The organism is Mesorhizobium sp. W067, from assembly GCF_054719525.1.
On sequence record NZ_JBTTII010000001.1, the window covers coordinates 1,581,395 to 1,692,195 of the forward strand.

Below are 110,801 nucleotides of genomic sequence, written 5' to 3' on the forward strand. Positions count from 1 at the left end.
CGTTGATCAGCGACTGGCTGGGATGGCGCAGCGCGATGGCCATGACGGCGGGGCTGGCCGCGCTTGCCATGCTGCTGCAGCTTCTCAGCCTGCCGACCTTGCCTGCGGCGGCAAGCAACAGCCTTGCAGACGTCTTTCGGCTGACACGGCGGCGTGGCATCCAACTCGGCATGCTTGCCATTGTTCTGCTGATGACCGGGCATTTTGCCGGCTCGGTCTATGTGCGCCCCTTCCTCGAACAGGTGACGCTCCTCACAACCGGGCCGATTGCCCTGGCGCTGCTCGGGTTCGGCATCGCCGCTGTGATCGGCAATATTGCCGGTGGCCGCCTGGCCGACACCAACATCCACATGGCCCTCGCAGTTACCGCCGCGTTGATGGCGTTTTCGGCACTCGCTTTGGTGCTTTGGGGCGCGCAAACCGGCGTTGCCTTCGGCTTTGTTACGCTGTGGGGCTTCGCCTTCGGCATGGCGCCGGTTGTGCTGCCGACCAATATGTCCCGCGCGGCGCCTGATGCGCTGGAAGCAGCAGGCAGCCTGATGGTCACTTCCTTCCAGGTTGCCATCACCGTCGGTGCGGTTGTCGGCGGTTATGTCGTGGACACCTATGGCGCTACGGGGCCTTTGACCCTAACCGCCGTCCTTGCCGCGGCGACGGCCGCACTGGCGCTGCTGCAGCCTCGTGGCTGAAACCTTGCTTCGTCTGACACGGGCGGCCTCAATCAGGCCGTCCGCGCCGTTGCAGCAGCGCTGCACAAGTTTATGCGCCGCACACGTTGCGTTTTGCCGCAATCGGCGGCTATGGGACGCCAGGCTTCGGCCGTTGGAAGGCAGCGACGATCAAGTTCTGCCTTCGTGAGGAGAATGACTGACATGAAGAAGTTTTTGCTCGTCGGCGTGGGTGTCGCCATGCTTGCCGCATCGGCCTGTTCGAAGGCGCCTGAATGCACGCAGGAAATCGCGGCCAAGAAGGCGCAGGAAATGACCGCCGCGCTGCAGGAAGCGATCACCAAGGATCCGACCAAGGCCGCCGACCTGACCGCCAAGGTGCAGGCTGTGACGACCAAATATCAGGGCGCCACCACGCCGGCCGACGCCTGCAAGGCCTATGACGAGCTGACGGCCGCCATCAAGGGCTGATTCTTCGTTCGGAAATTGAGAAAGGCGGTGGCTCGAGTAGCCGCCGCCTTTTTTGCTGGTGTTCTTAAAGCGCATCGCGCTGACACGGAGGACCGCCGGCACGCACAGGACCCCTGACACGTCGGCCTTGCTGTGGCTTGGGCCATCGGAGACGCTGACTTCGTCGGTTGCGCGCCACATGTCCGGTCGCGGCAGAAAGGTGCCGCCCCGAGCGGCCCGTGCTTGAGGAGCGCCAACCTGGCCGCAAGGTGGCCTGTCACTTCCCGACATCGAGCTGAGCGGAATCGCTCAGCTATCGCGCAGTGCAACCCCGTTCCGCGCTTTTTTCGGGGAACCGCTTGAGAGTCAGTTTTTGGCGATGGAGCCGACTTCGACGGCGTCGACGCGCTTGAGGCTCATACCGATGACCGGCACCAGTTGCTGGTCGACGCGCACGGCGATAGTCACCGTCATCGAATTGTCGTCGGGAATGCGGGCCTGCATGACGCCGCGCAATTGGTTGCGGTTGATGGTGAAGACGACTTTGCGGGCATCGACCACATTGCCGCCGATGATGTCCAGGCCCGACCCCGCGGCGCCGCCCATGAAATTGCCCTTGTAGTCGCGGCCCTTGCGCTCGACGGTCGCCGACATTTTCTGGGTGAAGACACCGACGCGGCAGTCGCCATCGAGCGTCATGCCGGTCTTGTTGTCCGGCGTCGAGCCGTCGAAGCTGCAGGTGAACTTCGTGCCCTTGTATTTGCCGGCGATGATTTCGCCCGGGCCGACCCATTTGCCTTCAACGGTGCGGAAGAACTGCTTGTCGGGCTCGGCTGCAAAGGCTTTCCCGGTCGGGCCCAGAGGTGCTGCAAGCGCGACCAGGGGCAGGACGCAGGACAAGATTACGCTTTTCATAGACGACACCCGGCAACAAGGAGGCTGTTGTTGGACGACCATGAACAAGATTGGTTAATGCTTGGTGACCGCGAGAGGGCGTTCACTTGCTTGAGGCGGGTGCTTCATTCTCTTTTTTGGCCGCAAACGAGGTCAGCGCCGACAGGAAATCGCCCATACCCGGCCGCCTGCCGGCAATGAAGGGCAGGGGCCGCGCCGTCTCCATGGCAGCAATGCCAATACGCGCCGTCATCATGCCGTTTACCACGCCTTCGCCGAGTTTCGCCGACAGCCGGGCGGCAAGGCCATGGCCGACGATCTGCTGGACGAAGCTGTCGCCGACGGCGATCGAGCCGGTCACCGCCAGATGGGCAAGAACGCTGCGCGCCAGCCGGAAAAAGCCCAGCGTGCCCGGCCTGCCGCCGTAGAGTTCGGACAAGCGGCGGATCAGGCGCCCGGCCTCGAACACGACATAGGCAACGTCTACGAGTGCGCGGGGGCTGACGGCGGTGACCAGCGACACGCGTTTGGCTGCTTCGAGGATCATCACCTTGGCTCTCGCATCGAGCGGCCCGAGAATCTCGGCCTCGGCCAGTCGCACCAGATTGCCGCCGTCGATGATCTCGCCGCGCAATTCGGCCAGGGAGCGCCTGCCGGCCGCGGTTTCGGGTTTCGCAGCGACAAAGGCCGAAAGCTCTTCGACGACGGCCCTTGCAGCCTTCGGATCGTCGCGCGCCACGGCATCGAGCGCCCGCTTTTGCAGTTTTTCGACCTCGGCCAGCCGGGCAATAGCCAGGAATTCCCGCACCAGCACGACCGCGAGCGCCAACACGGCAATTGCGGCCATTCCCGCTGCCAGCCACCCCAGCCACTCTGCGCGCTCGAACAGGTCGCGGATGAGTTGGTCGGTCCACAGGCCGACGGCGAGCGAAACCAGCACGCCGACCGCGCCGAAAAACAGGCTGGCAAACAGCGAGCGCCTGCGCGGCGCGGTCGCCGGCGGCGGTTCGGCGGCGACAATGTCGGGTTCGTTGAAGACATCGATCTCGGCCGGCAGGACGACGGCGCGCGACTTGCGTGCCGGCGGCTCGGCATGGTGGCGGCGCGTTTCCTGCTTCGGTTCGGCCTCCGGCTCGATGCGGAAAGCTGCCGGTCTGCGGGGCGCGGTCATGCCAGATGGTCTCCGATCAGGAACTGCAAGGCGCGGTCGAGCCTGATATGCGGCAGCGACAGCGTGACGCCTTCAGCGGTGCGTTCGAGCTTTGGCGGGCGAAAGCGCACGAAACGGATCGCCGGATCGTCGCTGCTCTGCCGGTGGTCGGCTTCGGAAACGTCGAAAACCGCGTCAATTTTCTCCGGCAAGTCCCCGGGAAATATGGCGGTTTCGGCATTACCATCAAAGGTTTCGCCGTTGATCTTCTCGCCCTTCAGCGGCGTGCCGATGATCACCGGCAGGGTTTCGCGGCCTTGCTTGACCGTGCCTTCGCGCGTCGCGCGCACCGCCGCCATGGCGACCACGTCGACATCGGCGCCGGTGAAATTTGCCCGCGCCACGGCGCGGTCGGCAAGCCGCCGCACGATTGCCTGCAGCCGGTCATGGCTTTCGTGATGCAAATGGTCGGCCTTAGTCGCGGCAACCAGAATGCGGTCGATGCGGCGTGAAAACAGGTCGGTGAGGAAATTGCCTCGGCCAGGACGGAAACAGGAGAGGATTTCGGTCACCGCGCGTTCCAGGTCGGCCATCGCGCCGGGGCCGGCGTTCAGCGCCTGCATGGCGTCGATCACCACGATCTGGCGGTCGAGGCGGGTGATGTGTTCGCGGAAGAACGGTTTCACCACATGCGTCTTGTAGGCCTCGTAGCGGCGCTCCATCATCGCTTGCAGCGAGCCGGACCGCGGCCGTTTCTCACCCTTGAGCAGCAAGGGCGCGAAGGTCAGCGCCGGCGATCCCTCGAGGTCGCCAGGCATCAGGAAACGGCCGGGCGGCAAGGTCGAAAGCGCCCGCTCGTCGAGCTTGCAGGCCTTGAGGTAGGCGGCAAAACTCTCGGCGAGGCGCCGCGCCTTCATCTCGTCGGCGTCGGCATTGGGTTCGATCCTCGCCGACAGCGCCCGCCAGTCCTGCGACAGGTCGGCCCGCACCGGCAGCATCGCCATCTCGAACGCCTCGCGCGAAAAATCTGCGAAGGATTTGCCGAGCAGCGGCAGGTCGAGCAGCCATTCGCCGGGGTAGTCGACGATGTCGACCGACAATCGGCCGCTGGAAAACATCCGGTTCCAACCGGAGGCAGACTCATATTCGATGGTGAGCCTGAGTTCCGAAATGGCGCGCGTCGAGTCCGGCCAGGTGCGGTCGTTGACCAGGGCGGAGATATGGTCCTCGTACTGAAAACGCGGCACGGCATCGTCCGGCTGTTCCTCGAGGAAGGCGCGCGCGATCCGTCCCGACTTCTGCGCCTCGAACAGCGGCAGGCGCCCGCCATGGATGAGATTGTGGACGAGAGCCGAGATGAACACCGTCTTGCCGGCCCGGGACAGGCCGGTGACGCCCAGCCGAAGCGACGGCGAAAAAAGCCCGCTCGCACGCCCCGACAGCGTATCCAGGGCAATTCTCGCTTCGTCGGTGAAAGTGGTCAGCGATGATGCCAAAATCTGTTCTCTCAGGCGTGCTCTTGCGCCCGATATAGGCTTTGCGGTTCAAGTTTGAAATGGCGCCCGGCCTCGGCCGGCTCGGCTCAGAGATCGACGGGCGTCAGGAAGGCTTCGAGGTAGCCCGCGCCTTGCGCAGCCTCCGTGAGGGTGCCGTCGAAGCGCACGACCGCAAGGCCGGAGGTCGGGAAACCATGGTTCATGATGGCCCGAGCAGCCTCGTCGCCGTCGCCCGAGACCGCCATGGCAAGGTCTTCCGTCATCGGATTGTGGCCGATGACCAGCAGCGAGCCGGGGCCGCCATTGCTGCGGATGATGGCGAGGTAGCCGGCGGCATCCTCGCTGTAGAGCGTGTCGAAGAACAGCACCCGGCCGGTATCGGTGTGGCCGGCGATGCCTTCCAGCGTCTGGCGCGCCCGCTTGGCGTTGGAGCAGAGCGTGATATCGGGGATGTAGTTGCGGGCACGCATCGCCGTCCCCATCATTTCGGCATCGGCAATGCCGGATGCGTCGAGCGGGCGATCGAAGTCGCGCACGCCGGGCAGGGCCCAGCCAGCCTTCGCATGCCTCAACAGATACAGTCTGCTCACCGGACCCCCAATGGTGTGCTGCCCACCAATGACACAACTGGATTAGCCACGAGAAAGGCCTGAGGCACAATGGGCGGCGACGCCCAAGCGCAGCGAATCATGTGCGAATTCGCCCGCGCCCTTCCTATGGAAGGCTTTGCTGAGGATCGCCCGCGCGGCATTAACAATTGCGTGAAACGCGCGCGGATTACGCTTGTGCAGCCTTCTCTGCGCGAATATATAGGCGCCAAATTTGGGGTTGTTGGGTGAGTCGAATGAACGATATCGTTACAGCCAATTACGTACCCTCCGAAGACGAGCCGTTCATGAACGAACGGCAGAAATCCTACTTTCGCCTGAAGCTCGTCACCTGGAAGACCGACATACTGCGCGAAGCGCGCGAAACCCTCGAAATCCTGCAGCAGGAAAACGCCAACCATCCCGATCTCGCCGATCGCGCTTCCTCGGAAACCGACCGCGCCATCGAGCTTCGGGCCCGCGACCGCCAGCGCAAGCTCATTTCAAAGATCGATTCGGCGCTGCAGCGCATCGATGAAGGCACTTACGGCTATTGCGAGGAAACCGGCGAGCCGATCGCGCTGAAGCGTCTCGACGCGCGTCCGATCGCGACCTTGTCGATCGAAGCGCAGGAGCGCCACGAACGCCGCGAGAAGGTCTATCGCGACGATTGAGCCGCTGCCGTCAGGCAGGACTGTTTCATCAGAAATGGCCGGGTTTCCCGGCCATTTGTGTTTTTAGCGAAGGGTTTAATCGCACGAAGTTAAAGCGCGTCGCGCTGAAACGGACGACGCGCTTTAAGCGCCGTTCCGATCGGGAAGCGGCAAGATGTGACGGTTCGCCGGGCTTTATCGTTTCTGGCTGGCGAGTTCGCCGAGCAGCTTGGTCATCTCGTCGTCGAGAGACTGCGGTGCCTTCGCAGCCGGCTTGCTTGCCGTTTTGGGGTGCGAATCGTCGAGCGAGACCTCGAGCTCCCGCATCAGGGTATCGTCGATGGACTCATGCTTCGGTGGCGGGGCCTGCCGGGCAGTATTGGCGGCGGAGCCATAGGCCGGCAGCGGTGTCACATTGCTCGCCTGGTAGATTTGAGCCGGTTTCGGCGCCGGTGCGGCCTGGCGCGGCGGAACGGCGGCTGGAGCAGCCCTTACCGGTTGCGGCGGTGGCGCCTGCCTTGCGGGCGCGGTGGGAGCGGGTTGTGCTGCGCGCGGACGCGGCGCCTGTTGCTGCTGGCCAACACCGCCATCGCCGGTCAATGCCGGACGGCGTGGCGCTGCAAGCCTGATATCGCGCTCGACGACGACGTCGGTTGGGCCGCCGATCAAAAGCAGGTGTTCGATGTCGTCGCGACGGATGAGCACCAGCCGGCGGTGGCTGTCGACCGCCGTGGCGTCCATGACCGCCAGCCGTGTCTTGCGGTTCCTGCCGCCGGCAACGAAGGTGCCGAAGGTCAGGTTGCGGACCAGCCTGATGATGATGAGCACGATGACCAGCAGGACAAGGGCAGCAAACGTCCACAGCAGCGCTGCGGCATATCCGGGACCCGCCACATTATCCAGCCACTGCATCGGTGCCCCCAATCGGCTTTTGAAGTGGAGGGACACTAGACCGTTGCGGCCAGCCACCGCAAGTTGCCTTCACGCTTCGTGAACAGCTTGAAAACACCGACGCGTCATTTTTATCCGACATTTGCCGCCAGGGCCTTTTCCGGATTAGGAGAATGTGATTCAACCGGCCGGGGGCGGTGTCGGACAACTCACGAGCAGGGGGCATATGGCCAGGGAAACGCGCGGCGATTTCTATCCGGTACCGATCGTCGATCAGAACACGCGGCCAGGCGCGGTTACCCGGCTCATCGTGTTCATCATCGTCCTGACTGGGGCCGCGATCGTTTTCGGCATTTTCCGCGAGCGTCTTGGCGATCCGTTCCTGCTCGGCATGCTGGGCGTGCTTGCCATGATCGGCGTCGGCTTCCTGTTCGCCACGGCCATCGGCTTCGTGCAGATCGCGCCGCGTTCGACCGGGGACGAACTGTCGAAGGCCTTCGTCGATTCGATGTCGCAGGGCCTGATCGTCACCGACACCAAGGGCCGCGTCGTCTACGCCAACCGGGCCTACGCCGAGATGACCGGTGCTGCGTCGGCCGCCGATCTGAAGACGGTCGAAGGCCTGCTTTCCGATGTCCCCGAAGCTTCGGTGACCATATACCGGCTGGCCTCGGGCTTGCGCGATGGCCAGGCCGGCGACGGTGAGTTCCGGCTGGCACAGTCGATCCGGCCGGGCGCCGAACCCGGCGCGCGCTGGTACCGGGCGCGAGCCCGTACCTTCAGCGTTCCCGGTCAGCGCCTGCCGATGCTTGCCTGGCAACTCGCCGACATCTCGCAGGAACGGGCCGAGCAGGAGCGTTTCTTCCTCGACTTGCAGAAGGCCATCGACCATCTCGACCATGCGCCGGCCGGTTTCTTCTCGGCCGACCAGGAAGGCCGTGTCACCTACATCAACGCCACGCTCGCCGAATGGCTGGGCATCGATCTGGCGAGCTTCACCCCTGGCGCCGTGACACTCCCGGAAATCGTCGCCGGCGATGGCATGGCGCTGGTGCGCTCGGTCAAGGCCGATCCCGGCACCACCCGCAACGCCGTCATCGATCTCGATCTTACGACGACGACCGGCGAGGCGCTGCCGGTGCGCTTCATGCATCGGGTCTCGGCCAGCCGCGAGGGGACCAACGGTCCCACCCGCACCATCGTGCTCAACCGCACGCAGGGCGAGGACGCATCGGCCGATCTTCGGGCTTCGGAGGTACGCTTCACTCGCTTCTTCAATTCGACGCCGATGGCCATTGCCGCCGTCGACAATGGCGGCCGCATCCTGCGCACCAATGCGCCGTTCCTGTCGCTGTTTTCCTCCGTCGTCGACGGCGACGCGGTCGACCGCCGCGTGCGGCTGGACACCGTGATCCACGAGCGCGACCGGCCGGCCTTTGCCGCCGCGTTCGAAAAGGCGCGGCTGAGGCAGGCCGACATCGAGCCGATCGACACGCTGCTGCCCGGCAATGAGGAGCGTCACATCCGCTTCTACGTCAACGCCGTCGCCGACGGCACGGGCGAGGGCGCCGAGGAATCGGCCATCGTCTATGCCGTCGAGACCACCGAGCAGAAGGCGCTCGAGGGCCAGATGGCGCAGAGCCAGAAGATGCAGGCGGTCGGACAGCTCGCCGGCGGCATCGCCCACGACTTCAACAATGTGCTGACCGCCATCATCATGGCGTCGGATCTTTTGCTGACCAATCACCGGCCGTCGGACCCATCCTTCCCCGACATCATGAACATCAAGCAGAATGCCAACCGGGCGGCCTCGCTGGTGCGGCAGTTGCTCGCCTTCTCGCGCAAGCAGACATTGCGGCCGGAAGTGCTGAACCTGACCGACGTGCTTGCCGATCTCCGGATGCTGCTTGCCCGCCTCGTTGGCAACGAGATCAAGCTGAAGGTCGACCACGGCCGCGATTTGTGGCCGGTCAAGGTCGATATCGGCCAGTTCGAGCAGGTGGTGGTCAACCTGGCCGTCAACGCGCGCGACGCCATGCCGGCCGGCGGCGACCTCACCGTGCGCACCCGCAACGTCACCGCCGAACAATGCAAGAGCTTCTCCTACCGCGAGCTCACGCCTACCGACTATGTCGTGGTCGAGGTCGAGGATAGCGGCTCGGGCATTGCCCCGGACGTGCTGAAGAAGATTTTTGAGCCGTTCTTCACCACCAAGGAAGTCGGCAAAGGCACCGGCCTTGGCCTGTCGATGGTCTATGGCATCATCAAGCAGACCGGCGGCTTCATCTTCTGCGATTCCGAAGTCGGCAAGGGCTCGACCTTCCGCATCTTCTTGCCGCGCCATATCGTGGAGGCGAAGAAGCCCGGCGACGTAAGCGAGGCGCCGGCTGCGCCGGTGAAAGCCGCCGACAGCGCCAAGGACCTGTCGGGCTCGGCCACTGTGCTCCTCGTCGAGGACGAAGACGCCGTGCGCATGGGCGGCTCGCGGGCGCTGACCTCGCGCGGCTATACCGTCCATGAGGCCTCCTCGGGCGTCGAGGCGCTGGAAGTCTTCGAGGCGCTCGGCGGCAAAGTCGATATCGTGGTGTCCGACGTGGTGATGCCGGAAATGGACGGACCGACGCTGCTCGGCGAACTGCGCAAGCGCCAGCCCGACATCAAGTTCGTCTTCGTGTCCGGCTATGCGGAAGACGCTTTCGCCAGAAACCTGCCGCCGGACGCGCAATTCGGCTTCCTGCCGAAGCCGTTCTCCCTCAAGCAGCTGGCCACCGTGGTCAAGGATGTGTTGGAGTCTTAGGGCGCCCTAATTCAAAGCTTGCGCAATGACGTGACGCTGCCATGATTGCAGGCGAAACGGGCGGCGGGTATTGGGGAGCATGTCGTGACGCCGCACAACGAGGCTGCCAGGGGTGACTATGCCGCAACGGTGCTGTTACCGGGCGATCCGCAACGCGCCGAGTGGATGGCAAAGACATTTCTTGAGGCACCGCGCTGCGTCAACCGCCGCCGGGGCGCACTCGGCTTCACTGGTCTCTATCGCGGCCGTCCCATCAGCATCCAGGCCACCGGCATCGGTGTCCCGTCTTTCCTGGTCTATGTGCATGAACTCCTGGATGTTCACGGCGTCAAAACGCTGATCCGCACAGGTACCTGCGGCGGCCTGACACCCCGCGTGCCGCTGCGCTCCTTGGTGATCTCGCAGTCGGTGCGCGCCGAAAGCGACCAAAGCGGCCAGGTCTTCGGCCTCTACGATGCTGCCGCCGGGCCCGATCCCGGCCTGTTCGCCCACGCTTTGGCCTGCGCCGCCCAGCTCGGCATCGACCACCAGGCCGGGCTGACCATCTGCAGCGATGTCTTCTACCACCCTGAAGGGCGCGACCGCTTTGCCGAAGCGCAGGCGCTTGGGGCTCTCGCTGTCGATATGGAAACCAGCGCACTCTACCGAATCGCGGCGCATTTCGGCGCCCGCGCGCTGTCGCTGCTGACCGTCGTCGACAACATCGTGACCGGCGAACAGACTGCCTATTCCGAACGTCAGGCGCTGTTCACCGATATGGCGCGGCTCGGGCTCGACGTTGCGGCGGAACGCTAGCTTCCTCAGGCCGCTTCGCGCTTCGGCGTCAGCTCATCCATGTCTGGCCGGTGACCGCGCAGATAAAGCGCGCAGGTGGTACGCAGCATCGACGCGAAGTTGGGAATGGCGCCGTTGATCTCGATCGCCTCGTCATAGAGTTTTGAGATGAACTTCGGCGTCGTCAGGCCCTGGCTGTCGGCAATTTCGTCAAGCAGCGCCCAGAACGTTCCTTCAAGCTGGATACTCGTAGAGTGACCGTCGATGCGGATCGACCGGTTGATCTGTCGATAGCCTTCCGGATCCTGCCCGGCAAAAACCCTGCACATCCTTACCTCCCGATATTGTTGGTTTTGGGCGCAGCGTGTCGCGCCTTCAAGTTGTGGTTGTCCCTGCATGTTCGGCCTTGTGGGCCGAATCGGCAATCGGACTTTCGTCTTTAGGCGCAGGCATAGCAGCGATTGCAAATTTAGCCGTGGTAACCGGCTGCCACCACCTTTCACGCGTGCCGCCCATAATCGCCTCCAACATGCAGCGGCGGAGACTGATTTGGCGAAGGCAATCCATTCCATGATCCGGGTTCTCCAAGAGGCCAGATCCGTCGATTTCTACAGAAACGCTTTCGGGCTCGACGTCGCCGACAGGCTGGATTTCGAGACATTCACGCTGATTTACCTTGCCAACGCCGAAACGGGGTTCGAGCTCGAACTCACCGTGAACAAGGGCCGCACCGAGCCTTATGGGCTTGGCGACGGTTACGGCCATCTGGCGGTCTCGGTGTCCGATCTCGACAGCGAACACGACCGGATCGGCGCGCTCGGCCTCAACCCCAAGAAGATCGTCGAATTCAACCGCGACGGATCGCTGATCGCCCGCTTTTTCTTCATCGAGGACCCCGACGGCTACAAGATCGAGGTTCTGCAGCGTGGAGGGCGCTTCCAGTAGGGGATTATCAGCCGCATTCAGCCGCGCGGCGCCAGCAACGGCGCTGTTCAAGGGCGCAAACAGCAAGCAGGGAGGAACAAATGGTCACGATCTATGACGCGAGGCTCTCACGTCGTGAACTTCTCAAACGCGGCGGCATCGGCGCGTTGCTCGTCATTTCCGGCAGCGCCGTCATCAGCCCTGAAAATGCCTGGGGGCTCGAGACATCGGCGCTCAAGCCCGAAGCCATGGCAACGCTGATCCAGATGGCGCGCGACATCTATCCGCACGATCAGGTGCCCGACAAATACTACGCCATCGCCGTAAAAGGGCATGATGAGCAGGCCGGCAAGGACGCTGCCTACAAGACGATGATCGAAGACGGCATCGCCAACCTCGACAAGAAGTCGGGCGAGGGCGGCTATCGCGGCCTCGGCTGGGAGGAGCAGCGCGTTGCCGTGCTGCAGCAGATCGAGGCGACGCCGTTCTTCCAGTCCATCCGCGGCGGCCTCGTCGTCAGCCTCTACAACCAGCAGGAGGTGTGGCCGATTTTCGGCTACGAGGGCGAATCCTACTCCAAGGGCGGCTACATCGCGCGCGGTTTCGACGACATAGAGTGGCTCTGAGCCCTTCCGTCGTTCTGAAACCCCGCAAACAGGAATTCATGGGAGGAAACCATGGCAGCTTCATTTGATCTCAACAACGACGGCGTGGTCGTGATCATCGGCTCCGGCGCCGGCGGCGGCACGCTCGGCAACGAACTCGCCCAGAAAGGCGTCGATGTCGTCATCCTCGAGGCCGGCGCGCGCCACGAATACGAGGATTTCATCAATGATGAGTGGGGTTCCTTCAGCCAACTCGCCTGGACGGACAAGCGCACGACGTCCGGCGACTGGCGGGTGTCGAAGGATTTCCCCAATTTGCCGGCCTGGATAGTCAAATCGGTCGGCGGCTCGACCACGCACTGGGCCGGCGCCTCGCTGCGCTTCCAGGAGCATGAGTTCAAGACGCTCTCGACCTACGGCAAGCTGGAAGGCGCCAACCTGCTGGACTGGCCGGTCACATTGGCCGAGATGGAGCCGTACTACGCCAAGGCGGAAGCCAAGATGGGCGTCACCGGCACCAATGGCTGGCCGCGGCTGCCCGGCAACAACAATTTCAAGGTGCTCAAGGCCGGCGCCGACAAGCTCGGCTACAAGGAATGTCATACCGGCAACATGGCAATCAATTCGGTCGAGCGTGATGACCGGAACTCCTGCCAACAGACCGGCTTCTGCTTCCAGGGCTGCAAATGGGGCGCCAAATGGTCGACGCTCTATACCGAGATCCCCAAGGGCGAGGCCTCCGGCCATCTCGAAGTCCGGCCGAATGCCATGGCGATCAAGATCAACCACGACGCCTCAGGCAAGGTGACCGGCGTCGTCTATGCCGACAAGGACGGCAAGCTGCAGGAACAGAAGGCCCGCATTGTCGCCGTCGCCGGCAACTCGATCGAAAGCCCGCGCCTGCTGCTAAACTCCGAGTCAGCGAAGTTTCCGCAAGGGCTTGCCAATTCGTCGGGGCAGGTCGGCAAGAACTACATGCGCCACACCACCGGTTCGGTCTACGCCATCTTCGACCAACCGGTGCATATGTATCGCGGCACCACCATGGCCGGCATTATCCGCGACGAGGCGCGGCACGATCCCTCACGCGGCTTTGTCGGCGGCTATGAATTCGAGACGCTGTCGCTCGGCTTGCCCTTCATGGCCGCCTTCCTCAATCCCGGCGGCTGGGGCCGTTCCTTCACCACCGCGCTCGACCACTATGATCACATGGCTGGCCTGTGGATCGTCGGCGAGGACATGCCGCGCGCGGAAAACCGCGTCACGCTGCACAAGGACGAGAAGGACGCGCACGGCATGCCGATCGCCGACGTGCATTTCGATGATCATCCCAACGACACGGCGATGCGCAACCATGCCTACAAGCAGGCCACAGCGCTTTATGATGCGGTCGGCGCGACGCGCTCCTTCCCGACGCCGCCCTATCCCTCAACCCACAATCTCGGCACCAACCGGATGAGTGAAAAGGCGGAAGACGGCGTCGTCAACAAGCACGGCCAGGCGCACGACATCAAAAACCTGTTCGTGTCGGACGGCAGCCAGTTCACCACCGGTGCGGCTGAAAATCCGACGCTGACGATCGTGTCGCTGGCTATCCGCCAGGCCGAATACATCGCTTCGCAAATGTCGGCCAAGACGATCTGAGCCGTCCTCCCGGATCGCTACGCGGAACGCGCATGGCGCGTTCCGCCCTTTTCCCTAGGACACTATGCGCCGACCGGCTGTCCGTCCTTGCGGCGGATGGCGACGACGGACGGCCGCGGCAATTGGCCATCCCTGAAGTCGGGCCACAGCGTCTGCGCCTTGTCGAGCGTCTCTGCATCTTCCGCAGGGTGCTGCACCGACAGGAACAAAGTCGAGCCGTCCGGCGTGAAGCACGGGCCGGTCGCTTCGGCGCCGTGCGGGCAGGTGAACAGCAGCTTCGGCAGGCCGCGCGCCGCACCTTCGGTGTCGACGCCATAGACGCCGTCCGGCAGGTCGAAATCATTGGCGCCGTCCGTCGCCACCCACAGCCGCCCGGCCGGATCGAAGGTGATGTTGTCGGGGCAGACGAACCAGCCATTGTCCGACGTATCCGGATGAAAAGTGGCGCCGACCTTGGCATCCTTCGGGTTGCCGCAGAGCACGAACAGGTCCCAGGCATACTTTTCCGCCGTGTGGTCGGCATCCGCGCCGCGGCCGCCGGGCGGGATCAGTTCGACAATATGGCCCCACAGGTTCTCCGGCCGCGTGTTGGCCGGATTGACCTTCGACTGGTCGCGCTTCTTGTTCTTGGTCATCACCGCATAGACGCGGCCGGTCACCGGATTGGTCTCGATGTCCTCGGGCCGGTCCATCGGCGTGGCGCCGAGCGCATCTGCCGCAAACCGCGTCTTCAACAGCACCTCGGCCTGGTCGGCAAAACCGTTCTCGACGGTAAGCTTGCCCTGGCCGTGCACCAACGGCAGCCACGTCATCGAGCCATCGGCATCGAAGCGGGCGACCGACAGCACGCCATCGTCGAGCAGATCGGCGCCGGAGGCCGGGTTGGCCTTGTCATAGGCCTTGGCCGAGACGAAGCGGTACATATATTCGAAATAGTCGTCGTCACCCATATAGACGACAACGCGGCCGTCCTTGTTGAGGACCACGGTCGAGGCCTCATGCGACATGCGGCCAAGTGCCGTGCGCTTCACCGGCCTGGACTGAGGATCGTAAGGGTCGATCTCGACCACCCAGTCGAAGCGGTTGGCCTCGTTCGGTTCCTTGTCGAGGTTGAAGCGGTCATGGAAGCGGCCGCGGCCATAGATGTCGGAGCCGTCGAAGCCGTAACGGTCGAGCAGGTCGGCAGTCGGCGCCTTTTTCGGGTCGCCGCCGAAAATGTCGGACACGCCTTCCTCGCAGGTCAGCACCGTACCCCAGGGGGTGAAACCGCCGCTGCAATTATAGCTGGTGCCGAGCACTTTCGTGCCAGTCGGGTCGGCCGAAGTTTTCATCAGCGCATGGCCGGCAACCGGTCCGGAAACGGTCATTTCGGTGTTGGCGGTGATGCGGCGGTTGAGCGGGCTGTCCGCCACGGTTTCCCACTTGCCGTCCTTCACCTGCACCTCGAGGATCGAATGGCCCATCGCGGCCATGCCGAGATTGACCTGTTCCCTGGTCATCGTCTTGCCGGCATCGCCCTCGGTCATCCCCGGAAACATCACATTGGGCGAGATGTATTCGTTGTTGACGCAGAGCAGGCCATGATCGGAATTCACCGTGCCCTTGGGCAGCGGCATGAAGGCGATGTAGTCGCAATTGTAGCCGAAGCGCTTTTCCTGTTCCTCCGCCGCGACCTTGTTGCCGTCGAATTCGGCGAGGCCGGCTGCAAGCGGGTCGCCCCAGCGCGCGACGATGGTCGTCTCATAGCCTTCGGCGGCGGCATGGGTCTTGTCGTAGACCCGCTTCAGCTCGGGAAAGCCGAGCGTCGACTGCGCTGCGGCGGCATGCGTTTCGCCGGCAAACAAGGAGCCGACAAAGCTGCCGCCGGCAATCAGCGCGCCGGAGGCGAGGCTGCCTTTCAAAAGAGACCGGCGCGAGACGCGCTCGGCAATGATTTCGCGGATGACGGGGGAGGATGAAGACGGTGTATTGGCCATGGTGTCTGCCTCTCAGGGTGGATGTTACGGCGCACCGTTGCCCTAGTCTGCTTAGGCAACATTCACATGACATAAGAGGAAGGTTTTGCCGCAACTGGGCGCGGCACTACGCATCGCTCAGCCCTTGGTGCAGGTCGAGGCGGTGAAGGCGCCGTCGGGCTGCTTCAGAATGATGTCGAATGACGGGGCGGTCTCGCCGTCCAGTGTTGCCTGTGTCATGGAGACGGAGTTGCCACCGGTGGTATAGCCGCCCAGCGGCCCGAGCCAGGTGATCTCGCCATTGGCATTCATCTGATAGTTGTAGCCTTGCGTCGCGGTGCCGAATGTCACCGGACCACTATAGACGTTGCCCTTGATGGTGATGTCGCCGAGGTTGAGGAAGGCGCCGAGCAGGTAGACCTCGCAATGATAGGTGCCGTCCGGAAGCTTGCCCTCGCTGAAATCGGCGCGCGCGGCGCCGCTCGTTGCCATCAGCAGCAGGATGCCGGAAATGCATGAGGTGCGAGATGTCATGACGTCACTCTTTTGAAGGGCGAGCTTGCCCTATTTTTGCGCGGTACCGCAACATTGTTAGCCCGGAACACACGGCCGGAGATCAAAAACTAGGCATTTGTCTCAATTGGGCAAAAATTAGGCAAAAGCCATGTGCGCTGCGCAAATTTGCCTCAATCAATTTTCGCCGGCTACCACTGTTTTCTCGAGGCTAATATACCAACCGGCTGATAACGCTCGGCTATTCCATCTTCGTGAGCGGCGCCTTTGCGTTTGGCACGGCAGTTGCATTGCATTATCGCGGTGCAATCAAACAGCTTGGGAGTCTTCGGTATGAGGGGTAATTTCTCCACAATAGCAAAAATGTTTTCGGCCGGCGTGGTCGCCGCCGGCCTGTCGATGTCGTCTCCGGCCCAGGCCGCCGAAGACACGATCAAGGTCGGCATTCTGCATTCGCTGTCGGGGACCATGGCGATTTCGGAGACGACGCTGAAAGACGCCATGCTGATGCTCATCGAAGAGCAGAACGCCAAGGGCGGCCTGCTCGGCAAGAAGCTTGAGGCGGTCGTTGTCGATCCGGCCTCCAACTGGCCGCTCTTCGCCGAGAAGGCGCGTGAGCTGATCTCGAAGGACAAGGTCGCCGCCGTGTTCGGCTGCTGGACCTCGGTGTCGCGCAAATCGGTGTTGCCGGTGTTCTCGGAACTCGACAACATCCTGTTCTACCCCGTCCAGTATGAGGGCGAGGAAAGCGAGCGCAACGTGTTCTACACCGGCGCCGCCCCGAACCAGCAGGCGATTCCTGCCGTCGATTATCTCATGAGCGAGGACGGTGGCTCGGTGAAGCGCTGGGTGTTGGAAGGCACCGACTACGTCTATCCCCGCACCACCAACAAAATCCTCGAGGCCTATCTGAAGGCCAAGGGCGTCGCCGCCGAAGACATCATGGTCAACTACACGCCGTTCGGCTTCTCCGACTGGCAGACCGAAGTCTCCGCAATCAAGAAATTCGGCTCGGCCGGCAAGAAGACCGCCGTCGTCTCGACCGTCAATGGCGACGCCAACGTTCCGTTCTACAAGGAACTCGGCAACCAGGGCATCAAGGCCGAGGACATCCCGGTCATGGCCTTTTCGGTCGGTGAGGAAGAACTGGCCGGTCTCGATACCGCGCCGCTGGTCGGCCATCTCGCTGCCTGGAACTATTTCGAGAGCGTCGACACACCCGAAAACAAGAAGTTCATCGCCGACTGGCACAAGTTCATCAAGAATGACAAGCGCACCACCAACGACCCGATGGAAGCTCACTATATCGGCTTCAACATGTGGGTGAAGGCGGTCGAAAAGGCTGGCACTACCGATCCCGACAAGGTCATCGACGCCATGGTCGGCGTGTCCGTGCCGAACCTCACCGGCGGCTATTCGACCATGATGCCGAACCATCACATCACCAAGCCGGTGCTGATCGGCGAGATCCAGGCCGACGGCCAGTTCGAGACCGTGTCGCAGACGCCCGGCCTCGTGATGGGCGACGAATGGTCCGACTATCTGCCCGATTCCAAGGACCTGATTTCGGATTGGCGCGCGCCTCTGTCCTGCGGCAACTTCAACGTTGCCACCGGCAAATGCGGCGGCAAGGGCACGAACTGATCCCTCCCGGGACTGACCGATCGTGGACGCGTCCACGATCGGTACCGCCAAGCGTCCGGGCGCTTCAGCCCGCCCGGACGCGGAATTTCCCCACAGAAGAGTATCTGAACGGATGATCCTGTTGCGCACTCTCGGCCTCATGCTGATGTTCCTGGTGGCAAGCCTATTGCCGTCGAACGCAGCCGAAGCCGATCTGCGCGCCATCGTCGCCAAATTCGCCACGGGCACGGGCTTTGCCACCACTGAGGCTGTTGTGCGCGAACTTGCCGCCACCGGCGATCCGCTGGTTGAACGGCCGCTTGCAGCCCTCGCCGAAGGCAATCTCTACATGCGTAAAGCCGATTCAGCCGTCTTCGTCGGCAGTGAGGCCGCCGACAGCGTCACGCTGCTCGACCCGCTGAGCGGCGAGAAAGCCGGCGACGCCGCCAAGGCCGACATCACGAAGATCAAGGTCAACAACACGCTGCGTCGTGTCATCCGAGATGCGCTGGGAACGCTGACGTTGCGCGCGAAAGATCCTTCTGTCCGCATCGCCGCCGCCGACACCATGTTCAAGACCCCCGATCCCGCCAATATCGAGCCGCTCGATGCAGCCATCGCCGCCGAGACCGACGCCAAGGTCAAGGCATTGTTCGAACAGGCGCGCGCGGCATCGGTGCTGGTCTCCGACAAGCCGGAGGCCGACAAGCTTGCCGCCATTGCCCTGATCGGCGCGCGCGGCGACCGCGACGCGGTCTCGCTGCTCACCGCGGTCGAGGCCAATGCGCAAGGCGCGGTCAAGGATGCCGCGACGGCGGCAATCGCCAGCATCAATTCGAGCCTGGCGCTGTGGGATGCCGGCCAGAACATATGGTACGGCATCTCGCTTGGCTCGGTGCTGCTGCTGGCCGCCATCGGCCTCGCCATCACCTTCGGCGTCATGGGCGTCATCAACATGGCGCATGGCGAGATGGTGATGCTCGGCGCCTACACCACCTTCGTCGTCCAGCAGGTGATCCGAACCTCATTCCCCGGCCTGTTCGACTGGTCGCTGGTGATCGCGCTGCCGCTCGCCTTCCTGGTTGCCGCTTCCGTCGGCCTGATCATCGAGCGCGGCGTCATCCGTTTCCTCTACGGCCGGCCGCTGGAAACGCTGCTCGCAACCTGGGGCGTCTCGCTTGTCCTGCAGCAGGCGGTGCGCTCGATCTTCGGACCGACCAACCAGGAGGTCGGCAACCCCTCCTGGATGTCGGGATCGTTCGATGTCGGCCAACTCGCCGTCACCTGGAACCGCCTCTGGATCCTGGTCTTCGCGCTCACCGTCTTCGGCGTGCTGCTCTTTGTTATGAAGCGCACGCCCTGGGGCCTTCAGATGCGCGCCGTCACCGCCAACCGCCGCATGGCCGCCTCGATGGGCATCAGGACGCCTTGGGTCGATGCGCTGACCTTTGCGCTCGGCTCCGGCATTGCCGGCATTGCCGGCGTCGCGCTCAGCCAGATCGACAATGTCTCGCCCAATCTCGGCCGCGGCTACATCATCGACAGCTTCATGGTCGTGGTCTTCGGCGGCGTCGGCAATCTCTGGGGCACGCTGGTCGGCGCCTTCTCGCTCGGCATCGTCAACAAGGTTCTCGAACCCTATGCTGGCGCGGTGCTCGGCAAGATCGTCGTGCTGGTGCTGATCATCCTGTTCATCCAGAAGCGCCCGCGCGGCCTGTTCGCGCTCAAGGGCAGGGCGGTGGAAACATGATCACGGGACGCTTCTTCGCCGCGGGTGCCGACCGTCGCATCGCCATCACTATTTTCATCCTGCTGACGGCCGCCATTATCGTGCCGCTGCTCAACCTCGCAGTGTCGCCGCAAAGCGCGTTCTATATTCCGTCCTACATCGTCGCGTTGACGGGCAAGTACCTCTGCTATGCATTGCTTGCCTTGGCGCTCGATCTCGTCTGGGGCTATTGCGGCATCCTCTCGCTCGGCCATGGCGCCTTCTTCGCCCTCGGCGGCTATGCGATGGGCATGTACCTCATGCGCCAGATCGGCTCGCGCGGCGTTTACGGCAATCCGATCCTGCCCGATTTCATGGTGTTCCTGAACTACAAGGAATTGCCCTGGTTCTGGACCGGTTTCGACCACTTCTGGTTCGCCGCCATCATGGTGCTGGCGGTGCCCGGCCTGCTCGCCTTCGTCTTCGGCTGGTTCGCCTTCCGCAGCCGCGTCACCGGCGTCTATCTCTCCATCATCACCCAGGCGATGACCTACGCGCTGCTGCTCGCCTTCTTCCGCAACGACATGGGTTTCGGCGGCAACAACGGCTTGACCGATTTCAAGGATATTCTGGGCTTCAACGTGCAGGCCGACGCCACCCGCTCGGCCCTGTTTGCCGCCAGCGCCATCATACTCGCGCTCGCCGTCTTCATCACCTGGGCGATCGTCGGCTCCAAATACGGCAAGCTGCTGATGGCGGTGCGCGACGCCGAGAGCCGCACCCGCTTCCTCGGCTGGCGGGCGGAGAACGTGAAGCTGTTTGCCTTCACCGTCTCGGCTGTCATGGCCGGCATCGCCGGCGCGCTCTATGTGCCGCAGGTCGGTATCATCAATCCCGGCGAATTCGAGCCGTCCAATTCCATCGAAGTCGTGATCTGGGCAGCCATCGGTGGGCGCGGCACCATTGTCGGCCCGATCGTCGGCGCGCTGCTGGTCAACGCCGGCAAATCCTGGTTCACCGGCCTGCTGCCGGAGTTCTGGCTGTTTGCGCTCGGCGGCCTGTTCGTCGCCGTAACCCTGTTCCTGCCCAAGGGCATCGTCGGCATGTGGGATTCCTGGCGCGGTAACGCTCGGGCGATGCGGGCTGCAGCGATTGCAGAGGAAGCGGGCACAGACCCTGATGCCGCGCCGCCATTGAAGATCGTGCGCAGCGCAGCAACAACGCCCGGTGCCTGGTCCGCGTCCGGGCCTGAACCGCAGCCGGCGGAATAGAGCGATGTCGAAGTCCAACACCATCCTCTATCTCGACGGCGTCTCGGTCTCCTTCGACGGTTTCCGCGCCATCAACAATCTGTCGCTGGTGCTCGACAAGGGCGAGATGCGCGCCATCATCGGTCCCAACGGCGCCGGCAAGACGACGATGATGGACATCGTCACCGGCAAGACCCGGCCCGACGAGGGCGAAGTGTTCTTCGACGGCCAGGTCGATCTGACCCGGCACGACGAGGCGGAGATCGCCATGATGGGCATCGGCCGCAAATTCCAGAAGCCGACCGTCTTCGAAAGCCACAGCGTCGAAGACAATCTGATGCTGGCGCTGAAGGGCCCGCGCTCGATCTTTCCGGCGCTGTTCCATCGCCGCTCGGCCGCCGAAGCCAGACAGATCGACGACATCCTCGGCATCATCCGGCTGGGCGACAAGCGCCACGATCTGGCAGCCAATCTCAGCCATGGCCAGAAACAGTGGCTGGAGATCGGCATGCTGCTGGCGCAGGACCCGAAGCTGCTTTTGGTTGACGAGCCGGTCGCAGGGATGACCGATGCCGAGACCGAGGAAACCGCGCGGCTGCTCAAGGACATAGCGCGCGACCATTCGGTCATCGTCGTCGAGCACGACATGCATTTCGTGCGCGAACTCGGCGTCAAGGTCACCTGCCTGCATGAGGGCTCGGTGCTGTCGGAAGGCTCGCTCGATTTCGTCTCGGCCGACGAGCGGGTCGTCGAAGTTTATCTCGGGAGATGAGCATGGTCTGGCGGGTGCAATTCCATCGCTTCGACTTTTCGTTCCTCCGCTTCTGGAGAAGGCGCTGACATGCTCGAAGTTTCCAACGCCACGCTCCATTACGGCGCTGCTCAGGCGTTGCGCGGTGTGTCGCTGACGGCGGGTGCCGGCAAGATCACCTGCGTGCTCGGCCGCAACGGCGTCGGCAAGACCAGTTTGATGAGATCGATCGTCGGCCACCACCGGCTGACGAGCGGAAGCGTTGCCTTCGAGGGGAAGGCGCTCGACCGGAGCGCGGCGTATGATCGCGCCCGGTCGGGCATCGCATTCGTACCGCAGGGCAGGGAGATCTTTCCGCTGCTGACGGTGCGCGAAAACCTGGAGTCCGGCTTTGCGCCGTTGAAGCGCGCCGACCGCAACGTGCCGGCGCATGTCTTCGAACTGTTTCCGGTGCTGAAGCAGATGCTGGGGCGGCGCGGCGGCGATCTCTCAGGCGGCCAGCAGCAGCAGCTCGCCATCGGCCGGGCGCTCGTCATGCGGCCGAAACTGCTGGTGCTCGACGAGCCGACCGAAGGCATCCAGCCCTCGATCATCAAGGACATCGGCCGCGCCATCCGCTATCTGCGCGACCAGGCCGGTATCGCCGTTCTGCTGGTCGAGCAATATCTGGATTTCTGCCGCGAGCTCGCTGACGAGGTCAACATCATGGACCGCGGCCAGATCGTCCACACCGGCCCGGCCGAAGATCTCGACCGGGCGGACGTCAGGAAGTTTCTGACGGTTTAACGCAGGTCGACGGCTGCACGGATCGTACACGTCGAAGATTGGCTGAAATGCCCACAATCACTTCGTCATTCTAGGGCGAAGCAAGGAGCGGAGCGACGCGCGCAGACCCCAGAATCCATGCCGCGACATCAGCCAAAGAGTGCCGCGATGCAGAACAAGATCGCTTCTGCGGCACATTGGCCATTCCACATTCTGCCCCGTTAATGACGCTTCTTCGTCCCGGCATGGATCCCTGGGTCTTCGCTCCGCTTCGCGTCGCTACGCCCAAGGATGATGAAGTCGCGAAGGTCCGCGCCCGTTGCGTCGGACTTTCCTCGGAGGCCGCCACACTCTGGCACGCCGAATACTGCATGCTAGTCTTTCCTAGGCCTCGGTGAGTCGGCCGCTTCCGTATCAGTCTGGTTCTGTAGCAGATCGAGGGAATATGCTGGCTCAGCCTGCAAGTTCCACGCAAGCAAGCCACCCTAGCTTCCCTCGCAGTTCTGATTGTCGGTCAATGCGTTCAGATAATCTTGCCAGGAGAATAGGGCTATGGAACGGTTCGTCGAGGACCACCAGAAACGACGGCTGACAGAGCGTGTCGACATCATCACCGCCATTAACATTCTGCGCTCGCAAGGCTACCAGCAGGATGAGCTGATCGGCGAAATCACCAAGGTTTTCTACGTCGACCTCGACACTTACAACGAGATCGTCATAGCGGCCTAAAAGCGCGTCGCGCCTGAACGGCCTCATGCGACGCGCTTTGGGGTGTTGTTTTACGTGTGGTGAGGTTCAGGCCGGCTGAATATCAGCCCAGCCTACCCGGCGCGCCGGAAGGCGAGCACACGGTTGCGGCCGCCGCGCTTGGCGCCGTAAAGCGCTTTGTCGGCGGCGCTGAGCACCTTGTCGAATTTGGTGCCGCCCTCGCTGCCGAAGGCGTAGCCGGCGCTGACGGTGCAGGACAGCAGGCGGGTCTCGGTATCGATCCGGCGCATGGCAAAACTGGCCCGGATCCGCTCGGCTATGAATTCCACCTTTTCAGGCAAGGTGCGATCGAGCACCAATGCAAATTCCTCTCCGCCCATGCGCGCGGCGACATCGCCCGGCTGGAGATTGGCGGTCAAATCCTTGGCGAACAGTTTCAGCACCTCGTCGCCGGTGGCATGGCCGAACTCGTCATTTATCGCCTTGAAGCCGTCGAGATCGAACACGATCACGGCGGTGAAGGACCGGACAGGTGTTTTGCCGTGCAGGTCGAACAAAGCGCGCCGGTTGAGCAGTCCGGTCAGCGGATCGGTCAGCGCTTCGCGGCGATGATACTGCGCCAGGCGTCCCTGGTTGAGCGCCAGCGAGAGCGCGCCGATGCCGGTCATGCACGCGATGACGACGATGAGGCTGAAATCCTCGGCCCAGTTGCTCGGCGCATGGCCAAGCACCAGCCTGCCATCCCAGACAAGCGCACCGGAGCACAGCACGAAGGAAATTGCGGTGGCTGTGTAGAGCCCGGCAATGCCGAGGATCGGGGCCGGGAATTCGGTGCGGCCCTTCCAGTATTCAGAGGCCGTCGCAAACAAAAGCAGCGCGGCGAAGGCATTCTCCAGCATGAAGCCCAGCCCGTCATAGCCAAGCGCCATCGGCGGCAAGGCGACTGCCAGCGAGACGCCGGCGCCGACAGCAATGCGGGGCAGCGGTGACCTCCCTGTCGTGAACTGATGGGCCGCGCCCAGCATGGTCGCGAAGCCGAGCAGCAGGAACGTGAAGCTGGCGAGGCCGAGCAGGCGTCCGGGCGCGTCGATATAGGCCTGGTAGGCGAAGACGTCGGCGACGATCAGAAGCACGCTGACCGCCCAGGTCAGCAGGAATTTTTCCGAGCGCGCGGTAAGCCAAATGCCGAACAGCGTCAGGCCGAGGCAAGCGGCGGAAAACCCGACAGCCAACAGAAGGGAACTGTAGTCGAGCGACATGCCCTCGTCCTTGCGCGCGGCGGCCGGCCTCTAGAAAGGACCCGCACCGGATTTATGCAGGATGGAGGTATCGATAAGGTTACGATGCGCATAAGCTATCACGCTTCGGTTCATCGTAGCAATTCTGGGTTGAAACCCTTTTCAAGGGAAAGCGCTGCCCGCTTTCCCGGGAAAAACGTTCCACACTTTTCCTGGAATTGCTCCTAATGCATGTCGCTCAGAAGTGTGCCGCGGTTCTGGGACAACGGCATGCATCAAGACAAAGACTTAAATCGCGTCGTATGAATCCGTTTCAGCGCTACGCGCTTTAACCGATCAGCTCACCCGCTTCATCAGCGCCATGGCGCCGAACGGCGCGCGCACCTTGCCCTCGGTGATGAAGTAGACGAACACATCGCGCGGTTTCACCGGCGCGTCGAAAGTCGGATCGGCGCGCCGCAGATCGGCCGGCTGCTTGCCTTGCGCCCAGGTCTTCACCCGCGCTGCCCATTCGTCCAGGCCCTTCGGCGTATAGCAATCCGGATTGTCGTCGCTGCCGGTCTGCAGCCGCGCATAGATAAAATCGCCGGTGATGTCGGCGATACCAGGATATTTGGCATGGTCGGCATAGACGATCGCCGCCTTGTATTTGCGCGCCAGGCTCACAAATTCCGGCACGCTGAAACTGTCGTTGCGCACTTCCAGCGCATGGCGCAGCGCCACGCCATCCTGCTTTTCCGGCAGCAGCTTCAGGAAGGCCTCGAAATCATTGGCGTCGAACTTTTTCGTCGGCGCGAACTGCCACAGGATCGGGCCCAGCTTGTCGCCCAGCGCGGCAATGCCGGAGCCGAGGAAGCGCGTCATGGACTCGCCGGCTTCGCCAAGCACGCGCCGGTTGGTGACGAAGCGATTGCCTTTCAGCGAATAGACGAAACCGTCCGGCGCCTCGCTCGCCCATTTGACGAAGGTCGGCTCCTTGAAGCTGGAATAGTAGGTGCCGTTGACCTCGATGCTCGGTACCTGGCGGGTGGCGTAACTTAGCTGTTTGGCCTTGGAAAGCTTGTCCGGGTAGAAAGACGTATCCCAGGGTTCGAAAGTCCAGCCGCCCATCCCGGCGCGGATTGTTCCTTGGCTGATCATCGTCTTCCTCCCAGTTCTAAAAATGCGGTCAGGCTATTTTTCCAACCGGTTTGATCATGTCGACCACGGTCCATCCGGGACGGTGGGGATTGGCTCGGCGGCCCGTTTCGTGGAAGCCATAGGCCGTATAGATCTCGATGTTCCGCTCCATGCGCGAATTGGTGTAGAGCCGCACCTCCGGCACACCCCATAGCCGCGCCTGTTCCTGGGCGAAGTCGAGCAGCGCGGTACCGAGTTTCCTCCCCTGAAAAGCGGGGGAGACCGCGACGCTGAAGATCATCACATGATCGGGGTGGCGCTCAATAACGATCAGCCCGGCGAGCTCAGCGTCGCTCTCCAGCAGCCAGACCTCGCCTCGCTCGATGCGTGGCGCATAGCCCTCGGTGACTGGGATCGGCGGCGCGCCGAACAAGGCGGTGTAATGCCCATAGGCGGCTTCCGTCAGCGAAACGACTCCGTCGAGATCACCGGCAAGCGCCTGTCGGACTGTCATTCAAAGCTCTCCAGGCGCCCGGCCGGTCTGCCAGTCACTCCGCCGCTTCGCGCTTGCCTCCGGGGCGCCGTTCCAGCAGTTCCTTCAGGAAGTGGCCGGTGTAGCTGCGCTTTTCGCGCACGATCGCTTCCGGTGTGCCTTGGGCAACCAGCTCGCCGCCGCCATCGCCGCCTTCGGGGCCGAGGTCGAGCACCCAGTCGGCGGTCTTGATGACTTCGAGATTGTGCTCGATCACCACCACCGTGTTGCCCTGGTCGACCAGTTCGTGCAGCACTTCCAGCAACTTGGCGACGTCGTGGAAGTGCAGGCCGGTGGTCGGCTCGTCGAGGATGTAGAGCGTCTTGCCGGTCGCCTTGCGCGACAATTCCTTGGCGAGCTTGATACGCTGCGCCTCACCGCCCGACAGCGTCGTCGCCTGCTGGCCGATATGGATGTAGCCGAGGCCGACCTGCTTCAGTGTGTCGAGCTTGTCGCGCACGCCGGGCACGGCGGCAAAGAAATCGACACCTTCCTCGACCGTCATGTCCAGGACGTCGGCGATCGACTTGCTCTTGAACACGACATCCAGCGTCTCACGGTTGTAGCGCTTGCCATGGCAGACGTCGCAGGTCACATAGACGTCGGGCAAGAAGTGCATCTCGATCTTGATGACGCCGTCGCCCTGGCAGGCTTCGCAGCGGCCGCCCTTGACGTTGAAGGAGAAGCGCCCCGGCTGGTAGCCGCGGGCCTTGGCCTCGGGCAGGCCGGCGAACCAGTCGCGGATCGGTGTGAAGGCGCCGGTGTAGGTGGCCGGGTTCGAACGCGGTGTGCGGCCGATCGGCGACTGGTCGATGTCGATGACCTTGTCGAGGAATTCGAGGCCCTCGATGCGGTCGTGATCGGCCGGATGCTCGCGCGAGCCCATGATGCGGCGCGACGCCGCCTTGAACAGCGTCTCGATCAGGAAGGTCGATTTGCCGCCGCCAGACACGCCGGTGACGGCGGTAAAAGTGCCGAGCGGGATTTCGGCAGTGACGTTCTTGAGATTGTTGCCGCGCGCGCCGACGATCTTCAGCCGGCGGTTTTTCTTGGCCTCGCGCCTGACACCGGGCGTGGCGACTTCGAGCGCGCCCGACAGATATTTACCGGTGATCGAGTTGGGATTGGCCATCACCTGCTGCGGCGTGCCCTGGGCGATGATCTCGCCGCCATGAATGCCGGCTGCCGGACCCATGTCGACGACATAATCGGCATGCAGGATGGCGTCCTCGTCATGCTCGACGACGATCACCGTGTTGCCGATGTCGCGCAGATGCTTGAGCGTGTCGAGCAGGCGGGCATTGTCGCGCTGGTGCAGGCCGATCGACGGCTCGTCCAGCACATAGAGCACGCCGGTGAGGCCGGAGCCGATCTGCGACGCCAGCCTTATGCGCTGGCTCTCGCCGCCCGACAGCGTGCCGGAATTGCGCGACAGCGTCAGATAGTCGAGGCCGACATCGTTGAGGAAGCGCAGGCGGTCACGGATTTCCTTGAGAACGCGCACCGCGATCTCGTTCTGCTGGTCGTTGAGATGTGGCGGCAGTTCGGTGAACCACTGGTCGGCCTTGCGGATCGACAGCTCTGTGACTTCGCCGATATGCTTGCCGGCGATCTTCACCGCCAGCGCTTCCGGCTTCAGCCGGTATCCCTTGCAGACCGGGCAGGGCGTCGCCGACATGAAGCGCTCGATCTCCTCGCGCATCCAGGCGGATTCGGTTTCCTTCCACCGCCGTTCGAGATTGGGAATGACGCCCTCGAACGTCTTGGTGGTCTTGTAGGAGCGCAGGCCGTCATCATATTGGAAGGTGACCTCGCGCTCGCCGGTGCCGCGCAGGACGGCTTCCTTGGCCTCTTCGGTCAGGTCTTTGAACTTGTCGCCGAGCTTGAAGCCGTATGCCTTGCCCAGCGCTTCCAGCGTCTGCGCATAATAGGGCGAGGTCGATTTCGCCCACGGGCTGACGGCGCCGTCGCGCAACGAGACGTTTTCGTCCGGCACGATCAGGCTGGCGTCGATGGCGCGCTGATTGCCGAGGCCGTCGCAGGTCGGGCAGGCGCCGAACGGGTTGTTGAACGAGAACAGCCTGGGCTCGATCTCCGGAATGGTGAAGCCAGAAACCGGGCAGGCGAATTTTTCCGAGAACAGGATGCGCTCATGCGTCTCGTTCTTCGATTTGTTGACCGAGTCCTCGCCGGTCTGGCTGGCGTCGAGCGGCCGGTCGGCGAACTCGGCCACCGCCAGCCCTTCCGCCAGCTTGAGCGCCGTTTCGATGGAATCGGCAAGCCGTGTCGCCAGGTCGCCGCGCACGACGATGCGGTCGACGACGACATCGATGTCGTGCTTGTACTTTTTGTCCAACGCCGGCACATCGGCGATCTCATAGAAGACGCCGTCGACCTTGACGCGCTGAAAGCCCTTCTTCTGCAGCTCCAGCAGTTCCTTGCGATACTCACCCTTGCGGCCGCGCACGATCGGCGCCAGCAGGAAAAGGCGCGTGCCTTCCTCGACCGCCAGCACCCGGTCGACCATCTGTGAAACCGTCTGGCTCTCGATCGGCAGGCCGGTCGCCGGCGAATAGGGGATGCCGACGCGCGCGAACAGCAAGCGCATGTAGTCGTAGATCTCGGTGACGGTGCCGACTGTCGAGCGTGGGTTCTTCGACGTGGTCTTCTGCTCGATCGAGATGGCCGGCGACAGCCCGTCGATCTGGTCGACATCCGGCTTCTGCATCATTTCGAGGAACTGGCGCGCATAAGCCGACAGGCTCTCGACGTAACGGCGCTGGCCCTCGGCATAGATGGTGTCGAAAGCAAGCGACGATTTGCCGGAGCCCGACAGGCCGGTCATGACGATCAGGCTGTCACGCGGCAGGTCGAGATCGACATTCTTCAGGTTGTGTTCGCGTGCCCCGCGAATGGAAAGGTATTTATGGTCGGCCATCGCCGGTCGCCGCCTCAGGTCTGGTGTCAGTGGGATCGGCGGGTTTTCCCGGCCATTCCCTATGTAGGTATTTTTGCCGCCACGTCGAGAGACGCCACACTTCTCGACCAAAGCCGTTTAACCGTCTTTCGCGCGAACGGGCAAGCGGAAAGAACAAAGACCGAACACGCTCCTGACAAAGCTGTGCAGAAACTGACAAGGGTGTTTCAGAAACTGACCCTGACGTAAGCTCCCGACGATCACATTTTCCGTAACCGGCTATTCAAGGTTGACGCCGTCGAATCAGGGGCGCACTCTGCCGGAGTCAACGGAGCCGGCCGTCTTTGATGGCCTCGCCGCCCATAGCGGCCTGCGAGACGCCGCAGGTTTTTGCGATTTGTGCTTCGGATTGACACCAGTCGCAACGGACATAGGAGCGGAGCATGACGCCACCGGATAGTCCCTTGAGGCTCCACCTGCTAGTGGAGCCGCGGCGGGCATAAGTGCCAGGTAGTTTCAAGGCATTGGAGTGTATGCGTCCAAACGAACGCATCGCGTCAGTCCAACAAACCACCAGACAAACCGTGACCTGCCGAATCCCACAAAAATCAGAGACGGCTAGTCGGATCGTCGGCTGAATGCCGCGAAGCATCCGAAATCAAAGTCGGTATAACACTACCGGCAGTTTGGATTTGGAATCCAAAAAAAGCCCCGACCGTTAGCGGAAGCAACGGCGGGGCTGTTCTTTTGCGAGGAAGTCGTCGGCGCAGGCTTTCTCTCCCGTATAGTAGCTGGGAGAAGGGGCTACCGGCGCGGCGGCTTGATCCCACCCGTGCCGACATCGACAGTGATGCTGCCGGAAATCCTGACATCGGTGTCGCCGATCTTGAACGTGCCGTTCTCGCCGGCAGGCAGCGCGTCGTCCGGGTCCGGCTGCGGCGCGGGCTTGGCGATGCGGTAGTCGCCGGCCACGCCGGGCAGGGCGCCTTTCCACGACGTGCTGGTGCTGCCCCCGGCAAAGGCCATGCTCGATGTCGCCGCCGTGATGGCAATGGCTATGGTCAGTCTGTTCAGGTGGTAGCGCATGGCAAGACTATAGTGCCGCGCTCAAGGCGAGGCCAGACCAGCGGCGTTGAAATTGAGGGAACACCGGCCTGCATTCAATCCGCCGATCAGGCCGCCGCCTTTTTGCGGGTGTCGAACACATGGTCGACGAGGCCCCACTCCTTGGCCTCCTTGGCGGTCATGAAGAAATCGCGGTCGAGCGTGCGTTCGACCTCTTCATAGGTGCGGCCGCAATGCTGCGCATACAGTTCCGTCATGTGCCGTTTGGTGCGCAAAATGCCTTCGGCATGGCGCTGGATGTCGGAGGCCTGGCCTTGGAAGCCGCCCAGAGGCTGGTGCAGCACGATGCTGGCGTTGGGGAGCGCGATGCGCCGGCCCGGCGTTCCCGCCATCAGCAGGAACGAGGCCATCGAGGCGGCAAAGCCCATGCACACCGTCGATACCGGGCAACTGACAAATTGCATCGTGTCGTAGATGGCGAAGCCGCTGGTCACCACGCCGCCCGGCGAGTTGATGTAAAGCGAGATCTCCTTGTCGGGGTTTTCGGATTCCAGCGACAGGAGCTGGGCGCAGACCAGCGCCGACATGCCGTCATTGATCTCGCCATTGACGAAGATGATGCGCTCGCGCAGCAGCCGCGAGAAAATGTCGAAGGCGCGTTCGCCGCGGCTCGATTGCTCGATCACCATCGGCACCAGATTGGCAAAGCCGCTCATCTCATTGTCTCCGTTTTGATTTTTCCGGTTCAGGCAGCGCACAGCAACAGGCGTGGCGCGTTGGCGGCGACAGGCGGTTTGGGCTTGTATGCGCGCAGCGAGAGCCGGCAGCCGGCGCCGGCCATCGCAACCGCAGGCGTCAGGACAAACCCGTCATGGACGATGCGCAGATGCGTGCCGCCGGAAACGGTGCGGGCGAGTGTGAAGGTGACGATGCTCTCCAGCTCCTCGCGGTCGGCGTCGCCGGAACGCTCGCGCCAGGAATAGCGCAGCAGGCGCCCCGGTTCGGCATCGAGCACTTCGCACTCGATCGGCTTCTCAGGCCGGGCAAAGGCAAAGCGGCTGCCGGTTTCCGGATTGATGTCGTTCGGCATCATCCATTCCGCCAAGAGGTCCGGCACGGTCAGTGCCCGCCACACCTTTTCCGGTGCGTCCGGCAGATCGCATTCGAAGGCGAGGGCATCTTTGGCGGTCTGCGTCTGCTTTTCGTCGGTCATTGGTCCATGTCCTTCAAAACGGCCTTCAGTCTTTCGATGCGCTCCGGCCAGAATGCGCGGTAGCGTTCGATCCAGCCGAGCAGCGGCTCGAGCCCTTGCGGATCGGCGCGATAGTAGGCGTTGCGGCCGGCGCGTCTTTCGCTGACCAGGCCTGCGCCGCGCAGCACGGCAAGGTGCTGCGACACCGCCGGCTGCGACACGCTCATGCCAGTGCGCAACTCCGACACGCTCATCTCGCCGGAAGTCAGCCGCTCGTAGACGGCGCGTCGCGTCGGGTCGGCCAGGGCGCGAAAAATCTCTGCTTCGATCATGGCAAAAGCATAAGTCGATACTTATCGATTTGGCAAGGGGTGTTTTGAATGCCCGGTATTGATTGGATCCTGCCGGGCCTCTAATCCACGGGGAACAAGATGGGCCGATCATCGCGAGGCAGGAGTAGTATTTATGAATTCCAACGTCGATCTTTCGTCCGCCGAGAACCTCAACGAGGCTCTGAGGCTCTATCGCCGCCTCGTCCTCGGTATAGGCGCCATCGCCGTCATCGGTTTCGTGGCCGTGATCTTGTTGGCCAAGTTGGGTACGGCGCTATCGCCGCCATACGGGATTTACATCTTCGGCGAAGGATTGGGGACCTGGGGCCTGATCGCGGTGGTAGCGGCGCTCGTCGCTCAGGTCTGGTGGCACGGGCGCGCGATCGGGAAATTGCTGAATGACCCGGCTCTGAAATCTGAACCTGCAGTCGGGCTGATGTCGGCACCAACCGTGATCGCACAGCGCGCCCATACCATGGGCATGGAGTGGAGCGGCTTTTTCGGTCCGTTGCGACCAGCTAAAAAACGGCGCTGACGACACCGCTTCTCGCCGCTGCGTGTCAGCTAAATCCACGCGCCCGCGTCGGCGATTGCTGCCATTCCTTGACAATCCGTGGTTAACAGTATAGGAACGAAAAGGGAACAAAAACCTTGTGGGAAAAGCCAGCCGCGGCAAGCCAGGATTGTCCGCGGCCTGTAAGGTGAACGACTTGAAATTTGTTTCGGATGAGCGCGGAGAAGTGTCATGGCGGGTAGCGTCAACAAGGTCATTCTGGTCGGTAACCTCGGCGCGGACCCTGAAATCCGCCGCCTGAATTCTGGTGACCCGGTCGTCAACATCCGCATCGCCACGTCGGAAAGCTGGCGCGACAAGAACTCCGGCGAGCGCAAGGAAAAGACCGAATGGCACAACGTGGTCATTTTCAATGACCAGATCGCCAAGGTCGCCGAGCAGTACCTGAAGAAGGGCATGAAGGTTTACGTCGAAGGCCAGCTGCAGACACGCAAATGGCAGGACCAGACCGGCGCCGACAAGTACACGACCGAAGTCGTGTTGCAGAAATTCCGCGGCGAGCTGCAGATGCTCGATTCTCGCGGCGAGGGCGGCGGTCAGGTCGGCAACTATGCTGGCGGCGGCGGCGCGAGCCGTGGCTCGGATTTCGGCCAGTCTGGCCCCAATGAGAGCTTCAACCGCGGCGGCAACAGCGGTGGCGGCGGTTCCAAGGGCGGCGGTGGCGGCGGCTCGTCGCGCGAACTGGACGACGAAATCCCGTTCTGAGCTGACGATAGTCAGCGATATCTGAGGAGAGGGCGCCATGTCGCTCGGACCGCTTCTGTCGGCGCGCCCTCCCATTCCATGGCACGCCTTCGCGGCCCTTGCCGCGCTGGCCATTGGCGCTACGCAACTGGCACTGCCGAAAGGCACGACGCGCCATCGTGTCGTCGGCTATACCTGGGCGGCGCTGATGCTGGTCGTCGCCATCTCCAGTTTTCTGGATCCAGCAGATACGCCTCGTCGGTCCGTTCAGCCCGATCCATCTCTTGTCGATTTTAGTGTTGATCGCCGTGCCGCTGGCGGTCTGGCACGCGCATATGCATCGGGTCGCCAACATCGCAGGGTCATGATATCGCTGTATGTTTTCGCCCTGATCGGCGCCGGCGTGTTCACGCTGCTGCCAGGGCGGATCATGCACACGGTCGTCTTCGGCCAGTGACGCTTTCTGAAAGGAAGATTGCCGTGAAAGCGCGGATCAAATGGGTCGAGGAGCGCACCTTCGTCGGCGAGTCCGGCAGCGGCCACAAACTGGTGCTGGGGACCGCCCCCGGGCCGGAAGGCAAGACGCCGGGTCCGAGCCCGATGGAACTGGTGCTGATCGGCACCGGCGGCTGCTCGGCCTATGATGTCGTCCACATCCTCGAAAAAGGCCGCGAGGCGATTGAGGACTGTGTTGTCGAACTCGACGCCGACCGGGCCGAAACCGACCCGAAAGTCTTCACCCGCATCCACATGCATTTCATCGTCACGGGCCACGCGCTGTCGCACGACAAGGTCCAGCGCGCCATCAACCTATCGATCGAGAAATACTGCTCGGCCTCGGCCATGCTGGCCAAGACGGCTGTCATCACCCACGATTTCAAGGTCGTCGATACGGCGGTGGAGTAGGGAGTAGGGCTGCCGTTTACCCCGCCATCAGCGCCTTGACGCCATCCGCGACGAACTGAACCGCAAGCGCGGCCAGGATGACGCCGAGCAGGCGGGTCAGGATCGAGCGGCCGGTCTGGCCGAGGATGCGGTCGATGCGCTCCGACAGCACGAACACCAGATAGGTGATGGCAAGACAGACGAAGATGATGCCGACAAGCGCCGCTTGTGCGGCAAAACCCTGGAAAGAGCCCGACAGTAGCACGGTCGCCGAAATCGCACCGGGGCCGGCGATCAGCGGGATCGCCAGCGGGAAGGCCGCGATATTGTGGATCATGTCCTTGGTGATGGCGACGTCGCCGATCTTCTCCTTGCGGTCCTGGCGGCGCTCAAACACCATTTCGAACGCGATGAAGAACAGCAAAAACCCGCCGGCGACGCGGAAAGCCGGCAGCGTGATGCCGAACACCGACAGGATGGACGCCCCGGCCACCGCAAACAGCGCCATCACCAGGAAGCCGATGATCGAGGCGCGCACCGAAACCTGCTGACGTTCCTCGCGGTTCATGCCGCGTGTCACCGCGAGGAAGAGCGGCGCGAGACCTGGCGGGTCGATGGTCACCAGAATGGTGACGAAGGCGTTGAACAGGCTGTCGAAACTCGGCATCGCTGACCCCTCCCGCCGGGCCGGACCCCTGCGCCACGATAGTGGTAGAGCAAAGCCTGGCCGGTGGGAACCGTCTGAGATGCCGATACCGGAGACGCCGGCTATGTTAGGCGGCAGCGTTGCAACAGGCCTCCAGACGATAGCCGTCGGGATCGACGACGAAGGCAGCGTAATAGTTCTCGCCATAGTCGGCGCGCAGGCCCGGCGCGCCATTGTCGCTGCCGTCTGCACGCAAGGCGGCGGCATGGAAGGCAACGACACTCTGCCTCGTCGGCGCGGTAAAGCAGAAATGCAGACCGGACTTCTCGTCCGATGGCACTGGCCGCGCCGCGTCGTTCACCCACAGCGCCACGGTTTGCGCACCATAACCCAGTGAGCCTGGCGACTGGCTGAGGCAGGAATAACCGAGCGGCTTTAGCGCGGCATCGTAGAAGGGCTTCGAAACGTTGGTGTCGCGGACGCCGATCGAGACATGGTCAAGCATGCTTTTTGTCACCTTTTTGCAATATGTTGCGTCATCAGTCGTGGGCGACGCGGCGCGCCAGGAACTCGACTTCGAGACGCCATGTCTTGCCATCGTCGTGCGAACGCTCGCCGAGCCAGCGGAAGCTGTCTTTGGTGATGCGCGAAAAGCTCCAGCGGACCGAGGAACCAGTGCCGTCGGCGCCGACCTGCACAATTGTGTCGCCTTCGGCGCGACCAAGCTGGCGGCTGTAGTATTGGTTTCGCGGGTCGCTCCAGAAGATGTGCCAGGCATCCGAGCCGGGATCATAGGCCCGCAGCGTTGTGCCATAGAAAGTCCATCTGCCGACCGAGGGCGAGGGGCTGGCATCGCGCGCGGGCAGGATCCATACATCCTGGATCGCCCTGCCTTCCAGGACCCAACCGAAATGCACCTCGCCGCGTCCGGTGAGAACCGTGCCGTCCTCGAGATGGCGCGTGGCATCGAATGTCCAGGCGCCGACGAAGCGGCCGTAGAGATCCAGCTTTTCAGCCAGGCCGGGATTGGGGCCGTCGCTATGGAGCGCTTTGGCAAAGGAGGATGTACCGATCATACTTGCTGCCTTCGTTGTGTCAGGAGGCTGCAAGCGATAGGCCCCGACCGGGTGTCGCGCTTGGGAAAAATTGCTATCTTTCAAGCCATGACGACGAGCGAACAAAACCTGGCATCGGGGCAGGGCTGGCATGTGTCCGACGTGCTGTGCACGGCCGGCGCCGGCGACCGCCCGTTCGAGGAGGCGCACGACACCTTCTGCGTTGCCGCTGTCACCAGCGGCACCTTCCGCTACCGCACCAGGCAGGCGCCGCCATGCTGGCGCCGGGCGCGATCCTGCTCGGCAATGTCGGCGCCTGCTATGAATGCGGGCATGAGCATGGCGCCGGCGACCGTTGCCTGTCCTTCCACTTCGCTCCGGCCTATCTCGACCGCATCGCCAGCGACGTGCCCGGCGCGAGCAAGCTCGCCTTCGGCGTGCCGCATATGCCGCCTTTGCCGGCGCTCGCATCGCTGCTGGCCGAGGCGGAAGCGGCGCGCGAGATGGTCGACATCGACGCCTTTGAGGAGCTTGGCCTGCGAATTGCCGGCGCAGCACTGGCTGTTGCCGGCGCAGCACTGCCTGTGGCCAGCGATGCGGTGCCGGGCGTCCGACCGCCGAGCCGCCGCGACCAGAAACGGGTTGCCGAGGCGGTGCGGCAGATCGAGCTCAATGCCGGCAGGCCGGTCTCGCTTTCCGAGCTTGCCTGCGCGACTGCGACCAGCCCGTATCATTTCCTGCGCACCTTCCGGCAGGTCGCCGGCATGACGCCCTATCAGTTTCTGCTGAGAACCCGGCTGCACCGCGCGGCGGTGCGGCTGCGCATGTCAGGCGATGCCATCTCGGAAATCGCCTTCGAGGCCGGTTTCAACGATTTGTCGACGTTCAATCGCCGTTTCCGGCGCGTCATGGGTGAGACGCCTGGCCACTATCGCTCCCGGCGGGTGGCTACCCGCTGACGCGTCTGTCTGCCTCCAGATACGCTCTTGACTTGGAAAACTGTCCTTCGCAGGCTTTTGCCCCTGGCGGCGGCGAATGCGTTATGGCCAAATCGTCGCAATCAGAGGTATCCATTTGAATTTACCGCTGAAATTGTCGTTGGAAAAGCACCACGAATATTGGAGTTTCGGCCGTGCTTCCTATATAAGCGGTCAATGATTCCTGATTAGATTGTGATCCGATTTGACCGACCAAAAACCCCCGCGCGGCGCCGACGGCGGCCCCACCGGCATCGAGCCCATCTCCATCATCGAGGAGATGCAGAGCTCCTACCTCTCTTATGCCATGAGCGTGATCGTCAGCCGTGCGCTGCCCGATGTGCGCGACGGCCTGAAGCCGGTGCACCGCCGCATTCTCTATGCGGCGCATGAGAGCGGTTACCACTGGAACCGCAAATATGTGAAGTCGGCCCGCCCGGTCGCCGACGTGATGGGCAAATACCATCCGCATGGCGACGCCTCGATCTACGACGCCTTGGTGCGCATGGCGCAGGACTGGTCGCTGCGCGTTCCGCTGATCGACGGGCAGGGTAATTTCGGCTCCATCGACGGCGATCCGCCGGCGGCGATGCGCTACACCGAATCGCGGCTGACCAAGGTCGCACATGAACTCTTGGAGGACATCGACAAGGAAACCGTCGATTTCCAGGAGACTTATGACGCATCCGACACCGAACCGAAGGTGCTGCCGGCCCGCTTCCCCAATCTTCTGGTCAACGGTTCCGGCGGCATCGCCGTCGGCATGGCCACCAACATCCCGCCGCACAATCTGGCCGAGATCTGCAACGGCGCCATCGCCATCATCGACAATCCGGCGATCGATTTGCCGGCGCTGATGGAGATCATTCCGGGTCCCGATTTCCCGACCGGCGGCATCGTGCTCGGCCGTTCCGGCATCTACAGCGCCTATGCGACTGGCCGTGGCTCTATCGTCATGCGCGGCAAGGTCAATGTCGAACAGCGCGGAAACGACCGTGAATCGATCATCATCACGGAAGTCCCGTACCAGGTGAACAAGGCCTCGATGATCGAGAAGATGGCCGAACTGGTGCGCGACAAGCGCATCGAAGGCATTTCCGACATTCGCGACGAAAGCGACCGCCAGGGCTACCGCGTCGTCATCGAGCTGAAGCGCGACGCCGTCGCCGACGTCATTCTCAACCAGCTTTATCGCTTCACGCCGCTGCAAACCTCCTTCGGCGCCAATATGGTGGCGCTGAACGGCGGCAAGCCGGAAGTGATGAACCTGACCGACATGCTAAAGGCATTTGTCGGCTTCCGCGAAGAGGTGATTAGCCGGCGCACGAAGTTCCTGCTGCGCAAGGCGCGTGACCGTGCCCATGTATTGGTCGGTCTCGCCATAGCCGTCGCCAACATCGACGAAGTGATCAAGCTGATCCGCACCGCGCCCGATCCGCAGACGGCGCGCGAGCAGTTGATGGAGCGGCGCTGGCCCTCCGGCGACGTCGAGTCATTGATTCTGCTGATCGACGATCCGCGCCATCGCATCAATGAGGATGGCACCTACAACCTGTCCGAGGAACAGGCGCGCGCCATCCTCGAACTGCGCCTGCAGCGCCTGACTGCGCTCGGCCGTGACGAAATAGCCGACGAGCTGAACACCATCGGCGACGAGATCAAGGATTACCTCGACATTCTGTCGTCCCGCGCCCGCATCCAGCAGATCGTCAAGGACGAGCTTGCCGCCGTGCGCGACGAGTTCGGCACGCCGCGCCGCACCGAGCTCACCGACGGCGGCGCCGACATGGAAGACGAGGATCTGATCCAGCGCGAGGACATGGTCGTCACCGTCAGCCATTCCGGCTACATCAAGCGCGTGCCGCTGTCGCTCTACCGGGCGCAACGCCGCGGCGGCAAGGGCCGCTCCGGCATGTCGACCAAGGAAGAGGATTTCGTCACCCGGCTGTTCGTCGCCAACACGCATACGCCGGTGCTGTTCTTCTCCTCGCGCGGCATCGTCTACAAGGAAAAGGTCTGGCGGCTGCCAATCGGCAATCCGCAGTCGCGCGGCAAGGCGCTGATCAACATGCTGCCGCTGGAGCAGGGCGAGCGCATCACCACCATCATGCCGCTGCCCGAGGACGAGACCAGCTGGGGCGAACTCGACGTCATGTTCGCCACCACGCGCGGCACCGTGCGCCGCAACAAGCTGTCCGAATTCGTCCAGGTCAACCGCAACGGCAAGATCGCCATGAAGCTGGAGGAGGAGGGCGACGAGATCCTCGGCGTCGAGACCTGCACAGACAATGACGATGTGCTTTTGACCGCCAGCTCCGGCCAGTGCATCCGCTTCCGCGTTGGCGATGTGCGCGTCTTCCAGAGCCGCAATTCGGTCGGCGTGCGCGGCATAAGCATGGCCGAGACCGACCGCATCATCTCCATGTCGGTGATCGAGCATGTCGATGCTTCGCCGGCGGAACGCTCCGCCTACCTCAAGCGGGCAGCACTGGAGCGGCGGCTTGCCGCCGAGGTGACCGGCGAGGAAGAAGAGATTGCACTCACCAATGAGGAGATTGGCGAGGAGACCGAGCTTTCCGACAGCCGTTACGAAGAGCTCAAGGCGCATGAGCAATTTGTGCTGACGGTGACCGAATATGGCTACGGCAAGCGCTCGTCATCCTACGATTTCCGCCTGACCGGACGCGGCGGCAAGGGCATCCGCGCCACCGACGTGTCGAAGGTGGCCGAGATCGGCCAGCTGGTGGCGACTTTCCCGGTCGGCAATGACGACCAGATCATGCTGGTTTCGGACGGCGGCACGGTCATCCGGGTGCCGGTCAACGGTATCCGTTTCGCCAGCCGCGCCACCAAGGGCGTGACCATCTTCAACACCGCCGAAGGCGAAAAGGTGGTTTCGGTCGAACGGATCTCGGAGCCGCAGGCCGACGAGGATGTCGAAGAGAGTGTCATTGAGGCCGTGGCCGGAGATGCCGTACCGGACAGCGCCGAATAGGTTTTGACCAACAACGCCGGCCCGATGGGCCGGCGCAAACAAGAAACTAGCAATAAATCAGGGGTGACGGTGGGGCCAGCGAGCGCCGAAACCTTCGAACCGCTTTGTCCGGACACGGACGCGCTCTGCCTCGCTATGCAATCCGAATGCGGTGGCGATCAGCATGGCGACGGTCATTGCGGTGGCGAGCATGTAGATCAGCATGTGCGTGTTCTCCTGCGCCTATCCAACGGTTAGATCGGGTTTTGGTTTCATCTTCCGAAGTGCAAACTAGCGAACGCGGCGTGAAGTCTTCGTGATCAAGGCATTCATCTGTCGTTCATGTCTGCGAAAAGGTTCACGCAGATGTTCCCAATCGCATTTGCCTTCCGCCCAATGCCCCGCTAGAAGCACCTCCCATGACCGATCGCATCGCCCTTTATGCCGGCTCCTTCGACCCGCTGACCAACGGCCATCTCGATGTCCTGAAGGCATCGCTGGCTGTCGCCGACACGGTTTATGCGGCGATCGGCACTCACCCCGGCAAGACGCCGCTGTTTTCCTTCGACGAACGGGTGAAGCTGATCGAGGCCGCGACCAAGGCCGAATTTGGCCGCGACGGCGACCGTATCAAGGTCGTCGCCTTTGACGGGCTGGTCATCGACGCGGCCCGCAAGCATGGCGCCTCGATCATGATCCGCGGCCTGCGTGACGGCACCGATCTCGACTATGAGATGCAGATGGCTGGAATGAACGAGACGATGGCGCCGGAACTGCAGACGGTTTTTCTGCCCGCCAGCCCGTCGGTACGCACCATTACCGCCACACTTGTGCGCCAGATAGCCTCGATGGGCGGCGACATCCGTCCGTTCGTGCCGGCCGCCGTTGCCGGCGCGCTCACCGCCAAATTCGCGAAATAGTGCATGTCGCCCAAAAGTGGATGCCGGTTTTGGGGCAACGACATGCACCCTAACAAAGACCTTCGGAGATCCCTTATGCAGCTGAAAAAGCTCGCCTCGTTCCTCGTCGTGCTTGCCGGTCTCGTGACCGCATCCGTTTCGGCCTTCGCCGCCGAGCCGGAAAACACCATGATCATCACCTTGAAGAACGGCGACGTCACCATCGCGCTGCGCCCTGATCTGGCGCCCAAGCATGTCGCGCAGATCAAGAAGCTGGTGCGCGAAGGCGTTTACGACGATGTCGCCTTCCACCGCGTCATCAACGGCTTCATGGCGCAGACCGGCGACGTCAAGTTCGGCAACATGAAGAAGGGGTTCAGCCCCGAAGCCGTCGGCACCGGCGGTTCCGAGCTGCCTGATCTTCCGGCCGAATTCTCGCAGAGTGAGCATTTCAAGCGCGGCACGCTCGGCATGGCCCGCTCGCAGGATCCGAACTCCGCCAATTCACAGTTCTTCATCATGTTCGCGCCGGCGCCAAACCTCGATGGCCAGTACACCATCGTCGGCAATGTCGTCAGTGGCATGGAGCTGGTGGACAAGATCAAGAAGGGCGACGAGGCCGACAACGGCACGGTCAGCGACCCCGACCGCATGGTCAAGGTACGCATCGCCGCCGACAAGTAAACCTATCAAATCATTCTGTTTTCTGAGATAAAGGAGATCCGACATGGCTGAGATCAAGGACCGCGAAAACGCGCTCATCCTGGAAACGACCAAGGGCAAGGTCGTCATCGAACTGTTTCCCGACCTGGCCCCCGGCCACGTCGCCCGCATCAAGGAACTGGCCCGCGAAGGCGCCTATGACGGCGTGGTTTTCCACCGCGTCATCGAAGGCTTTATGGCGCAGACCGGTGACGTCAAGTTCGGCAATTCGACCAAGCCCACTTTTGCCCCCTCCCGCGCGGGCATGGGCGGTTCCGAGAAGCCTGACCTGAAGGCTGAATTCTCCAACGCCAACCATGGCCGCGGCACCTGCTCGATGGCCCGTTCGCAGAACCCGAACTCCGCCAATTCGCAGTTCTTCATCTGCTTCGACGATGCCGCTTTCCTCAACCGCCAGTACACGGTCTGGGGCCAGGTCATCGAAGGCATGGACAATGTCGACAAGATCAAGCGCGGCGAGCCGGTGGTCGATCCCGACAAGATCGTGTCGCTGAAGGTCGCGGCCGACGTCAAGTAAGGACAAACGACGATGATGGGCGTGGTCTGGTCGCTGCTCGGCATCCTGTCAGGCGCCTTCATCGCCGTCCAGGCGCCGATCAACTCGCAGCTGGCGCGCGGCCTGGGGCTCCCGGTCGCGGCTGCTGCGTTTTCGTTCCTGTCAGGCGCGATCGTGCTTGGTATCATCTCCATTGCCGTTGTGCGGCTGCAGGACATCTCGCTCGACTGGAAGGCGCCGGCGCCTTGGCTGTTCATCGCCGGCGGCATGCTCGGCGGTTTCTATGTTACCCTGTCAACCATTCTTACGCCGCGCATTGGTGCAGCCGCGTTGATGGCGTTCCTGGTTGCCGGCCAGTTGCTGGCCGGCATGCTGATCGATCGCGTCGGCTTTCTCGGCGTGGCGGTGCGCGAGATTTCGCTCGGCCGCATCGCCGGCGCGGTGCTGCTGTTGGCCGGAGCGCTGCTCGTCCGGCTCTACTGATGCGCGTCGATCTCTTCGACTTCGACCTGCCGGAGGAGCGCATCGCGCTGCGCCCGGCCGAGCCGCGCGACAGCGCCAGAATGCTGGTGGTCAGGCCAGGCGAAGACTTTGCGGACCGCGCGGTGCGCGACCTTCCGTCCTTGCTCAGAACGGGCGACGTGCTGGTCTTCAACGACACCAAGGTCATTCCTGCCCAGTTGAGAGGCATCAGGCGGCGCGGCGAAGCGCAGGCGCAGGTCGACGCCACGCTGCATATGCGCATGGCGCCGGACCGCTGGCTGGCCTTCATGCGGCCGGGCAAGCGCATCGCCGCCGGCGACCGCATCCATTTCGGCCATGACGGCAATTCCTGTTTCCTCGGCCAGTTCGACGCCACAGTGATCGAGAAGGGCGATGCCGGCGAGGTGCTGCTCGGTTTCGACCTGTCGGGGCCGTTTCTCGACGAGGCGCTGCATGCCGTCGGCCACATCCCGCTGCCGCCCTATATCGCCTCCAAGCGCGACGACGACGCGCGCGACCTGACGGATTACCAGACAATCTATGCCAAGGAGGAGGGCGCAGTCGCTGCCCCCACCGCAGGCCTGCATTTCACGCCGGAGCTGTTTGCCGCGCTGGATGCAAAAGGCATCGAACGCCGCTTCGTGACCTTGCATGTCGGCGCCGGCACCTTCCTGCCGGTCAAGGCGGACGACACCGCTCACCACAAGATGCATGCCGAGACCGGCTCGGTCAGCGAAGCAACAGCCGACGCTCTGAATGGCGCCAAGGCGCGGGGCGGGCGCATCATCGCTGTCGGCACCACCTCGCTGCGCTTGCTGGAGAGCGCGGCACGGCCTGATGGCTCGCTGACCGCCTGGTCCGGCCCGACCGACATCTTCATCACGCCGGGCTATCGGTTCAAGACCGCCGACCTGCTGATGACCAATTTCCATCTCCCGCGTTCGACGCTGTTCATGCTGGTTTCGGCCTTCAGCGGCCTAGACACGATGCGTGCGGCCTATGCTCATGCCATCGGGAACAATTACAGGTTCTATTCCTACGGAGATGCAAGCCTGCTTTATCGAGCGGAGATGAGCGATGGACGATGACCTGCAAGCCTTTGATCGCGAAAGCCTGATCGCCGAAGTGAAGAAATTGCGTGCCGGCATTCGCCAGCACCGAGATTCTACCGGCCATGATTTATGCTGGCATCATCCCAACCTGTGGGACCTGCTGCCGGAAAAGACCGATCCATCGATTGCTGTGCCGCCATGGCCGAAATTCATGCGCGGCTGCATCCAATACCGGCAGTCGCTCGACAGGCAGGCGCCAGGCGCGCCTGTCCATGACAAGGAATTCAATGGCTGAGACATTCACCTTCAAGATTCTCGCCACCGACGGCAAGGCGCGGCGCGGTGTCATCGACATGCCGCGCGGCGAAATCCGCACGCCGGCCTTCATGCCGGTCGGCACCGGCGGCACGGTCAAGGCCATGTATATGGACCAGGTGCGCGGCGTCGGCGCCGACGTCATTCTGGGCAATACCTATCATCTTATGCTGCGGCCAGGCGCCGAGCGCGTGGCGCGGCTTGGCGGCCTGCATGAGTTCGCCCGCTGGCCACAGCCGATCCTGACCGACAGTGGCGGTTTTCAGGTCATGTCGCTGTCGAAGCTCAGAAAATTGACCGAGAAGGGCGTCACCTTTCGCTCGCACATTGACGGCGCTGCCTACGAGATGTCGCCGGAGCGCTCGATCGAGATCCAGGGCCTGCTCGATTCCGACATCCAGATGCAGCTCGACGAATGCACAGCGCTGCCGGCCGACCTCAAGGAGATCGAGCGCGCGATGGAGCTGTCGCTGCGCTGGGCCGAGCGCTGCAAGACAGCGTTCGGCGACCAGCCCGGCAAGGCCATGTTCGGCATCGTCCAGGGTGGCGACAACGCAGCACTCAGGGTGCGCTCGGCGCAGGCGCTGAGCGCGATGGAGCTGAAGGGCTATGCCGTCGGCGGCCTGGCCGTCGGCGAGCCGCAAGCGGTGATGCTGGATATGCTGGAGGTCACCTGTCCGGAATTGCCTGACAACAAGCCTCGATATCTCATGGGCGTCGGCACGCCGGACGACATCGTGAAATCGGTGGCGCGCGGCATCGACATGTTCGACTGCGTGATGCCGACCCGCGCCGGCCGCCATGGCCTGGCCTATACCAGGCGCGGCAAGGTCAATCTCAGGAATGCCCGCCATGCGGACGATCCGCGGCCGCTGGACGAGGAGAGTGACTGCCCGGCGGCACGCGACTATTCACGCGCCTATCTGCATCATCTCGTGCGCTCGCAGGAGGCGCTGGGCGCGATGCTTCTGACCTGGAACAACCTGTCTTACTATCAGAAGCTGATGCAGGACATTCGCGCCGCGATCGAGGCAAAGGCCTTCGAGGCGCACACATCAGACATTTCAGAGGGATGGGCGAGGGGCGATATTCCGGTGCTATAAGCACATCTAGGTGCTGAGCGAATTCGCTGCGCGCAAGCTGCAGCCGGTGATTTGAAAGCTGCCGTCGGGCTGCTGTTCCAGCGTGTAGACCGCCTCATAGTCCTTGCCGTCGGGCCCAACGATCAGCACTTGCTGGATTAGCGAAGTTGGCCCCATCTGCTCGACCTTGCCGAAGGAATAGCTCTGCGGCTGGCGCACCGGCGGATAGCCGTTGGTCACCATGTTCATGAAGGTGTCGACGGTCGGAAAGATGCGCTTCACATTTGGAGCGGCGAAACTGTACGCCTTGGCGCCATCATTGGCGATGAGCGCCTTCAACTGACCATCGATGACGGCCTGGCCGGCCTTGACTTCGGCGTCGCCGGCAAGGGCTGCCGACACGAACAACGCGAACAGCAATGAAACAACTGCGAATGCGGTGCGGCGCATGGCCTGTCTCCATTGTCCCCCAACAAAACCTGTCCCGGGACGCATCATACCATACGGTTTGCGGAGCCTCACGGTTTCAGCAACCGCAATATTCGCCACGCAAGTGCCACATGATCATGCTTAAGCCTCCTTTAACGCGGGGCGCGCATCGTAGGGACGGGTGGGGACCCGTTCGCGCAACCAGGGGACGACCATGTTCAAGCAGCCGATCGACCGGCGCCTTTTGCTGAAGGGCGCGGCAAGCCTCGCGGTTTTGGCTCCCTTGCCCGCCTGGGCAAGCACCGGGCCGACTGTCACGGAAGTCGCCTTCGATCCCGCCATTCCAGCGCTCGGCAACCCCGATGGCGACGTCACCATCGCCGAATTCGTCGACTATCAATGCCCGATCTGCAAGCTCGTCTTCGTCGAACTGAAGAAGTTGATGGAAGAGGACAACGGCGTCCGGCTGGTGATGAAGGACTGGCCGATCTTCGGCGACGTGTCGCGCGACGCGGCGCGGGTGACGCTGCTGAGCGGCGAACACTATGGCGCGGCGGTCGATGCGCTGATGACCAACCAGCGCGGCCTTTCGGAACGCCGCACCAACGACATCCTTTCTTCCGTCGGTGTCGATGTGGCGATGGTGCGTGCCGACCTCGCCATCCGTGAACCCGACATCGACGCTGCCCTTGTCCGCACCGAAGCCCAGGCGACGGCTTTCAAGCTGCGCGGCACGCCAGCCCTGGTCATCGGCGGCAACCTGTACCGGCGCGGCATGCCCGTGTCCGAACTGAGACAAGCCGTCGCCAAGGCCCGCTCCGCCTGATGCTTGAAAGCCGGGCGGCAGTCTGCCACAAGGGCCGCTTGAGTGCTGAAGCTTGATCGGGACCGGCAATGAAGACGTTTTTCATGCAGATAAAGTGCGATCTGGGCAAGTCCTATGAGGTCGCCAGCGCGCTCGCCGATGCCGAAATCGCCTCGGAGATCTACTCGACCGCCGGCAATTACGACTTGCTTGCCAAATTCTACGTCGACGACGAGGAAGATGTCGGCCACTTCGTCAACGAGAAAGTGCAGATTATTCCCGGAATCAAGGACACCTTCACGGTCGTCACTTTCCGCGCATTCTAAAGCAATTCCAGGAAAAGTGTGAAGCGGTTTTCCGTCCGGAATTGCGGCAAAGCAAAAAGCCATGGCAGGTCGCCGTTTCCATGAAACGGTGAACTGCTATGGCCGCATCAGGCACTTGCCCGGTGAACTGCTAGAGCCGCATCAGGCACTTGCCCGGCGACAAGGCAGAGCCTGATTAAGGTCCTGTTCCGACTGCCCGAATTTTGGGCAGTCGGAACATACTGATCGCCGATATCCTCCAAATCACCGATTGCGCTTGATTTTCTCCCGCGACGCCAGTGAAATGGCGTCACAGGGGAGTATGCGATTGGCAGCGTTCGACGAAATGCTTCCGGAAGTTTCCGGGCTTAGACAACCCTATACGGCTTACGACCGCTGGCTGAAGGAGCAGGACCCGGCCAGGCTTACCGAAAAGATGCAGGACGCCGAGCGCGTCTTCCGCAAGACCGGCATTACCTTCGCCGTCTATGGCGAGCAGGAAGCCTCCGAGCGGCTGATCCCCTTCGACATCGTGCCGCGCATCATCTCCGGCAATGAATGGCGAAGGCTGACGCAAGGCATCGAGCAGCGCGTGCAGGCGCTGAACGCTTTCCTCGACGACATTTACCACCGCCAGGAAATCCTGCGCGCCGGCCGCGTGCCGAGGGAGCTGATCGCCAGGAACGAGGCGTTCCTGCCGGAAATGATCGGAGTGCGGCCACCGGCCGGCGTCTACACCCACATTATCGGCGTCGATATCGTCCGCATCTCGGAGAACGAGTTCTACGTGCTGGAGGACAATGCGCGCACGCCGTCGGGGGTCTCCTACATGCTGGAGAACCGCGAGACGATGATGCAGCTCTTTCCCGAGCTGTTCCAGCAGATCAAGGTGCGGCCGGTGGAGAATTATCCGCAATTGCTGCGCCAGTCGCTGGCGGCAGTGCGGCCGCAAAGCACCAAGGGTGCACCGACCATTGCCGTGCTGACGCCGGGCAGCTTCAACTCCGCCTATTTCGAACATGCCTTCCTCGCCGACCAGATGGGCGTGCAGTTGGTCGAAGGCCAGGATCTGCGCGTTGTAGACGGCCACGTCGCCATGCGCACGACCGAAGGCTACAAGCAGATCGACGTGCTTTACCGGCGCGTCGACGATTCCTTCCTCGATCCGCTGACCTTCCGGCCGGACTCGGCCCTTGGCGTGCCCGGCATCATGGACGTCTACCGCGCCGGCAACATCACCATCGCCAACGCGCCGGGAACCGGCATCGCCGACGACAAGGCGATCTATTCCTACATGCCCGACATCGTCGAGTTCTACACCGGCCGCAAGGCCATCCTCGGCAACATCCCGACCTGGCGCTGCTCGGAGCCCGACAGCCTGAAATACGTGCTCGAACACATCCATGAGCTGGTCATCAAGGAAGTGCACGGCTCCGGCGGCTACGGCATGCTGGTCGGCCCGGCTGCGACCAAGAAGGAATGCCAGGATTTCGCCAAGAAGCTGCAGGCGAAGCCCTCCAACTACATCGCCCAGCCGACGCTGGCGCTGTCGACTTGCCCGATCCTGACCGAAAAAGGCCTGTCGCCGCGCCATGTCGATCTCAGGCCCTATGTTCTGGTCTCCGACCGAATCCAGATCGTTCCCGGCGGCTTGACGCGGGTGGCGCTGAAGGAGGGGTCGTTGGTCGTGAATTCCTCGCAAGGCGGCGGCACGAAGGATACGTGGGTGTTGGACGATTAGTAGGGAATAGGGCAGTAGGCAGTAGGCAGTAGGCAGTAGAGGGACAAGAAATGCCATATTCCACAGAGATTCAAATGCTTACCAATCCCTACTCACTATTCCCTACTCACTAGCCCGAAGGGCCACTTCACATGCTTCTCGGCCGCACCGCCAACGGGCTCTACTGGATGAACCGCTATATCGAGCGGGCGGAAAACATGGCGCGTCTGGTCGATGCCGGCCTTCGCATGGCGCTGACCCGCACCCAGAGCGCGTCGGAAGAGTGGAATTCGGTGCTGCTCAGCGCCGGCTCCGACGTCAGCTTCACGCAGAAATACAAGGACTATACCGCCGCCAATGTCGCCGACTTCCTGCTGCGCGACACCTCGAACCCGTCGAGCACGATGTCGGCGATCGAGACCGCTCGCAACAATGCCCGCATGGTGCGCACCGCGCTGACGCGCGAGACCTGGGAGAGCATCAACGAAGCCTGGATGGCGCTGAAGCGCATGCTGGCAAAGCCGATCGACGAGCGCGACCTGCCGAGTGTGCTCGACGCCATCAAGCGCGAGACGGCGCTGATCCGGGGCTCGTTTTACGGCACCATGCTGCGCAACGAGATCTTCGACTTCTCGCAGCTCGGCACCTATGTCGAGCGGGCCGACAACACGGCACGCATCCTCGACGTGAAATACTACGTGCTGCTGCCGTCGATCTCCTGGGTCGGCTCGAGCCTCGACAACTACCAGTGGGAATCGATCCTGCGCTCGGTGTCGGCGCACCGTTCCTATCGCTGGGTCTATGAGGCCGACTACAAACCGACCAACATTGCCGACTATCTGATCCTCAATGTGCGCATGCCGCGCTCGCTGACCTTCTGTTATCGTTTTCTCGCCGAGCATCTGAAGTTCCTCGGCGATGATTATGGCGACCGTCATGCCTGCCACGCCACCGTCGACAGGACACAGGCGATGCTGCAGGCAGGGTCGATCAAGGACATATTCGACGCCGGCCTGCACGAATTCCTGGCCAGGTTCATTCAAGACAACACCAAGCTTGGCGAAGAGATCGCACAAGATTACCGGTTCAATTGAGCATGATCGCGAACCGGAGGGCCGCGCTAGCGACAAGTGAGACCCGGTTTTCGGATAAGATCATGCTTACAAACGGAAAATAGGCATGCGGCTCAAGATCACCCACCGTACCGAATACCGCTACGACGCGCCGGTGCACTATCTGTTGCAGCGGCTACGCCTGTTACCGGTCAGCGGACCGACGCAGACCGTCTTGTCCTGGGCGCTGAAGATCGAGGGCGCGCGCGAGGAAGTCCGCTTTAACGACCATTTTGGCAACGATAACAGGCTGTTGAGCGTCGAGGGCGAGCGCGACTTCATCACCGTCGAGGCCTCCGGCGAGGTTGTCACGCGCGACACAGCAGGCGTCTCGGGTCCGCATCACGGCTTTGCGCCACTGTGGCTGTTCAGCCAGGAGACAGCTTTGACCATCCCCGGCGAGGGCATAAGCGAGCTTGCCGCGGCGGTCGGCAAAGGTACCGACATCGAAAGGCTGCATCGGCTGATGGGGCTGATCGTCCAACGCGTCGCCTACACGCCGGGCACCACCAGCGTGACGACCCCGGCGGAAGAGGCATTGGCGCTGAAGACCGGCGTTTGCCAGGATCACAGCCACATCTTTGTCACCGCAGCCCGCGTCATGGGTTTTCCGGCCCGCTATGTCAGTGGCTATCTGATGATGGATGCGGCCATCGAGCAGGCGGCAAGCCATGCCTGGGCCGAAGCCCATGTTCAGGGTCTCGGCTGGGTCGCCTTCGACGCCGCCAACGGCATTTCCCCCGATGAACGCTATGTCAGGGTAGCCACCGGCCGTGATTATCGCGACGCCTCGCCGGTGTCGGGAATTCGACTGGGACAGGCGGAGGAACAGCTTGCAGTCACCGTCACGGTAGAGCAGTAGTCTCCGGCAAGATTGCTGCCTGAAGAGATTCCATGACTTATTGCGTCGGCCTCAAGATCGATCGTGGGCTCGTGTTCATGTCGGACACGCGCACCAATGCAGGGATGGATTCGATCTCCACTTTCAAGAAGATGCATGTCTGGGAAGAGCCAGGCGAGCGCGTCATCGTGCTGATGTCGGCCGGCAATCTGGCTACGACGCAGGCCGTGGTCAGCCTGCTCGACGAGCGCACCAAAGCGGTGGCGGAACGCCACGCGACGCTGCTCGAGACCCCATCCATGTACCAGACGGTGCGGCTGGTCGGCGACACCGTCAAGGAAGTCATCGCCAGCTCGTCGCCTGCCGGCGAAAAGGCGGATTCCTATTTCAACGCCTCCTTCATCCTCGGCGGCCAGATCAAGGGCAGCCCGCCACGGCTGTTCATGATCTATCCCGAGGGCAATTTCATCGAATCCACCGACGACACGCCGTTCTTCCAGATCGGCGAGACCAAATACGGCAAGCCGATCATCATCCGTGCCTATGAAAGGACGATGAGCCTGGCTGAAACGGTCAAGCTCTTGCTGGTATCGTTCGATTCGACGCTGAAATCGAACCTGTCCGTCGGCCTGCCTCTCGACCTGCTGTTCCTGGAGGAGGATACGTTCACGGTGGGTTTGAAAAAGCGCATCGGCCAGGACGATCGATATTATCGTGCTATTTCCGAAGGCTGGTCGAACGCGTTGAAGACGGCCTTTGCCAGCCTGCCTGATTTTCCGGGGTAGCGCGGGAACCTTCGTCGCGGTTGCCTCACTCTATTTAACATGTTAATCAAAAACCCATACGGCTGGGACTGATCGGCACGTCGGGAGGATAGATGGACAATGAGCAATTCCGCGACTGGTCGAGGCGCGCCGCCGACTGGGGCGCTGATTACCGCGCCGGCCTTCGCGATCGGCCCGTGCGACCTGCCATAGCGCCGGGCGAGATCTTCAGGAGCATCGAAGCTTCTCCGCCGGAGGCGGCTGAATCGATGGAGACGATCTTCGCCGATTTCGAAGCCAAGATCGTGCCCGGCATGACGCATTGGCAGCATCCGCGTTTCTTTGCTTATTTCCCGGCCAATGCAGCACCCGTCTCGGTGGTTGCCGAATATCTGGTCTCTGCGATGGCCGCGCAGTGCATGCTGTGGCAGACTTCGCCGGCGGCGACAGAGCTTGAGACGCGCATCGTCGACTGGATGCGCCAGGCGCTCGGCCTGCCCGAAGGCTTTTCCGGCGTGATCCAGGACTCCGCATCATCGGCGACGCTGGCCGCCGTGTTGACCATGCGCGAGCGCACGCTCGACTGGCAGGGCAACAAGAAGGGTCTTTCCGGGCAGGGCAGGCTGCGCGTCTATTCCTCCGACCAGGTGCACACCTCGATCGACCGCGCCATCTGGGTCGCCGGCATTGGCGAGGAAAACCTCGTCCGCATTCCCGTCGCCGGCACCTACCGCGCCATGGATACCGCGGCTTTGGAAGCGGCGATTGTTGCCGACCGCGCGGCCGGCCTATTGCCGGCCGGCATCATCGCGTGCGTCGGCGGCACCAGCACCGGCGGCACCGACGACATCGCTGAAGTGGCCGCGGTGGCCAAACGCCAGGGGCTCTATCTGCATATCGACGCCGCCTGGGCCGGATCGGCGATGATCTGTCCGGAATACCGGCATTTCTGGACCGGTGTCGAGGGCGCGGACTCGATCGTCTTCAACCCGCACAAATGGCTGGGCGCGCAATTCGACTGCTCGATCCAGTTCGTCCGTCAGCCGGAGGATCTCGTGCGCACGCTGGCGATCAAGCCGGACTATCTGAAAACTCGCGGTCATGACGGCATCATCAACTACTCCGAATGGTCGGTGCCTCTCGGCCGTCGCTTCCGGGCGCTGAAGCTGTGGTTCCTGCTGCGCGCCCATGGCCTCGAGGCGCTGCGCACCATGATCCGCAATCACGTCGCCTGGAGCGAAGGCATAGCAGCGCGCCTGGCCGAGGAGGAGGATTTCGAGCTCGCCAGCCAGCCGATGCTGTCGCTGTTCTCGTTCCGGCATCGCGCCGCATCCGGCGCTGACTGCGACGAGCACAATCTGCGTCTGGTCGACGCCATCAACAATGACGGCCGTATCTACCTGACGCAGACGCGTGTCGATGGGCGGGTCGCCATCCGCTTCCAGGCAGGCCAGTTCGAGACAACCGCGGCCGATGTCGATACCGCCTTCACTGTCATCTGCGAGTGTGCAAGATCCCCGAAGGACTGACAGGGATTGCCCGGGTGGTTGCCGCCGCCGGGGCAAGCCAGCAAGGACTTGCGAGCAAGCATATGGCCGGAAGGGCTGAAGGGGTTAGCCAGAATCTGACGGGCGTCTGGAGCGGGCGCTATTTCTATCCGCGCGAACTGCCGCCGGTTTCCTTCGTTGCAACGCTGATCGAGACGGCAACCAGCTTGACGGGGATGACCCACGAACCGGCGGCGACCAGCACGGCAAGATACGCAAGCCTGCAGGGCCAGCGAGAGGGCAACGCCGTCTCCTTTACCAAGACATACGACAAGGCCCAATTGAAGGCGCACCCGATTCACTACAGCGGCATCATCAACGGTGATGCAACCGAGATCAAAGGCACTTGGCGAATCCCGGGATACTGGTCCGGCAATTTCCTGATGATCCGCTCGCCAGGTAAAGTCCCGGCTGTCACCCGCAAGGTGGCGGAGCGGGTCTGAGCCGTATCTGCCCGGTTCGCCTTTGCAATCATCGATATTTCATTAGCCGGCGTCTCCCTTTTCATTGCTTTCGTTTTCAGCTACAAACAAGAAAAACGAAAACGGGAGGTTCTCAGTGTATTTGTCGCCGCGCCATGCCGAAATCATCCAGATGGCGAAGGACCATGGCCGTGTGCTGGTCGATGGCCTCGCCACGCACTTCAACGTGACGCCGCAGACCATCCGCAAGGACCTCAACGATCTCTGCGATCAGCGGCTGCTGACGCGCATTCATGGCGGGGCCTTGTTCCCGTCCGGCATCGAGAACATGGAGTATGAGGCGCGCCGCAAGATTGCCGCCGACGAGAAGGAGGCGATCGGCCGCGCGGCGGCCAGGCTGATACCCGACAACGCATCTTTGTTCATCAATATCGGCACCACGACCGAGTCGGTCAGCAAGGCGCTGCTTGACCATACCGGGCTCATGGTCATCACCAATAATATCAATGTTGCCAACAGGATGCGCATCTATCCTTCGATCGAGGTGGTAATCGCCGGCGGCGTCGTGCGCGGCTCCGACGGCGGCGTTGTCGGCGAGGCCGCGGTCGATTTTATCAGGCAGTTCAAGGTCGACTATGCGGTGATCGGCGCCTCGGCCATCGACCATGACGGCGCGCTGCTCGATTTCGACTTTCGCGAAGTGAAAGTCGCGCAAGCCATTATCGCCAATGCCAGGCATGTCATCCTGGTCTCCGACCAGACCAAGTTCGAACGAACCGCGCCGGTTCGCATCGGCCATCTCTCGCAGGTAAACACCTTCATCACCGACCGTTGCGACATCCCGTCGGTGCGTAAGATCTGCGAGGAAGCGGAGGTTCAATTGATCGAAACTTCGCTCGGCTAGGCTATCGATCACGGTCCCGTTACATTTCGTTTGACATTCGTTCTTATTTCGAAATAATCCCGATACGGTTTCGTAACAACTCAAAAATGCTGCAATGCGAAATCGCGGGAGGGATTTGTGGACGCAGTCCGTGACATCTTCGTCATCGGTGGCGGCATCAATGGCTGCGGCATCGCCCGCGACGCCGTTGGGCGGGGCTTTTCGGTATTTCTCGCCGAGATGAACGACCTCGCCAGCGGAACCTCCTCCGGTTCGACCAAGCTGATCCATGGTGGCCTGCGCTACCTCGAATTCTACGAGTTCCGGCTTGTGCGCGAGGCGCTGATGGAGCGCGAGGTTCTGTGGAAGAACGCGCCGCACATCATCTGGCCGATGCGCTTCGTGCTGCCCTATGCCAAGGGCCTGCGCCCGGCCTGGCTGATCCGGCTCGGCCTGTTCCTCTACGATCATATTGGTGGCCGCAAATTGCTGCCGGCGACCCGGACACTGGACATGTCCAAGGATCCGGCCGGCAAGCCGCTGAAGCCGCTGTTTCACAAGGCTTTCGAGTACTCGGACGGCTGGGTCAACGATGCCCGGCTGGTGGCGTTGAACGCGCGTGACGCCGCCGACCGCGGCGCCACCATCCGCACCCGCACGAAAGTCGTCGGGGCGCGGCGCGAAGGCGATCTGTGGGCGATCCGCGTGGAAGACGTGCAGACGGGAGAGGCAGAGGAGGTCAAGGCCCGGCTGCTGGTCAATGCCGCCGGTCCGTGGGTCGACCACGTCCTGTCGACCACTGTGGGCCAGAACGACGTGCACAATGTGCGCCTGGTGCAGGGCAGTCATATCGTCATCAAAAAGAAGTTCGATGATCCGCGCGCCTACTTCTTCCAGAACAAGGACGGGCGCATCATCTTCGCCATTCCCTACGAGGAAGAATTTACGCTGATCGGCACCACCGATCGCGACTATCCCGGCGATCCGCATGACGTGAAGATCAGCGACACCGAGATCGACTATCTCTGCGCGGCGGCGAGCGAATATTTTGCTGAAGCCGTGACGCGCCCCGACATCGTCTGGACCTATTCGGCCGTGCGCCCGCTCTACGACGACGGCGCTTCGAAGGCGCAGGAAGCGACCCGCGACTATGTGCTGAAAGCCGATGGCGGCGGGGGCAAGGCGCCGATCGTCAACGCTTTCGGCGGCAAGATCACCACCTACCGCCGGTTGTCGGAATCGATGCTGGAAAAGGTCGAAGGTTTTCTCGGCAAGCGCGGTAAGCCGTGGACGGCGAACGCGCCCTTGCCGGGCGGCGATTTCCCGGCCACCGGTTTCGACGTCCAGGTGGCGAAGCTGAAGAGCGCCTTTCCTTTCATCGACCAGCGCCTGGCGCGTCGGTTGACCCGGCTTTACGGCACGCGCGCGCAAGTGCTGCTCGGCCTCGCCAAGTCGAACGCCGATCTCGGCCGCAATTTCGGCGCCGATCTCTATGAGGCCGAGGTACGCTACCTCAGCGAAAACGAATGGGCGCTGACCGCCGAAGATGTATTGTGGCGTCGCACCAAGCGCGGTCTGCATCTCAGCCGGGAACAGGCGTCGGCGCTTGACGAATTCATGCGCGGCATCAGCCGGCGCCATGTCGCGGCAGCGGAATAGGGAAGGCGATTGATGCACAAAGCCTGGGAGGAGGCATCATGCTGGAACTGAGAAACGTGACGAAGATGGTCGGCGCGGTGGAGCATATCCGCGACGTGTCGCTGACGCTTCAGCACGGCTCGCTCAACGTTTTGCTCGGGCCGACACTGTCGGGCAAGACAAGTCTGATGCGGCTGATGGCCGGGCTCGACGTGCCGACCACCGGTTCAGTCTGGTTCGACGGCCAGAATGTCACCGGCATGCCGGTGCAGCAGCGCAAGATCGCCATGGTCTATCAGCAGTTCATCAACTACCCCGCGATGACCGTCTACGAGAACATCGCCTCGCCGTTGCGCGTCGCCGGCACCGACCAGGCCAAGATCGACAAGGAAGTCCGCAACGCGGCAGGGCTTCTGAAGCTCACACCCTATCTCGACCGCACGCCGCTCAGCCTGTCCGGCGGACAGCAGCAGCGTACGGCGCTGGCCCGCGCCATCGTCAAGAATGCCAGCCTGGTGCTGCTCGACGAGCCGCTCGCCAATCTCGACTACAAATTGCGCGAGGAGCTGCGCGCCGAACTGCCCAAGATATTTGCCGCCGCCGGCACCATTTTCGTCTACGCCACGACTGAGCCGCATGAAGCCTTGCTGCTCGGCGGCAATACGGCGACGCTGTCCGAGGGGCGGATCACCCAATTCGGGCCGACCATCGACGTCTTCCGCAAGCCGATCGACCTGGTGACGGCGAAAACCTTTGCCGATCCGCCGCTCAACACCATCGTGCTGGCCAAGAAGGGCCCGGATTTCCTGCTCGAGGGCGGCGTCAAGCTGCCGGTACCGGCAGAACTCGCCGGCATTGCCGACGCCAACTACACGATCGGCTTCCAGCCGCATCATCTGTCGCTCGAGCGGCCCAACGCTGCCGCGGTGCCGGTGCGCGCCAAGGTGACGATCACCGAGATCACCGGCTCGGAAAGCTTCATCCATCTCGATTTTGCCGATGCGCGCTGGGTCATGCTGACCCACGGCATCCGCGATTTCGAGCCCGACGCCGAGATCGAGGTGTTTATCGATCCGCGCCACATCATGGTCTTCGACAGCAACGGCAGCGCCGTCGCCGCGCCGAAGCTTGCGGCCTGAGGGGGGAAGAGATGGCGCGCATCGACGTCAACCATGTCAGGCACTCCTACCTGCCCAACCCGCAGAAGGATGCCGATTTTGCGCTGCGGGAAGTGCACCACACTTTCGAGGATGGCGGCGCCTATGCGCTGCTTGGGCCTTCGGGTTGCGGCAAGACCACGCTGCTCAACATCATTTCGGGACTTCTGCACCCCTCGCACGGTGAGTTGCTGTTCAACGGCAAGGACGTCACCAATCTGTCGACGCAGGAGCGCAACATCGCGCAGGTGTTCCAGTTCCCGGTCATCTACGACACCATGACCGTCTACGACAATCTGGCCTTCCCGCTGCGCAACCGCGGCGTGCCGGAGGCCGATGTCGACCGCAAGGTGCGGGAGACGCTGGAGATGATCGACCTGGAGTCGTGGGCGAAGAAGAAGGCGAGGGGCCTGACCGCCGACCAGAAGCAGAAGATCTCGCTCGGCCGCGGCCTGGTGCGCTCGGATGTCAATGCCATCCTGTTCGACGAACCGCTGACGGTTATCGATCCGCACATGAAGTGGGTGCTGCGCTCGCAGTTGAAGCAACTGCACCGCCGCTTCGGCTACACCATGGTCTATGTCACCCATGACCAGACCGAGGCGCTGACCTTCGCCGACCAGGTCGTCGTCATGTATGATGGCGGCATCGTCCAGATCGGCACGCCGGCCGAATTGTTCGAGCGCCCGCGCCACACATTCGTCGGTTACTTCATCGGCTCGCCCGGCATGAACGTCATGCCGGTGGCGATCGACGGCAAGACCGCGACCATTGGCAGCCAGCGGATCGAGCTGCCCGGCGCGCCAAAGACCGCCGCTGGGAGCTCCGGCGCCATCGAACTCGGCATCCGCCCCGAATATGTCAGGCTCGGCCGTGACGGCATGGCGGTTAAAATCAGCAAGGTCGAGGATCTCGGCCGCCACAAGGTGGTGCGCGCCAGCCTCGAAGGCCGCGAGATCGCTGCCGTCATCGGCGAGGACGAGAGCGTGCCGGCCGACCCAAAGGTTCGTTTCGATCCGGCCGGCATCAACATCTATGCCGATTCCTGGCTGGTTGAGATGGGGCGTGTCGAGATGGGGGCATAGATGGAAAAGACCTGGAACAACAAGGCCTGGTTCCTGGTGCTTCCGGTGCTGGTGCTGGTGGCGTTCTCGGCCGTCATTCCGCTGATGACGGTCGTCAACTATTCGGTGCAGGACACCTTCGGCAACAACGTCTTCTTCTGGGCAGGCACCCAGTGGTTCGAGGAACTGCTGTCGTCCAGCCGCTTCTGGGAAGCGATGGTGCGCAACCTGATCTTCTCCTTCATCATTCTGGCCATCGAAGTGCCGCTCGGCATATTCATCGCGCTCAACATGCCGAAGAAGGGCTGGGGCGTGCCGGTCTGCCTAGTGCTTATGTCGTTGCCGCTGCTCATTCCGTGGAACGTCGTCGGCACCATCTGGCAGGTCTTCGGCCGCAACGACATCGGCCTGCTCGGCTACTACGTCAACGCGCTCGGCATCGACTACAATTACGTTCAGGATCCGTTCGACGCCTGGGTCACCATCATCATCATGGACGTCTGGCACTGGACCAGCCTTGTCGTGCTGCTCTGCTATGCCGGCCTGGTTTCGATCCCGGATGCCTTCTACCAGGCGGCCAAGATCGACGGCGCCTCGCGCTGGGCGGTGTTCCGTTATATCCAGCTGCCGAAGATGCAGCGTGTGCTTTTGATCGCCGTGCTGTTGCGCTTCATGGATAGCTTCATGATCTACACCGAGCCCTTCGTCGTCACCGGCGGCGGCCCCGGCAACTCGACCACCTTCCTGTCGATCGACCTCGTCAAGACCGCGCTCGGCCAGTTCGACCTCGGTCCGGCGGCCGCCATGTCGCTGGTCTACTTCCTGATCATCCTGTTGTTGTCGTGGGTGTTCTACACCGTGATGACCAACTACGACGCGGAGCGCTGAGATGAGCGGCGCCAACGAAAGAGCCGACAGAGTGAGCGAAACCACCGCTTCGGGAAAATTGGCGAGCACGCTTTCGCAGGATCAGGTCGCCCGGCTGATGCGCAAGCGCGGCGAGGAATCGCGCTGGTGGTGGATCGTGCCGACGATCTACATCATCGTGCTTCTGCTGCCGATCTACTGGCTCATCAACATGAGCTTCAAGACCAATGCCGAGATCGTCTCCTCGCTGACGCTCTATCCGCATCAGCCTACGATCGCCAACTACGTCACTATCTTCACCGATGCGTCCTGGTATTCGGGCTACATCAACTCGATCACCTATGTTGTCATGAACATGGTGATTTCCGTGGCTGCGGCGCTGCCGGCGGCCTACGCCTTTTCGCGCTACCGCTTCCTCGGCGACAAGCATCTGTTCTTCTGGCTGCTGACCAACCGCATGGCGCCGCCGGCAGTGTTCGCGCTGCCGTTCTTCCAGCTCTATTCGGCTTTCGGCCTGATCGACACCCACATCGCTGTGGCGCTGGCGCACTGCCTGTTCAACGTGCCGCTGGCGGTGTGGATCCTCGAAGGCTTCATGTCGGGCGTGCCCAAAGAGATCGACGAAACAGCCTATATCGACGGCTACTCCTTCCCGCGCTTCTTCGTCAGGATATTCATGCCGCTGATCGCCAGTGGCATCGGTGTCGCCTGCTTCTTCTGCTTCATGTTCTCATGGGTCGAGCTTTTGATCGCTCGCACGCTGACGACCACCGATGCCAAGCCCATCGCCGCCACCATGACCCGCACCGTTTCGGCCGCCGGCATGGATTGGGGCCTGCTCGCTGCCGCCGGCGTGCTGACGCTGATCCCCGGCGCGCTCGTCATCTGGTTTGTCCGCAACTACATCGCCAAGGGCTTCGCCCTGGGGAGGGTGTGATGAAACAAAAGCACGGGTTCACCCTCACCACCACCGCCAAGGGCTTTGCCCTGGGGAGGGTGTCACCATGAATCTCGACCTCACCTGGATGGCGTGGACGTGGCCGACGGCGGCGTTCTTCGGCACCATTCTTCTGCTGCTGTGTGGCATGGCGTTTTGGGAATTTGCCTCGCCGGGCGGCAATCCGCGCGCCGGCATCCTGCGCTTCGAGACGACGCGCGGCGACCGTCTTTTTCTGTCGCTGCTTGGCAGCGCCTTTATCCATCTCGCTTGGCTGGGTCTTGTCGGATCCAACCTGTGGTGGGCTCTCGCTCTCTCCGTGGTCTACGCCGTCGGCGTGTTCCGCTACGTATAGAGGGGGAAACTGTTGGATCGACCGCGTGCCGGCGGCCGTTCCAGATCGCACTTGAAACCTAAATGTGGAGGAAACCTATGCGACGGCAATTTTTAACATCAACAACTGCCCTTGTCCTGTTGCTCGGGGTAGGCAACGCCTACGCCGGAATGGATGAGGCCAAGGCGTTTCTGGACAAGGAAATCGGCCCGCTGTCGACGCTCGACCGCGCCGGCCAGGAAGCAGAAATGCAGTGGTTCATCGATGCCGCGAAGCCTTTCGCCGGCATGGACATCAAGGTCGTGTCCGAAACCATCGCCACCCACCAGTATGAATCGCAGGTGCTGGCGCCGGCCTTTACCGCCATCACTGGCATCAAGATCACGCATGACGTCATCCAGGAAGGCGACGTCGTCGAGAAGATCCAGACCCAGATGCAGACCGGCCAGAACCTTTATGACGGCTGGGTCAACGATTCCGACCTGATCGGCACCCACTGGCGCTACCAGCAGGTCCGCAACCTGACCGACTGGATGGCGGGCGAGGGCAAGGACGTTACCAATCCGAACCTCGACCTGAAGGATTTTATCGGCACCTCCTTCACCACCGCGCCGGACAAGAAGCTCTATCAGCTGCCCGACCAGCAGTTCGCCAACCTCTACTGGTTCCGTTACGACTGGTTCAACGACGAGAAGAACAAGGCCGACTTCAAGGCGAAATACGGCTACGACCTCGGCGTTCCCGTGAACTGGTCGGCCTATGAGGACATCGCCGAGTTCTTCACCGGCCGCGAGATCGATGGCAAGAAGGTCTATGGCCACATGGACTATGGCAAGAAGGACCCGTCGCTCGGCTGGCGCTTCACCGACGCCTGGCTGTCGATGGCCGGCAACGGCGACAAGGGCCTGCCGAACGGCCTGCCGGTCGACGAATGGGGCATCAAGGTCAACGAGAAATCACAGCCGGTCGGCTCCTGCACGGCGCGCGGCGGCGACACCAACGGCCCGGCTGCCGTCTACTCGATCCAGAAATACCTCGACTGGCTGAAGGCCTACGCTCCGGCCGAAGCCCAGGGCATGACGTTCTCCGAATCCGGCCCGGTGCCGGCACAGGGTGCGGTCGCGCAGCAGATATTCTGGTACACCGCCTTCACCGCTTCGATGGTCGACGCCGGCGCCAAGGCGGTGCTGAACGAGGACGGTACGCCGAAGTGGCGCATGGCCCCGTCGCCGCATGGCGTCTACTGGAAGGACGGCATGAAGCTCGGCTATCAGGACGTGGGTTCCTGGACGCTGATGAAGTCGACGCCGACCGACCGCGCCAAGGCCGCCTGGCTCTACGCGCAGTTCGTGACCTCGAAGACGGTCGACGTGAAGAAGAGCCATGTCGGCTTGACCTTCATCCGCGAAAGCACGATCCACGACAAGAGCTTCACCGAACGTGCGCCGAAGCTCGGTGGTCTGATCGAGTTCTACCGCTCGCCGGCCCGCGTTCAGTGGTCGCCGACCGGCACCAACGTGCCCGATTATCCGAAGCTGGCACAGCTCTGGTGGCAGGCGATCGGCGATGCCTCGTCCGGCGCCAAGACGGCGCAGGAAGCCATGGACTCGCTCTGCGCCGAGCAGGAAAAAGTCATGACCCGCATCGAGAAGTCGGGCGTCCAGGGCGATATCGGCCCGAAGATGGCCGAAGAGCATGACCTCGCCTACTGGAACGCCGACGCGGTCAAGAACGGCAATCTCGCGCCTCAGCTGAAGATCGAAAACGAGAAGGAAAAGCCGATCACCATCAACTACGACGAACTGGTGAAGAGCTGGCAGAAGTAATCTTGGCGTACGCGCCAGGATCATAGTGAACGGGGAGGCGGCATCTTGCCGTCTCCCCTGTTTGTATAGGCGAGCTACCGGGAGGACTAATGACCGGATACATCCTTGCAATCGACCAGGGTACGACATCGACCAGGGCGATCCTGTTCGACGGCGCGATGAAGGTCGCCGGCAGCAAGCAGCAGGAATTCACGCAGCATTATCCTGCCTCCGGCTGGGTCGAGCATGATCCGGAAGAGATCTGGGCAAGCGTCGTCGCCACCGTCAAAGGCGCGCTGAAGGCCGCCGGCCGCGAGGCTTCGGATGTGGCGGCGATCGGCATCACCAACCAGCGCGAAACCGTCGTCATCTGGGACAAGGCGACCGGCAAGCCGATCCACAATGCCATCGTCTGGCAGGACCGCCGCACCGCGCCGCTCTGCCAGAAGCTGAAGAAACACGGCCTGGAGAAAAAGTTCACCAAAAAGACCGGCCTGCTGCTCGATCCCTATTTCTCCGGCACCAAGATCGCCTGGATGCTGGACAAGGTGAACGGTGCGAGAAAGCGCGCCGAAAAGGGCGAACTGCTCGCCGGCACCATCGACAGTTTTTTGATCTGGCGGCTGACCGGCGGCAAGGTGCATGCGACAGATGCCACCAACGCCTCGCGCACGCTGGTCTACAACATCGAGAAAAATGTCTGGGACGACGAGCTGCTCTCCATCCTGCGCATCCCGGTGGCGTTGCTGCCTGAGGTCAAGGATTGCGCCGACGACTACGGCGTGACGGAAAAAAGCCTGTTTGGCGCCGAAATCAAAATCCTTGGCGTGGCCGGCGATCAGCACGCAGCGACCATCGGCCAGGCCTGTTTCGAGCCAGGCATGATGAAATCGACCTATGGCACCGGCTGCTTTGCGCTGCTCAACACCGGCGCCGATCTGGTGCGCTCGAAGAACCGGCTGTTGACCACCATCGCCTATCGGCTGAACGGCAAGACTACCTATGCCTTGGAAGGCTCGATCTTCATCGCGGGTGCCGCCGTGCAATGGCTGCGCGACGGCATCAAGGTGATCGGCAAGGCCGAGCATAGCGGCGTTTTGGCGGCAACCGCCGACCCCACGCAGAACGTCTATCTGGTGCCGGCTTTCGTCGGTCTCGGCGCGCCGCATTGGGACGCCGAGGCGCGTGGCGCGATCTTCGGGCTGACCCGCAACTCTGGCCCGGCGGAGTTCGCCCGCGCGGCGCTGGAATCCGTCGCCTACCAGACGCGCGATCTCCTCGACGCAATGCGCAAGGACTGGAAGGGGGCGTCGGCCAAAACCGTGCTTCGCGTCGACGGCGGCATGGTGGCCTCCGACTGGACCATGCAGCGGCTGGCCGATATCCTCGATGCGCCGGTCGATCGCCCGACCATTCTGGAGACGACGGCGCTGGGTGCGGCGTGGCTTGCCGGCTCGAAAGCAGGCGTGTGGCCGAAGGCGAAGGATTTTGCCAAGAGCTGGGCGCTCGAGCGCCGCTTCAAGCCGGACATGGATGCCGACATGCGTTCGGCAAAACTGGCCGGCTGGCGCGATGCGGTGCGCCGGACGCTGAGCGCGTCCTGATTTCGCACTTAAGACCAAGTCCGCGAAAAGACGAAGCCCGCGCCCGTTGCCGGCGCAGGCTCCGTCCTACCCTAACTTCGCCCTAAACACATCAATAGGGCGAATTACACTGCCGCCGAGGGCCGTAATTGGGCTGGAATGTGTTGTCCGAAGCGCGGTACGACCGATAGCGGTCGTAGCACCACTGCACATGGGCATCGCCGCGGTTGTTCTCGCTGTTGACGATCGCACCGGTGATCAAGGCGCCGGTGGCGAAGGCAGCCAGCGGGAACCAGTAGTCGCCGTGACGGCGATAGCCGCGGTGATATTCGCGATAGCCGCGATGGCCATTCCAATAGCTGCCGCCATCATTGTTGCGCGAGAACTGGCGGCCTACGCGGAAATCGCGATTGCCGGAATTGCGGTTGCCATGGCGCATCCACCGCCAGTTGTCATGACGAGAATCGCCCACATTCACGATGTCGGACGAAGTTGCTGATGACTGGGGCACGAACATCTGGGCGGCATTGGCCGGCATAGCGGCCGCCGCGGCAAACGAAATTGACAGGGTGGTCGCCAGTAGACCCGTTGCGATCTTGTTCATGATCTTCTCCTTGAAGGGTGGTTGACGTCCCTTGTGAGACGAAAACGGCCCGCTCGTGCGATGGTTCCCACCAAAACAGTAAGTTGCTGATTTGTAATGTTTCTCGAATTTGGCGCGTGAGAAAAGGCGCGTTTCGCGCGCCAACAGATCGAAGCGGCGACCACGTTGCGGGAGCGGCTCACCGGGCTGGTGACGACGCAATTTGCGGCGCGTCGGGCGATGGCCGAAACCCCGGTGGAACGGCCATCTTTTTCCGGTTGACCGGTCGCGGCACTCTCCCTATGTTCCGCGCAATTTCGAGGGCGGCCTTTAGAGCCCGCGGGAGCGCGTAGCTCAGCCGGTAGAGCAACTGACTTTTAATCAGTAGGTCTCGGGTTCGAACCCCGACGCGCTCACCAGAAATATTTCGTGCGAAAGTTGCTCCCTATCAGCAGCCCCATCGCCGCCTACAATCGCCGCCCGGTCTTGGTGTCGAACAGATGAGCGCAGGCGCGGTCGATCTCGATGCGCATCTGCTCGCCCCGTTTCAGTGCCAGCCGCTCGCGGAAAAGGCAGGAGATTTCTTCTCCGGCGCAGTCGACCCTGGCAAAGATTTCCGAACCCGTTGCTTCCAGAAGCACGATCGTGCCGGGGATTCCTTTGGCGGTCGTCGCTCGGATGTGTTCGGGGCGGATGCCGTAGATGAGGTCCCCGCCGGGAATGTTGGTCAGGTCGATGCCTTCCGGCAGCGGCAAGATCAGTCCACCGGCGCTGCGGAAAACACCTTCCTCGACATGGCCGCGAATGAAATTCATCGCCGGCGAGCCGATGAAGCCGGCAACGAAGAGGTTGGCCGGGCGATCGTAGAGATCGAGCGGCGCGCCGATCTGCTCGACAAGGCCGTCATGCAGCACGACGATCTTGTCGGCCATGGTCATGGCCTCGATCTGGTCGTGCGTGACGTAGATGGTTGTGGTCCCGAGCCGCTGGTGCAGCGCCTTGATCTCGCCGCGCATCTGCACGCGCAATTTGGCGTCGAGATTGGACAGCGGCTCGTCGAACAGGAACACCTGCGGGTCGCGCACGATGGCGCGGCCCATGGCGACGCGCTGGCGCTGGCCGCCGGAAAGCTGACGCGGATAGCGGTCGAGCAGCTTGTCCAGGCCGAGAATGCTGGCGGCCCTGCCGACGCGGCCGGCGGTGTCGGCCGGATCGGCTTTCTTGATCTTCAGGGCAAAGCCCATATTGTCGGCCACCGTCATATGCGGATAGAGCGCGTAGTTCTGGAACACCATGGCGATGTTGCGGTCGCGCGCCCTGAGATTATTGACGACGCGATCGCCAATGGCGATCCTGCCGCCCGAGATCGTTTCCAGTCCGGCAATCATGCGCAGCAGCGTCGACTTTCCGCAGCCCGACGGCCCGACCAGGATGACGAATTCGCCATCGGCGATGTCGACGCTGACATCGTGGATGATCTTGGCGGCTCCGAAAGCCTTCTGAACGTTGTTGATTGTTACCGATGCCATTGGATTTCTCCCGGAAATGCGTGATGTCGGGGCCGTGCCTCAGCCGCCCTTGACGGCGCCTGCGGTCAGCCCCGCGACGATCTGCCTTTGCGCGAACAGGGTCAGCACCAGCACCGGCAGCGTCACCACAAGTGCCGCAGCGGCGAGCGGACCCCAGCTCACCTGCTCGTAGGAAAGCATGTTGTAGACGGCGACCGGCAGCGTGCGAGTCTCGCGGCTGGCGAGCACAATGCCGAAGACGAAATTGTTCCATGAGAAGATGATCGACAGGATGAAGGCGACGACAATGCCCGGCTTGGCGATGGGCAAGGCGACCAGCCGGAACACCTGCCAGGAACTGGCGCCATCGATGTTGGCCGCTTCTTCCAGCTCCATCGGCGTGGTCTCGAAATAGCCGATCATCACCCAGACCACGATCGGCACCGTCACCACCAGATGGATAATGATCTGCGGCCACAGCGTGCCGAGAATGCCGACCCACTGGAACAGCAGGAACAGCGGAATGAGATACGAAAGCCCCGGCGTCATGCGGGCGATCATGATGACCACCGCCGAGCGTTCGGCCTTGAGCCGCGCGATGCCATAGCCCGCCGGCACGCCGATCAGCAGCGCCAGCAACGTTGCCGTGCCCGTCACCAGAACCGAATTCCAGAAATAGAGCAGGAAATTGTTCTCCTCGAATACCTTCACATAGTTCGACCAGGCGAGATGTTCCGGGATCAGGATCGGCGGGTAGGCACCGTTGTCGATCTCGAACTTCAGCGACAGCGAGATCATCCAGAGGAAGAACAGGATCGCCGGCGAGACGAAGACCAGAGCCGCGAAAAACAGCCCGATCCGGTTGAGCAGCCGTGAACTCATCTATTTGCCCTCCACCCCGATCCATTGGGAGCGCTGGCGCAGCATCAGCAGGATGAAGGACAGCGCGACGATGACGATGAAGAACACCACGGCCATGGCCGAGCCATAGCCGATGTCGTAGTAGGAGAAGGCGGTGTTGTAGAGATAGATGTTGATGGTTTCCGAGGCCGTGCCCGGTCCGCCCTGGGTCATCGCGTAGATGATGTCAAAACTCTTCAGCGCATCGATGGTGCGGATGATCATGGCGATCATCAGGAACGGCGCGATCATCGGCAAGGTGAGATAGCGGAACTGCTGCCAGGCGTTGGCGCCGTCGATCTCGGCGCTCTCGAAGGGCTCGCGCGGCACGGAGGCCAAGCCGCCCAGCACGATCAGCATCACCAGCGGCGTCCACTGCCAGGTCTCGACCGCAACCAGGGACGGGATGACCGTCCTGGCGTTAAAGATCCATTCCTGCGCCGGAATGCCGACCAGCGACAACAGATAGTTGAGCACGCCAAGCTGGGGATGGAACATCATCGTCCAGACCAGCGCCACGGCGACTGGCGTTGCCATCATCGGCATGACGAAGACGCCGCGCAACAGGCCGCGCAGCGGAAATTTGGCGTCGAAGATCAGCGCCGCGACAGTGCCAAGGAACATCGGCGCCGCGACCGAAAGCGCCGTGTAGGTCAGCGTATGGAAAAGCGATTCCCAGAAGCGTTGGTCGGCTGCCAGCCGCAGATAGTTTTCCATCCCGGCAAAGCTTCGCGCCTGGCCGAGGGTCCAGCGGTTGACGCTCATCCACAGTGTGAAGGCCCAGGGAAAGACGATCACGGCGCCGACGATGACGAGCGCCGGGACGACGAAAGGCCAGTAGTTGGGAGCCAGACGGATGGTCTGCCCCCCTTCGATGGCTTGCGTCGTCACCCCGGTGCGTTCTGGGGTGATGGCGGACATCAGCCTTGCTCGCTCCGGTCGAGCACCGGCTGGAACTGCTCGGTGGCCTTCTTCAGTTCCTCCGCCGGATCGGCGCCGGCGATCAGATTGGTCAGCGCCACGCCATAGATATCGCGGAACTCGGTGACCGGAATGATGACCGGCAGCGACAGCCGGCTGACATTGCCCGAGCCGACCACGGCATCGAGCCAGCTCGCCGGCATGGTGACGCCTTCGCGCACCTTGGGATCTTCCAGCACCGACTTGCGGAACGGCACGCCGGCACCCGCCTGCAGCAGGCGCGTGCCCATGGCAGGCGAAATCGCCCACTGGCAGAAGAGATAGGCGGCCTCCTTCTTCTCGCTGGCGGCCGTCACGCCGAGGCCGTCGCCAAAGGTGCCGGCGGCATGCGCCTTGGGCCCTTTGGGCATGACGCCGTAGCCGACCTTGCCGACCACACGCGACTTTTCCGGGTTTTCCATCGGCGGGGCAAAGCCGACGCCATCGAACCACATGCCGATCTTGCCTTGCAGGAAGGCGGACTGGGCTTCGGCCCAGTTGAATCCGGTGACGCCTGGAGGCGCCGACTTGGTCATCAGCCGCTGGTAGAGGCTGGCGGCCTCGACCGCCTCGGGCGAGGTCGTGCGCAGCTTGCCCTTATCATCGAGCGGCGTCATGTCGTAGCCGAGCATCAGCGACGTCCATACCGGCGTGTTGGCGTTTTTCAGGCCGCGGGCGACAAAGCCGTAGGTGTTGGTCGACGGGTCGGTCAGCGCTTCGGCGGCCGCCACCAATTGCTCGAAGGTTTCAGGGTATTTGAGGCCCTTGGCCTCGAACAATTCCTTGTTCCAGTAGACGATCCAGTAGTCGACTGAGAACGGCAGCGAGCGCAGCACGCCCTGGCCGTCCTTGGCAAACAGCATGCCGGCATCGGCGAAATCGGTTTCCACCAGCGCAGGATCGGTCAGGGTCGAGTCAGCGAGATAGCCTGATATGTCGGCCAGCCAGCCGCCCTTTTCGAACTGCCGCTTCTGCACGTGGTAGCTCAGATGCACGACATCGAAGCTCGGCTTGCCGGAGCTGAGTTCGATCACCGTCTTCTGGCGCTGCTGCTGTTCCGGCGTCGCTTCGGCATTGACCTTGATCCCGGTCAGTTCCTCGAACTCGGCGATATATTTTATCAGCGTGTCGCTGCGCGGGCTTTTCACCAGATTGACGTCAAGCGTCGTTCCCGCAAAGCGCTTCCAGTCGACGCCGGCGGCAAAGCTTGGGCGAACACCGGCAAAGCCGGCGGCGGCAAGGGCGGCGGTTCCCTGGAGGAGTTGCCTCCTGGTTGGGTTGAACAGATTGGACGACATTTTCTTCCTCCCGGTTGTTGTCGTTGTCGATTGCGCCGCAGCGACCGCGGCGCGGCTCATGCTTCCTCAGATTTGCAGCGCCAGCCGGCGCGCCTTATCGATATGCTGGCTAATGGCCTCGACAGCCTTGCCAGGGTCGCGGCTCTGCATCGCATCGATCACCGCCAGGTGCTCGCGCATGACCGGCACGACGCGCCCGTCGATACGGAACCGTTCCTGGTGGATCAGGCGGATCTTCACCGAATTGACCAGATAGGCCTTGGCGATGATCTCGTTGCCCAGCGCATCGATGAACGTGTCGTGCATGGCCCAGTCGATGGTCTGCGCCTTGGCCTCCATCTCCGGCGTCGGGGTCTGCTCCAGCGCCCGGGCAAGCATGTCCTCATGCTCGCGCCGCAAGCGGGCAAGCTCGGCATCGGAGGCGCTGACCGTAAACAGCGCCACCGCTTCACGCTCCATGAACAGGCGGAACTGAAAGGCCTCGCGGATCAGGCTGATGTCTATATGGGCGATCTGCATGCCGCGCTGCGGAATGGTCGTCAGCAGTCCTTCCGCCTCGAGACGCGGCACGATCTCGCGAATGGCGCCGAGCGGCAGTCCGGTGAAGGCAACCAGCTCACGCTGCGACACGAACTGGCCTGGCTTGAAGTCGCGCGCCAGCAAATGCCGCGTGAAGCTGGCATAGGCCTTCTCCCTGAGGGTGGTCGGTTCGTTGCCGTCTTCCATTTCGGCGCGCTTCCCTTTGCCGGTCAGGCCGGTTCCCTGGCAAACAAGCTGTCATAGGCTGAGGCAAGCTGCTGCTGCCCTTGCAACGCGATCGGCTCCAGCGGCGGACGGACCGCCAGCCAGCGCTCGTCGCCGGTCTTACGCGCCACCATCACCTTTACCGCCGGGGTGACCGGATATTTGAGCAATTCGAGCACAAAACTCTCGACGCGAGGATCGTCGCGCCCGTCCTCGGCCATGGCGCGGATTTCGCCCGGGACGAAATTGGCCATGCCCGAGATTGCGCCTTGAGCACCCAGTCGCACCGCACGCGCCAGGTGCCTTTCATCGCCGATCAGGATCACCAGATCGCCATGGGCGGCAACCAGCGCCTCGCTGTAGCTCCAATTTCCACCGGAATCTTTCACCCCGGCGACCACGTCGGGAAAAGCAGTGCGCAATCGGCCGATCAGGCCAAGCGAAAGCTGCACCATGGTAACCGAAGGGATGTTGTAGAGCAGCACGTCACGGGCGAGGGGGCCGAGCGCGGCAAAGACGGCGGAGAACCAGCCGAAAAGGCCGTCCTCGCCGACATTCTTGAAGTAGCTCGGCGGGGCCAGCAGAATGTTTCGGGCGCCTCGCTGCAAGGCATGCTGTGCCTGTTCGGCGGCGTCTTCGGCGGCGTCGACCAGCACGCCGGCAACGAGTTGATGCGGCAAGATTCCAGCAGCCAGCATGGCTTCGGTCACCGACCGCCGCTCCGTCGTGCCCACCGATGCGCCTTCCCCTGTGGTGCCGAAAAGCGTCACGCTGCCGCAACCCTGCGCCAGGCAACTTTCGGCCTGAGCGATCATGGGGGCAGTGGCGATCTGCCCGCGGGCATCGAAAGGCGTGGCGAGAGCGGCCGAAAGGCCAAAGCGTGATGTCACCGGAAGGTCTCCGAAGTAGGTGTGTATGCCGTGCTAGCACACTAACATGTTAGTCGTAAATTGGGGTGGTGCGCTTTTTAACAGCGGAGGGCCTTCGCAGGTTCGAAGCCCATGGCGGATCGAGTACCATTGGCGAAACAGCAGGATGGTCCAGTGTTCGGGCGCGGAGCGGCAGCTCCAACCTTGTCCCCATCCCAGTCGATGGCTAAACTCAGCCTTTCCCAGGGGAGGTTCTGACATGACACTTCAGCTTTCGGCGGATGCTGTAGCCCCTAAGACGGCGACCGCTCAAAAATACCTCTTCGGCCCGGTCGCCGATTTCCTCATGCTGGGCGGCAGCGCCTTTCTCATCCTGCCGGTGCTGTTTCTCGTTCCGCTCGAATATGAAGGTCCGGTGGCCGCAACGATGGTCTTCGTGGCCTATCTCGTGAACTATCCCCACTTCGCCCACTCCTACCAGCTCTTCTACCGCAATTTCGGGCGCAAGGTGACGGGCGACGGCTACGACAGGAGCCTGCAGCTTCGCTACATCTTCGCGGGCATTGTCGTGCCCCTCGCCATGGCCGGGTTCTTCGCCTATGGCGCCGCGGCGGCGAACACGCGCCTGCTCGGCTATGCCACCAACGCCATGTTCTTTTTTGTCGGTTGGCACTACGTCAAGCAGGGCTACGGCATGCTGATGGTGGATGCGGTGCTGAAGCGCAAATTCTTCGACGACCGCGACAAGAAGGTGCTGCTGGTCAACTCCTATGCCGTGTGGATCCTGGCATGGCTGCAGACGAATACGGCGGTCACCCAGGGCAAATATTATGGCCTGGACTATTACACATTCGCGGCCCCTTCCTGGATTACCGACATCGGCGTGCTGGCGGCCGTTGCGTCGACGGCGGCCACGCTCTTGATGCTGGTCAATCGCTGGCGGAAGAACGGTGGCGGCCTGCCCTATAACGGTTTGGTGGCCTATGTCGCGTCGCTCTATCTCTGGATCCTGATTGCGCGCGTAAACCCGCTTTGGCTGCTGATCGTGCCCGCGCTCCACTCGCTGCAGTATCTCGCCGTGGTCTGGCGCTACCAGACGAACGTCGAGCGAGACAGTTCCGATGCCGAAGGCGATCCGCAGCCGAAAATCCTGTCCTTTCTTGGCCCCCTCTACAGGTTTCGGCTCCTCGGCTTCATCGTCGGCGGCACGGCCCTTGGCTATCTCGGCTTCTGGCTGATCCCATCCGCCCTGACGGCTTTGATTCCCTATGACAGGCAAGTGCTGGGGTCATCGCTGTTCTTCTTCATCGTGCTCATCTTCATCAATGTGCACCATTATTTTCTGGACAATGTGATGTGGCGCCGTGGCAATCCGGAGGTATCGAAGTATCTGTTCCGCTGACTGATGCGCAGACTGTCGAGCCCGGTTTTCGTCAGCTGTCGAGTATGCCATCGCGAGCGTGATCGTCAGTGCAACGGAGATCCCTGGAATGGCGGAGTGCTTTTCCGAGAGCCGCCTGGAAAATACCCTGCGGTGGCATCTGTACCGGCATGAAGATGGACATTGAGGGCAGCGAAGCCGAATGCCTGGAAGCCATCCTCGAAGCTGGGCTGCAAGATGCTATCGGCGCCATTCTGGTTGAAACGCACGACCGGGTGTCGCCAGACATAGCGCGTCGGGTGGAGCGCATTCGCCAGCGCATCGCGCAGGAAACATCCGAAACATCAATCTGGAATGGATCTGACTGCGCGCCGTCGTTGCCCGGCAACCGACGGCCCCAGTTTGCTTGATCGGCTAACTTTAGGACAACCCGACCAGGGAAAGCGCCTTGCGCCGGACCCGCTTTGCCTGCAGGCGCGCGAGTTCTGCCGTCGACTGGATTGGCGGCTCGACATAAACCGGGACCTCAACGGGGACCTCGACCACCACGGTCTCTCGTTCCGGCGTCGTTTGGTGCGGACGGAAACATTGCGTGGCGTTTTTGCCGCACGTGGATCGGGAAATGCTAGGCCGGCTTGCGCTATAGGACCTTTTCCGGCAATGGAAACGCAACATCGGGGCGTTAGCGTAGAAATGATTGATGGATTGCGTGTGGCGGTGATCATGCCCGCCTATAATGCGTCGGCTACACTGGAGAAGACCTACTTCGCCTTGCCGATGCAATTGATCGACGACGTTATTCTCACGGACGATCTCTCGAAGGACGATACTGTCGGCATTTCGCGACAGCTCGGCATTCACACAATCGAGCATTCGATCAACAAGGGCTACGGTGGCAATCAGAAGACTTGTTACGATGCGGCGCTGCAGCGCGATGCCGATATCGTCGTGATGCTTCATCCCGATTATCAATATTCGCCCAGGTTGGTGCCGGCCATTGCCTCGATGGTCGCCTCTGGCGAGTATGATTACGTCTTTGGTTCGCGCATCTTGGGCAAGGGTGCCCTGCGCGGCGGCATGCCGGTCTATAAATATATCTCCAATCGCTTTCTGACCCTGGTTCAAAACATTCTGATCGGCCAGAAAATGTCGGAGTTTCACACTGGCTTTCGGTGCTGGAGCCGGAAAGCGTTGACCGAGATTCCTTATCACCGGTGCTCGGACGACTTTGTGTTCGACAATGAGATGGTCTGCCAGGCCGTCTATCTCGGCCTGCGTGGTGGCGAGATGTCCTGTCCGACGAGATACTTCCCGGAGGCGTCGTCGATCAACTTTCGGCGTAGCGTCGTCTATGGCTTGGGTGTCTTGAAAACCGCGGCGAAGTTTCGCCTCAGCAAACTGGGCATTCGACAAGATCCGTTATTCGTCGGGAGCAATATCTGATGAGGCGTCGGACACGAATGGCCCTCGGTGTGGCGGGCCTTGCGATGGTTCTCGTCCCCGCGGCGCTGTCGGGCTATCTCGACGATATCTTGCGGATCGCCAAAGCGAGCGTTCAGCAGACAGGGCTGTTTGGTTTCGTTGCGCTGGTCGTGATGCAGTTTCTAGTGGCCGCCACCGGCATATTGCCGGCGTCCCTGCTCGGGATCGCAGGCGGAGCGGTTTACGGATTCGCCGGTGGATCGGCAATGGCGCTCGTCGGGACTTTGGCCGGCGGCATCGTCGGCTACTACGTAGGCCGAAAGGGTCTCCAAAACGTTCCTTTTACCAACACGAAAATTGTTGGCGGCCTCGACAAGGTCAAACAGTTCCTTGCCGCTGACGGCTGGCGATCGGTTTTTCTGATCCGCCTGTCACCGGTCGTTCCCTTTGCCGCCACAAGCATTGCGCTGGGCGCGAGTGGAATTCGCCTCGCCGACTACGTGATAGGAACCGCAGCGTCGCTTCCCGCCCTTTTTGGTTATGTCTATGTCGGTTCATTGCTCGGCAATGCGGCGTCTCTCGAATCGCCTGAGTTTCACCAGGTTTTTTTGCTGATGCTGGCGGGAGGCGTTATTGCAGGCGCGACGTTGGTCGGCAGGTTCGTCATGTATAGGCACAATTCCGAAACAACCTGATGTGCTTGTTAGCAGTGGTATTCTCCACAGTCTGGTAGCTGCACTCCGCCTGCTCCGGGGTAATTTACAAGCGTTTGCGACGGTGACGTGAGATGGGTCGTTGCTTGCGAGGACCAACTGGTGTGGGACGGTGTGAAGAACAAGCCGTCGACCATGGCGTTGTAGTCTCGATTTGCGAGGACCGCGCATAGGCAAATAGCAACCGCCGCGACCCTTGTAACCAACCTCCACGAAGACGCCCAAATCGCCAGAACGATCAGAAGTGTTGCAACTGGCGCGAAGTAATACCTGAAGCCAGATCCTGATTGGAGCAGTGACTCGGCACCTCCGACGGCGAGAATCGCAGTAGCCGAAAATTGCAGCGCAACGATCGGGACGAGCAGCAGGATGGGCTGGCGGCGGGCGAGGAAAACTGCAGCTCCAAGCACGCCAAGGAACACGATGGCAGCTGCTATCAGTTCAAGCGTACCCGGTGTCAAGTTGCTGAAAAACAAGGCCGGCCAAAGGATCGCACCACCCACCTTGAGCAGGAACAGGTCTGGCAAGCTTGCAAAACCGAGGAACGTGAACGGCCGTACGGCCAAGCCGGTATTCGTTGCCGGCAACAGTGCGCAGCCGATCTGCGTCGCCAATCCAGGAATAGACCAAACCAGAGGTCGGACAAGATAAGGCTGCCGTAGCACAAAGCCGGCAGCCGCCCATATGATAAGTGCGAAAGCTGCGGGGGTTCCTGTGAACGGCAGCACTAGAAGAAGACCGATATGAACGCGATTGAGCGGCTGTTTGAACGCCAACGACCCAAAAACAAGCGCGGCATAAACAGGTCCCCAGCCTTTGATGTGCAGTGCCGTTCCGAATGTTTCCGATGCGGTGACGCAATAGAGCGCGGTCGCAACCGCCAACAGGATTCCGGTTCGCCACGATATCGATTGCGTTGTGCCGGCGACAACAAATGGAAACAGCAAAGCCACCAGAAGACCGGAGCCGGTGTCAACGACCGGCCACCACTGAAGTCCGGCCGACACCGCAACGGCTGAAGATAGGTTTGCCGCTAGATCGTAGTAATTGCTTGCCGGGTTGAACAGAGCGGCTAACGGACCGTTCGCATAGGCATAGCCGAAGTACAGAGGGCCAATTTCAGCCCAAACCCTATAGAAAGTAAGCAACGCCGGGGCTCTTACCGCGACCAGGATCGCAAACAGTATCCCTGCGATGATGGTGTATTCGGTCTTGCCCCTGGGGGATAACGAATCGTCTGCCCGGACATAAAGGAAGCTCAACCCTGCAAAGGCGAGAAACTCAACCAAAGTAAATGCATTGAACGGTGTCGACATCTGCCCCCCGGCTGGATGGCGTGGCGCCCCACGCGGTCTGGGGCGGTGATACAGACGGGATGGCGAAGAGTAAATGGCTACTTTTGCTACCCGCTCAGCGGCGCTCCAGACAGCCCGAAGACGAATTCTGCGGAGCTAGATCAAGTCCAGGATGTTCGGGTCGCCGCGCTCTGCCCGGAAGCGGTCTGCCCATTCGAGGTTTGATGCATCCCTTTGCAGCTCAACGGTCACGTTGCCGGGGTCCAGCTTGGAGGGCGGCTTCAGGCCCATCAGCTCGGCGACCTGACTGACGGCGTGGCGAGGGTCCTCGATCATTGTCTCGTATTCGAACCGCAAGGGCTCGATACCGGTGCGCGCAAAGAACATCTCCCAGCGGGCTCGTTCACGAGCAAGGGCGTTGAGCTGGCTCTGGATCAGTCCAGCGTCGAAGACCGGCTTCTGTGCCATCGGTTGGCTCGATCGGTATTGTCCTGTCTGCAGCGCGCGTGCCCAGGAAATCGCTTGGCCAAGCAAGTCGCGTCTGGTGAGCAGCACGAAGCGAAGATTGGGAAGGGCATCGACCCAGTTCACCTCGCCCGAAATCCAGTCGTGCTGGTGGGCAAATAACTTCAAGCCGTAGATGCCGTTGGGAGTGGCGCCCATGGTAAGGATTTTCCAGACCTGGCCGGCGATATCCTTGGGGTAGTCCGGGTCATCGAAATAGCGCCGCCCGCCCCAATTGAAATATTCCAGCGGATGTCCGAGCAGGCCCGTGCCGCTCAGATGCTGGCACAGGAAATTGCTGCCGGATCGTGGCGAGGTGCAGATGCTGTAGCCACTCAATTTATCGCGGTCCAAGCCGTCGAGCCCTGTCAATGTCCGACCCCTTTACGCGCCCGAAGGAGAAGCTTTCTGATGAACAGGGGGATCATACCGTTGTACAGCCGCTTTATCTCGTCCACAAAATTTGAAAGGTTCGAAAGCTGTTCCTCCACCCGGCTCAGCACAGCCGGGTTGTCGCCCAGCGCGGCGGCGCGCGAGACAGCCTCGTCCAGAACAAGCTGCTGGGTTCTGGCGATCTGTTCGCCAAGCTTCTCCAAAACTCGCGAGTTTGCGTGGGACTGAGCCAGAAGCGTCGCCAATTCGGGCGCATCCGGCCAGCCGTGCAATTCTTTCACGATGTGAAACCATCTTCGGCGTGGATGCGAGACCCCGATCTCTTCGATCCACACGGCGGTCGCAAGCGCGCGCTCATCGGGATTCAGCCCCCTGTCGGATCGCAGCACCTGATCATAGATGCGCACATGTTCCTCGACAAAATACGCGTCGCCGGCCGCCTTCCGAAAATAGGTGGACACCGCCGCGGCATCGTTCGCATCGAAACCGGATATCGCGCCCAGAAGATTTTCGACCGTGGTCGGCTTGGTCAAAAGCCCAACGCCCAGATTGAAGCGACGCCATGCCTCCATGTTTGCGCTGCTGAGCAATCCCGCAAAACCGCGCGCGTCGCAAACCACGACGGAACAGCCGACCGCAGCTGCCTCGATGGCCATCCGGGCGGTTGCGAACACGATGTCGTAACCAAGCAGATCCTGTTCCAGCTGCTGCGAAAACCGCCCGGTGGCTGGACCTAGCTCATCCAGCTGGATGCCACTTCTCGCACAGGCCTCACGAACCGCCGCCTGGTGCTCGAAATTCTTGGTCAGCAGCAGGCCTCGCGCGGGTCTGGCGGGCAGCGGTGGGCGCTGTTTGAAGCGATTGAGATCGACCGCGTTGTAGACAAGGCTCATCTGGTCGGCCGGTATGCCCCTCGACAGGCATTTGGCTCGGCACGCCTCGTCGACCGCAATCCAATGGCGTATCTGGGGATGCAGCATCGGCGCTTCGACTTCAAAGAAGGCGCTGTGACAGGAAAATACCGCTGGCACGTCGGGAAACCTGGCGAGCGCAGTTAGGCAGGGCGTCAGATGCTGGGCGTGAATGACATCGGGCCTTTCGACGATCTCGGCAATCCGATCGACGACATGATGCCCGCGCCGACGCATTCTATCGGCTATGTCGCCCAGAGTGGGAGCCAGCAGCATGGTCTGATGGCCGGCGCCGCGAAGCCCGTCGGCCAACAGTTCGACGACCGCTTCCGATCCGCTGTTTCGCGACAGGGAGAGATTGGTGATAAGAATTCGCAACGGGCGATTCCTTGCTTGCGCACTACATCTGATATGAGAGAGAAAGGCGCATGAGTTTCTGGCAGCGTCTTAAGTTGAAGCCGCTGACCAAACAAGCTTCGTCAGCATTGTCGCGGCCAAGGTTTGCGCCTGAATTTGTCCCCAGGCCATTCGGCTCGATCGGACCAGAAACTGGATTGGAGCCATTGTTGCCTGAAAAGTCAGGAGAAAAACTGGAAAACGTGCTGATCCTCGCTCACCCCGGGCACGAACTCAGGATCCACCATTGGCTCGAGATCGCCAAACCAAGGGTCTATCTTCTGACCGACGGATCAGGCGGCAAGGAAACATCGCGAACCCGCTATTCGCGCGATCTGGTCGAAGCTGCGGGCGCGACACGCGGCGCGGTGTTTGGGGAAATTCCGGATGGCGCCTGGTACGAAGCGCTGCTGGCCGGGAACCATGATTTCCTGATCGACGTGTTTTCGAGAGTGCGCGCCGATCTAACGACCGCAAAGAGTGTCCAGATCGTATCGGATGCGGTCGACGGCTATAATCCCATACATGATCTTGCCTTTGCGTTTGGCCAGGCCCTCTGCCGAGGACTGCGAAAGACGGCACAGGTCGGCAAACAGCTTTGTTCCGCTGCGGTTCCAAATGTGGCGGGACGTGTCGAATCGGCAATTCAGCTTTCCCCGGCCGCGCGGGCGCGGAAGATAGCCGCTGTTGAAAACTATAGTCCCCTCGGCGATGAAGCGCGTCGGATACTCGAGAGGGATCCGCAATGCTTCGACAGGGAAAATCTGATGTCCCAGGATTTTGACTGGAATTCCTCCTGGACACCGGAGTGGGAGCGCATTGGTAAACAGCGCGTTGCCGATGGCCGCTACCGCCAATGCATTACATACAGGGATAATGTCCAACCCGCCGCGCGGCGCCTCATGTCTGAAAGTGCTGCGGTATTTGCGGCCGCAAACTAAGTCTCAGGCTTTCACGAAACCAGTGAGACATTGCCGCCGGCATGGCGCTCGATGCGGCCGGCAAGGTCGAGTTCCAGCAGCACCATGGAGACTTGCGCGGCGTTGAGGCCGGTGTGGCGGATGATCTCGTCCACGCCCACCGGCGTTGGGCCTAGCACTTCGAGCACGCCGCTGCGTTCGTCCTCACCGGGCGGGGGAGTTGCCGAAAAATCGGGTGCCTTTTCTGGCGGCGCAATGCTTCGCGTTCGCGTGCCCGCCAAGGGTGCGATCGCACCGGAAACATCGGCCGCCTCGGTGACCAGGGTGGCGCCGTCCTTGAGCAGGCCGTTGGAGCCGGCGCAGCGCGGATCGAGCGGCGAACCCGGCACGGCAAAGACCAGCCGGCCCATCTCGCCGGCCAGGCGCGCGCTGATCAGCGAGCCGGAGCGTTGCGCCGCTTCGATCACCACCAGTCCGAGGGCGGCGCCCGCGACAAGCCGGTTGCGGCGCGGAAAATCCTGCGCCCGCGGCTGCCAGCCGAACGGCATTTCCGAAATAACGGCGCCGCCACGCTCGGCAATGTCGTCGCACAAGCCGATATTTTCGGGCGGGTAGGGGACATCGAGCCCACCGGCCAGCACACCCACTGTACCAGTCGAGAGACTGCCCTGGTGTGCTGCCGTGTCGATGCCGCGCGCCAGGCCGGAAACGATGACGTAGCCGTCGCGGCCAAGATCCGCTGCCAGCATGCGCGCCATCTTGATGCCGGCGAGCGACGCGTTGCGGGCGCCGACGATGGCCACCGCCGGCAGGCGAAAGACGGCTGCCTCGCCCTTCACGGCAATCAGCGGCGGCGGATTGTCCATGTTTTTCAGCATCGGCGGGTAGTCGGCCTCGCCGATGCCGACGAAGCGGGCGCCGTTTTCACTGGCTGCGTCGAGTTCCGCTTCGGCTTCCTCCACGGAAGGAATGCGCATGATCCTTTTGGCTCCGCCCGAAATCATCAGCTCGGGCAGCATCTCCAACGCCGCCTCCGCCGAACCAAAGCGGTTGATCAATTCGCGAAACGAGGCCGGGCCGACATTTTGTGTGCGGATCAGCCGCAGCCAGCTCAGCCGCTGCCGGTCGCTGAGGCGCGGCCCGGCGGCGGGCTTGCTCAACCCTTGGCTCCGATCTTGCCTTCGGTGCCGGCAAGAAGGCGCGAAATGTTGGCGCGATGTTTGAAGATGACGATCAGGCTCATCACCAGGAACAGCCCGGCGGTCTCAGGTGTGCTCCAGAAATAAAGCGCGATCGGCACGATGACCGCCGCCGTCAGCGCTGCCAGCGAGGAATAGCGAAACAGAAAAGCCATCGCCAGCCAGACGACGATAAAAATCAGCGCCACATGCCAGCCGAGCGCGATCAGCACGCCGAGATAGGTCGCCACGCCCTTGCCGCCCTTGAAACCGAGCCAGACCGGAAACAGATGGCCAAGGAAGGCGCCAAGGCCCGCCCAGAGTCCAAGGCCGGCCCACAGTCCGTAGTCGTGTCCAAAATGGCGCGCGATCATCACCGCCGCCGTACCCTTCAACGCGTCGAGCACCAGCGTCGCGGCGGCGAGGCCCTTGTTGCCGGTGCGCAGAACGTTGGTGGCGCCGATATTGCCGGAGCCGATTTTGCGCACATCGCCGAGGCCGGCCGCGCGGGTGATCAAGAGGCCGAAGGGAATCGAGCCGAGGAGATAGCCGAACAGCAATGCCAGGATAACGTTATAACTCATTGTTTGCCCCCGCATTTCCCCAGCAACATGTCGGTCTGCGACGTGGCGCGATCGCTCTAGCTCGAAAACACTGTGCGGCCCGCCACCAGCGTTTGCAAGACCATGCCTTGCAGCCGCGCACCTTCGAAGCAGGTGTTTTTCGAGCGCGAGCGGATGCCGCTTTCACTCACGATCCAGGGTTCTTCAAGGTCGATCAGCGCAAGATCGGCCGGCGCTCCCGGCTTCAGCGTGCCGCCCGGCAGGCCGAACAGCCTTGCTGGTGCAGTGGACAGTGTTTCGACCAGCCGAAGTAGCGGCACGTCGCCATTGTGGTAGAGCCGAAGCGCTGCTCCAAGCAGCGTCTCCAACCCGATCGCGCCGGCAGCTGCATCGGCGAAGGGCAGGCGCTTGGTGTCGACATCCTGAGGGTCGTGCGAGGAGACGATGATGTCGATCGTGCCGTCCTTGACCGCCTCGATCATGGCCAGCCGGTCTTCCTCGGCGCGCAAAGGCGGCGTCAGCCGGAAGAAGGTGCGGTATTCCCCGACATCGTTCTCGTTCAGCGACAGATTGTGGATCGCCACGCCCGCCGTGACATTGGCCTTGTCGGCTTTCGCGCGCGTCATCGCTTGCGCTGCCATCGCCGTCGAGATCTTGGCCGCGTGGTAGGCGCCGCGCGTCAGCCGTGCCAGCGCCAGGTCGCGCTCCAGCGGGATGGACTCGGCCTCGCGCGGAATGCCGGCAAGGCCGAGCCAGCTGGCATACAGGCCTTCATTCATCACGCCTGCCGAAGCGAGGTCGCCATCCTGTGTCTCATGTGCGATGACGCCGCCGAAATCGCGGGCATAGGTCAGCGCCCGGCGCATCACCAGTGCGCTGGATATTGTGTGCCGCCCATCGGTGAAGGCGACCGCACCGGCCTCGCGCAACAGGCCGAATTCGGTCATCTCGCGACCGGCGAGGCCTTTGGTGATCGCCGCCGCCGGAAAGATGTTGACGCTTGCCGTGTCCCGGGCGGTGCGCAGCACGAATTCGACCAGCGCGACATTGTCGATCACCGGGTCGGTGTCGGGCATCATAACGACGGAGGTGACGCCGCCGGCCGCCGCCGCAACGCTGGCCGAAGCGATGGTCTCGCGATGTTCGCCGCCCGGTTCGCCGATGAAGACGCGCGCGTCGATCAGGCCGGGAATGATCGCCTTGCCGGCGCAGTCGACCACGGTGGCTCCCGCCGGCAGGCCCTGGTTCAGGGCAGCCTTGCCGGCGGCAACGATCTTTTTCCCCTCGACGATCACGGTGCCGACCTCGTCGAAGCCGCGTGACGGGTCGACGATGCGGGCGCGCTCAAAGACCGTCGTGCTCATGCGCTCCGGCCCTCGTTGCGGCGCGGGTCGAGCAGCGCTTCCATCACCGCCATGCGCACGGCGACACCCATCTCGACCTGTTCCTGGATGACGCTTTGCGGACCGTCGGCGATTTCGGACGCAATCTCGACGCCGCGGTTCATCGGACCGGGATGCATCACCAGCGCGCCGTCCTTGGCGGCCTTCAGCTTTTCGGCATCGAGGCCGAAATAGCGGAAATATTCGCGTACCGAAGGCACGAAGGCGCCTTCCATCCGCTCGCGCTGCAGGCGCAGCATCATCACCACGTCCGCGCCCTTGAGGCCCTCTGCCATCGAGCGCGAGACGATGACGCCCATTTTCTCGATGCCGGACGGCAGCAGGGTCGACGGCGCCACCACACGCACCTGCGCACCAAGCGCGTTCAACAGCATGATGTTGGAACGCGCCACGCGAGAATGCAGGATGTCGCCGCAGATCGCTACGATCAGTTTCGACAGCGGCCCCTTGGCGCGGCGGATGGTCAGCGCGTCGAGCAGCGCCTGCGTTGGGTGTTCATGCGCGCCGTCGCCGGCATTGACCACCGAGCAGCCGACCTTCTGCGCCAAAAGGGCGGCGGCGCCCGCAGACTGGTGGCGGATGATCAGGATGTCGGGGCGCATGGCGTTCAGCGTCATCGCCGTGTCGATCAGCGTCTCGCCCTTCTTCACCGAAGAGCTCGCCACCGACATGTTCATGACGTCGGCGCCGAGCCGTTTCCCGGCCAGTTCGAACGACGACTGCGTGCGCGTCGAGGCTTCGTAGAAGAGGTTGATCTGGGTGCGGCCGCGCAGCGTCGAGGTCTTCTTTTCGGACTGCCGCGAAATGGCGACGGCGCGATCGGCCCGGTCGAGCAGAAGCTCGATGTCACCGGGGGAAAGATCGCGGATGCCCAGAAGATGGCGGTGAGGATAAAGCGGCAGGGACGAAGCGTCGGTCATCTCAAGGCGCTGCTATAGGGGGGAGAATTCCTTGCCGCAAGCGTCAGCTTGGCATTGCGGCCTTTCTCCCCGGTATTTTCGTCGCGCGCGCCGCCTGCCTTGGGCTATATCTAGCCGATTGCTTCGGATTCGAAGCCTTGTGATGATAAGTGCCTTTCTAGCGTTAGAAGGCCCTTCTACTTTCAGAAGGATTGGGCGTGACCGACGACGTGACCAACCAGCCGCCGCCGCTGACGGGCGGCAACGCCTGGCGGGGCGATCCGTTGCTGATCCAGCTTGCCGAGCGTTTTTCCGATCCGGTGCGCAAGGACCTCGACGGGCTTGGCCGGTTCGTCCTGACGCAGGAGGCGCAGGAACTGGCCCGCCTCGCCAATGTCGAGACGCCGAAGCTCCGCACGCATGACCGTCAGGGCCGGCGCATCGACCTCGTCGAATTCCATCCGGCCTATCATGCGCTGATGCGCCGCTCGGTTGCCGGCGGCCTGCATTCCTCGATCTGGGAAAACGGCGATAGCGAGATCGGCCGTCGCCATCAGGTGCGCGCCGCGCGGTTCTACCTGACCGCCGAACTCGAGACCGGGCATCTCTGCCCCATCACCATGACCAGCGCTTCGCTGGCCGCCCTGATGGCCAGCCCAAAGCTGTTTCGCGAATGGGCGCCGCGCGTGACGACGCGCAAATACGACCAGAGCCAGAAGCCGCCGGTCGACAAGGCCGGGCTGACGCTCGGCATGGGCATGACCGAAAAGCAGGGCGGCACCGACGTGCGCGCCAACACCACACGGGCCGAACGCGCCGGCAGCGGCTTTTATCGCCTCACCGGCCACAAATGGTTCATGTCGGCGCCGATGTCGGACGCTTTTCTCGTGCTTGGACAGGCGCCTGAAGGGCTTTCCTGCTTTCTCGTCCCGCGCATCCTCGGCGACGGTTCCGGCAACGGCTTCCGCTTTCAGCGGCTGAAGGACAAGCTCGGCAACCGCTCCAACGCCTCATCGGAGGTAGAGTTCGTCAACGCCATCGGCGAGATGGTCGGCGAGCCCGGCGCCGGCATAAAGACGATCATGGACATGGTCACGCTGACCCGGCTCGACTGCGCCGTCGCCTCGTCGGCAATCATGCGGGCGGGGCTGGCTGAGGCCGTGCATCACGCCCGTCACCGCCAGGTGGCCGGCTCGACGCTGATCGAACAGCCGCTTATGCAGCGCGTGCTGGCGGACATGGCGCTCGATGTCGCCGCCGCCACGGCACTCTCGTTCCGACTGGCGCGCTCCTTCGACGAGGCTGCCGGCGACCGCGGCGAGGCTGCTTTTGCCCGCGCCATGACCCCGGTGGTCAAATACTGGGTCTGCAAGATCGCGCCGCCACTGCTCTATGAGGCGATGGAGTGCCTCGGCGGCAATGGCTATGTCGAGGAAGCGCCGCTCGCCCGCTACTACCGCGAAGCCCCGGTCAATGCGATCTGGGAGGGCTCAGGCAATGTCATGGCGCTCGACGTGCTGCGCGTGCTCGGCCGCGCGCCCGGCCTGTTCGAGGAGGTGCTGGCCGGCATCGACCGCGATCTCGGCGCCGGCGGACGCGGAACCATTGGCGTGCTCAAGGCGGCCATGCAGGTCGCCGGCACCGATGAGGGGTCGGCCCGCCTGCTGACCGAACAGCTGGCGCTGTCGGCGGCAGCTGCGGAATTGCGCCGGCTGGGGGCAGGGCGGATTGCGGACGCCTTCGTCGAGACGCGGCTCGCCGGCCAGTGGCGCAACACCTATGGCATGCTCGATTCGCGCCACGATGCGCGCATGATCGTCGACACGCTCTATCCGCCGGTGAATTGAGGGCCTTCCGCCAGGCCTCGAACGAATTTGCCTGCCTGTGGACAGCCGTTAACCTTAACGAATGGTTTCCGTTGCAGCCGCAGGCCGCAGACCCCACTGTCTTTGTCACCAAAGCAGGAATGCCATGCGGCACATTTTGACGTCCTTTCTGGCCTTGCACTGGGCGCTGGTTTTCGCCCTGCTGGCGTTCATCTGTGTCGATGGAAACCGCGGCGTTGCGGGCGCTCTGGGCGTGCTCGGCGTCGTCGTGGAAAACACTCGTCTGGCCGATCTCGACAATGCTGCCGTCGTGGCGCCGCTGGCCATCGCCTTGCTGGTCGTGGCGGTGCTGTTTTGCTGGGTCTTCGTCGAGAGCCTGGTTAACGCCGCAGCGAGCCCGGACGGAGCCGACAGTGTGGCGCGGACCGCCTTCATTTCGGCATCCGCGGTGTTGTCGCTCATCCTGATCGGCGGCGCAGCGCGAGGCATCAACGGCCTGTTTTTGGTTGTCGCCGTGCAATTGGCGGCACTTCTGGCCTCCTATGTCGCCATGCTGGCCGAGCGGAGGTCGGTCTTCGCTGTCATGGTTTCTCGGGAGGCAGAGAGCCGCGCCACCGCCCATGCCATGGCCAAGGGTGCCGCGCACGGCTCCTTGCTGTCGCGCATTTCCGGCCGTCCGGACATTGGTCCCAGCGGTCGCAGAGGCGGCTCCAGCCGCAGGGACGGTCACTGATGCGCACGCTGTTCGCATTGTGGGCCGCGCCACTCGCTCTGTTCTGGGGCTGGTTCTTCCTGTCGCTCAACGACATCAATTTCGGCTACGTCATGCTCAGCCGGCAGCTGCATGATTTCGTGTTTCAGCTCTACGGGCAGATGCTGGGCATCGATCCGGCGATCATTCCGGGCATGGTGGCAAGGGCCTGCATCTTCGACGGCTTCCTGCTGATGGCATTGTGGGCGTTTCGCCGCCGCCGCAACATCATGGCCTGGGTCAGGCGGCAGGCGGGGAATCCGGTTCCGTCCGATCGCGTGGGTCAAGCGACTGGAGCCGGTCCAGAACTCCCTGCAGAATAAAGGCCGCAGCCGCCGAATCGATCTTGCCGGCGCGCTTTCGGCGCGAGAAATCCATCTCGATCAGCGTCCGCTCCGCCGCCACCGTCGACAGCCGCTCGTCCCACAGCACGAAGGGCAGGTCGGTTATACCTGCCATGTTGCGCACGAAGGCGCGCGACTTCTGGGCGCGGGGACCTTCCGAACCGTCCATGTTGATGGGGAGACCGAGTACAAACGCGCCGACATTGTCCTTCTGCAGCTGGGCGAGCAGCGCTGCCGCATCCAGCGAAAACTTTTTGCGCAGGATGACCGCGCGCGGATGGGCGAAGGACAGGCCGCGGTCGGAAACGGCGACACCGATCGTCTTGTCGCCGAGGTCGAGCCCGGCCAGCGTCCTGCCGCCCTCCAGCCGTGCCGGCAGATCCTCGATTGCTATGATGCCCAACGGCTTTCCCCAACCAGTTTTACCGTGACCCAGTCTAACCGTGACCCAGACTTGCCGTCACAAAGAGCGCGACACGTTCTTTTGAACCGCGAGCACACTATGTCACTTTAATTTTGCTGCCGGCGTTCTATCTTCCGGCGCAACCAAAATCGAGGAACACGATCGATGAAATTGACCTGGTACGGACATTCCGCCTTCCGCGTCGAGACATCAGGCGCGAACATCCTGATCGACCCCTATCTCGTCGGCAACCCATCATGGACGAGCGGCTGGGAGGGGCCGGCGGAAGGCGTCACCCATGTGCTTCTGACCCACGGCCACAGTGATCATGTCAGCGGCGCGGTGGAGGTGCTGAAGAAGAGCGGCGCCCAGCTGGTCGCCAATTACGAGATCTGCATGTACCTGGTCGGCAAGGGCGTCGACGGCAAGAAGATCAATCCCGGCAATCATGGCGGCACCGTCGATTGCGGTGCCTTCACCACCACATTCGTGCAGGCACTGCATTCCTCGTCGTTTGGGCTCGATGGCGGCCAGAACGTCTACCTCGGCAATCCCAACGGGCTGGTCCTGCATTTCCCGGAGGACAAGACGCTCTACCATATGGGCGACACCGACATCTTCTCCGATATGGCGCTGATCGAGGAATTGCATGAGCCGAAGATCGGCCTCGTGCCGGTCGGCGACCGCTTCACCATGGGCGGCGCGGTGGCGGCCCTGGCCTGCCGGCGCTTCTTCCACTTCGACACCGTCGTGCCATGCCACTTCGGCACCTTCCCGATCATCGACGCGACGGCGGAGAAGTTCGTGGCCGGCCTCGAAGGATCAGGTGTCGACGTAGCCTTGCCAGCCATCGGCCAAACGATCACACTATAGAGCGATCGTTGAAACGATCCCTTGTCGCAAAGGGGAATTAAACCATGGGTTTGAGAGAGACTCTTTGCGTTTCGATGCTGGTCGCTGCGTCGCCCGCATCCGCCGCCGAGGACTTCATCAAGGGCGTTTACCTCCAGACCCAGGAGCTTTGCGCGCAAGCCAAAAAGGACACGCTGCAGACGCTGATTGACACCGGCAATGTCATCTTGTCGGCGGACGGCCTGCAAAGCGTCGAGTATAATTGCGAGTTCGTCCAGGTCACCAAGGCGACGCGCTCGCCGAGCTGGGCGGTCACTGCCATCTGCCAGGAGCCGGGCTTTCTCTTTCCCGATATACTGTCGATCACGCAGATGAACGCGACCCAAATCGACATCGTCTCGGTGCGCCCGACCGCCGACGAAGGCGAGCAGGCCGGCAATGGCGGCAGCTATTATCTGTGCGAGGGTGTATCGCTGCCCTAGGCTGAAATGCCGCCCTGGCATGAACGGGCTCTATCCCCAAGCACGATCGATGTTGCGCGGCACGCGCCACGCCGCTATAGCGCCATCTGGTTTTCCCAAAGGCTAAAGACATGTCCGTTGATCTGCAAACTGTGAAGCGCGTCGCGCGTCTCGCCCGCATTGCGGTGAGCGAGGAGGATGCCGAGCGCATGACCGGCGAGCTGAACGCCATTCTGGGCTTTGTCGAGCAGCTGAACGAGGTCGATGTCTCCGGCGTCGAGCCGATGACATCGGTGACGCCGATGGAGATGAAGAAGCGCCAAGACATCGTCACCGACGGCAACAAGGCTGCCGATATCGTCGCCAACGCGCCGGCCACTGACGAGAATTTCTTCCTCGTGCCGAAGGTCGTGGAGTAGCTGGCCGATGGCAATCGAGATCGCCGTCGAAACGCCGCTGCAGGACGATGTCCGCGCTTTGGTCGAGGAGCTCAACGCGACGCTGCTCGAACTGACGCCGCCGGAGCATTGCTACCATCTGACGGTCGAGCAGATGGCTGGCGACGACACCACCGTGTTCATCGCCCGCGACGACGGGCAAGCCATCGGTTGCGGCGCGCTGAAGCGCCATGACGCCCGCGTCGGTGAGGTCAAGCGCATGTACACGCGGCCCTCGCATCGCGGCAGGAAGATCGGCGCCAAGATCGTCGAGCATGTCGAAACGCTGGCGCGCAGCGAAGGGCTGAAGCGCCTGGTGCTTGAAACCGGCGACCGCCATCCCGCCGCCTGGACCGTCTACGAACGCGCCGGCTTCTCGCGCTGCGGGCCGGTGCTGGATTATCCCGATTCCGAGTGGTCGGTGTTTTACGAAAAGAGCCTTTGATGAGCGGATTGACCCATCTGACAATTTCGCAGGCGCGCGCCAAGCTGCGCGCCAAGGAGATTTCGGCCGTCGAAATCACCGAGGCCTATCTCGGTGCCATCGAGCGCGCCAATCCGGTGCTCAATGCCTACATCGTCGTCACCGGCGACAAGGCGCGCGATATGGCCAAAGCTTCCGACGCCAGGCTCGCCAAGGGCCAGGGCGGTGCGCTGGAAGGCATCCCGCTCGGCATCAAGGACCTGTTCGGCACCGAAGGTATCCACACCCAGGCCTGCAGCCATGTGCTGGACGGCTTCAAGCCGCGCTACGAATCGACCGTCACCGCCAATCTGTGGGCAGACGGCGCCGTCATGCTGGGCAAGCTTAACATGGACGAGTTCGCCATGGGCTCGTCCAACGAGACCTCCTATTACGGCCCTGTCGTCAATCCGTGGCGGCGTTCGCGCCTCGACACGGTGGTGATGCCGACCACGCATCAGGGCGATGGCGGTTTCGTTTCGGCCGGCGGCACCAAGACCGCGCGCACGCTGGACAATGCCCAACTGGTGCCGGGGGGCTCGTCGGGGGGCTCGGCTTCCGCCGTCTCGGCTTTCCTGTGCGCCGGCGCCACCGCCACCGACACCGGCGGCTCGATCCGCCAGCCAGCCGCCTTCACCGGCACCGTCGGCATCAAGCCGACCTATGGCCGCTGCTCGCGCTGGGGCATCGTCGCCTTCGCTTCGTCGCTCGATCAGGCGGGCCCGATCGCCCGGGACGTGCGCGATGCCGCGATCATGCTGAAGTCCATGGCCTCGGTCGACGCCAAGGACACCACTTCCGTCGACCGGCCGGTGCCGGATTACGAGGCGGCGATCGGCAAACCGATCAGGGGCATGAAGGTCGGCATTCCCCGGGAATACCGCGTCGACGGCATGCCGGAAGAGATCGAGGCGCTGTGGCAGAAGGGCATTGCCTGGCTCAGGGATGCCGGCGCCGAGATCGTCGACATTTCGCTGCCGCACACCAAATATGCTTTGCCGGCTTATTATATCGTAGCGCCTGCCGAAGCATCATCCAATCTGGCGCGCTATGACGGCGTCCGCTATGGCTTGCGCGTGCCGGGCCAGGACATTGTCGACATGTACGAAAAGACCCGAGCCGCCGGGTTCGGTCGGGAGGTCAAGCGTCGCATCATGATCGGCACCTATGTGCTGTCGGCAGGTTATTACGATGCCTACTATCTGCAGGCGCAGAAGGTGCGCAATTTGATCAAGCGCGACTTCGAGACGGTTTTTGCCGACGGCGTCGACGTCATCCTGACGCCGGCGACGCCGTCGGCCGCCTTCGGCATCGCTGACGAGGACATGGCCGCCGATCCGGTCAAAATGTACCTCAACGACATTTTCACGGTGACCGTGAACATGGCCGGACTGCCGGGCATTGCCGTGCCTGCCGGCCTCGATGCCAAGGGCCTGCCGCTCGGCCTGCAGCTGATTGGCCGTCCCTTCGACGAGGAAACCCTGTTCCAGACAGCCGCCGTCATCGAGCAGGCGGCGGGAACCTTCCAGCCGGAGAAGTGGTGGTAGCATGCCGCCTCCGTCTCGCATTTCCATCGTCGAGACGGGAAACGAACTGCTGATCACGAACCCGCCACGCACCTCGGATTTCAGGACAGTCTTTGTCCTGATCGGGGCCGCGATCGTCGCCTACACCGGCTACATGGGATTGACGGATATGTCGTCCGCAACGCTCACCAGCGGCACGCTCGGCCTGCTGTCCTTCGTGGCGGTCATTGCCCTCTTCACCTATTTCCTGGGCAAGGATTTCATCTGGCGGGTGTTCGGCAGGGAAACCCTGCGGCTGACCGACACTGCAGCCGTGCGCTCGGTGAGGGGTTCCTTGCGAAATCGGTGGTCACTGCCTTTGAAAGGGCATCTTAGGGTCGAAATCCTCGACCATACCTATCCCACGGACCAAGTGGGACTGTCGGAAGTCATCAGCTTGACCAACGCGAACGGCGTCCTTGTTTTCGGCAGGGAGTTAAGCCGCCTCGAAGCGGAAGCGGTAGCGAGTGCGGTCGAGCACTTCACCGGCCGTCACAATTTGAGCTGGAGATAGGCAGGCAATGTTCTTCTATCTCTCCAAGGTATTCTGGTTCTTCGTCCAACCACTCAACCTGGCGATCTTCCTGCTGCTTGCCGGCTTGCTCGCGGCGCTGATCGGCCGCCGGCGATTGGCGGCGACGGGCAGTGTGTTCGCCTTCCTGATTCTGGCGCTGTCGGCCTGGACGTCGCTTGGCGCCATGATGCTCAATCCGCTCGAAGAGCGCTTCCCAAAGCCGCCGCTGCCGCGGAAGGTCGACGGCATTGTCGTGCTCGGCGGCGGCTTCGAGGGCGCCATCAACTTGGCGCGCGGCGGCTATGAGCTGAATTCCGGCGGCGACCGCATGGTCGAGGCGGCGATCCTTGCCCGGCGCTTTCCCGAGGCGAAAGTGGTTATCTCGGGCGGCACCGGTGAACTGTTCATCGATGGCGAGGGGGATGCGGCCACCGCGCCGCGGCTGCTCGGTGCGCTTGGCGTCGACGCCGATCGCCTGATGCTCGAGAGCAAATCCCGCAACACCTATGAGAATGCCGTCTTAACCAAGGAACTGGTAACGCCGAAATCGGGCGAAACCTGGCTGCTGGTGACCTCCGCCTTCCACATGCCGCGCGCCAAGGCGCTGTTCGACAAGGCCGGCTTTCACACGGTCCCGTGGCCGGTCGACTATCGCACCTCGGGCAAGGAAGGCTTTGGCCTGTTTCGCGACAACGCACCCGATTCGCTGCAGACCACGACCATGGCGATCCGCGAATGGATCGGGCTCGCCGCCTATTGGCTATCGGGCCGGATCGACCAGCTTTTCCCCGGCCCGGGCGGCTGACCGATCACCGCTTGTCGCGCCGCTGAAAAGAACTGGCGCCGCACCAGCACCGCCAGAAGCAGCAGCGTCGACAGCACGAACACGATCGGGTCGACGAACCAGCCGAGATAGCCGATCGAGAAGAACACCGCGCGCAGGCCTGAATTGAAATGCTTGCCGGCCAGCATGTTCATGCGCGCCGCGCGCCACACCGCCGTTTCGCTGACCGGGTTGCGTGACGCCTCGCCATAGGGGATCGGCACCGCGCCGATCAGGATCGTGCAGTAGTTGAACAGACGGTAGGCCCAGCCGAACTTGAAGAAGGCGAAGGCCAGGATCAGCACCAGGCCAAAGACCTTGATCTGAAAGGCGGAGCGCGATGAGGTCGCGTTCAACGGCAGATCGTTCAGCACGGCAAGGACCTGATCCGAGGCGCCAAGCAGCGCGAAACAGCCACCGAGCGCAATCAGCGAACTGGAGGCGAAAAAGGCGGTGCCTTGCTGCAGGCCGCTCATGATGGCGGTGTCGACGATGCGGATTTCGCGCTCGGCCATGGTGCGCATCCAGGCCTCGCGCTGCACGTTCATGGCCATCGTCAACGACACCCGGCTGACCAGTCTGCCGTCGGACGCCAGCGTATGCAGCAACCATGCGAGCAGGAAGAAAGCCAGCGCCGCCAGATCAGCCGTCGACAGATGGAAGGAATCGCCCATGCCCCCTTTTACCACAGGCAAAGCGGTCAGTTCGATGCTCCATGCATGCCGCCCAGAAGTGAGCTGCGGTTCTGGGACAACGACATGCATTGAAACAAGAACTTAAAGCGCGTCGCATGAATCCGTTTCAGCGCGACGCGCTTTCAGCCGGTGATGTCGCTGCCGGAGCAAACAAGGTCGGCAGGTGCAGCGCCGCAATCCGCAAAACAGCACAAACATCATGGAAAGTCCTATATGTAGGTCTTGATCCCATTCCCGGAGACGGCGCAGCGTGTTTCTTTCGGTTTTCGACTTGTTCAAGATCGGCATCGGACCGTCGAGTTCGCACACGATGGGACCGATGACGGCGGCGCGGCGGTTTCTCGACGAGATCGCCGGCGATGACTGGCCGCGCCCGGCCGGCGTCAAGGTCGATCGCATTGGCGCCAGCCTGCACGGCTCGCTCGCCTATACCGGTATCGGCCATGGCTCGGATCGCGCCGTTGTCCTCGGACTTGCTGGCCTGACACCGCAGACGGTCGATCCCGATCAGGCCGAGGGAATCGCCACGCGCATCGCCGCCGAGAAGCGGATATCGCCACGCGGCCATCCCTCCTATCGCTTCGACCCGGCGACGGATCTGGTGCTCGACCGCAAGACGCCGCTCACCGGCCACGCCAACGGCATGGCCTTCTACGCTTACGATGCCGGCGACCGGCTGCTGCTCAAGCGCATCTACTATTCCATCGGCGGCGGCTTCGTGGTGTCCGAGGAAGAGCTGCAGCGGATGAAGGTGAAGGGCTCGGTGACCACAGAAGGCAAGAAGGTGCCCTATCCCTTCAAGAATGCCGTCGAGATGCTGAAGATGGCAGGCAAAAGCGGCCTGTCTATCGCCGACATGAAGCGCATCAATGAAGAGACGCATATGTCGCGCGAGGAGCTCGACAGCGGCCTTGATGCGATCTGGGGCGCCATGAAGGGCTGCATCGACCGCGGCCTGTCGCAGGACGGCATCATGCCGGGCGGGCTGAAAGTGCGCCGTCGTGCCCGCATGCTGCACGACAAGCTGCAGGAGCAATGGCAGCAGAACAAGCCCAACCCTTTGCTGGCCAATGACTGGCTGTCGATCTACGCCATGGCGGTGAACGAAGAGAACGCCGCCGGTGGACGCGTCGTCACCGCGCCGACCAATGGCGCGGCCGGCACATTGCCGGCGGTGCTGCGTTACTGGCTGCATTTCCACCCCGAGGCCGACCAGCCGAGCATCCGCGACTTCCTGCTCACGGCGGCCGCCGTCGGCGGCATCATCAAGACCAATGCCTCGATCTCCGGCGCCGAAGTCGGCTGCCAGGGCGAGGTCGGCTCGGCCTCGGCGATGGCTGCCGCGGGTCTCTGCGCCGTCATGGGCGGCACGCCCGAGCAGGTCGAGAACGCCGCCGAAATCGCGCTCGAACATCATCTCGGCATGACTTGCGATCCGGTCGGCGGTCTGGTCCAGGTGCCTTGCATCGAGCGCAATGCGCTCGGCGCCGTCAAGGCGGTCACCGCCGCCTCTCTGGCGATCAAAGGCGACGGCGTCCATTTCGTGCCGCTCGACGCCGCGATCGAAACAATGCGCCAGACGGGCCTCGACATGAACGAGAAGTACAAGGAAACCAGCCTTGGTGGGCTCGCCGTCAATGTCGTGGAATGCTGACCGCGCAACGCCACTGGCACTGTGGAGAAGTCGGGCAGGGCCGTTGACGCAATCGCGCGCCGGACTAAACCTTAAGCGATGGCACTCAATCTCCTAAAACTGTGCGTCGGTTGCGACAGCGTCGAGGACCTCGAAGAATGGATCGCCTTCCGCCTCGATGAGCGCCGCCGCGCCGGCGAACCCGCCGAGCACTGGCACACAACCCGCATGGTGCCGACGCGCGGCGCCGAGGTCACCGATGGCGGTTCGCTTTATTGGGTGATCAAGGGCAGCGTGCAATGCCGCCAGCTGATCACTGATATCAGGCCCTTCACCGACGACGAAGGCATCGGCCGTTGCCGCCTGATGCTCGACCTCGACGTGGTGCGCACCGACTGGCAGCCGCGCCGCGCCTTCCAGGGCTGGCGTTATCTCAAACCGTCGGATGCGCCCGCAGATATCGGCAAGGGCAAGGCCGGAATGGTCGAGATGCCGCCAAAACTGAAGCGCGAGCTCGCCGATCTGGGCTTGCTGTAGAGCCAAGGGCGCGGCCGCTTCTCCCAGAGCGTCGAGCGCTGGCCCTTCATCTTGTCCAAGGCTGGACTTGCAAGGGGGCCGACAACGCCACATCTTGCTTCCTATGAGCGACAAGAAGCAGCGCGTGCCCGCCAGGGCCGATCCTGCGCCGGTCAAGCCTCAATCCAATGCCGGCGAGATCGACGCCTTTATCCGTCAGGCCCGGACGCTTGCCGCGTCCGCGACCGGCTCCGGGCGGCTGATCCTTGCGCTCGACGCCACGATGAGCCGCCAGCCGACCTGGGATCTCGCCACCAAGCTGCAGGGCGAAATGTTCGACGCCGTCGGCAAGGCCGGAACTCTCAGCGTCCAACTGGCCTATTTTCGCGGGTTGGGCGAGTGCCGCTCGTCGGCTTTTGTCGCCGACACCAATGCCCTGAAGCAGCTGATGACGCGGATCGACTGCCGTGCCGGCCACACCCAGATCGGCAAGGTGCTGGCGCATGCGCTGAAGGAAACGGCGGCGGCCAAGGTCAACGCTCTGGTCTATATCGGCGACGCCATGGAAGAGGATATCGACGACCTGGCGCAGAGGGCCGGCAGCCTCGGTCTGCACGGCGTTCCCGTCTTCGTCTTCCAGGAGGGCCATGATCCCGGCGCAGAAAAGGCGTTCAAGGAGATTGCGCGGCTGTCCAAAGGGGCTTGGTTCCGATTTGATCGGCGGGCTGCCGCGACCTTGGCCGGGCTGCTTTCAGCGGTCGCCGTCTATGCGACGGGTGGATTGAAGGCGCTCGAGGCAAGGGACAGGCCGGGAGACCGGCTGCTGATCGAGCATCTCAGGGGCGGCGGGAATTGATGGGCGCTATCATTGCACTTGTTGCACTGTTTCTGGTGCTGCTCGGCGCGGCGACGATCTTTGTCCGCGCCGATGCGCAAAAACTGGCAAGCGGCATGCGCACGCTCGGGCCGGTGCTTCTGGCGCTGGTCGGGCTCGCCGTGCTGGTGGTCGGGCGCGAAGGCATTGCCGGCCTCATTCTGGCCGCGGCCCTTGCCTGGTACGGTTCGGTGCGAATGAAGCAGCCGTCGGTCGGGCCGGCGCCCGGCAAGCGCTCGACGGTGCGGACCGCCGCACTGGAAATGGAGCTTGATCACGATACGGGCGGGCTTGAAGGCCTGGTTCTGGCCGGCCGCCATGAAGGCAAGATGCTGGGCGCGATGGGCCTGGCCGAGCTGCAGCAGCTTTACCGCGAACTCCCCGGCGACCCGGAGAGCCGCCAGCTCCTAGAGACGTATCTTGACGGCCGTTTTCCCGTCTGGCGCAAAGACGCTGAGGCGAACGGTGGCGAAGGGTTGGGTGTTGCGCCAGGTGCGGGCGCCATGACTAAGGAGGAGGCCTACAAGATCCTTGGTCTTGAAGCGGGGGCCGCCGCGGCGGATGTCCGCAAGGCGCACCGCCGCCTGATGCAGCGCCTGCACCCCGACATCGGCGGCACGTCTTTCCTGGCGGCGCGGATCAACGAAGCCAAGGACGTCTTGCTCTCCAATCACAACTAGTCTCCTTCGACGCAGTAAATTTCCGGGAGATGGTTCCGACGCCGCCCTACTGTTGGACTGCGTAGCAGGCGATTTTCTTTTTCTTCAGGGCATTGCAGGCGTTCCAGGCCGCGTCCTTCGAGCCGAAGCCGCCGAACCGGGCGCGGTAATAGGTCTCGCCATCCTTCTCGAAGGCGACGGTGAAACCGGAAGCAGCCGCAAGAACCTTGGGCGCCTGCTTGGCGGTCTTGTCGAGGAAAGCCTGGGCTTCGGACTGCTTGGGCGACGACGCCACCTGCACCGCCCAACCAGCCGGCACCGAGGCCGTGTTGACCGGGTCGACCGCCTGTGGGGATGCAGGCGTGGGTTCGGCGTAGGCAGCCACAATCTGCGCAGTTTCGACCTTCGGCGCCGTCACGATGACGGTCTTGACCTTCCTGGTCTTGACGGCGGGGGCGGGCTCTTCGACCGCGGCCACCGTCTGTTCGTCGGCAGACTGCCCTTCAGCAGACTGCTCGTCAGCGGATGTCGGATCGTCATTGGACGCTACGGCATCGTCTTCAACCATCGGCTTGTCATCCGGCGTCGGCGCGTCATGCTTGGGCAGGAAGACCTTGGCCAGCGCCTTGACCGGATTGTCGCCGCCGGCCTTGGCGACCAGTGCGCCGCCGCCGCGGGTCGATGCGCGCGGCATGTAGGCGTTGATCAGGCCGGCCATCTGGTTGTCGCGGCTGCGCCCCGAAGTGCCGCCCATGACGACGGCTACGAGGCGGCGGTTGCCATCCGAAACCGACGAGACCAGGTTGAAGCCGGAGGCGCGGGTATAGCCGGTCTTGATGCCGTCGACGCCCTTGATGCGGCCGAGCAGGCGGTTGTGGCCATTGATGCGCTGGCGGCCGTAAAGGAAGGAGCGCTGCGAGAAATAGCCGTAATACTGCGGATAATGTTCCCTGAGCGCTATGCCAAGCATCGCCATGTCGTGGGCGGTTGTGAACTGGCCGGGATCGGGCAGGCCGTTGGCATTGCGAAACACGGTGCCGTCCATGCCGAGCGCGCGCGCCTTAGCGGTCATCATGCGGGCGAAATTGCTTTCGCTGCCGCCGAGCAGTTCGCCGAGCGCGGTCGCCGAATCATTGGCCGACTTGGTCACCATCGACAGGATGGCGGTCTCGACCGAAACCGCTCCGCCCGCCTTGACGCCGAGCTTGGTCGGCGGTTCGGCCGCCGCTTTGGCCGAGAACGGCACGGGCGTGTTCCTGCTGATCCGGCCCTTCGCCATGGCCTCGAAGGTCAGATAGAGCGTCATCATCTTGGTCAGCGACGCCGGGTAGCGCCGGCCGTTGGCATCGGACGAATAAAGCACCTTGCCGGTCTTGGCGTCGACGACGATCGCCGAAGACCTGGCGGCCATCGAGGACGCGGCATCCGCAACGACAAATGACATCGCCAATGCGAGGATCATGATCGTTTTGAGGGAAGATGCGGATTTTGAACCGAAGACCGACAACGCCTGACGCACTGATAGTTCCTTTGAAACTCATTGCCCTGGAGGCGGCAAAGGGATCCGACCTCACTTGTCGTCAAACTATCGCGGCCAGCGTTACCAATCCGTTTATGGTAACCGGCGCGTTCACCATTTTCCTCGGGCTTGAGCCTTTCTTTATTCGAATTTTAGCTGTTGCCGGCGCAGCGCGGCCTGATGCCGCTGAAATCTTGACTTTTGTGCAGCGCACAATATATTCTCGTGCATTGCACAACCGCGCTCAGGCAAGGGCGCTTCAAAACGCCAAGGGAAACGTCAAATGACCCAGACCTACGAGGACTTCTCGAAATACGGCAAGGAGTTTGCCGATACCGGATTGAAGAGCTTCACCTCGCTCTCCAAGGGCGCGCAGGCGATCGCCACTGAAGCTGGCGAATACACCAAGAAGAGCTTCGAAGCCGGCAGCGCCGCGGTCGAAAAGCTGTTCTCCGCCAAGTCGCTGGAAAAGGCGGTCGAGATCCAGTCCGACTTCGCCAAGCAGAGCTATGAGAGCTTCGTTGCCGAGGCGACCAAGTTCGGCGATCTCTATGCCGATCTCGCCAAGGAGGCTTACAAGCCCTTCGAATCGATTGTCGCCAAGGCGAAATAATTTCGCTCGAGAATACCAGGCACGGCCTTTCGGGCTTGCAAAACAGACCCGGTCGCGGATGCGCGGCCGGGTTTTTTCATGCCGGTTTCAATTCCGGGGCTTTGGCGGTTCACGATTTTGAAAATCGCCTCGGTTTGCCCACCTAGCCATATTGTCAGCTAACAAGAAGGGCTTAAAATCGTCCATCGAACACCTACATATCGAACTCGCCATGGGGATTCGAAAGAGGCAGGATTACGTGACTTCAGGTTTGACTGCCACAACAAGTGTGGTGCGGATGCAAAGTGACGGCGACGGCAATGAGGCCGGTCGCGGCACAGCCGTCATTACGCGCACCAAGACCAAGACCAAGAAGCCCAGCCTTTACAGGGTCCTCATCCTCAACGACGACTATACGCCCATGGAGTTCGTGGTTCACGTCCTGGAGCGTTTTTTTCAAAAGGACCGCGAAGCCGCCACACGCATCATGCTTCATGTTCACAATCATGGGGTGGGCGAGTGCGGGGTCTATACATTCGAGGTGGCCGAGACCAAAGTGTCTCAGGTCATGGATTTCGCCCGACAGAATCAGCATCCGCTGCAATGCGTGATGGAGAAGAAGTGAGGTAACATGCCGGCTTTCTCCCAAGGCCTGGAAAAGGCGCTTCACCAGGCGCTGACGCTCGCCAATGAGCGGCACCATGAATATGCAACCCTAGAACATCTGCTGCTCGCCCTCATCGACGACACCGAGGCGGCCGCCGTTATGCGCGCCTGCAACGTCGATCTCGACGAGCTGAAGCACACCGTTCTGACCTATATCGACACCGAACTCGACAATCTGGTCACCGGTTACGATGAGGATTCCAAGCCGACCGCCGGCTTCCAGCGCGTCATCCAGCGCGCCGTGATCCATGTGCAGTCATCCGGCCGCGAGGAAGTGTCCGGCGCCAACGTGCTCGTCGCCATCTTTGCCGAGCGCGAGAGCCATGCCGCTTATTTCCTGCAGGAACAGCAGATGACCCGCTACGACGCGGTCAACTACATCTCGCACGGCATCGCCAAGCGCCCCGGCGCATCGGAGACGCGCTCGCCGCGCGGCGCCGATGACGAGCAGGGCGGCCAGAACGGCGCCGAGCCGCAGGAGGAAGGCGGCAAGAAGAAGCAGCAGCAGGATGCGCTGACGGCTTATTGCGTCAACCTCAACAATAAGGCCAAGGCCGGCAAGATCGATCCGCTGATCGGCCGGGAGAGCGAAATCAACCGCACCATCCAGGTGCTGTGCCGCCGCTCCAAGAACAACCCGCTCTATGTCGGCGATCCCGGCGTCGGCAAGACGGCGATTGCCGAAGGCCTGGCCAAGCGCATCGTCGAAGGCGATGTGCCCGAAGTGCTGCAGGACGCCACCATTTTCGCGCTCGACATGGGCACGCTGTTGGCCGGCACGCGCTACCGTGGCGATTTCGAAGAGCGGCTGAAGCAGGTCGTCAAGGAGCTCGAGGATTATCCGGGCGCCGTGCTGTTCATCGACGAGATCCACACCGTCATCGGCGCCGGTGCGACGTCCGGCGGCGCGATGGATGCGTCGAACCTGTTGAAGCCGGCGCTGTCTTCGGGTGCCATCCGCTGCATCGGCTCGACCACTTACAAGGAGTTCCGCCAGTTCTTCGAGAAGGACCGCGCTCTGGTGCGGCGCTTCCAGAAGATCGACGTCAACGAGCCGACCATCGAGGACGCCATCGAGATCATGAAGGGCCTCAAGCCCTATTATGAGGAATTCCACAAGGTGAAGTTCACCAACGAGGCGATCAAGGCTTCGGTGGAACTGTCGGCCCGCTACATCAACGACCGCAAGCTGCCGGACAAGGCGATCGACGTGATCGACGAGACCGGCGCCTCGCAGATGCTGGTGCCGGAAGCCAAGCGCAAGAAGACGATCGGCATCAAGGAGATCGAAGCCACGATCGCCACGATGGCCCGCATCCCGCCGAAGACGGTTTCGGCAGACGACGAGAAGGTGCTGCAAGGCCTCGACATCGAGCTGAAGCGCGTCGTCTATGGCCAGGACACCGCCATCACCGCGCTGACCTCGGCGATCAAGCTGGCGCGTGCCGGCCTGCGCGAACCGGAAAAGCCGATCGGCTCCTACCTGTTCTCAGGCCCGACCGGCGTCGGCAAGACCGAAGTCGCCAAGCAGTTGGCTGCCTCGCTCGGCGTCGAGCTGATCCGCTTCGACATGTCGGAATATATGGAACGCCACACCGTCTCGCGGTTGATCGGCGCGCCTCCCGGCTATGTCGGCTTCGACCAGGGCGGCTTGTTGACCGACGGGGTCGACCAGCATCCGCACTGCGTGCTCTTGCTGGATGAAGTCGAGAAGGCGCATCCGGACCTGTTCAACATCCTGTTGCAGGTCATGGACCACGGCAAGCTGACCGACCACAACGGCAAGCAGATCGACTTCCGCAATGTCATCCTTATCATGACCACCAATGCGGGCGCATCCGATGCGCAGCGCGCGGCGATCGGTTTCGGATCGACCAAGCGCGAAGGCGACGATGTCGAGGCCATCAACCGGTTGTTCACGCCGGAGTTCCGCAACCGTCTCGATGCGATCATCCCGTTCGGCTCGCTGCCGGTGCCGGTCATCCATCAGGTGGTGCAGAAGTTCGTCATGCAGCTCGAGGCCCAGCTCTCCGAGCGGGGCGTCACCTTCGACCTGTCGTCCGACGCGATCGCCTGGCTGGCCGACAAGGGCTATGATGAGCGCATGGGTGCGCGGCCGCTCGGCCGGGTCATCCAGGAGCACATCAAGAAGCCGTTGGCCGACGAGGTGCTGTTCGGCAAGCTCAAGAAGGGCGGCACGGTGCGCGTCACTGTCGAGAAGAAGGAAACCGGCGAAACCGGCCTGAAACTCGAATCACTGGCCGACGAAGCCCCGGTGCAGCCGAAGCAGGAGCCGGAAGAGACGCCGAAAGCCCGCAAGGCGGTGGCCAAGAAGCCCGTCGCCAAGAAGGCCGTGGCGCAGAAGCCTCAGCCCAAGGGCAAGGACGAGCCTGAGCCGAAGGGCAAGGATGGCGGCAAGCGCAGCCTGGTGCCGCAACTGCCGCGCAAGAGCTGAAAGGTTCGCCTATGAAAAAAGGGCCCGGTGACGGGCCCTTTTTTCATTGGCTGGCCGGTTTGCCGACACAGCGCCCCTGCTTTTCAGGTCAGATGCTGTTAGGTCAGGCGGCGCCGCCCTCGGGTGCAAACTTGCCCAGGAAGTACCCGCACGCCTTCCAGATGGCGATCGAAATCAGAACGCTCGCATAGCCATCCACGGCATAATGCCAGCCAAGGACGACCGAGCCGACCATGATGATTGCGGCGAACGCCCACATCAAAAGGCCGGCCAACCGTGAGCGGCGTGTTGCATAAAGTGCGAAAAGCACCGCCATCGCCACATGCATGGACGGGAAGGCGGATATGCCGAGACTGCCTGGCGTCGCCCCGATATAGCCGCTCCACACAATGTCCTGCGCAAGGTGAAAAAAGCTGCCGAGTGCAGCCATCGATCCAGAAAGCGAAAAGAAGGTATTGGGCATAGTCTTCCAGCACGCCGAAATCCGGCATGTTTCCGGTGCGCAGGCCGACCGCGGCTGCCAAAAGCAGGGCAGCGATGGCCATCGCTTGCAGCAGGCGGTGTCGCCGGTACGCGTCGGCCAAGGTGCGCAGAAAGGCCCGCCCGGCAGCTGCTTCTACCAACGGCTCTGATGTCGCAACCGAATGTTTCCACGATTTTGAAAACCCAAACGCATCCCGGTACGGCGCGCGTTATCACGGGTGGTTTGATATTTCCCTAACCGACGTAATGGATTGTGGCTGAGCTCATCGGCTTGAGGCGCACGCCACCTCAACCGTTCAGCGCTGCCCGGATCCTGGCCGCGTTCTCAGTCAGCAGTTCGGGCTTCTCCATCTGTCCCGTATGCGGCTTGAGCGCGATGCCTTCGAACCGCGGGATGACATGGACATGCAGGTGGTAGACGGTCTGGCCAGACGCCGGTTCGTTGAACTGCAGGATGGTGACCCCGTCAGCGCCGAAAGCCTTTTTGACCGCCAGCGCCACCTTTTGGACCGTGGTGAACAGCCGGCCGAGCGTCGCCGGATCGGCATCGAGCAGATTGCGCGACGGTGCTTTGGGGACCACCAGCGTGTGACCGGGGCCTTGCGGCATCACATCCATGAAGGCGACCACGGCATCATCCTCGTAGACGCGGTGCGACGAGATTTCGCCGCGCAGGATCTTCGCGAAGATATTGCTGGGGTCGTAGGCCTCGGTCATGGCGGCGCTCCGGGAGTATGCTCCCGGTGTAGCGAAGCTGTCCCGGACCGGCAAGATGGTCCGGCGATATCGACAGGCGAGGGCAGGGGCGGATCGCTATTCCTCAAGATCCTTGCGGAACGGCGTATGCTCTTCCAGGATTTCGCCCATCCGCTCGACCTCGCGGCGTTCCCGCCGGAGATAGTCGGCCACAGCATTGCGCAGGCCGGGATGTGCGATGTAGTGCGCCGAATGCATAGTCACGGGACGATAGCCGCGCGCCAGCTTGTGCTCACCCTGCGCGCCGGCCTCGACCACCTTCAGCTTACGCTCGATGGCGAAGTCGATGGCCTGATGGTAGCAAACTTCGAAATGCAGGAACGGGTGGTCCTCGATGCAGCCCCAATTGCGGCCGTAGAGCGCATCGGAGCCGATGAAGTTGATGGCGCCGGCGACATAGCGGCCATTGCGCTTGGCCATGATCAACAGGATGTCCTGGGACATGCGCTCGCCGATCAGCGAGAAGAACTTGCGGTTGAGATAGGGCCGGCCCCATTTGCGGCTGCCGGTGTCCATATAGAAGGCGAAGAAATCGTCCCAGGCCCTTTCGGTCAGGTCCTTGCCGGTCAGCCGGTCGATCGAGATATCGTTGGCGAGCGCCTCGCGCCGCTCCTTCTTCATCGCCTTGCGCTTGCGCGATGCCAGCGTAGCGAGGAAATCGTCATAGGTCGAAAAGCCTTCGTTGAAGAAGTGGAACTGCTGGTCAGTGCGGTGCAGGAAGCCGGCTGCTTCCAGCGTTGCAACGTCGCTTTCACTGGCGAAGGTGACATGCGCGGACGACACGCCGAGCTTTTCCGTCACCGCCTTCAGGCCCGCTGCGAGACCGGCCTTCACAATGGCGCTGTCCTCGCCTTTGCTGACCAGCAGGCGAGGGCCGGTGACCGGAGAGAACGGCACGGCGCATTGCAGTTTCGGATAGTAGTTGCCGCCGGCGCGTTCGAACGCATCGGACCAGCCGTGGTCGAAGACATATTCGCCCTGGCTGTGCGATTTGAGATAGCAGGGCACGGCGCCCAGCAATCTGCCTTGGGCATTTTCCAGTCTGAGATGATGACCTTGCCAGCCGGTACGCCGCACGGCGCAGCCGGAATCTTCAAGCGCGCTCAGAAAAGCATATGAAACGAGAGGGTTATAGCCATTTTCTGTGTCGCTGCGGGTTGTGCCGGTAAAGCCGTTCCACTCATCGCAGGTGAAGGCATTGATGCCGGCGGCAACGCGGATGGAAAACTCCGCATTCGCCGTTTGCCCGTCACCTTCATCACCCTGATCCATGGGGCTTATTTAAGCTCTGTCGGGGCCGCTACAAGTCACGTTTCAGGCACTTCCATCAGGCGACATTGACCAGATCGGGTTCGAACCCTTCGAACGTCATCTGGTCGGCGTATTTGAAGGTGAGATCCACCGCCGGCTGGTCATGCACCGTCCAGGTGATGACAGGCATTTTAAGCCTTTCGCGCACGAAGCTGACGAACGGGTTCGGCAGATCGCCCGCGGCATAGGAGGTGAAGGCGAGGTCATGTGCCAGCATGGCAAAATGCGCCTCGATCAACTGATTGTCCCTGCCGTAGGCGGTCAGCCCACCCGGAATGCCAGGCGCATCCTTGGGGAAGTCGCGGACCAGCCAGTGGTCGAACGACATGATCGCCGCCTTGCCCTTGTAGCGCTCCAGCATCTTGCCGACGCTTGCCACCAAGCCCTCGTCGTAACCGGGCACACCCTTCAGTTCGACAACCATCGGCACACGGCCGTCGACCAGGTCGAGCGCTTCTTGCAGTGTCGGCACATGGTCCTTGGTGCCGCCGATCCTGAGCGCCGCCAGTTCCGCTGCCGTGCGCTGCCAGACGAAGCCGTCCTGGCCGGTCAACCGCCTGAGATCGCCGTCATGAATGATGACGGGGACGCGGTCGGACGACAAATGCACGTCGCATTCGATCGCATAGCCGCGCTCGGCGGCAGCAGCGAAGGCCGACAGCGTGTTTTCCCAGCGCGTCTTGTTCATGTCGTGAAAGCCGCGATGCGCCACCGGGCGGGCGGTCAGCCAGGAAAGGTCGGTCATTGTCTTGGTCCTGCTCATGCGACCTCGAAGACGGCTTCGATTTCCACTGCGGCATTAAGCGGCAGACAGGCGGTGCCGACGGCGGAGCGGGCATGCTTGCCGCGCTCGCCAAGGGCCGCGACCAGGAAATCGGAGGCGCCATTGGCGACCAGATGCTGCTCGACGAAATCCGGCACTGATGCAACAAAGACGGTGATCTTGACCAGCCGCTGGATTTTTTCGAGATCGCCAAGTGCTGCTTTTGCCTGCGCCAAGATGTTGATTGCACAGTACTTTGCGCCTTCCTTGCCGGTTGCCGTGTCGACGTCGCGGCCGAGGAGGCCGCTTGCCTGCAGCTTGCCGTCCTTGAGCGGCAACTGCCCGGCGGTGAACAAAAGATTGCCGGACCTGCAATAGGGCACATAGTTCGCGGCGGGCGCTGCGGCGGCAGGTATCGTCACGCCGAGATCGCTTAGCCGCTTTTCGATTGTTTCACTCATGGTATTTCCCTATTGCTTGGAGACGCCGCGCTGGCCGGGCCGAAATTGCTATTTTTGCCTCGCTTCCGCCACGACTTTTTTTAAGCTGGACCATCTTTACCTGCGGCCTGCCATCGGCTGCGACGATCGGAGCCCCTTATGCGCGCAACGCGCCTTGCCTTCCACGCCGTTCTCGTTCCGGTGCTGTTCTCGATGGCTCCGGCCTTTGCCGTGCCGGCGCTGCAGGCGCATCGCGCCGTCTACGATCTTACCCTCGACAAGGCGTCGGACCGCTCGGGCATCACCGGCATTTCCGGCCGCATGGTCTATGAGTTCAACGGCTCGCCCTGCGAGGGCTATACGGTAAAATTCCGTTTCGTCACCCAGATCGCCACCGGCGACAACACCAGGCTGACCGACCAGCAGACGACCACGTTCGAGGACGCCGAAGGCAAGACCTTCTCGTTCGTGACCAAATCCTTCGTCGACCAGAACCTCGACAAGGAGGTCAAGGGCACCGCCACGAAAGAGACCAAGGGCCTCAAGGTCGACATCGACAAGCCCGAGAAGAACAGCCTGGAACTCGCCGCCACTCAGTTCCCGACCCAGCATCTGGTCGAACTGATCGGCAAGGCCGAGAAGGGCGAGAATTTCTACGAAACCAGCCTGTTCGACGGTTCGGAGGATGCCAACAAGGTGATGACCACCACCGTCATCGTCGGCAAGAAGGCCGAGGGCGACAAGGCCGACCCCGAAGCGCCGGCGCTGGCCAGGCTTGCCGGCGACAAATACTGGCCGGTCGACATCGCCTATTTCGACGAGACCGACAAATCGGGCGAAGAGGTGCCGGAATACCGCATCAGCTTCAAGCTGCACGAGAACGGCATCACCCGCGACCTCACAATGGACTATGGCGAGTTCTCGATGACCGGAAAGCTGGTCAACCTGTCGCTGTTCGATCAGACCAAGCCTTGCCCGGTCTCGAAATAGCAACAATGCGGCGCTGGCCACGGCAGGCTTGATGGCAGTTCCCGATGGCGGTCTATGTCGATGCGGCGATCTGGAAATGGGCAGGCCATCGCTGGTGCCACCTGATGGCCGACGATACGGACGAACTGCATCGTTTCGCCGCCGAGCTTGGCGTCAAGCGTTCGTCCTACCAGGGGCCGCCCAGGACATCGGCGCCGCACTATGACATAACCGGCTTCGAGCGCGACCGGGCGGTGCGGCTCGGCGCCATCGAATGCAGCCGCGAGGAGATCGTTGCGATCTTCAGGCGCGTACGGGTACCCAACGGAAAGGGCCGATCGTGACGCTAACGGCATTCCTGGCTTATTGCCTTGCCATCACACTTGCCGCCGCCACGCCGGGACCGGCGATGTTCACGGTGATCACCAACGGCGTGGCACGCGGCTTCCTGCGTGCGTTCGTCGCCGGAATGGGCATTGCCGCCGGTGATGCCGTGCTGGTCACCCTGGCACTGCTCGGGCTGGTGGCGCTGGCCCAGACCTTCGAATGGGTGTTTCTCCTGTTGAAATACGCCGGTGCGGCCTACCTGATTTTCCTCGGCATCAAGATGTGGCGGGCCGCGGCCGCGCAATCGGCCGCGCAAGGAATCCCCCAAACCGGATTGTCGCGGTCGTTCCTGCTTGGCGCCTCCGTGGCGCTCGGCAACCCGAAGGCGATCCTGTTCCACGCCTCGATCATGCCGCTGATCCTCAACCTCGACACCATGACGTTTGCCGACGGCCTGCTGGTGGTGGCAGTCGTCGTCGGCGCCAATATTCTCACCATGGGCATCTACGCCGCGCTGGCGGGCAGGGCATCCGGCTGGCTCAGGACGCCCGAACGCATGCGGCTGATTAACCGGTTCGCCGGCAGCGCCATGATCGGCACCGGAGCGCTGATTGCCGCACGCTGAGCGATGAAGCACCTCACCGCTTGCGTTTGCAGCGCTTCCCCTCTATATGCGCGCTCATTCCACACACGGACTTTGGTGTCTGCCCGGGAGAAATCCGGCTGAAACCTCCGGTGGCGTTCGAGGACAAAGTCCAAAAATGCCTGTGTCCGTGGAGGCTAACCGGAAAAGGAACTAAGAATGGCACTGCCTGATTTCAGCATGCGCCAGCTTTTGGAAGCTGGCATTCACTTCGGCCACCAGACCCACCGCTGGAACCCGAAGATGGCGCCTTACATCTACGGCGCCCGCAACAACATCCACATCATCGACCTGTCGCAGACGGTGCCTTTGCTGCACCAGGCTCTGAAGCAGGTTTCCGACACCGTTGCCAAGGGCGGCCGCGTGCTGTTCGTCGGCACCAAGCGCCAGGCGTCCGACATCGTCGCCGACGCCGCACAGCGTTCGGCCCAATACTATGTCAACTCGCGTTGGCTCGGCGGCATGCTGACCAACTGGAAGACGATCTCGAATTCGATCCAGCGCCTGCGCAAGCTCGACGAGATGCTGGCCGGTGAGGCCCAGGGCCTGACCAAGAAGGAACGCCTGAACCTCGACCGCGAGCGCGAGAAGCTCGACAAGGCGCTCGGCGGTATCAAGGACATGGGCTCGACCCCCGACCTGATGTTCGTCATCGACACCAACAAGGAAGCGATCGCCATTCTCGAGGCCAAGCGCCTCGGCATTCCGGTCGTCGCCATCATCGATTCGAACTGCGATCCGGACAAGATCGACTTCCCGATCCCCGGTAATGACGACGCGGCGCGCGCCATCCAGCTCTATTGCGACCTGATCGCCAAGGCTGCCATCGACGGCATCGCCCGCCAGCAGGGCGCGCTCGGCGTCGACATCGGCGCCTCGGTCGAAGCTCCGGTCGAACCGGCGCTTGATCCGGCTCCGGCCCCGGCTGCGGACGCTCCGGAAGCTTGACAGTCGAAGGCCGGTTGCGGCCTTCATCATTCTCATATTTGGCACGCTAGACGGACGCATCACCGAGTACCGGTGGTGCGTCGGTGCATTTAAAACAAAGAGGCGACAATGAGCATTTCGGCTGCACAGGTCAAAGAACTCCGCGACTTGACCGGCGCGGGCATGATGGACTGCAAGGCGGCGTTGACCGAGACCAACGGCAACATCGAAGAGGCCGTCGACTGGCTGCGCAAGAAGGGCATTTCCAAGGCCGACAAGAAGGCTGGCCGTACTGCCGCCGAAGGCCTGATCGGCGTCGACTCCGGCGTCCGCGAGGCCGCCATCGTCGAGGTTAACTCCGAGACCGATTTCGTGGCCCGCAACGAGCAGTTCCAGGAGATCGTTCGCAATGTCGCCAAGGTCGCGCTTGCTTATGGCACGACGGAGGCTGTCTCTGCCGCAAAGTATCCGGGTTCGGACAAGTCGGTCACCGACACCATCAAGGACGCCGTTGGCACCATTGGCGAGAACATGAGCTTCCGCCGTTCGGCCAAGCTCACCGTCCCGCACGGTGCTGTCGCAACCTACGTCCACAATGCGGTTGCCGATGGTCTTGGCAAGCTCGGCGTTCTGGTCGCGATCGAGACGACGGGCAATGAGCATGCCGCCAACGCCTTTGGCCGCCAGGTCGCCATGCATGTCGCTGCCACCAACCCGCTGGCGTTGACCGCCGAGCAGATCGATCCGGCAGCGGTCGAGCGCGAGAAGGCGATCTTCGCCGACCAGGCGCGCCAGTCCGGCAAGCCGGAAGCGATCATCGAAAAGATGGTCGAAGGCCGCCTGCGCAAGTTCTACGAGGAAGTCGTGCTCCTCAAGCAGGCCTTCGTGCTCAATCCCGACATCACTGTCGAGCAGGCGCTGAAGGATGCCGAGAAGGACATCGGCGCTCCGGCCAAGATCTCCGCCTATCTGCGCTTTGCGCTGGGCGAAGGCATCAAAAAGGAAGAGACCGATTTCGCGGCGGAAGTCGCGGCGGCGGTGAAGAAGTAGTTTTAAAAATAGCCCCTAAAAGGGCTTCTCAGCTCAGGCAACTCGGCCGGGTGTCCGCAAGGATGCTCGGCCGATTTCTTGTGCGGTGTCGATGAAGGCCCTGAGCTTTGGCGCCGTTGACGCCCTGCGCGGGAAGTAAAGGAAGAGGCCGGGCTCCTCGATCGCCGTTTGCGGCAGGATCTGAACGAGGCGGCCGGCGGCCAATTCCGCGCGCACCAGCGGCTCGAACACATAGGTCAGCCCGACGCCGGCAAGCGCAAGGTCGATCGCGGCCAGCGAATCGGTGACGATGACCGTACCCTTCGTCTCGGCCACCACATCCTTGCCGTCCTCGGTCAGGTCCCAGCGATAGAGTGCGCCGGAGCGCACAAGCCGGTAGCCGATGCAATTGTGGTCCGAAAGATCCGCCACACCGCGCGGACGGCCATGCCGGCCGACATAGGCGGGGGAGGCGACGATCACGGCGTTGAATGGCGGCGTCAGCCGGACCGTGACCATGTCCTGTGCGATCATCTCGCCCAGCCGGATGCCGGCATCAAAACCCTCGCCGACAATGTCCACCAGCCCCTGGTCGGTGAGCAATTCGATGGTCACATCAGGATAGCGTTCAGCCATCGCGGCGGCCACGGGAGTGACGGCAAGTGGAACGGCGATGTTGGGAACGTTCAACCTGAGCAAGCCGGAGGGCCGGCCCTTGATGGCTCGGATGCGGTCCATCCGGTCGGCGATATCCTGGAGGGCAGGGGCTGCCGTGTCCACCAGCGCCTTGCCGGCTTCCGTCAGCGAGACGCTGCGCGTGGTGCGCGCAAACAGCGGCTGGCCGATCCGCTCCTCCACGAGGCGCACCGCATGGCTGACGGCAGATGGGGACATGCCCAGTTCGGCCGCGGCAAGCGCAAAGCCGCCGCGTCGGGCAACGGCGACGATGACAGGCAAATGACTGAGCAGATCCCGGTCCATTCATGCATGATATCGCATAGTCCTTGCGAACACTTCAATCTTCTCGATGCCGACAGGCTGACCCATATTGCCATCACAGAAGCACAAAGGAGAAGAGAGATGGATGCCTTGAAACACGCTACCTTCGCCGCAGGCCTTGCCCTAGCGCCGGTCGATGCCGGCGGCGCCGAGCCGTCCGGTTGGCGCGCGCTCGCCGACGAACGCGCCGTCATCCGCATCGCCGACGCCATCGACCGTGCCGTCGATGCGCAGGACTGGAAGCTTGCCCGCTCCTATTTCGCCGAGCGTGTCACCGTCGACTTCAGCAGCCTGTCAGGACAGCCTGCCGCCACCATCCCCTCCGACAATCTGATCGGTACCTGGGCCGGCAACCTCAGGGGCAGCAAGACCAGCCTGCATCTGCGCACCAATCACCAGGTGATCTTTGAGGCGGACGCGGCGACCGTCTCTTCGAACGGCTATGCCTGGAACCGGATGGAAGGCAATGGCGACCCGCTGTGGGAAGTCTGGGGCACCTACGAGCACCATCTGGTTCGCTCCGGGACCGGCTGGAAAGTCGACGGCTTCGTTTTCCGCGCCACGCATGAGCGCGGCAATCCCTGGGTCAAGATGACGCCTGGCCAGTGAGCCGGCGTCAAGAAATCAGGATAGGAAAAACACCATGACCATGAGCTATTACACACTGGGCAACAGCGGCCTGCGCGTCAGCCGGCTGGCACTGGGCACCATGACCTTTGGCACCGAATGGGGCTGGGGCGCGGACAGGGAAACCGCGCGCGCCATGGCCGACGCCTATGTCGAGGCCGGCGGCAATTTCTTCGACACCGCCGACCTCTACACCGGCGGCACAGCCGAAACCTGGCTCGGCGAATTCATCGCCGAGCGAGGCTTGCGCGACAGAGCGGTGATCGCCACGAAATTCACCTTCAACGCGGAGCCCGGCAATCCGAACGCCGGCGGCAATGGCCGCAAGAACATCTTGCGCGCCGTGGACGCTTCCCTGAAGCGGTTGGGCACTGATTATATCGACCTCTACCTCCTCCATGTCTGGGACGGGCTGACGCCGGCCGAGGAGGTCATGCGCACGATGGATGATCTCGTGCGTGCGGGCAAAATTCGCCATGTCGGCCTGTCCGATGTGCCGGCCTGGTATGCTGCCCGCGCGCAGACGATCGCCGAGTGGCGCGGCTACGAGCCGGTGTCGGCCCTGCAGCTTGAATATTCGCTGGCGGAGCGTTCGATCGAAAATGAGTTCGTGCCCTTCGGCACCCGCCATGGCGCAGGAATCATGGTGTGGAGCCCGCTGGCCAGCGGGCTGCTCAGCGGCAAGTACCGGCCGACGCAGGAAGGCCATGCCGGCCGGCTCGACGGCTTTCGCAACACCACTCATCCGGGGTTCCAGAAGTTCACCGAGCGCAACTGGGCGATCGTGGCGGAGCTCGAAAAAGTTGCCGCCGAACTCGGACGCAGCATGGCGCAGGTCGCGCTCAACTGGGTGGCAACGCAACCGGGCATCGCCACCGTGATTCTTGGCGCCACCAAGCTGGCGCAGTTGCAGGACAATCTGGCGGCGTTGGATTTCACTTTACCCGCCGAGCTTCGCGCGCGGCTGGATACGGTCAGCAAGACACCGCCGCCATTCCCGTACGCCTATTTCGGTTCCGACATACAAGCCCGGGTTACCGGCGGCGCCGTGACCGGCGACAAGCCGTTGGGTTATGCGCCGCCGCTGCTGGTCGACGGCGACGCCGTCAGCATCACCAGCAACTGACGGGCCGCGACGGGAAGGCGGAATTGGGCGAGGGGCGCCGCGTGACATCGCGGCGCCCTTCGTGTATCGGAACTCGGCATCGCGCCAGCGGCGGCGCCCGCGCGAGGGCGGCCTGCCCAGGCTGCCATACGCAACAATGACGAGGTCCAGATGACGGCAAAGCCCCTCTATCGACGTGTCCTGCTGAAAGCGTCGGGCGAAGCGTTGATGGGCGAGCAGCATTTCGGCATCGATGTCTCGGTGGTCGACCGAATCGCCGCCGACATCGCCGAAGCCCGCGCACTTGGTATCGAGGTCGGCGTCGTCATTGGCGGCGGCAATATCTTTCGCGGCGTGGCGGTGGCATCCAAGGGCGGCGACCGTGTCACCGGCGACCACATGGGCATGCTGGCTACCGTCATCAACTCGCTGGCGCTGCGCACCTCGCTGAACAAGATCGGCGTCGACGCCGTCGTGCTGTCGGCCATAGCCATGCCCGAACTTTGCGAGAGTTTTTCCCAGCGCCAGGCCACCGCCTATATGAACCAGGGCAAGGTCGTCATTTTCGCCGGCGGCACCGGCAATCCGTTCTTCACCACCGATTCGGCCGCGGCCTTGCGCGCCGCCGAGATCGGCGCCGACGCGCTGTTCAAGGGCACCCAGGTCGACGGCGTCTATTCGGCCGATCCCAAGAAGGATCCGAATGCGACCCGCTTCGAGCGCATCAGCCATGCCGAAGTCATCAACAAGGGCCTTTCGATCATGGATACCGCCGCAATTGCACTTGCGCGCGAAAACAACATCCCGATAATCGTCTATTCGATCCACGAAAAAGGTGGTTTCGGCGATATTCTGCGGGGCGGCGGCCGTTGCACGATCGTCGCCGACGAGTGACCCGGAGTATACTCTCCTAAAAAGGGGATCAGTTTTCGAAAGCGGGTCCGAATATAGGCCCTAAGCACTGAACCCGGATCAAACGGGTCGAGGAGACTAAGATGAGTGGTGAGTTCGACGACCTCAAGCGGCGCATGGATGGCGCGATCGCCGCCTTCAAGCACGATCTGGCTTCGCTGCGCACCGGCCGTGCCTCCAGCAATCTGCTCGACGCCATCCAGGTCCAGGCCTACGGCACCACCATGCCCATCAACCAGGTGGCGAACGTGTCGGTGCCGGAGCCGCGCATGATCTCGGTTTCGGTATGGGACAAGTCGATGGTCGGCGCGGTCGACCGTGCCATCAGAGAATCCAATCTCGGCTTCAATCCGATCGTCGACG

The 110,801-nt window shown here is 62.5% G+C and carries 119 protein-coding genes, 1 tRNA gene and 1 pseudogene (2 of these 121 running past the window's edge); 77 read left to right on the plus strand and 44 right to left on the minus strand.

All coding sequences use genetic code 11. The features are described 5' to 3' along the window. Window positions 1–689: the 3' portion of an MFS transporter gene (locus tag ACYG97_RS07730; RefSeq protein ID WP_023734302.1), read on the plus strand. It extends 520 nt beyond the left edge of the window; 689 of the gene's 1,209 nt are visible here — the last part of the coding sequence; the start codon falls outside the window, past its left edge; it ends in the stop codon at window positions 687–689. Window positions 690–872: 183 nt separating this feature from the next. Next, window positions 873–1,139 (plus strand): hypothetical protein, encoded by a 267-nt coding sequence (locus ACYG97_RS07735; RefSeq protein ID WP_023673496.1) that lies wholly within the window; start codon window positions 873–875, stop codon window positions 1,137–1,139. Window positions 1,140–1,484: 345 nt separating this feature from the next. On the opposite strand, the gene ACYG97_RS07740 is transcribed toward ACYG97_RS07735, so the two are convergent. From ACYG97_RS07740 to ACYG97_RS07755, 4 genes are all read right to left on the minus strand, one after another. Beyond that, window positions 1,485–2,033: a hypothetical protein gene (locus tag ACYG97_RS07740; RefSeq protein ID WP_023673495.1), complete on the minus strand. Its 549-nt coding sequence runs from the start codon at window positions 2,031–2,033 to the stop codon at window positions 1,485–1,487. 82 nt (window positions 2,034–2,115) lie between these two features. Further along, window positions 2,116–3,183: a YcjF family protein gene (locus ACYG97_RS07745; protein WP_023734303.1), complete on the minus strand. Its 1,068-nt coding sequence runs from the start codon at window positions 3,181–3,183 to the stop codon at window positions 2,116–2,118. Then, window positions 3,180–4,658 (minus strand): YcjX family GTP-binding protein, encoded by a 1,479-nt coding sequence (locus tag ACYG97_RS07750; protein WP_023734304.1) that lies wholly within the window; start codon window positions 4,656–4,658, stop codon window positions 3,180–3,182. Before ACYG97_RS07750 ends, ACYG97_RS07745 begins: the two co-directional genes overlap by 4 nt. Window positions 4,659–4,744: 86 nt before the next feature. Then, entirely contained in the window at window positions 4,745–5,248 is a 504-nt protein-coding gene (locus tag ACYG97_RS07755; RefSeq protein ID WP_023693370.1) for a SixA phosphatase family protein, read from the minus strand. A 254-nt stretch (window positions 5,249–5,502) separates the two neighbouring features. Here ACYG97_RS07755 and dksA point away from each other — a divergent pair, with 254 nt between their 5' ends. After that, window positions 5,503–5,919 (plus strand): RNA polymerase-binding protein DksA, encoded by a 417-nt coding sequence (gene dksA, locus ACYG97_RS07760; RefSeq protein WP_023673491.1) that lies wholly within the window; start codon window positions 5,503–5,505, stop codon window positions 5,917–5,919. Between the two features lie 174 nt (window positions 5,920–6,093). On the opposite strand, the gene ACYG97_RS07765 is transcribed toward dksA, so the two are convergent. Continuing rightward, window positions 6,094–6,810, minus strand: a complete 717-nt coding sequence (locus tag ACYG97_RS07765) for a flagellar biosynthetic protein FliO (protein WP_023734305.1) — start codon at window positions 6,808–6,810, stop codon at window positions 6,094–6,096. Window positions 6,811–7,015: 205 nt separating this feature from the next. Between ACYG97_RS07765 and cckA the strand changes: the two genes are divergently transcribed. Both cckA and ACYG97_RS07775 read left to right on the plus strand, forming a co-directional pair. Next, the gene (gene cckA / locus ACYG97_RS07770) at window positions 7,016–9,586 is read left to right on the plus strand and encodes a cell cycle histidine kinase CckA (RefSeq protein WP_023696496.1); all 2,571 of its coding nucleotides are present in this window, start codon (window positions 7,016–7,018) and stop codon (window positions 9,584–9,586) included. A gap of 84 nt (window positions 9,587–9,670) precedes the next feature. Next, a complete protein-coding gene (locus ACYG97_RS07775; RefSeq protein ID WP_023734306.1) occupies window positions 9,671–10,381 on the plus strand; it encodes a purine-nucleoside phosphorylase in 711 nt (236 codons plus the stop codon). A 5-nt stretch (window positions 10,382–10,386) separates the two neighbouring features. On the opposite strand, the gene ACYG97_RS07780 is transcribed toward ACYG97_RS07775, so the two are convergent. Next, window positions 10,387–10,689 carry a ribbon-helix-helix domain-containing protein gene (locus ACYG97_RS07780; protein WP_023670924.1) on the minus strand — a complete coding sequence of 101 codons (303 nt, stop codon included), beginning with the start codon at window positions 10,687–10,689 and terminating at the stop codon, window positions 10,387–10,389. A 220-nt stretch (window positions 10,690–10,909) separates the two neighbouring features. Between ACYG97_RS07780 and ACYG97_RS07785 the strand changes: the two genes are divergently transcribed. The 3 genes from ACYG97_RS07785 to ACYG97_RS07795 all read left to right on the plus strand — a co-directional run bounded on the left by ACYG97_RS07785 (window position 10,910) and on the right by ACYG97_RS07795 (window position 13,533). Beyond that, on the plus strand, window positions 10,910–11,305 hold the full coding sequence (locus tag ACYG97_RS07785) for a VOC family protein (protein WP_023684616.1): 396 nt from the start codon (window positions 10,910–10,912) through the stop codon (window positions 11,303–11,305). 80 nt (window positions 11,306–11,385) lie between these two features. Continuing rightward, window positions 11,386–11,910 carry a twin-arginine translocation pathway signal gene (locus ACYG97_RS07790; protein WP_023706177.1) on the plus strand — a complete coding sequence of 175 codons (525 nt, stop codon included), beginning with the start codon at window positions 11,386–11,388 and terminating at the stop codon, window positions 11,908–11,910. 51 nt (window positions 11,911–11,961) lie between these two features. After that, window positions 11,962–13,533, plus strand: coding sequence for a GMC family oxidoreductase (locus ACYG97_RS07795; protein WP_023688646.1), 1,572 nt, complete (start codon window positions 11,962–11,964; stop codon window positions 13,531–13,533). Window positions 13,534–13,595: 62 nt separating this feature from the next. Here ACYG97_RS07795 and ACYG97_RS07800 read toward each other — a convergent pair whose 3' ends face one another. After that, window positions 13,596–15,509, minus strand: coding sequence for a PhoX family protein (locus ACYG97_RS07800; RefSeq protein ID WP_031262358.1), 1,914 nt, complete (start codon window positions 15,507–15,509; stop codon window positions 13,596–13,598). A gap of 117 nt (window positions 15,510–15,626) precedes the next feature. Then, window positions 15,627–16,022: a hypothetical protein gene (locus ACYG97_RS07805; RefSeq protein WP_023688644.1), complete on the minus strand. Its 396-nt coding sequence runs from the start codon at window positions 16,020–16,022 to the stop codon at window positions 15,627–15,629. Window positions 16,023–16,334: 312 nt separating this feature from the next. Here ACYG97_RS07805 and urtA point away from each other — a divergent pair, with 312 nt between their 5' ends. The 6 genes from urtA (at window position 16,335) to ACYG97_RS07835 (ending at window position 22,827) form a co-directional block, all read left to right on the plus strand. Then, window positions 16,335–17,645: an urea ABC transporter substrate-binding protein gene (gene urtA / locus ACYG97_RS07810; protein WP_023715849.1), complete on the plus strand. Its 1,311-nt coding sequence runs from the start codon at window positions 16,335–16,337 to the stop codon at window positions 17,643–17,645. Window positions 17,646–17,757: 112 nt separating this feature from the next. After that, a complete protein-coding gene (gene urtB / locus ACYG97_RS07815; RefSeq protein WP_023734308.1) occupies window positions 17,758–19,374 on the plus strand; it encodes an urea ABC transporter permease subunit UrtB in 1,617 nt (538 codons plus the stop codon). Continuing rightward, window positions 19,371–20,603, plus strand: a complete 1,233-nt coding sequence (gene urtC, locus ACYG97_RS07820) for an urea ABC transporter permease subunit UrtC (protein ID WP_023734309.1) — start codon at window positions 19,371–19,373, stop codon at window positions 20,601–20,603. Before urtB ends, urtC begins: the two co-directional genes overlap by 4 nt. A 4-nt stretch (window positions 20,604–20,607) precedes the next feature. Next, entirely contained in the window at window positions 20,608–21,354 is a 747-nt protein-coding gene (gene urtD, locus ACYG97_RS07825) for an urea ABC transporter ATP-binding protein UrtD (protein ID WP_023696501.1), read from the plus strand. 69 nt (window positions 21,355–21,423) lie between these two features. After that, entirely contained in the window at window positions 21,424–22,119 is a 696-nt protein-coding gene (gene urtE / locus ACYG97_RS07830; protein ID WP_023688639.1) for an urea ABC transporter ATP-binding subunit UrtE, read from the plus strand. A gap of 531 nt (window positions 22,120–22,650) precedes the next feature. Continuing rightward, window positions 22,651–22,827: a hypothetical protein gene (locus ACYG97_RS07835; protein ID WP_023670936.1), complete on the plus strand. Its 177-nt coding sequence runs from the start codon at window positions 22,651–22,653 to the stop codon at window positions 22,825–22,827. A 92-nt stretch (window positions 22,828–22,919) separates the two neighbouring features. On the opposite strand, the gene ACYG97_RS07840 is transcribed toward ACYG97_RS07835, so the two are convergent. The 8 genes from ACYG97_RS07840 to ACYG97_RS07875 form a co-directional block, all read right to left on the minus strand. Then, on the minus strand, window positions 22,920–24,065 hold the full coding sequence (locus ACYG97_RS07840; protein WP_023734310.1) for a GGDEF domain-containing protein: 1,146 nt from the start codon (window positions 24,063–24,065) through the stop codon (window positions 22,920–22,922). A 315-nt stretch (window positions 24,066–24,380) separates the two neighbouring features. Further along, a complete protein-coding gene (locus ACYG97_RS07845; protein ID WP_023734311.1) occupies window positions 24,381–25,184 on the minus strand; it encodes a DUF72 domain-containing protein in 804 nt (267 codons plus the stop codon). Between the two features lie 28 nt (window positions 25,185–25,212). Continuing rightward, window positions 25,213–25,677, minus strand: a complete 465-nt coding sequence (locus tag ACYG97_RS07850; RefSeq protein WP_023734312.1) for a GNAT family N-acetyltransferase — start codon at window positions 25,675–25,677, stop codon at window positions 25,213–25,215. A gap of 34 nt (window positions 25,678–25,711) precedes the next feature. Further along, window positions 25,712–28,633: an excinuclease ABC subunit UvrA gene (gene uvrA / locus ACYG97_RS07855; RefSeq protein ID WP_023734313.1), complete on the minus strand. Its 2,922-nt coding sequence runs from the start codon at window positions 28,631–28,633 to the stop codon at window positions 25,712–25,714. Between the two features lie 783 nt (window positions 28,634–29,416). Beyond that, the gene (locus ACYG97_RS07860) at window positions 29,417–29,638 is read right to left on the minus strand and encodes a hypothetical protein (RefSeq protein WP_245260866.1); all 222 of its coding nucleotides are present in this window, start codon (window positions 29,636–29,638) and stop codon (window positions 29,417–29,419) included. Window positions 29,639–29,784: 146 nt separating this feature from the next. Next, the gene (locus tag ACYG97_RS07865) at window positions 29,785–30,393 is read right to left on the minus strand and encodes an ATP-dependent Clp protease proteolytic subunit (protein WP_023734315.1); all 609 of its coding nucleotides are present in this window, start codon (window positions 30,391–30,393) and stop codon (window positions 29,785–29,787) included. A gap of 29 nt (window positions 30,394–30,422) precedes the next feature. Next, complete coding sequence (locus ACYG97_RS07870; RefSeq protein ID WP_023734316.1) at window positions 30,423–30,890, minus strand: SRPBCC family protein; 468 nt, start codon at window positions 30,888–30,890, stop codon at window positions 30,423–30,425. Further along, window positions 30,887–31,201, minus strand: a complete 315-nt coding sequence (locus ACYG97_RS07875; RefSeq protein WP_023670944.1) for an ArsR/SmtB family transcription factor — start codon at window positions 31,199–31,201, stop codon at window positions 30,887–30,889. The genes ACYG97_RS07870 and ACYG97_RS07875 overlap by 4 nt, the downstream gene beginning before the upstream one ends. Before the next feature lie 133 nt (window positions 31,202–31,334). Here ACYG97_RS07875 and ACYG97_RS07880 point away from each other — a divergent pair, with 133 nt between their 5' ends. From ACYG97_RS07880 to ACYG97_RS07895, 4 genes are all read left to right on the plus strand, one after another. Beyond that, window positions 31,335–31,736 carry a hypothetical protein gene (locus tag ACYG97_RS07880; RefSeq protein WP_023734317.1) on the plus strand — a complete coding sequence of 134 codons (402 nt, stop codon included), beginning with the start codon at window positions 31,335–31,337 and terminating at the stop codon, window positions 31,734–31,736. A gap of 210 nt (window positions 31,737–31,946) precedes the next feature. Next, on the plus strand, window positions 31,947–32,480 hold the full coding sequence (gene ssb / locus ACYG97_RS07885; RefSeq protein ID WP_023670946.1) for a single-stranded DNA-binding protein: 534 nt from the start codon (window positions 31,947–31,949) through the stop codon (window positions 32,478–32,480). 37 nt (window positions 32,481–32,517) lie between these two features. After that, window positions 32,518–32,916 (plus strand): DUF2306 domain-containing protein, encoded by a 399-nt coding sequence (locus ACYG97_RS07890; protein ID WP_460221574.1) that lies wholly within the window; start codon window positions 32,518–32,520, stop codon window positions 32,914–32,916. A gap of 23 nt (window positions 32,917–32,939) precedes the next feature. Next, a complete protein-coding gene (locus tag ACYG97_RS07895) occupies window positions 32,940–33,365 on the plus strand; it encodes an OsmC family protein (RefSeq protein WP_023734318.1) in 426 nt (141 codons plus the stop codon). 16 nt (window positions 33,366–33,381) lie between these two features. On the opposite strand, the gene ACYG97_RS07900 is transcribed toward ACYG97_RS07895, so the two are convergent. From ACYG97_RS07900 to ACYG97_RS07910, 3 genes are all read right to left on the minus strand, one after another. Next, window positions 33,382–34,011: a MarC family protein gene (locus ACYG97_RS07900; protein WP_023734319.1), complete on the minus strand. Its 630-nt coding sequence runs from the start codon at window positions 34,009–34,011 to the stop codon at window positions 33,382–33,384. Window positions 34,012–34,117: 106 nt separating this feature from the next. Beyond that, on the minus strand, window positions 34,118–34,495 hold the full coding sequence (locus ACYG97_RS07905) for a VOC family protein (protein ID WP_023734320.1): 378 nt from the start codon (window positions 34,493–34,495) through the stop codon (window positions 34,118–34,120). A 34-nt stretch (window positions 34,496–34,529) separates the two neighbouring features. Next, complete coding sequence (locus ACYG97_RS07910; RefSeq protein WP_023734321.1) at window positions 34,530–35,066, minus strand: hypothetical protein; 537 nt, start codon at window positions 35,064–35,066, stop codon at window positions 34,530–34,532. 87 nt (window positions 35,067–35,153) lie between these two features. Between ACYG97_RS07910 and ACYG97_RS07915 the strand changes: the two are divergent. Next, a pseudogene (locus ACYG97_RS07915) lies at window positions 35,154–36,004 on the plus strand (helix-turn-helix transcriptional regulator). Between the two features lie 223 nt (window positions 36,005–36,227). Continuing rightward, window positions 36,228–39,017, plus strand: coding sequence for a DNA gyrase subunit A (gene gyrA, locus ACYG97_RS07920; protein WP_023734322.1), 2,790 nt, complete (start codon window positions 36,228–36,230; stop codon window positions 39,015–39,017). 57 nt (window positions 39,018–39,074) lie between these two features. On the opposite strand, the gene ACYG97_RS07925 is transcribed toward gyrA, so the two are convergent. Further along, a complete protein-coding gene (locus tag ACYG97_RS07925) occupies window positions 39,075–39,221 on the minus strand; it encodes a hypothetical protein (protein ID WP_023700785.1) in 147 nt (48 codons plus the stop codon). A 194-nt stretch (window positions 39,222–39,415) separates the two neighbouring features. Here ACYG97_RS07925 and coaD point away from each other — a divergent pair, with 194 nt between their 5' ends. The 7 genes from coaD to tgt all read left to right on the plus strand — a co-directional run bounded on the left by coaD (window position 39,416) and on the right by tgt (window position 44,067). Next, window positions 39,416–39,916 carry a pantetheine-phosphate adenylyltransferase gene (gene coaD / locus ACYG97_RS07930; protein WP_023670954.1) on the plus strand — a complete coding sequence of 167 codons (501 nt, stop codon included), beginning with the start codon at window positions 39,416–39,418 and terminating at the stop codon, window positions 39,914–39,916. Window positions 39,917–39,991: 75 nt separating this feature from the next. Continuing rightward, complete coding sequence (locus ACYG97_RS07935; RefSeq protein WP_023734323.1) at window positions 39,992–40,579, plus strand: peptidylprolyl isomerase; 588 nt, start codon at window positions 39,992–39,994, stop codon at window positions 40,577–40,579. A 43-nt stretch (window positions 40,580–40,622) separates the two neighbouring features. Next, complete coding sequence (locus tag ACYG97_RS07940) at window positions 40,623–41,135, plus strand: peptidylprolyl isomerase (RefSeq protein WP_023730156.1); 513 nt, start codon at window positions 40,623–40,625, stop codon at window positions 41,133–41,135. Window positions 41,136–41,147: 12 nt separating this feature from the next. Next, the gene (locus ACYG97_RS07945) at window positions 41,148–41,597 is read left to right on the plus strand and encodes a DMT family transporter (RefSeq protein ID WP_023693398.1); all 450 of its coding nucleotides are present in this window, start codon (window positions 41,148–41,150) and stop codon (window positions 41,595–41,597) included. Next, window positions 41,597–42,685 carry a tRNA preQ1(34) S-adenosylmethionine ribosyltransferase-isomerase QueA gene (gene queA / locus ACYG97_RS07950; protein WP_023734324.1) on the plus strand — a complete coding sequence of 363 codons (1,089 nt, stop codon included), beginning with the start codon at window positions 41,597–41,599 and terminating at the stop codon, window positions 42,683–42,685. The genes ACYG97_RS07945 and queA overlap by 1 nt, the downstream gene beginning before the upstream one ends. Then, complete coding sequence (locus ACYG97_RS07955; protein WP_023684641.1) at window positions 42,675–42,944, plus strand: hypothetical protein; 270 nt, start codon at window positions 42,675–42,677, stop codon at window positions 42,942–42,944. Before queA ends, ACYG97_RS07955 begins: the two co-directional genes overlap by 11 nt. After that, entirely contained in the window at window positions 42,937–44,067 is a 1,131-nt protein-coding gene (gene tgt / locus ACYG97_RS07960; RefSeq protein WP_023734325.1) for a tRNA guanosine(34) transglycosylase Tgt, read from the plus strand. The genes ACYG97_RS07955 and tgt overlap by 8 nt, the downstream gene beginning before the upstream one ends. Before the next feature lie 6 nt (window positions 44,068–44,073). On the opposite strand, the gene ACYG97_RS07965 is transcribed toward tgt, so the two are convergent. After that, on the minus strand, window positions 44,074–44,496 hold the full coding sequence (locus ACYG97_RS07965) for a DUF4864 domain-containing protein (protein WP_023684643.1): 423 nt from the start codon (window positions 44,494–44,496) through the stop codon (window positions 44,074–44,076). Window positions 44,497–44,689: 193 nt separating this feature from the next. Between ACYG97_RS07965 and ACYG97_RS07970 the strand changes: the two genes are divergently transcribed. The 17 genes from ACYG97_RS07970 (at window position 44,690) to glpK (ending at window position 62,280) form a co-directional block, all read left to right on the plus strand. Then, the gene (locus tag ACYG97_RS07970; protein WP_023693402.1) at window positions 44,690–45,301 is read left to right on the plus strand and encodes a DsbA family protein; all 612 of its coding nucleotides are present in this window, start codon (window positions 44,690–44,692) and stop codon (window positions 45,299–45,301) included. A gap of 68 nt (window positions 45,302–45,369) precedes the next feature. Then, window positions 45,370–45,606: an Lrp/AsnC family transcriptional regulator gene (locus ACYG97_RS07975; RefSeq protein WP_023670963.1), complete on the plus strand. Its 237-nt coding sequence runs from the start codon at window positions 45,370–45,372 to the stop codon at window positions 45,604–45,606. 307 nt (window positions 45,607–45,913) lie between these two features. Continuing rightward, on the plus strand, window positions 45,914–47,326 hold the full coding sequence (locus tag ACYG97_RS07980; protein WP_023670964.1) for a circularly permuted type 2 ATP-grasp protein: 1,413 nt from the start codon (window positions 45,914–45,916) through the stop codon (window positions 47,324–47,326). 131 nt (window positions 47,327–47,457) lie between these two features. Beyond that, window positions 47,458–48,399: an alpha-E domain-containing protein gene (locus ACYG97_RS07985; protein WP_023734326.1), complete on the plus strand. Its 942-nt coding sequence runs from the start codon at window positions 47,458–47,460 to the stop codon at window positions 48,397–48,399. 85 nt (window positions 48,400–48,484) lie between these two features. Continuing rightward, entirely contained in the window at window positions 48,485–49,279 is a 795-nt protein-coding gene (locus ACYG97_RS07990) for a transglutaminase family protein (protein WP_023734327.1), read from the plus strand. 32 nt (window positions 49,280–49,311) lie between these two features. Beyond that, window positions 49,312–50,043: a peptidase gene (locus tag ACYG97_RS07995; RefSeq protein ID WP_023684646.1), complete on the plus strand. Its 732-nt coding sequence runs from the start codon at window positions 49,312–49,314 to the stop codon at window positions 50,041–50,043. Window positions 50,044–50,135: 92 nt separating this feature from the next. Beyond that, entirely contained in the window at window positions 50,136–51,551 is a 1,416-nt protein-coding gene (locus tag ACYG97_RS08000; protein ID WP_023688617.1) for a pyridoxal phosphate-dependent decarboxylase family protein, read from the plus strand. A gap of 14 nt (window positions 51,552–51,565) precedes the next feature. Next, entirely contained in the window at window positions 51,566–52,012 is a 447-nt protein-coding gene (locus tag ACYG97_RS08005; RefSeq protein ID WP_023734328.1) for a hypothetical protein, read from the plus strand. Window positions 52,013–52,127: 115 nt separating this feature from the next. Beyond that, entirely contained in the window at window positions 52,128–52,895 is a 768-nt protein-coding gene (locus tag ACYG97_RS08010) for a DeoR/GlpR family DNA-binding transcription regulator (protein WP_023734329.1), read from the plus strand. Window positions 52,896–53,012: 117 nt separating this feature from the next. Then, the gene (gene glpD, locus ACYG97_RS08015; RefSeq protein WP_023684649.1) at window positions 53,013–54,533 is read left to right on the plus strand and encodes a glycerol-3-phosphate dehydrogenase; all 1,521 of its coding nucleotides are present in this window, start codon (window positions 53,013–53,015) and stop codon (window positions 54,531–54,533) included. A gap of 38 nt (window positions 54,534–54,571) precedes the next feature. Further along, window positions 54,572–55,651 (plus strand): ABC transporter ATP-binding protein, encoded by a 1,080-nt coding sequence (locus tag ACYG97_RS08020; protein WP_023684650.1) that lies wholly within the window; start codon window positions 54,572–54,574, stop codon window positions 55,649–55,651. Window positions 55,652–55,662: 11 nt separating this feature from the next. Continuing rightward, window positions 55,663–56,754, plus strand: a complete 1,092-nt coding sequence (locus tag ACYG97_RS08025; protein ID WP_023684651.1) for an ABC transporter ATP-binding protein — start codon at window positions 55,663–55,665, stop codon at window positions 56,752–56,754. Further along, complete coding sequence (locus ACYG97_RS08030; protein ID WP_023670975.1) at window positions 56,755–57,621, plus strand: carbohydrate ABC transporter permease; 867 nt, start codon at window positions 56,755–56,757, stop codon at window positions 57,619–57,621. It begins immediately after the preceding gene. A 1-nt stretch (window position 57,622) separates the two neighbouring features. Then, entirely contained in the window at window positions 57,623–58,537 is a 915-nt protein-coding gene (locus tag ACYG97_RS08035; protein WP_023670976.1) for a carbohydrate ABC transporter permease, read from the plus strand. Between the two features lie 67 nt (window positions 58,538–58,604). Then, window positions 58,605–58,892, plus strand: a complete 288-nt coding sequence (locus ACYG97_RS08040; RefSeq protein WP_023684653.1) for a DUF2160 domain-containing protein — start codon at window positions 58,605–58,607, stop codon at window positions 58,890–58,892. Between the two features lie 77 nt (window positions 58,893–58,969). Continuing rightward, window positions 58,970–60,697: an ABC transporter substrate-binding protein gene (locus tag ACYG97_RS08045; protein WP_023684654.1), complete on the plus strand. Its 1,728-nt coding sequence runs from the start codon at window positions 58,970–58,972 to the stop codon at window positions 60,695–60,697. Window positions 60,698–60,786: 89 nt separating this feature from the next. Further along, window positions 60,787–62,280, plus strand: coding sequence for a glycerol kinase GlpK (glpK, locus tag ACYG97_RS08050; protein ID WP_023734330.1), 1,494 nt, complete (start codon window positions 60,787–60,789; stop codon window positions 62,278–62,280). 91 nt (window positions 62,281–62,371) lie between these two features. Here the strand turns inward: glpK and ACYG97_RS08055 are convergent, their stop codons facing one another. Next, window positions 62,372–62,863, minus strand: a complete 492-nt coding sequence (locus ACYG97_RS08055) for a BA14K family protein (RefSeq protein ID WP_023734331.1) — start codon at window positions 62,861–62,863, stop codon at window positions 62,372–62,374. A 322-nt stretch (window positions 62,864–63,185) separates the two neighbouring features. Between ACYG97_RS08055 and ACYG97_RS08060 the strand changes: the two genes are divergently transcribed. Continuing rightward, window positions 63,186–63,261 (plus strand) — tRNA-Lys (locus tag ACYG97_RS08060). A gap of 48 nt (window positions 63,262–63,309) precedes the next feature. On the opposite strand, the gene ACYG97_RS08065 is transcribed toward ACYG97_RS08060, so the two are convergent. From ACYG97_RS08065 to ACYG97_RS08090, 6 genes are all read right to left on the minus strand, one after another. Next, window positions 63,310–64,371 carry an ABC transporter ATP-binding protein gene (locus tag ACYG97_RS08065; protein ID WP_023734332.1) on the minus strand — a complete coding sequence of 354 codons (1,062 nt, stop codon included), beginning with the start codon at window positions 64,369–64,371 and terminating at the stop codon, window positions 63,310–63,312. A 39-nt stretch (window positions 64,372–64,410) separates the two neighbouring features. Then, window positions 64,411–65,232 carry a carbohydrate ABC transporter permease gene (locus ACYG97_RS08070; RefSeq protein WP_023700756.1) on the minus strand — a complete coding sequence of 274 codons (822 nt, stop codon included), beginning with the start codon at window positions 65,230–65,232 and terminating at the stop codon, window positions 64,411–64,413. Further along, complete coding sequence (locus tag ACYG97_RS08075; RefSeq protein ID WP_023734333.1) at window positions 65,233–66,171, minus strand: carbohydrate ABC transporter permease; 939 nt, start codon at window positions 66,169–66,171, stop codon at window positions 65,233–65,235. Next, window positions 66,171–67,508 carry an ABC transporter substrate-binding protein gene (locus ACYG97_RS08080; RefSeq protein WP_023734334.1) on the minus strand — a complete coding sequence of 446 codons (1,338 nt, stop codon included), beginning with the start codon at window positions 67,506–67,508 and terminating at the stop codon, window positions 66,171–66,173. The genes ACYG97_RS08075 and ACYG97_RS08080 overlap by 1 nt, the downstream gene beginning before the upstream one ends. Before the next feature lie 66 nt (window positions 67,509–67,574). Continuing rightward, complete coding sequence (locus ACYG97_RS08085; RefSeq protein ID WP_023693416.1) at window positions 67,575–68,234, minus strand: GntR family transcriptional regulator; 660 nt, start codon at window positions 68,232–68,234, stop codon at window positions 67,575–67,577. 23 nt (window positions 68,235–68,257) lie between these two features. Continuing rightward, the gene (locus ACYG97_RS08090) at window positions 68,258–69,142 is read right to left on the minus strand and encodes a dihydrodipicolinate synthase family protein (RefSeq protein ID WP_023734335.1); all 885 of its coding nucleotides are present in this window, start codon (window positions 69,140–69,142) and stop codon (window positions 68,258–68,260) included. 238 nt (window positions 69,143–69,380) lie between these two features. On the opposite strand from ACYG97_RS08090, the gene ACYG97_RS08095 reads away from it, so the two are divergent. The 4 genes from ACYG97_RS08095 (at window position 69,381) to ACYG97_RS08110 (ending at window position 72,619) form a co-directional block, all read left to right on the plus strand. Next, window positions 69,381–70,523 (plus strand): hypothetical protein, encoded by a 1,143-nt coding sequence (locus ACYG97_RS08095; RefSeq protein ID WP_023734336.1) that lies wholly within the window; start codon window positions 69,381–69,383, stop codon window positions 70,521–70,523. Window positions 70,524–70,672: 149 nt separating this feature from the next. After that, complete coding sequence (locus tag ACYG97_RS08100; protein ID WP_023734337.1) at window positions 70,673–70,912, plus strand: hypothetical protein; 240 nt, start codon at window positions 70,673–70,675, stop codon at window positions 70,910–70,912. Window positions 70,913–71,162: 250 nt separating this feature from the next. Then, window positions 71,163–71,945 carry a glycosyltransferase family 2 protein gene (locus ACYG97_RS08105; protein WP_198029724.1) on the plus strand — a complete coding sequence of 261 codons (783 nt, stop codon included), beginning with the start codon at window positions 71,163–71,165 and terminating at the stop codon, window positions 71,943–71,945. Between the two features lie 17 nt (window positions 71,946–71,962). Next, window positions 71,963–72,619, plus strand: a complete 657-nt coding sequence (locus tag ACYG97_RS08110) for a TVP38/TMEM64 family protein (protein WP_023734340.1) — start codon at window positions 71,963–71,965, stop codon at window positions 72,617–72,619. A gap of 8 nt (window positions 72,620–72,627) precedes the next feature. Here ACYG97_RS08110 and ACYG97_RS08115 read toward each other — a convergent pair whose 3' ends face one another. From ACYG97_RS08115 to ACYG97_RS08125, 3 genes are all read right to left on the minus strand, one after another. After that, a complete protein-coding gene (locus ACYG97_RS08115; protein ID WP_156937224.1) occupies window positions 72,628–73,953 on the minus strand; it encodes a hypothetical protein in 1,326 nt (441 codons plus the stop codon). Between the two features lie 135 nt (window positions 73,954–74,088). Next, window positions 74,089–74,808 carry a Stf0 family sulfotransferase gene (locus ACYG97_RS08120; protein ID WP_023688604.1) on the minus strand — a complete coding sequence of 240 codons (720 nt, stop codon included), beginning with the start codon at window positions 74,806–74,808 and terminating at the stop codon, window positions 74,089–74,091. Next, the gene (locus tag ACYG97_RS08125) at window positions 74,805–76,118 is read right to left on the minus strand and encodes a glycosyltransferase (RefSeq protein ID WP_023734342.1); all 1,314 of its coding nucleotides are present in this window, start codon (window positions 76,116–76,118) and stop codon (window positions 74,805–74,807) included. The genes ACYG97_RS08120 and ACYG97_RS08125 overlap by 4 nt, the downstream gene beginning before the upstream one ends. 50 nt (window positions 76,119–76,168) lie before the next feature. Between ACYG97_RS08125 and ACYG97_RS08130 the strand changes: the two genes are divergently transcribed. Continuing rightward, a complete protein-coding gene (locus ACYG97_RS08130) occupies window positions 76,169–77,077 on the plus strand; it encodes a hypothetical protein (RefSeq protein WP_245260858.1) in 909 nt (302 codons plus the stop codon). An 11-nt stretch (window positions 77,078–77,088) separates the two neighbouring features. Here the strand turns inward: ACYG97_RS08130 and dprA are convergent, their stop codons facing one another. The 4 genes from dprA to ACYG97_RS08150 are packed head-to-tail and all read right to left on the minus strand — an operon-like array spanning window position 77,089 to window position 81,120. Then, the gene (dprA, locus tag ACYG97_RS08135; protein ID WP_023730138.1) at window positions 77,089–78,216 is read right to left on the minus strand and encodes a DNA-processing protein DprA; all 1,128 of its coding nucleotides are present in this window, start codon (window positions 78,214–78,216) and stop codon (window positions 77,089–77,091) included. Further along, window positions 78,213–78,818: a glycerol-3-phosphate 1-O-acyltransferase PlsY gene (plsY, locus tag ACYG97_RS08140; RefSeq protein WP_023696534.1), complete on the minus strand. Its 606-nt coding sequence runs from the start codon at window positions 78,816–78,818 to the stop codon at window positions 78,213–78,215. The genes dprA and plsY overlap by 4 nt, the downstream gene beginning before the upstream one ends. Before the next feature lie 56 nt (window positions 78,819–78,874). Next, window positions 78,875–80,161 (minus strand): dihydroorotase, encoded by a 1,287-nt coding sequence (locus ACYG97_RS08145; RefSeq protein WP_023734344.1) that lies wholly within the window; start codon window positions 80,159–80,161, stop codon window positions 78,875–78,877. Then, window positions 80,158–81,120 (minus strand): aspartate carbamoyltransferase catalytic subunit, encoded by a 963-nt coding sequence (locus tag ACYG97_RS08150; RefSeq protein ID WP_023688599.1) that lies wholly within the window; start codon window positions 81,118–81,120, stop codon window positions 80,158–80,160. The genes ACYG97_RS08145 and ACYG97_RS08150 overlap by 4 nt, the downstream gene beginning before the upstream one ends. A 197-nt stretch (window positions 81,121–81,317) precedes the next feature. Between ACYG97_RS08150 and ACYG97_RS08155 the strand changes: the two genes are divergently transcribed. The 3 genes from ACYG97_RS08155 to ACYG97_RS08165 all read left to right on the plus strand — a co-directional run bounded on the left by ACYG97_RS08155 (window position 81,318) and on the right by ACYG97_RS08165 (window position 83,999). After that, window positions 81,318–82,946 (plus strand): DNA alkylation response protein, encoded by a 1,629-nt coding sequence (locus tag ACYG97_RS08155; RefSeq protein ID WP_023693424.1) that lies wholly within the window; start codon window positions 81,318–81,320, stop codon window positions 82,944–82,946. A gap of 124 nt (window positions 82,947–83,070) precedes the next feature. Continuing rightward, complete coding sequence (locus tag ACYG97_RS08160) at window positions 83,071–83,658, plus strand: hypothetical protein (protein WP_023670994.1); 588 nt, start codon at window positions 83,071–83,073, stop codon at window positions 83,656–83,658. After that, window positions 83,658–83,999, plus strand: a complete 342-nt coding sequence (locus ACYG97_RS08165) for a DUF6105 family protein (RefSeq protein WP_023670995.1) — start codon at window positions 83,658–83,660, stop codon at window positions 83,997–83,999. Before ACYG97_RS08160 ends, ACYG97_RS08165 begins: the two co-directional genes overlap by 1 nt. On the opposite strand, the gene ruvX is transcribed toward ACYG97_RS08165, so the two are convergent. Further along, the gene (gene ruvX, locus ACYG97_RS08170; RefSeq protein WP_023688595.1) at window positions 83,917–84,423 is read right to left on the minus strand and encodes a Holliday junction resolvase RuvX; all 507 of its coding nucleotides are present in this window, start codon (window positions 84,421–84,423) and stop codon (window positions 83,917–83,919) included. The two genes, ACYG97_RS08165 and ruvX, sit on opposite strands and share 83 nt — an antisense overlap. Window positions 84,424–84,588: 165 nt before the next feature. On the opposite strand from ruvX, the gene ACYG97_RS08175 reads away from it, so the two are divergent. From ACYG97_RS08175 to ACYG97_RS08205, 7 genes are all read left to right on the plus strand, one after another. Next, window positions 84,589–85,296: a metal-dependent hydrolase gene (locus ACYG97_RS08175; RefSeq protein ID WP_023670997.1), complete on the plus strand. Its 708-nt coding sequence runs from the start codon at window positions 84,589–84,591 to the stop codon at window positions 85,294–85,296. Between the two features lie 44 nt (window positions 85,297–85,340). Beyond that, window positions 85,341–85,757 carry a hypothetical protein gene (locus ACYG97_RS08180; protein WP_023670998.1) on the plus strand — a complete coding sequence of 139 codons (417 nt, stop codon included), beginning with the start codon at window positions 85,341–85,343 and terminating at the stop codon, window positions 85,755–85,757. Window positions 85,758–85,867: 110 nt separating this feature from the next. Then, window positions 85,868–86,155, plus strand: coding sequence for an Asp-tRNA(Asn)/Glu-tRNA(Gln) amidotransferase subunit GatC (gene gatC / locus ACYG97_RS08185; RefSeq protein WP_023670999.1), 288 nt, complete (start codon window positions 85,868–85,870; stop codon window positions 86,153–86,155). A gap of 7 nt (window positions 86,156–86,162) precedes the next feature. Further along, a complete protein-coding gene (locus tag ACYG97_RS08190; protein WP_023726661.1) occupies window positions 86,163–86,618 on the plus strand; it encodes a GNAT family N-acetyltransferase in 456 nt (151 codons plus the stop codon). Beyond that, complete coding sequence (locus tag ACYG97_RS08195) at window positions 86,618–88,183, plus strand: amidase family protein (RefSeq protein ID WP_023734345.1); 1,566 nt, start codon at window positions 86,618–86,620, stop codon at window positions 88,181–88,183. Before ACYG97_RS08190 ends, ACYG97_RS08195 begins: the two co-directional genes overlap by 1 nt. Before the next feature lies 1 nt (window position 88,184). Beyond that, complete coding sequence (locus tag ACYG97_RS08200) at window positions 88,185–88,715, plus strand: hypothetical protein (protein WP_023734346.1); 531 nt, start codon at window positions 88,185–88,187, stop codon at window positions 88,713–88,715. A gap of 7 nt (window positions 88,716–88,722) precedes the next feature. Then, window positions 88,723–89,520 (plus strand): YdcF family protein, encoded by a 798-nt coding sequence (locus ACYG97_RS08205; RefSeq protein WP_023734347.1) that lies wholly within the window; start codon window positions 88,723–88,725, stop codon window positions 89,518–89,520. Here the strand turns inward: ACYG97_RS08205 and ACYG97_RS08210 are convergent. Further along, window positions 89,469–90,212: a DUF599 domain-containing protein gene (locus tag ACYG97_RS08210; protein ID WP_023671004.1), complete on the minus strand. Its 744-nt coding sequence runs from the start codon at window positions 90,210–90,212 to the stop codon at window positions 89,469–89,471. The genes ACYG97_RS08205 and ACYG97_RS08210 overlap by 52 nt on opposite strands. A gap of 271 nt (window positions 90,213–90,483) precedes the next feature. Between ACYG97_RS08210 and ACYG97_RS08215 the strand changes: the two genes are divergently transcribed. The 4 genes from ACYG97_RS08215 (at window position 90,484) to ACYG97_RS08230 (ending at window position 93,936) form a co-directional block, all read left to right on the plus strand. Next, the gene (locus ACYG97_RS08215) at window positions 90,484–91,887 is read left to right on the plus strand and encodes an L-serine ammonia-lyase (protein ID WP_023730130.1); all 1,404 of its coding nucleotides are present in this window, start codon (window positions 90,484–90,486) and stop codon (window positions 91,885–91,887) included. 78 nt (window positions 91,888–91,965) lie between these two features. Further along, window positions 91,966–92,403, plus strand: a complete 438-nt coding sequence (locus tag ACYG97_RS08220; protein WP_023671006.1) for a DUF1489 family protein — start codon at window positions 91,966–91,968, stop codon at window positions 92,401–92,403. Between the two features lie 103 nt (window positions 92,404–92,506). Further along, on the plus strand, window positions 92,507–93,238 hold the full coding sequence (locus ACYG97_RS08225; protein ID WP_023671007.1) for a hypothetical protein: 732 nt from the start codon (window positions 92,507–92,509) through the stop codon (window positions 93,236–93,238). Then, window positions 93,238–93,936: a DnaJ domain-containing protein gene (locus tag ACYG97_RS08230; protein WP_023671008.1), complete on the plus strand. Its 699-nt coding sequence runs from the start codon at window positions 93,238–93,240 to the stop codon at window positions 93,934–93,936. The genes ACYG97_RS08225 and ACYG97_RS08230 overlap by 1 nt, the downstream gene beginning before the upstream one ends. A gap of 46 nt (window positions 93,937–93,982) precedes the next feature. On the opposite strand, the gene ACYG97_RS08235 is transcribed toward ACYG97_RS08230, so the two are convergent. Continuing rightward, window positions 93,983–95,377 (minus strand): SPOR domain-containing protein, encoded by a 1,395-nt coding sequence (locus ACYG97_RS08235; protein ID WP_373432842.1) that lies wholly within the window; start codon window positions 95,375–95,377, stop codon window positions 93,983–93,985. Window positions 95,378–95,445: 68 nt separating this feature from the next. Between ACYG97_RS08235 and ACYG97_RS08240 the strand changes: the two genes are divergently transcribed. From ACYG97_RS08240 to clpA, 4 genes are all read left to right on the plus strand, one after another. Then, window positions 95,446–95,721 carry a hypothetical protein gene (locus ACYG97_RS08240; RefSeq protein ID WP_023726657.1) on the plus strand — a complete coding sequence of 92 codons (276 nt, stop codon included), beginning with the start codon at window positions 95,446–95,448 and terminating at the stop codon, window positions 95,719–95,721. Continuing rightward, a complete protein-coding gene (locus ACYG97_RS08245; protein ID WP_023671011.1) occupies window positions 95,718–96,047 on the plus strand; it encodes a phasin family protein in 330 nt (109 codons plus the stop codon). The genes ACYG97_RS08240 and ACYG97_RS08245 overlap by 4 nt, the downstream gene beginning before the upstream one ends. Window positions 96,048–96,324: 277 nt before the next feature. Beyond that, window positions 96,325–96,651 carry an ATP-dependent Clp protease adapter ClpS gene (gene clpS / locus ACYG97_RS08250; RefSeq protein WP_023671012.1) on the plus strand — a complete coding sequence of 109 codons (327 nt, stop codon included), beginning with the start codon at window positions 96,325–96,327 and terminating at the stop codon, window positions 96,649–96,651. A 6-nt stretch (window positions 96,652–96,657) separates the two neighbouring features. Continuing rightward, window positions 96,658–99,147, plus strand: a complete 2,490-nt coding sequence (clpA, locus tag ACYG97_RS08255) for an ATP-dependent Clp protease ATP-binding subunit ClpA (protein WP_023684681.1) — start codon at window positions 96,658–96,660, stop codon at window positions 99,145–99,147. Between the two features lie 103 nt (window positions 99,148–99,250). On the opposite strand, the gene ACYG97_RS08260 is transcribed toward clpA, so the two are convergent. From ACYG97_RS08260 to ACYG97_RS08280, 5 genes are all read right to left on the minus strand, one after another. After that, window positions 99,251–99,577 carry a phosphatase PAP2 family protein gene (locus ACYG97_RS08260; protein ID WP_023734348.1) on the minus strand — a complete coding sequence of 109 codons (327 nt, stop codon included), beginning with the start codon at window positions 99,575–99,577 and terminating at the stop codon, window positions 99,251–99,253. Between the two features lie 341 nt (window positions 99,578–99,918). Continuing rightward, the gene (locus tag ACYG97_RS08265; protein ID WP_023734350.1) at window positions 99,919–100,347 is read right to left on the minus strand and encodes an HIT family protein; all 429 of its coding nucleotides are present in this window, start codon (window positions 100,345–100,347) and stop codon (window positions 99,919–99,921) included. 96 nt (window positions 100,348–100,443) lie between these two features. Next, complete coding sequence (locus ACYG97_RS08270) at window positions 100,444–101,658, minus strand: GNAT family N-acetyltransferase (protein WP_023734351.1); 1,215 nt, start codon at window positions 101,656–101,658, stop codon at window positions 100,444–100,446. A 55-nt stretch (window positions 101,659–101,713) separates the two neighbouring features. Beyond that, a complete protein-coding gene (locus ACYG97_RS08275; protein ID WP_023734352.1) occupies window positions 101,714–102,442 on the minus strand; it encodes a glycerophosphodiester phosphodiesterase in 729 nt (242 codons plus the stop codon). A gap of 14 nt (window positions 102,443–102,456) precedes the next feature. Continuing rightward, a complete protein-coding gene (locus ACYG97_RS08280; RefSeq protein ID WP_023693441.1) occupies window positions 102,457–102,921 on the minus strand; it encodes a RidA family protein in 465 nt (154 codons plus the stop codon). A gap of 138 nt (window positions 102,922–103,059) precedes the next feature. On the opposite strand from ACYG97_RS08280, the gene ACYG97_RS08285 reads away from it, so the two are divergent. The 5 genes from ACYG97_RS08285 (at window position 103,060) to tsf (ending at window position 106,816) form a co-directional block, all read left to right on the plus strand. Further along, complete coding sequence (locus ACYG97_RS08285) at window positions 103,060–103,890, plus strand: cell envelope integrity EipB family protein (RefSeq protein WP_023730122.1); 831 nt, start codon at window positions 103,060–103,062, stop codon at window positions 103,888–103,890. A gap of 44 nt (window positions 103,891–103,934) precedes the next feature. Continuing rightward, entirely contained in the window at window positions 103,935–104,213 is a 279-nt protein-coding gene (locus tag ACYG97_RS08290; RefSeq protein WP_023671020.1) for a DUF4031 domain-containing protein, read from the plus strand. Then, the gene (locus ACYG97_RS08295) at window positions 104,210–104,821 is read left to right on the plus strand and encodes a LysE family translocator (protein WP_023730120.1); all 612 of its coding nucleotides are present in this window, start codon (window positions 104,210–104,212) and stop codon (window positions 104,819–104,821) included. The genes ACYG97_RS08290 and ACYG97_RS08295 overlap by 4 nt, the downstream gene beginning before the upstream one ends. Before the next feature lie 177 nt (window positions 104,822–104,998). Then, window positions 104,999–105,787 carry a 30S ribosomal protein S2 gene (gene rpsB / locus ACYG97_RS08300; protein WP_023671022.1) on the plus strand — a complete coding sequence of 263 codons (789 nt, stop codon included), beginning with the start codon at window positions 104,999–105,001 and terminating at the stop codon, window positions 105,785–105,787. A gap of 108 nt (window positions 105,788–105,895) precedes the next feature. Continuing rightward, window positions 105,896–106,816, plus strand: a complete 921-nt coding sequence (gene tsf, locus ACYG97_RS08305; RefSeq protein WP_023734353.1) for a translation elongation factor Ts — start codon at window positions 105,896–105,898, stop codon at window positions 106,814–106,816. 33 nt (window positions 106,817–106,849) lie between these two features. On the opposite strand, the gene ACYG97_RS08310 is transcribed toward tsf, so the two are convergent. After that, the gene (locus ACYG97_RS08310) at window positions 106,850–107,776 is read right to left on the minus strand and encodes a LysR family transcriptional regulator (protein ID WP_023684689.1); all 927 of its coding nucleotides are present in this window, start codon (window positions 107,774–107,776) and stop codon (window positions 106,850–106,852) included. A gap of 99 nt (window positions 107,777–107,875) precedes the next feature. Between ACYG97_RS08310 and ACYG97_RS08315 the strand changes: the two genes are divergently transcribed. The 4 genes from ACYG97_RS08315 to frr all read left to right on the plus strand — a co-directional run. Beyond that, complete coding sequence (locus tag ACYG97_RS08315) at window positions 107,876–108,403, plus strand: nuclear transport factor 2 family protein (protein ID WP_023734354.1); 528 nt, start codon at window positions 107,876–107,878, stop codon at window positions 108,401–108,403. A gap of 34 nt (window positions 108,404–108,437) precedes the next feature. Next, the gene (locus tag ACYG97_RS08320; RefSeq protein ID WP_023730118.1) at window positions 108,438–109,547 is read left to right on the plus strand and encodes an aldo/keto reductase; all 1,110 of its coding nucleotides are present in this window, start codon (window positions 108,438–108,440) and stop codon (window positions 109,545–109,547) included. 150 nt (window positions 109,548–109,697) lie between these two features. Continuing rightward, on the plus strand, window positions 109,698–110,420 hold the full coding sequence (gene pyrH / locus ACYG97_RS08325) for a UMP kinase (protein ID WP_023671026.1): 723 nt from the start codon (window positions 109,698–109,700) through the stop codon (window positions 110,418–110,420). A 101-nt stretch (window positions 110,421–110,521) separates the two neighbouring features. Next, a protein-coding gene (gene frr, locus ACYG97_RS08330) for a ribosome recycling factor (RefSeq protein WP_023671027.1) crosses the window boundary here: on the plus strand, window positions 110,522–110,801 show its 5' portion. The gene runs 275 nt beyond the window's last position; 280 of the gene's 555 nt are visible here — the first part of the coding sequence; the start codon lies at window positions 110,522–110,524; its stop codon lies off the right edge, out of view.

Bases quoted from the DNA above. Each gene is read 5' to 3' on its own strand.
- ACYG97_RS08260 (WP_023734348.1), bottom strand. From the start codon at position 99,577: ATGGCTGCACTCGGCAGCTTTTTTCACCTTGCGCAGGACATTGTGTGG.
- gatC (WP_023670999.1), top strand. From the start codon at position 85,868: ATGTCCGTTGATCTGCAAACTGTGAAGCGCGTCGCGCGTCTCGCCCGC.
- ACYG97_RS07865 (WP_023734315.1), bottom strand. From the start codon at position 30,393: ATGAGCGGCTTTGCCAATCTGGTGCCGATGGTGATCGAGCAATCGAGC.
- ACYG97_RS08130 (WP_245260858.1), top strand. From the start codon at position 76,169: ATGAGTTTCTGGCAGCGTCTTAAGTTGAAGCCGCTGACCAAACAAGCT.
- ACYG97_RS08045 (WP_023684654.1), top strand. From the start codon at position 58,970: ATGCGACGGCAATTTTTAACATCAACAACTGCCCTTGTCCTGTTGCTC.
- ACYG97_RS07970 (WP_023693402.1), top strand. From the start codon at position 44,690: ATGTTCAAGCAGCCGATCGACCGGCGCCTTTTGCTGAAGGGCGCGGCA.
- urtA (WP_023715849.1), top strand. From the start codon at position 16,335: ATGAGGGGTAATTTCTCCACAATAGCAAAAATGTTTTCGGCCGGCGTG.
- glpK (WP_023734330.1), top strand. From the start codon at position 60,787: ATGACCGGATACATCCTTGCAATCGACCAGGGTACGACATCGACCAGG.
- ACYG97_RS07740 (WP_023673495.1), bottom strand. From the start codon at position 2,033: ATGAAAAGCGTAATCTTGTCCTGCGTCCTGCCCCTGGTCGCGCTTGCA.
- ACYG97_RS08040 (WP_023684653.1), top strand. From the start codon at position 58,605: ATGAATCTCGACCTCACCTGGATGGCGTGGACGTGGCCGACGGCGGCG.
- rpsB (WP_023671022.1), top strand. From the start codon at position 104,999: ATGGCACTGCCTGATTTCAGCATGCGCCAGCTTTTGGAAGCTGGCATT.
- ACYG97_RS08020 (WP_023684650.1), top strand. From the start codon at position 54,572: ATGCTGGAACTGAGAAACGTGACGAAGATGGTCGGCGCGGTGGAGCAT.
- ACYG97_RS08180 (WP_023670998.1), top strand. From the start codon at position 85,341: ATGGGTTTGAGAGAGACTCTTTGCGTTTCGATGCTGGTCGCTGCGTCG.
- ACYG97_RS08035 (WP_023670976.1), top strand. From the start codon at position 57,623: ATGAGCGGCGCCAACGAAAGAGCCGACAGAGTGAGCGAAACCACCGCT.
- ACYG97_RS07910 (WP_023734321.1), bottom strand. From the start codon at position 35,066: ATGATCGGTACATCCTCCTTTGCCAAAGCGCTCCATAGCGACGGCCCC.
- ACYG97_RS07965 (WP_023684643.1), bottom strand. From the start codon at position 44,496: ATGCGCCGCACCGCATTCGCAGTTGTTTCATTGCTGTTCGCGTTGTTC.
- ACYG97_RS07955 (WP_023684641.1), top strand. From the start codon at position 42,675: ATGGACGATGACCTGCAAGCCTTTGATCGCGAAAGCCTGATCGCCGAA.
- ACYG97_RS07935 (WP_023734323.1), top strand. From the start codon at position 39,992: ATGCAGCTGAAAAAGCTCGCCTCGTTCCTCGTCGTGCTTGCCGGTCTC.
- ACYG97_RS07790 (WP_023706177.1), top strand. From the start codon at position 11,386: ATGGTCACGATCTATGACGCGAGGCTCTCACGTCGTGAACTTCTCAAA.
- ACYG97_RS07925 (WP_023700785.1), bottom strand. From the start codon at position 39,221: ATGCTGATCTACATGCTCGCCACCGCAATGACCGTCGCCATGCTGATC.
- ACYG97_RS08285 (WP_023730122.1), top strand. From the start codon at position 103,060: ATGCGCGCAACGCGCCTTGCCTTCCACGCCGTTCTCGTTCCGGTGCTG.
- urtC (WP_023734309.1), top strand. From the start codon at position 19,371: ATGATCACGGGACGCTTCTTCGCCGCGGGTGCCGACCGTCGCATCGCC.
- clpS (WP_023671012.1), top strand. From the start codon at position 96,325: ATGCAAAGTGACGGCGACGGCAATGAGGCCGGTCGCGGCACAGCCGTC.
- ACYG97_RS08290 (WP_023671020.1), top strand. From the start codon at position 103,935: ATGGCGGTCTATGTCGATGCGGCGATCTGGAAATGGGCAGGCCATCGC.
- ACYG97_RS07940 (WP_023730156.1), top strand. From the start codon at position 40,623: ATGGCTGAGATCAAGGACCGCGAAAACGCGCTCATCCTGGAAACGACC.
- tgt (WP_023734325.1), top strand. From the start codon at position 42,937: ATGGCTGAGACATTCACCTTCAAGATTCTCGCCACCGACGGCAAGGCG.
- ACYG97_RS08245 (WP_023671011.1), top strand. From the start codon at position 95,718: ATGACCCAGACCTACGAGGACTTCTCGAAATACGGCAAGGAGTTTGCC.
- ACYG97_RS08265 (WP_023734350.1), bottom strand. From the start codon at position 100,347: ATGACCGAGGCCTACGACCCCAGCAATATCTTCGCGAAGATCCTGCGC.
- ACYG97_RS08190 (WP_023726661.1), top strand. From the start codon at position 86,163: ATGGCAATCGAGATCGCCGTCGAAACGCCGCTGCAGGACGATGTCCGC.
- ACYG97_RS08315 (WP_023734354.1), top strand. From the start codon at position 107,876: ATGGATGCCTTGAAACACGCTACCTTCGCCGCAGGCCTTGCCCTAGCG.
- urtB (WP_023734308.1), top strand. From the start codon at position 17,758: ATGATCCTGTTGCGCACTCTCGGCCTCATGCTGATGTTCCTGGTGGCA.
- ACYG97_RS08080 (WP_023734334.1), bottom strand. From the start codon at position 67,508: ATGTCGTCCAATCTGTTCAACCCAACCAGGAGGCAACTCCTCCAGGGA.
- ACYG97_RS07840 (WP_023734310.1), bottom strand. From the start codon at position 24,065: ATGTCGCTCGACTACAGTTCCCTTCTGTTGGCTGTCGGGTTTTCCGCC.
- ACYG97_RS07745 (WP_023734303.1), bottom strand. From the start codon at position 3,183: ATGACCGCGCCCCGCAGACCGGCAGCTTTCCGCATCGAGCCGGAGGCC.
- clpA (WP_023684681.1), top strand. From the start codon at position 96,658: ATGCCGGCTTTCTCCCAAGGCCTGGAAAAGGCGCTTCACCAGGCGCTG.
- ACYG97_RS07905 (WP_023734320.1), bottom strand. From the start codon at position 34,495: ATGCTTGACCATGTCTCGATCGGCGTCCGCGACACCAACGTTTCGAAG.
- ACYG97_RS07975 (WP_023670963.1), top strand. From the start codon at position 45,370: ATGAAGACGTTTTTCATGCAGATAAAGTGCGATCTGGGCAAGTCCTAT.
- ACYG97_RS08055 (WP_023734331.1), bottom strand. From the start codon at position 62,863: ATGAACAAGATCGCAACGGGTCTACTGGCGACCACCCTGTCAATTTCG.
- ACYG97_RS08230 (WP_023671008.1), top strand. From the start codon at position 93,238: ATGGGCGCTATCATTGCACTTGTTGCACTGTTTCTGGTGCTGCTCGGC.
- ACYG97_RS08095 (WP_023734336.1), top strand. From the start codon at position 69,381: ATGACACTTCAGCTTTCGGCGGATGCTGTAGCCCCTAAGACGGCGACC.
- ACYG97_RS08225 (WP_023671007.1), top strand. From the start codon at position 92,507: ATGAGCGACAAGAAGCAGCGCGTGCCCGCCAGGGCCGATCCTGCGCCG.
- ACYG97_RS08025 (WP_023684651.1), top strand. From the start codon at position 55,663: ATGGCGCGCATCGACGTCAACCATGTCAGGCACTCCTACCTGCCCAAC.
- ACYG97_RS07945 (WP_023693398.1), top strand. From the start codon at position 41,148: ATGATGGGCGTGGTCTGGTCGCTGCTCGGCATCCTGTCAGGCGCCTTC.
- uvrA (WP_023734313.1), bottom strand. From the start codon at position 28,633: ATGGCCGACCATAAATACCTTTCCATTCGCGGGGCACGCGAACACAAC.
- ACYG97_RS07835 (WP_023670936.1), top strand. From the start codon at position 22,651: ATGGAACGGTTCGTCGAGGACCACCAGAAACGACGGCTGACAGAGCGT.
- ACYG97_RS07875 (WP_023670944.1), bottom strand. From the start codon at position 31,201: ATGATCGAAGCAGAGATTTTTCGCGCCCTGGCCGACCCGACGCGACGC.
- ACYG97_RS08145 (WP_023734344.1), bottom strand. From the start codon at position 80,161: ATGAGCACGACGGTCTTTGAGCGCGCCCGCATCGTCGACCCGTCACGC.
- plsY (WP_023696534.1), bottom strand. From the start codon at position 78,818: ATGAGTTATAACGTTATCCTGGCATTGCTGTTCGGCTATCTCCTCGGC.
- ACYG97_RS07985 (WP_023734326.1), top strand. From the start codon at position 47,458: ATGCTTCTCGGCCGCACCGCCAACGGGCTCTACTGGATGAACCGCTAT.
- ACYG97_RS08275 (WP_023734352.1), bottom strand. From the start codon at position 102,442: ATGACCGACCTTTCCTGGCTGACCGCCCGCCCGGTGGCGCATCGCGGC.
- ACYG97_RS07990 (WP_023734327.1), top strand. From the start codon at position 48,485: ATGCGGCTCAAGATCACCCACCGTACCGAATACCGCTACGACGCGCCG.
- ACYG97_RS07805 (WP_023688644.1), bottom strand. From the start codon at position 16,022: ATGACATCTCGCACCTCATGCATTTCCGGCATCCTGCTGCTGATGGCA.
- ACYG97_RS08030 (WP_023670975.1), top strand. From the start codon at position 56,755: ATGGAAAAGACCTGGAACAACAAGGCCTGGTTCCTGGTGCTTCCGGTG.
- ACYG97_RS08200 (WP_023734346.1), top strand. From the start codon at position 88,185: ATGCCGCCTCCGTCTCGCATTTCCATCGTCGAGACGGGAAACGAACTG.
- ACYG97_RS08085 (WP_023693416.1), bottom strand. From the start codon at position 68,234: ATGGAAGACGGCAACGAACCGACCACCCTCAGGGAGAAGGCCTATGCC.
- ACYG97_RS08070 (WP_023700756.1), bottom strand. From the start codon at position 65,232: ATGAGTTCACGGCTGCTCAACCGGATCGGGCTGTTTTTCGCGGCTCTG.
- ACYG97_RS08235 (WP_373432842.1), bottom strand. From the start codon at position 95,377: ATGATCCTCGCATTGGCGATGTCATTTGTCGTTGCGGATGCCGCGTCC.
- ACYG97_RS07800 (WP_031262358.1), bottom strand. From the start codon at position 15,509: ATGGCCAATACACCGTCTTCATCCTCCCCCGTCATCCGCGAAATCATT.
- dksA (WP_023673491.1), top strand. From the start codon at position 5,503: ATGAACGATATCGTTACAGCCAATTACGTACCCTCCGAAGACGAGCCG.
- ACYG97_RS08310 (WP_023684689.1), bottom strand. From the start codon at position 107,776: ATGGACCGGGATCTGCTCAGTCATTTGCCTGTCATCGTCGCCGTTGCC.
- ACYG97_RS08100 (WP_023734337.1), top strand. From the start codon at position 70,673: ATGAAGATGGACATTGAGGGCAGCGAAGCCGAATGCCTGGAAGCCATC.
- queA (WP_023734324.1), top strand. From the start codon at position 41,597: ATGCGCGTCGATCTCTTCGACTTCGACCTGCCGGAGGAGCGCATCGCG.
- coaD (WP_023670954.1), top strand. From the start codon at position 39,416: ATGACCGATCGCATCGCCCTTTATGCCGGCTCCTTCGACCCGCTGACC.
- ACYG97_RS08115 (WP_156937224.1), bottom strand. From the start codon at position 73,953: ATGTCGACACCGTTCAATGCATTTACTTTGGTTGAGTTTCTCGCCTTT.
- ACYG97_RS08205 (WP_023734347.1), top strand. From the start codon at position 88,723: ATGTTCTTCTATCTCTCCAAGGTATTCTGGTTCTTCGTCCAACCACTC.
- ACYG97_RS07860 (WP_245260866.1), bottom strand. From the start codon at position 29,638: ATGGCCTTTGCCGGGGGCAGCACCAGCACGTCGTGGAAAGGCGCCCTG.
- ACYG97_RS07995 (WP_023684646.1), top strand. From the start codon at position 49,312: ATGACTTATTGCGTCGGCCTCAAGATCGATCGTGGGCTCGTGTTCATG.
- ACYG97_RS08165 (WP_023670995.1), top strand. From the start codon at position 83,658: ATGCGCACGCTGTTCGCATTGTGGGCCGCGCCACTCGCTCTGTTCTGG.
- tsf (WP_023734353.1), top strand. From the start codon at position 105,896: ATGAGCATTTCGGCTGCACAGGTCAAAGAACTCCGCGACTTGACCGGC.
- ACYG97_RS07850 (WP_023734312.1), bottom strand. From the start codon at position 25,677: ATGACAGTCCGACAGGCGCTTGCCGGTGATCTCGACGGAGTCGTTTCG.
- ACYG97_RS08195 (WP_023734345.1), top strand. From the start codon at position 86,618: ATGAGCGGATTGACCCATCTGACAATTTCGCAGGCGCGCGCCAAGCTG.
- ACYG97_RS08220 (WP_023671006.1), top strand. From the start codon at position 91,966: ATGGCACTCAATCTCCTAAAACTGTGCGTCGGTTGCGACAGCGTCGAG.
- ACYG97_RS07735 (WP_023673496.1), top strand. From the start codon at position 873: ATGAAGAAGTTTTTGCTCGTCGGCGTGGGTGTCGCCATGCTTGCCGCA.
- ACYG97_RS08110 (WP_023734340.1), top strand. From the start codon at position 71,963: ATGGCCCTCGGTGTGGCGGGCCTTGCGATGGTTCTCGTCCCCGCGGCG.
- ACYG97_RS08000 (WP_023688617.1), top strand. From the start codon at position 50,136: ATGGACAATGAGCAATTCCGCGACTGGTCGAGGCGCGCCGCCGACTGG.
- ACYG97_RS07765 (WP_023734305.1), bottom strand. From the start codon at position 6,810: ATGCAGTGGCTGGATAATGTGGCGGGTCCCGGATATGCCGCAGCGCTG.
- ACYG97_RS07880 (WP_023734317.1), top strand. From the start codon at position 31,335: ATGAATTCCAACGTCGATCTTTCGTCCGCCGAGAACCTCAACGAGGCT.
- ACYG97_RS08160 (WP_023670994.1), top strand. From the start codon at position 83,071: ATGCGGCACATTTTGACGTCCTTTCTGGCCTTGCACTGGGCGCTGGTT.
- pyrH (WP_023671026.1), top strand. From the start codon at position 109,698: ATGACGGCAAAGCCCCTCTATCGACGTGTCCTGCTGAAAGCGTCGGGC.
- ACYG97_RS07900 (WP_023734319.1), bottom strand. From the start codon at position 34,011: ATGCCGAGTTTCGACAGCCTGTTCAACGCCTTCGTCACCATTCTGGTG.
- cckA (WP_023696496.1), top strand. From the start codon at position 7,016: ATGGCCAGGGAAACGCGCGGCGATTTCTATCCGGTACCGATCGTCGAT.
- ACYG97_RS07870 (WP_023734316.1), bottom strand. From the start codon at position 30,890: ATGACCGACGAAAAGCAGACGCAGACCGCCAAAGATGCCCTCGCCTTC.
- urtE (WP_023688639.1), top strand. From the start codon at position 21,424: ATGCTCGAAGTTTCCAACGCCACGCTCCATTACGGCGCTGCTCAGGCG.
- ssb (WP_023670946.1), top strand. From the start codon at position 31,947: ATGGCGGGTAGCGTCAACAAGGTCATTCTGGTCGGTAACCTCGGCGCG.
- ACYG97_RS08105 (WP_198029724.1), top strand. From the start codon at position 71,163: ATGGAAACGCAACATCGGGGCGTTAGCGTAGAAATGATTGATGGATTG.
- ACYG97_RS08075 (WP_023734333.1), bottom strand. From the start codon at position 66,171: ATGTCCGCCATCACCCCAGAACGCACCGGGGTGACGACGCAAGCCATC.
- ACYG97_RS08150 (WP_023688599.1), bottom strand. From the start codon at position 81,120: ATGACCGACGCTTCGTCCCTGCCGCTTTATCCTCACCGCCATCTTCTG.
- ACYG97_RS08210 (WP_023671004.1), bottom strand. From the start codon at position 90,212: ATGGGCGATTCCTTCCATCTGTCGACGGCTGATCTGGCGGCGCTGGCT.
- ACYG97_RS08175 (WP_023670997.1), top strand. From the start codon at position 84,589: ATGAAATTGACCTGGTACGGACATTCCGCCTTCCGCGTCGAGACATCA.
- urtD (WP_023696501.1), top strand. From the start codon at position 20,608: ATGTCGAAGTCCAACACCATCCTCTATCTCGACGGCGTCTCGGTCTCC.
- ACYG97_RS08280 (WP_023693441.1), bottom strand. From the start codon at position 102,921: ATGAGTGAAACAATCGAAAAGCGGCTAAGCGATCTCGGCGTGACGATA.
- ACYG97_RS07890 (WP_460221574.1), top strand. From the start codon at position 32,518: ATGTCGCTCGGACCGCTTCTGTCGGCGCGCCCTCCCATTCCATGGCAC.
- ACYG97_RS07845 (WP_023734311.1), bottom strand. From the start codon at position 25,184: ATGATCAGCCAAGGAACAATCCGCGCCGGGATGGGCGGCTGGACTTTC.
- ACYG97_RS07795 (WP_023688646.1), top strand. From the start codon at position 11,962: ATGGCAGCTTCATTTGATCTCAACAACGACGGCGTGGTCGTGATCATC.
- ACYG97_RS07780 (WP_023670924.1), bottom strand. From the start codon at position 10,689: ATGTGCAGGGTTTTTGCCGGGCAGGATCCGGAAGGCTATCGACAGATC.
- ACYG97_RS08065 (WP_023734332.1), bottom strand. From the start codon at position 64,371: ATGGCATCGGTAACAATCAACAACGTTCAGAAGGCTTTCGGAGCCGCC.
- ACYG97_RS08320 (WP_023730118.1), top strand. From the start codon at position 108,438: ATGACCATGAGCTATTACACACTGGGCAACAGCGGCCTGCGCGTCAGC.
- ACYG97_RS08270 (WP_023734351.1), bottom strand. From the start codon at position 101,658: ATGGATCAGGGTGATGAAGGTGACGGGCAAACGGCGAATGCGGAGTTT.